The sequence below is a fragment of the Paenarthrobacter sp. NPDC090517 genome (assembly GCF_044769165.1).
GTDB lineage: Bacteria > Actinomycetota > Actinomycetes > Actinomycetales > Micrococcaceae > Arthrobacter.
This window is the reverse complement of sequence record NZ_JBIVXN010000001.1, coordinates 1,554,470-1,654,287: the sequence shown is the minus strand read 5'-3', so window position 1 is coordinate 1,654,287 and position 99,818 is coordinate 1,554,470. Positions and strand designations below refer to the sequence as shown.

General features: G+C 61.4%; 96 protein-coding genes and 1 pseudogene (1 of these 97 cut by a window edge). 51 read left to right on the top strand and 46 right to left on the bottom strand.

The annotated features are described in order from the left end of the window. The 3 genes from ACIQTW_RS07630 to ACIQTW_RS07620 all read right to left on the bottom strand — a co-directional run. The coding region (locus ACIQTW_RS07630) for an FG-GAP-like repeat-containing protein (protein ID WP_402935585.1) at nucleotides 1-1,269 on the bottom strand (1,269 nt) is incomplete at its 3' end. A 170-nt stretch (nucleotides 1,270-1,439) separates the two neighbouring features. After that, nucleotides 1,440-1,823 carry a DUF1304 family protein gene (locus tag ACIQTW_RS07625; protein WP_402935583.1) on the bottom strand — a complete coding sequence of 128 codons (384 nt, stop codon included), beginning with the start codon at nucleotides 1,821-1,823 and terminating at the stop codon, nucleotides 1,440-1,442. Between the two features lie 97 nt (nucleotides 1,824-1,920). After that, nucleotides 1,921-2,814, bottom strand: a complete 894-nt coding sequence (locus tag ACIQTW_RS07620) for a LysR substrate-binding domain-containing protein (protein WP_402935580.1) — start codon at nucleotides 2,812-2,814, stop codon at nucleotides 1,921-1,923. A 114-nt stretch (nucleotides 2,815-2,928) separates the two neighbouring features. Between ACIQTW_RS07620 and ACIQTW_RS07615 the strand changes: the two genes are divergently transcribed. From ACIQTW_RS07615 to ACIQTW_RS07540, 16 genes are all read left to right on the top strand, one after another. Continuing rightward, on the top strand, nucleotides 2,929-3,693 hold the full coding sequence (locus ACIQTW_RS07615) for an enoyl-CoA hydratase/isomerase family protein (RefSeq protein ID WP_402935577.1): 765 nt from the start codon (nucleotides 2,929-2,931) through the stop codon (nucleotides 3,691-3,693). 18 nt (nucleotides 3,694-3,711) lie between these two features. After that, complete coding sequence (locus ACIQTW_RS07610; protein ID WP_402935574.1) at nucleotides 3,712-5,304, top strand: acyl-CoA synthetase; 1,593 nt, start codon at nucleotides 3,712-3,714, stop codon at nucleotides 5,302-5,304. Beyond that, the gene (locus ACIQTW_RS07605) at nucleotides 5,301-6,623 is read left to right on the top strand and encodes an MFS transporter (RefSeq protein WP_402935571.1); all 1,323 of its coding nucleotides are present in this window, start codon (nucleotides 5,301-5,303) and stop codon (nucleotides 6,621-6,623) included. The genes ACIQTW_RS07610 and ACIQTW_RS07605 overlap by 4 nt, the downstream gene beginning before the upstream one ends. 246 nt (nucleotides 6,624-6,869) lie before the next feature. Then, entirely contained in the window at nucleotides 6,870-7,970 is a 1,101-nt protein-coding gene (gene mpaB / locus ACIQTW_RS07600) for a daptide biosynthesis RiPP recognition protein (RefSeq protein ID WP_402935568.1), read from the top strand. Beyond that, nucleotides 7,967-9,271 carry a daptide-type RiPP biosynthesis aminotransferase gene (gene mpaD / locus ACIQTW_RS07595; RefSeq protein WP_402935565.1) on the top strand — a complete coding sequence of 435 codons (1,305 nt, stop codon included), beginning with the start codon at nucleotides 7,967-7,969 and terminating at the stop codon, nucleotides 9,269-9,271. Before mpaB ends, mpaD begins: the two co-directional genes overlap by 4 nt. After that, nucleotides 9,268-10,512 (top strand): daptide-type RiPP biosynthesis dehydogenase, encoded by a 1,245-nt coding sequence (gene mpaC / locus ACIQTW_RS07590; protein ID WP_402935562.1) that lies wholly within the window; start codon nucleotides 9,268-9,270, stop codon nucleotides 10,510-10,512. Before mpaD ends, mpaC begins: the two co-directional genes overlap by 4 nt. Next, nucleotides 10,490-10,633, top strand: a complete 144-nt coding sequence (locus tag ACIQTW_RS07585) for a daptide-type RiPP (RefSeq protein WP_166660324.1) — start codon at nucleotides 10,490-10,492, stop codon at nucleotides 10,631-10,633. The genes mpaC and ACIQTW_RS07585 overlap by 23 nt, the downstream gene beginning before the upstream one ends. Before the next feature lie 46 nt (nucleotides 10,634-10,679). Further along, complete coding sequence (locus tag ACIQTW_RS07580; protein WP_402935559.1) at nucleotides 10,680-10,805, top strand: daptide-type RiPP; 126 nt, start codon at nucleotides 10,680-10,682, stop codon at nucleotides 10,803-10,805. Between the two features lie 47 nt (nucleotides 10,806-10,852). Beyond that, nucleotides 10,853-10,990, top strand: coding sequence for a daptide-type RiPP (locus tag ACIQTW_RS07575; RefSeq protein ID WP_166660325.1), 138 nt, complete (start codon nucleotides 10,853-10,855; stop codon nucleotides 10,988-10,990). 85 nt (nucleotides 10,991-11,075) lie between these two features. Continuing rightward, a complete protein-coding gene (gene mpaM / locus ACIQTW_RS07570) occupies nucleotides 11,076-11,894 on the top strand; it encodes a daptide-type RiPP biosynthesis methyltransferase (protein WP_402935555.1) in 819 nt (272 codons plus the stop codon). Continuing rightward, nucleotides 11,876-13,120, top strand: a complete 1,245-nt coding sequence (locus ACIQTW_RS07565; protein ID WP_402935552.1) for a YcaO-like family protein — start codon at nucleotides 11,876-11,878, stop codon at nucleotides 13,118-13,120. The genes mpaM and ACIQTW_RS07565 overlap by 19 nt, the downstream gene beginning before the upstream one ends. After that, the gene (mpaP, locus tag ACIQTW_RS07560) at nucleotides 13,117-14,832 is read left to right on the top strand and encodes a daptide biosynthesis intramembrane metalloprotease (RefSeq protein ID WP_402935550.1); all 1,716 of its coding nucleotides are present in this window, start codon (nucleotides 13,117-13,119) and stop codon (nucleotides 14,830-14,832) included. The genes ACIQTW_RS07565 and mpaP overlap by 4 nt, the downstream gene beginning before the upstream one ends. Then, nucleotides 14,829-15,539 carry an ABC transporter ATP-binding protein gene (locus ACIQTW_RS07555; protein WP_402935547.1) on the top strand — a complete coding sequence of 237 codons (711 nt, stop codon included), beginning with the start codon at nucleotides 14,829-14,831 and terminating at the stop codon, nucleotides 15,537-15,539. Before mpaP ends, ACIQTW_RS07555 begins: the two co-directional genes overlap by 4 nt. Then, a complete protein-coding gene (locus ACIQTW_RS07550; RefSeq protein ID WP_402935545.1) occupies nucleotides 15,536-16,303 on the top strand; it encodes a hypothetical protein in 768 nt (255 codons plus the stop codon). Before ACIQTW_RS07555 ends, ACIQTW_RS07550 begins: the two co-directional genes overlap by 4 nt. After that, nucleotides 16,304-17,008, top strand: coding sequence for a hypothetical protein (locus ACIQTW_RS07545; RefSeq protein ID WP_402935543.1), 705 nt, complete (start codon nucleotides 16,304-16,306; stop codon nucleotides 17,006-17,008). It begins immediately after the preceding gene. A 30-nt stretch (nucleotides 17,009-17,038) separates the two neighbouring features. After that, nucleotides 17,039-17,227 (top strand): hypothetical protein, encoded by a 189-nt coding sequence (locus tag ACIQTW_RS07540; protein WP_402935540.1) that lies wholly within the window; start codon nucleotides 17,039-17,041, stop codon nucleotides 17,225-17,227. Nucleotides 17,228-17,271: 44 nt separating this feature from the next. Here ACIQTW_RS07540 and ggt read toward each other — a convergent pair whose 3' ends face one another. The 3 genes from ggt to ACIQTW_RS07525 all read right to left on the bottom strand — a co-directional run bounded on the left by ggt (nucleotide 17,272) and on the right by ACIQTW_RS07525 (nucleotide 21,260). Next, nucleotides 17,272-19,107 (bottom strand): gamma-glutamyltransferase, encoded by a 1,836-nt coding sequence (gene ggt, locus ACIQTW_RS07535; protein ID WP_402935537.1) that lies wholly within the window; start codon nucleotides 19,105-19,107, stop codon nucleotides 17,272-17,274. Between the two features lie 221 nt (nucleotides 19,108-19,328). Then, on the bottom strand, nucleotides 19,329-20,231 hold the full coding sequence (locus ACIQTW_RS07530) for a hypothetical protein (RefSeq protein WP_402935534.1): 903 nt from the start codon (nucleotides 20,229-20,231) through the stop codon (nucleotides 19,329-19,331). Nucleotides 20,232-20,240: 9 nt separating this feature from the next. After that, nucleotides 20,241-21,260, bottom strand: coding sequence for an SPFH domain-containing protein (locus ACIQTW_RS07525; protein ID WP_402935531.1), 1,020 nt, complete (start codon nucleotides 21,258-21,260; stop codon nucleotides 20,241-20,243). A 77-nt stretch (nucleotides 21,261-21,337) separates the two neighbouring features. Here ACIQTW_RS07525 and ACIQTW_RS07520 point away from each other — a divergent pair, with 77 nt between their 5' ends. Further along, a complete protein-coding gene (locus ACIQTW_RS07520) occupies nucleotides 21,338-22,099 on the top strand; it encodes an NUDIX hydrolase (RefSeq protein WP_402935529.1) in 762 nt (253 codons plus the stop codon). Here the strand turns inward: ACIQTW_RS07520 and ACIQTW_RS07515 are convergent. From ACIQTW_RS07515 to ACIQTW_RS07505, 3 genes are all read right to left on the bottom strand, one after another. After that, nucleotides 22,096-22,551, bottom strand: coding sequence for a hypothetical protein (locus ACIQTW_RS07515; RefSeq protein ID WP_402935526.1), 456 nt, complete (start codon nucleotides 22,549-22,551; stop codon nucleotides 22,096-22,098). The genes ACIQTW_RS07520 and ACIQTW_RS07515 overlap by 4 nt on opposite strands. A gap of 14 nt (nucleotides 22,552-22,565) precedes the next feature. Further along, on the bottom strand, nucleotides 22,566-23,462 hold the full coding sequence (locus ACIQTW_RS07510; RefSeq protein WP_402935523.1) for a phosphotransferase: 897 nt from the start codon (nucleotides 23,460-23,462) through the stop codon (nucleotides 22,566-22,568). 96 nt (nucleotides 23,463-23,558) lie between these two features. Continuing rightward, nucleotides 23,559-24,149: a thymidylate kinase gene (locus tag ACIQTW_RS07505; protein WP_402935520.1), complete on the bottom strand. Its 591-nt coding sequence runs from the start codon at nucleotides 24,147-24,149 to the stop codon at nucleotides 23,559-23,561. A gap of 374 nt (nucleotides 24,150-24,523) precedes the next feature. On the opposite strand from ACIQTW_RS07505, the gene ACIQTW_RS07500 reads away from it, so the two are divergent. The 5 genes from ACIQTW_RS07500 (at nucleotide 24,524) to ACIQTW_RS07480 (ending at nucleotide 28,169) form a co-directional block, all read left to right on the top strand. Further along, nucleotides 24,524-24,682, top strand: coding sequence for a hypothetical protein (locus ACIQTW_RS07500; protein WP_017200690.1), 159 nt, complete (start codon nucleotides 24,524-24,526; stop codon nucleotides 24,680-24,682). Continuing rightward, the gene (locus ACIQTW_RS07495; RefSeq protein ID WP_402935518.1) at nucleotides 24,679-24,942 is read left to right on the top strand and encodes a hypothetical protein; all 264 of its coding nucleotides are present in this window, start codon (nucleotides 24,679-24,681) and stop codon (nucleotides 24,940-24,942) included. The genes ACIQTW_RS07500 and ACIQTW_RS07495 overlap by 4 nt, the downstream gene beginning before the upstream one ends. Nucleotides 24,943-25,348: 406 nt before the next feature. Next, nucleotides 25,349-25,780 (top strand): hypothetical protein, encoded by a 432-nt coding sequence (locus ACIQTW_RS07490; protein ID WP_044569311.1) that lies wholly within the window; start codon nucleotides 25,349-25,351, stop codon nucleotides 25,778-25,780. 79 nt (nucleotides 25,781-25,859) lie between these two features. Further along, a complete protein-coding gene (locus ACIQTW_RS07485; RefSeq protein WP_402935514.1) occupies nucleotides 25,860-26,489 on the top strand; it encodes an SRPBCC family protein in 630 nt (209 codons plus the stop codon). Nucleotides 26,490-26,639: 150 nt separating this feature from the next. Then, complete coding sequence (locus ACIQTW_RS07480) at nucleotides 26,640-28,169, top strand: CHAD domain-containing protein (RefSeq protein ID WP_402935511.1); 1,530 nt, start codon at nucleotides 26,640-26,642, stop codon at nucleotides 28,167-28,169. A gap of 9 nt (nucleotides 28,170-28,178) precedes the next feature. On the opposite strand, the gene ACIQTW_RS07475 is transcribed toward ACIQTW_RS07480, so the two are convergent. Next, nucleotides 28,179-29,015: an alpha/beta fold hydrolase gene (locus ACIQTW_RS07475; protein WP_402935508.1), complete on the bottom strand. Its 837-nt coding sequence runs from the start codon at nucleotides 29,013-29,015 to the stop codon at nucleotides 28,179-28,181. A 188-nt stretch (nucleotides 29,016-29,203) separates the two neighbouring features. Here ACIQTW_RS07475 and ACIQTW_RS07470 point away from each other — a divergent pair, with 188 nt between their 5' ends. From ACIQTW_RS07470 to ACIQTW_RS07455, 4 genes are all read left to right on the top strand, one after another. Then, the gene (locus ACIQTW_RS07470; RefSeq protein ID WP_402935505.1) at nucleotides 29,204-30,229 is read left to right on the top strand and encodes an AvrD family protein; all 1,026 of its coding nucleotides are present in this window, start codon (nucleotides 29,204-29,206) and stop codon (nucleotides 30,227-30,229) included. Beyond that, the gene (locus tag ACIQTW_RS07465) at nucleotides 30,226-31,200 is read left to right on the top strand and encodes a beta-ketoacyl-ACP synthase III (protein ID WP_402935502.1); all 975 of its coding nucleotides are present in this window, start codon (nucleotides 30,226-30,228) and stop codon (nucleotides 31,198-31,200) included. Before ACIQTW_RS07470 ends, ACIQTW_RS07465 begins: the two co-directional genes overlap by 4 nt. Before the next feature lie 88 nt (nucleotides 31,201-31,288). Beyond that, nucleotides 31,289-31,534, top strand: coding sequence for an acyl carrier protein (locus ACIQTW_RS07460; RefSeq protein ID WP_017200682.1), 246 nt, complete (start codon nucleotides 31,289-31,291; stop codon nucleotides 31,532-31,534). 75 nt (nucleotides 31,535-31,609) lie between these two features. Further along, a complete protein-coding gene (locus ACIQTW_RS07455; RefSeq protein WP_402935499.1) occupies nucleotides 31,610-32,236 on the top strand; it encodes a flavodoxin family protein in 627 nt (208 codons plus the stop codon). Between the two features lie 92 nt (nucleotides 32,237-32,328). On the opposite strand, the gene ACIQTW_RS07450 is transcribed toward ACIQTW_RS07455, so the two are convergent. The 3 genes from ACIQTW_RS07450 to ACIQTW_RS07440 form a co-directional block, all read right to left on the bottom strand. Beyond that, nucleotides 32,329-33,051, bottom strand: a complete 723-nt coding sequence (locus tag ACIQTW_RS07450; RefSeq protein ID WP_402935496.1) for a thioesterase II family protein — start codon at nucleotides 33,049-33,051, stop codon at nucleotides 32,329-32,331. Continuing rightward, on the bottom strand, nucleotides 32,996-33,403 hold the full coding sequence (locus ACIQTW_RS07445; protein WP_017200679.1) for a helix-turn-helix domain-containing protein: 408 nt from the start codon (nucleotides 33,401-33,403) through the stop codon (nucleotides 32,996-32,998). The genes ACIQTW_RS07450 and ACIQTW_RS07445 overlap by 56 nt, the downstream gene beginning before the upstream one ends. 85 nt (nucleotides 33,404-33,488) lie before the next feature. Continuing rightward, nucleotides 33,489-34,142, bottom strand: a complete 654-nt coding sequence (locus tag ACIQTW_RS07440) for an HAD family hydrolase (protein WP_402935492.1) — start codon at nucleotides 34,140-34,142, stop codon at nucleotides 33,489-33,491. Nucleotides 34,143-34,309: 167 nt separating this feature from the next. Between ACIQTW_RS07440 and ACIQTW_RS07435 the strand changes: the two genes are divergently transcribed. The 3 genes from ACIQTW_RS07435 to ACIQTW_RS07425 all read left to right on the top strand — a co-directional run bounded on the left by ACIQTW_RS07435 (nucleotide 34,310) and on the right by ACIQTW_RS07425 (nucleotide 36,699). Next, on the top strand, nucleotides 34,310-34,987 hold the full coding sequence (locus ACIQTW_RS07435; RefSeq protein ID WP_017200677.1) for an FMN-dependent NADH-azoreductase: 678 nt from the start codon (nucleotides 34,310-34,312) through the stop codon (nucleotides 34,985-34,987). Nucleotides 34,988-34,997: 10 nt separating this feature from the next. Next, nucleotides 34,998-35,702, top strand: coding sequence for an AAA family ATPase (locus ACIQTW_RS07430; protein ID WP_402935488.1), 705 nt, complete (start codon nucleotides 34,998-35,000; stop codon nucleotides 35,700-35,702). Nucleotides 35,703-35,793: 91 nt separating this feature from the next. Next, a complete protein-coding gene (locus ACIQTW_RS07425) occupies nucleotides 35,794-36,699 on the top strand; it encodes a helix-turn-helix transcriptional regulator (protein WP_402935487.1) in 906 nt (301 codons plus the stop codon). 6 nt (nucleotides 36,700-36,705) lie between these two features. On the opposite strand, the gene ACIQTW_RS07420 is transcribed toward ACIQTW_RS07425, so the two are convergent. After that, nucleotides 36,706-37,704 carry an aldo/keto reductase gene (locus ACIQTW_RS07420; protein WP_402935484.1) on the bottom strand — a complete coding sequence of 333 codons (999 nt, stop codon included), beginning with the start codon at nucleotides 37,702-37,704 and terminating at the stop codon, nucleotides 36,706-36,708. Between the two features lie 160 nt (nucleotides 37,705-37,864). On the opposite strand from ACIQTW_RS07420, the gene ACIQTW_RS07415 reads away from it, so the two are divergent. Together ACIQTW_RS07415 and ACIQTW_RS07410 are read left to right on the top strand one after the other, a co-directional pair. Next, nucleotides 37,865-39,598 (top strand): ABC transporter ATP-binding protein, encoded by a 1,734-nt coding sequence (locus ACIQTW_RS07415; protein ID WP_402935481.1) that lies wholly within the window; start codon nucleotides 37,865-37,867, stop codon nucleotides 39,596-39,598. Then, the gene (locus tag ACIQTW_RS07410) at nucleotides 39,595-41,568 is read left to right on the top strand and encodes an ABC transporter ATP-binding protein (RefSeq protein WP_402935478.1); all 1,974 of its coding nucleotides are present in this window, start codon (nucleotides 39,595-39,597) and stop codon (nucleotides 41,566-41,568) included. The genes ACIQTW_RS07415 and ACIQTW_RS07410 overlap by 4 nt, the downstream gene beginning before the upstream one ends. A 115-nt stretch (nucleotides 41,569-41,683) precedes the next feature. On the opposite strand, the gene ACIQTW_RS07405 is transcribed toward ACIQTW_RS07410, so the two are convergent. Next, on the bottom strand, nucleotides 41,684-42,397 hold the full coding sequence (locus ACIQTW_RS07405; protein WP_402935475.1) for a hypothetical protein: 714 nt from the start codon (nucleotides 42,395-42,397) through the stop codon (nucleotides 41,684-41,686). 61 nt (nucleotides 42,398-42,458) lie between these two features. After that, the gene (locus ACIQTW_RS07400; protein ID WP_402935472.1) at nucleotides 42,459-43,031 is read right to left on the bottom strand and encodes an MOSC domain-containing protein; all 573 of its coding nucleotides are present in this window, start codon (nucleotides 43,029-43,031) and stop codon (nucleotides 42,459-42,461) included. Between the two features lie 182 nt (nucleotides 43,032-43,213). On the opposite strand from ACIQTW_RS07400, the pseudogene ACIQTW_RS07395 reads away from it, so the two are divergent. Both ACIQTW_RS07395 and ACIQTW_RS07390 read left to right on the top strand, forming a co-directional pair. Continuing rightward, nucleotides 43,214-43,375, top strand: a pseudogene (locus tag ACIQTW_RS07395) (helix-turn-helix transcriptional regulator); the annotation flags it as partial. A 55-nt stretch (nucleotides 43,376-43,430) separates the two neighbouring features. Further along, nucleotides 43,431-44,219, top strand: a complete 789-nt coding sequence (locus tag ACIQTW_RS07390; protein ID WP_402935470.1) for an alpha/beta fold hydrolase — start codon at nucleotides 43,431-43,433, stop codon at nucleotides 44,217-44,219. Nucleotides 44,220-44,246: 27 nt separating this feature from the next. On the opposite strand, the gene ACIQTW_RS07385 is transcribed toward ACIQTW_RS07390, so the two are convergent. Then, entirely contained in the window at nucleotides 44,247-44,726 is a 480-nt protein-coding gene (locus tag ACIQTW_RS07385) for an NUDIX domain-containing protein (protein ID WP_402936268.1), read from the bottom strand. Nucleotides 44,727-44,963: 237 nt separating this feature from the next. Here ACIQTW_RS07385 and ACIQTW_RS07380 point away from each other — a divergent pair, with 237 nt between their 5' ends. After that, nucleotides 44,964-46,340: a hypothetical protein gene (locus ACIQTW_RS07380; RefSeq protein ID WP_402935467.1), complete on the top strand. Its 1,377-nt coding sequence runs from the start codon at nucleotides 44,964-44,966 to the stop codon at nucleotides 46,338-46,340. A gap of 102 nt (nucleotides 46,341-46,442) precedes the next feature. Here ACIQTW_RS07380 and ACIQTW_RS07375 read toward each other — a convergent pair whose 3' ends face one another. The 3 genes from ACIQTW_RS07375 to ACIQTW_RS07365 all read right to left on the bottom strand — a co-directional run bounded on the left by ACIQTW_RS07375 (nucleotide 46,443) and on the right by ACIQTW_RS07365 (nucleotide 48,241). After that, the gene (locus ACIQTW_RS07375) at nucleotides 46,443-46,592 is read right to left on the bottom strand and encodes a hypothetical protein (protein WP_402935464.1); all 150 of its coding nucleotides are present in this window, start codon (nucleotides 46,590-46,592) and stop codon (nucleotides 46,443-46,445) included. A gap of 31 nt (nucleotides 46,593-46,623) precedes the next feature. Then, entirely contained in the window at nucleotides 46,624-47,790 is a 1,167-nt protein-coding gene (locus tag ACIQTW_RS07370) for a glycosyltransferase family 2 protein (RefSeq protein WP_402935461.1), read from the bottom strand. 280 nt (nucleotides 47,791-48,070) lie between these two features. After that, nucleotides 48,071-48,241, bottom strand: coding sequence for a hypothetical protein (locus ACIQTW_RS07365; protein WP_178994140.1), 171 nt, complete (start codon nucleotides 48,239-48,241; stop codon nucleotides 48,071-48,073). 425 nt (nucleotides 48,242-48,666) lie between these two features. Between ACIQTW_RS07365 and ACIQTW_RS07360 the strand changes: the two genes are divergently transcribed. Further along, a complete protein-coding gene (locus ACIQTW_RS07360; protein ID WP_402935458.1) occupies nucleotides 48,667-50,700 on the top strand; it encodes a rhamnogalacturonan lyase in 2,034 nt (677 codons plus the stop codon). Nucleotides 50,701-50,799: 99 nt separating this feature from the next. Here the strand turns inward: ACIQTW_RS07360 and ACIQTW_RS07355 are convergent, their stop codons facing one another. From ACIQTW_RS07355 to ACIQTW_RS07340, 4 genes are all read right to left on the bottom strand, one after another. Next, on the bottom strand, nucleotides 50,800-51,546 hold the full coding sequence (locus ACIQTW_RS07355; protein ID WP_402935455.1) for an SRPBCC family protein: 747 nt from the start codon (nucleotides 51,544-51,546) through the stop codon (nucleotides 50,800-50,802). Between the two features lie 93 nt (nucleotides 51,547-51,639). Beyond that, nucleotides 51,640-52,872 (bottom strand): amidohydrolase family protein, encoded by a 1,233-nt coding sequence (locus ACIQTW_RS07350; protein WP_402935452.1) that lies wholly within the window; start codon nucleotides 52,870-52,872, stop codon nucleotides 51,640-51,642. Between the two features lies 1 nt (nucleotide 52,873). Beyond that, entirely contained in the window at nucleotides 52,874-53,368 is a 495-nt protein-coding gene (locus tag ACIQTW_RS07345) for a GAF domain-containing protein (RefSeq protein ID WP_402936266.1), read from the bottom strand. A 5-nt stretch (nucleotides 53,369-53,373) separates the two neighbouring features. Next, nucleotides 53,374-54,762 (bottom strand): MFS transporter, encoded by a 1,389-nt coding sequence (locus ACIQTW_RS07340; RefSeq protein WP_402935449.1) that lies wholly within the window; start codon nucleotides 54,760-54,762, stop codon nucleotides 53,374-53,376. 108 nt (nucleotides 54,763-54,870) lie between these two features. Here ACIQTW_RS07340 and ACIQTW_RS07335 point away from each other — a divergent pair, with 108 nt between their 5' ends. The 4 genes from ACIQTW_RS07335 to ACIQTW_RS07320 all read left to right on the top strand — a co-directional run bounded on the left by ACIQTW_RS07335 (nucleotide 54,871) and on the right by ACIQTW_RS07320 (nucleotide 57,334). Beyond that, a complete protein-coding gene (locus ACIQTW_RS07335; protein WP_402935447.1) occupies nucleotides 54,871-55,749 on the top strand; it encodes a MurR/RpiR family transcriptional regulator in 879 nt (292 codons plus the stop codon). Nucleotides 55,750-55,797: 48 nt separating this feature from the next. Continuing rightward, nucleotides 55,798-56,160, top strand: a complete 363-nt coding sequence (locus ACIQTW_RS07330; RefSeq protein ID WP_402935444.1) for an ArsR/SmtB family transcription factor — start codon at nucleotides 55,798-55,800, stop codon at nucleotides 56,158-56,160. Next, a complete protein-coding gene (locus ACIQTW_RS07325) occupies nucleotides 56,157-56,654 on the top strand; it encodes an SRPBCC domain-containing protein (RefSeq protein ID WP_402935441.1) in 498 nt (165 codons plus the stop codon). Before ACIQTW_RS07330 ends, ACIQTW_RS07325 begins: the two co-directional genes overlap by 4 nt. Nucleotides 56,655-56,755: 101 nt before the next feature. After that, complete coding sequence (locus tag ACIQTW_RS07320; RefSeq protein ID WP_402935438.1) at nucleotides 56,756-57,334, top strand: adenylate kinase; 579 nt, start codon at nucleotides 56,756-56,758, stop codon at nucleotides 57,332-57,334. Nucleotides 57,335-57,345: 11 nt separating this feature from the next. Here the strand turns inward: ACIQTW_RS07320 and ACIQTW_RS07315 are convergent, their stop codons facing one another. The 6 genes from ACIQTW_RS07315 to ACIQTW_RS07290 form a co-directional block, all read right to left on the bottom strand. Beyond that, a complete protein-coding gene (locus ACIQTW_RS07315; protein ID WP_402935435.1) occupies nucleotides 57,346-58,104 on the bottom strand; it encodes a glycosyltransferase in 759 nt (252 codons plus the stop codon). Between the two features lie 2 nt (nucleotides 58,105-58,106). Further along, nucleotides 58,107-59,471, bottom strand: coding sequence for a PIG-L family deacetylase (locus ACIQTW_RS07310; protein WP_402935432.1), 1,365 nt, complete (start codon nucleotides 59,469-59,471; stop codon nucleotides 58,107-58,109). Continuing rightward, nucleotides 59,465-60,568 carry an acyl-CoA dehydrogenase family protein gene (locus ACIQTW_RS07305; protein ID WP_402935429.1) on the bottom strand — a complete coding sequence of 368 codons (1,104 nt, stop codon included), beginning with the start codon at nucleotides 60,566-60,568 and terminating at the stop codon, nucleotides 59,465-59,467. The genes ACIQTW_RS07310 and ACIQTW_RS07305 overlap by 7 nt, the downstream gene beginning before the upstream one ends. 102 nt (nucleotides 60,569-60,670) lie before the next feature. After that, nucleotides 60,671-62,761, bottom strand: a complete 2,091-nt coding sequence (locus ACIQTW_RS07300) for an FG-GAP-like repeat-containing protein (RefSeq protein WP_402935426.1) — start codon at nucleotides 62,759-62,761, stop codon at nucleotides 60,671-60,673. 217 nt (nucleotides 62,762-62,978) lie between these two features. Next, on the bottom strand, nucleotides 62,979-65,117 hold the full coding sequence (locus ACIQTW_RS07295; RefSeq protein WP_402935423.1) for an FG-GAP-like repeat-containing protein: 2,139 nt from the start codon (nucleotides 65,115-65,117) through the stop codon (nucleotides 62,979-62,981). A 194-nt stretch (nucleotides 65,118-65,311) separates the two neighbouring features. After that, nucleotides 65,312-67,456 carry an FG-GAP-like repeat-containing protein gene (locus ACIQTW_RS07290; protein WP_402935420.1) on the bottom strand — a complete coding sequence of 715 codons (2,145 nt, stop codon included), beginning with the start codon at nucleotides 67,454-67,456 and terminating at the stop codon, nucleotides 65,312-65,314. Nucleotides 67,457-67,749: 293 nt separating this feature from the next. On the opposite strand from ACIQTW_RS07290, the gene ACIQTW_RS07285 reads away from it, so the two are divergent. Both ACIQTW_RS07285 and ACIQTW_RS07280 read left to right on the top strand, forming a co-directional pair. Continuing rightward, nucleotides 67,750-70,032 (top strand): SulP family inorganic anion transporter, encoded by a 2,283-nt coding sequence (locus ACIQTW_RS07285; protein ID WP_402935417.1) that lies wholly within the window; start codon nucleotides 67,750-67,752, stop codon nucleotides 70,030-70,032. 247 nt (nucleotides 70,033-70,279) lie between these two features. Then, entirely contained in the window at nucleotides 70,280-70,876 is a 597-nt protein-coding gene (locus tag ACIQTW_RS07280) for a DUF1992 domain-containing protein (protein WP_402935414.1), read from the top strand. Between the two features lie 139 nt (nucleotides 70,877-71,015). Here the strand turns inward: ACIQTW_RS07280 and ACIQTW_RS07275 are convergent, their stop codons facing one another. Further along, nucleotides 71,016-72,341, bottom strand: a complete 1,326-nt coding sequence (locus tag ACIQTW_RS07275; protein ID WP_402936264.1) for an ammonium transporter — start codon at nucleotides 72,339-72,341, stop codon at nucleotides 71,016-71,018. A gap of 173 nt (nucleotides 72,342-72,514) precedes the next feature. Beyond that, the gene (locus ACIQTW_RS07270; RefSeq protein ID WP_402936262.1) at nucleotides 72,515-73,741 is read right to left on the bottom strand and encodes an MFS transporter; all 1,227 of its coding nucleotides are present in this window, start codon (nucleotides 73,739-73,741) and stop codon (nucleotides 72,515-72,517) included. 166 nt (nucleotides 73,742-73,907) lie between these two features. Here ACIQTW_RS07270 and ACIQTW_RS07265 point away from each other — a divergent pair, with 166 nt between their 5' ends. Then, on the top strand, nucleotides 73,908-74,639 hold the full coding sequence (locus ACIQTW_RS07265; protein ID WP_402935411.1) for a glutamine amidotransferase: 732 nt from the start codon (nucleotides 73,908-73,910) through the stop codon (nucleotides 74,637-74,639). 238 nt (nucleotides 74,640-74,877) lie between these two features. Here ACIQTW_RS07265 and ACIQTW_RS07260 read toward each other — a convergent pair whose 3' ends face one another. From ACIQTW_RS07260 to ACIQTW_RS07240, 5 genes are all read right to left on the bottom strand, one after another. Beyond that, the gene (locus ACIQTW_RS07260; RefSeq protein ID WP_402935410.1) at nucleotides 74,878-77,067 is read right to left on the bottom strand and encodes a transglycosylase domain-containing protein; all 2,190 of its coding nucleotides are present in this window, start codon (nucleotides 77,065-77,067) and stop codon (nucleotides 74,878-74,880) included. Between the two features lie 107 nt (nucleotides 77,068-77,174). Beyond that, entirely contained in the window at nucleotides 77,175-77,675 is a 501-nt protein-coding gene (locus ACIQTW_RS07255) for a sensor histidine kinase (protein ID WP_402935407.1), read from the bottom strand. A 198-nt stretch (nucleotides 77,676-77,873) separates the two neighbouring features. Beyond that, entirely contained in the window at nucleotides 77,874-78,572 is a 699-nt protein-coding gene (locus ACIQTW_RS07250) for an aspartate/glutamate racemase family protein (RefSeq protein WP_402935406.1), read from the bottom strand. After that, entirely contained in the window at nucleotides 78,562-80,001 is a 1,440-nt protein-coding gene (locus tag ACIQTW_RS07245) for an MFS transporter (protein ID WP_402935405.1), read from the bottom strand. Before ACIQTW_RS07245 ends, ACIQTW_RS07250 begins: the two co-directional genes overlap by 11 nt. A 371-nt stretch (nucleotides 80,002-80,372) precedes the next feature. Next, a complete protein-coding gene (locus tag ACIQTW_RS07240; RefSeq protein ID WP_402935401.1) occupies nucleotides 80,373-80,960 on the bottom strand; it encodes a DinB family protein in 588 nt (195 codons plus the stop codon). A 274-nt stretch (nucleotides 80,961-81,234) separates the two neighbouring features. On the opposite strand from ACIQTW_RS07240, the gene ACIQTW_RS07235 reads away from it, so the two are divergent. Together ACIQTW_RS07235 and ACIQTW_RS07230 are read left to right on the top strand one after the other, a co-directional pair. Beyond that, nucleotides 81,235-81,555: an MmcQ/YjbR family DNA-binding protein gene (locus ACIQTW_RS07235; RefSeq protein WP_402935394.1), complete on the top strand. Its 321-nt coding sequence runs from the start codon at nucleotides 81,235-81,237 to the stop codon at nucleotides 81,553-81,555. Nucleotides 81,556-81,640: 85 nt separating this feature from the next. Then, nucleotides 81,641-81,943 (top strand): hypothetical protein, encoded by a 303-nt coding sequence (locus tag ACIQTW_RS07230; protein ID WP_402935392.1) that lies wholly within the window; start codon nucleotides 81,641-81,643, stop codon nucleotides 81,941-81,943. Between the two features lie 73 nt (nucleotides 81,944-82,016). Here ACIQTW_RS07230 and ACIQTW_RS07225 read toward each other — a convergent pair whose 3' ends face one another. The 4 genes from ACIQTW_RS07225 to ACIQTW_RS07210 are packed head-to-tail and all read right to left on the bottom strand — an operon-like array spanning nucleotide 82,017 to nucleotide 87,125. Next, nucleotides 82,017-82,829 (bottom strand): bifunctional allantoicase/(S)-ureidoglycine aminohydrolase, encoded by an 813-nt coding sequence (locus ACIQTW_RS07225; RefSeq protein WP_402935389.1) that lies wholly within the window; start codon nucleotides 82,827-82,829, stop codon nucleotides 82,017-82,019. 14 nt (nucleotides 82,830-82,843) lie between these two features. Beyond that, nucleotides 82,844-84,106: a DUF6986 family protein gene (locus ACIQTW_RS07220; RefSeq protein WP_402936260.1), complete on the bottom strand. Its 1,263-nt coding sequence runs from the start codon at nucleotides 84,104-84,106 to the stop codon at nucleotides 82,844-82,846. 1 nt (nucleotide 84,107) lies between these two features. Next, complete coding sequence (gene aceB / locus ACIQTW_RS07215; protein ID WP_402935387.1) at nucleotides 84,108-85,706, bottom strand: malate synthase A; 1,599 nt, start codon at nucleotides 85,704-85,706, stop codon at nucleotides 84,108-84,110. Between the two features lie 18 nt (nucleotides 85,707-85,724). Continuing rightward, complete coding sequence (locus tag ACIQTW_RS07210) at nucleotides 85,725-87,125, bottom strand: NAD-dependent malic enzyme (protein ID WP_089596170.1); 1,401 nt, start codon at nucleotides 87,123-87,125, stop codon at nucleotides 85,725-85,727. A 221-nt stretch (nucleotides 87,126-87,346) separates the two neighbouring features. On the opposite strand from ACIQTW_RS07210, the gene ACIQTW_RS07205 reads away from it, so the two are divergent. After that, a complete protein-coding gene (locus ACIQTW_RS07205; protein WP_402935384.1) occupies nucleotides 87,347-88,102 on the top strand; it encodes an IclR family transcriptional regulator in 756 nt (251 codons plus the stop codon). Between the two features lie 60 nt (nucleotides 88,103-88,162). On the opposite strand, the gene ACIQTW_RS07200 is transcribed toward ACIQTW_RS07205, so the two are convergent. The 3 genes from ACIQTW_RS07200 to pucL all read right to left on the bottom strand — a co-directional run bounded on the left by ACIQTW_RS07200 (nucleotide 88,163) and on the right by pucL (nucleotide 91,372). Beyond that, the gene (locus tag ACIQTW_RS07200) at nucleotides 88,163-88,630 is read right to left on the bottom strand and encodes a DUF2867 domain-containing protein (RefSeq protein ID WP_402935381.1); all 468 of its coding nucleotides are present in this window, start codon (nucleotides 88,628-88,630) and stop codon (nucleotides 88,163-88,165) included. Between the two features lie 140 nt (nucleotides 88,631-88,770). After that, nucleotides 88,771-90,279: a nucleobase:cation symporter-2 family protein gene (locus ACIQTW_RS07195; RefSeq protein ID WP_402935378.1), complete on the bottom strand. Its 1,509-nt coding sequence runs from the start codon at nucleotides 90,277-90,279 to the stop codon at nucleotides 88,771-88,773. Between the two features lie 178 nt (nucleotides 90,280-90,457). Then, nucleotides 90,458-91,372, bottom strand: a complete 915-nt coding sequence (pucL, locus tag ACIQTW_RS07190) for a factor-independent urate hydroxylase (RefSeq protein WP_017200642.1) — start codon at nucleotides 91,370-91,372, stop codon at nucleotides 90,458-90,460. A gap of 370 nt (nucleotides 91,373-91,742) precedes the next feature. On the opposite strand from pucL, the gene ACIQTW_RS07185 reads away from it, so the two are divergent. Then, nucleotides 91,743-91,919 (top strand): hypothetical protein, encoded by a 177-nt coding sequence (locus ACIQTW_RS07185; protein ID WP_014922716.1) that lies wholly within the window; start codon nucleotides 91,743-91,745, stop codon nucleotides 91,917-91,919. A 248-nt stretch (nucleotides 91,920-92,167) separates the two neighbouring features. Here the strand turns inward: ACIQTW_RS07185 and ACIQTW_RS07180 are convergent, their stop codons facing one another. Together ACIQTW_RS07180 and ACIQTW_RS07175 are read right to left on the bottom strand one after the other, a co-directional pair. Beyond that, nucleotides 92,168-93,103: a type IV toxin-antitoxin system AbiEi family antitoxin domain-containing protein gene (locus tag ACIQTW_RS07180; protein ID WP_402935373.1), complete on the bottom strand. Its 936-nt coding sequence runs from the start codon at nucleotides 93,101-93,103 to the stop codon at nucleotides 92,168-92,170. A 151-nt stretch (nucleotides 93,104-93,254) separates the two neighbouring features. After that, nucleotides 93,255-94,598, bottom strand: coding sequence for an 8-oxoguanine deaminase (locus ACIQTW_RS07175; RefSeq protein WP_402935370.1), 1,344 nt, complete (start codon nucleotides 94,596-94,598; stop codon nucleotides 93,255-93,257). Between the two features lie 435 nt (nucleotides 94,599-95,033). Here ACIQTW_RS07175 and ACIQTW_RS07170 point away from each other — a divergent pair, with 435 nt between their 5' ends. From ACIQTW_RS07170 to ACIQTW_RS07150, 5 genes are all read left to right on the top strand, one after another. Then, nucleotides 95,034-95,528: a nucleoside deaminase gene (locus tag ACIQTW_RS07170; protein ID WP_017200639.1), complete on the top strand. Its 495-nt coding sequence runs from the start codon at nucleotides 95,034-95,036 to the stop codon at nucleotides 95,526-95,528. 15 nt (nucleotides 95,529-95,543) lie between these two features. Then, nucleotides 95,544-97,118, top strand: a complete 1,575-nt coding sequence (locus ACIQTW_RS07165; RefSeq protein ID WP_402935367.1) for an NCS2 family permease — start codon at nucleotides 95,544-95,546, stop codon at nucleotides 97,116-97,118. 337 nt (nucleotides 97,119-97,455) lie between these two features. Beyond that, nucleotides 97,456-98,718, top strand: coding sequence for an XdhC family protein (locus tag ACIQTW_RS07160; RefSeq protein WP_402935364.1), 1,263 nt, complete (start codon nucleotides 97,456-97,458; stop codon nucleotides 98,716-98,718). Next, nucleotides 98,709-99,647 carry an FAD binding domain-containing protein gene (locus ACIQTW_RS07155; protein ID WP_402935362.1) on the top strand — a complete coding sequence of 313 codons (939 nt, stop codon included), beginning with the start codon at nucleotides 98,709-98,711 and terminating at the stop codon, nucleotides 99,645-99,647. Before ACIQTW_RS07160 ends, ACIQTW_RS07155 begins: the two co-directional genes overlap by 10 nt. Beyond that, nucleotides 99,637-99,818, top strand: the 5' end (the start) of a protein-coding gene (locus ACIQTW_RS07150; protein WP_402935359.1) for a molybdopterin-dependent oxidoreductase. The gene runs 2,638 nt beyond the window's last position; only the first 182 of its 2,820 coding nucleotides appear in the window; it begins with the start codon at nucleotides 99,637-99,639; the stop codon falls past the right edge of the window. The genes ACIQTW_RS07155 and ACIQTW_RS07150 overlap by 11 nt, the downstream gene beginning before the upstream one ends.

Genomic DNA, 99,818 nt, shown 5'->3' with positions numbered 1-99,818 from the left:
GTCACCGCTGAAATCACCCGGGCCAGTCAGTTCGGACATCACATTCCAGCCCTGACCCACGAGAACCCTCGGCAGCCACCCTCCAGAACCGTTCCGCGGGTACATCCACAAGGCCCCTCCACCGTCGCGGGCCAAAACATCCGGATGCCCGTCACCGTTAAAATCACCAGCGCTGACCGCAGCGCTGATGCCATTCCAGCCCTGCCCGACCTGCGATCTCTGGAGCCATCCCCCGCTTCCATTTCCGGGATACAGCCACAAAGCTCCGTTGCCGTCTTTGGCCAAGACATCGGGGTGGGCGTCGCTGTTGAAGTCCTTATTCGCATGATCCCGCACGACCGAAACTGTGCCGTCACTGCCGTTCGCTACGTAGGCAATATGTCTTACAGGGTCTACGCCAACGCCGACCGGCGCCTCACCCACGCGGACGGCTGACTTCACTCCCAGCCCGCTGATCATCGATAAGTTGTTGGCATATAGAGTTGTCATGTATACCGAGTGCGTCGTGGGGTCAACGGCTATCCACTCCGGCGCCCCGCCAGCTATCTGCATCGAAGCTACGACGCTGGTTCCCTCCACGACGTACAAGCGTCCGCCGGCGGACGGGGAGGTGACGTAGATCTTGTGGGTGTACTGGTCTACCGCGACACCTTCAAGCCCATAGCCATTGACATCGACAATACCTGTTACGGCGTTGTCTTTAATGACATACAACTTCCCGTCCCCGCTCGGTGCATAGACCGTGTGGGTGATGGGGTCCAGAGCGACATCCCAGGAATCATGGCCGACGGCGATGGTTGCGGTAACTGCGCTTCCGTTGATGACGGAAATCGTGCCGGACTGGGAGTTGGCAACGTAGACGGTGTGGGTAGCGGGATCCACGGCCAGGCCATGTGGATGGCCGCCTACGGGAATGGTGGCAGTGACCGTTGTCCCCTTGATGACCGAGACAGTGTTTTCCCCCCAGTTGGCCACGTAGACGGTGTGAGTCACCGGATCTACGGTCACACCTTGAGGGTCCCGCCCCACGGGAATCCTGGCGGAAACGGTGCTGCCGTTTATCACAGCCACCGTGCCGGAACTGTAATCGGTGACGTATACCGTTCCTGTAGCCGGATCAACCGCGGCTCCCGCAGGAATGCCACCAACACGAATTGTGTCCGTGACGTCCGGGGCGGCCGTTGCAGAGCTAGTGACCAGAGGGCAAACAGTAATCGCAGCAGTGATTGCCGCGGTTGCCCAAACACGACCGAAGGAAGGGATTCGCATAACTGCAAATCCTACAGTTGCTGTGGGCCCGGTAGACCCTCACAAGCGAAGGCGAACACGACTTCAGGTCGCCCTTGGACCGGCAAATAAGGCCCGACGGGCGGCGCCCGGTACGGGCACCGCTGTAACGCGAGCAACCGAGAATACGAGAGGACTCAGCATCACCCCCACTAGCGAAGGAGAATGTAGAAGACGATCACGAGTCCGGGAAAGAACGCCTGGCCGATGGCGCTGACAAGAAGGCGCTTCTCCGTGACCCACAGCCAGAATCCGAGGAAGACGTGGCACACACAGCAGAAGAGAACTATCGCCGACCCGCCAGCGGGATTGCCTGAGAAGTTCACCAGCCACAGGCCCACTGCGATGCCCAACCCGAAGGTGACGTTGTAGGCGCCAACATTCATCGCCCACATCCGCACTGCGCGCACGTCTTCCGGCCTAATGAGGAAGAACCGGTAAAACCGTTGATCGCCATGGAAGAAAATCTCCAGGATGCCAACGCTGATCAGCGCCAGACCGGTGGATCCGGCGAGTATCTGGCTCAGCAAATTCATGCCGCGCTCCTATGAAAATCCTGCAATCGCCGCTTCTTTGCGTGCAGGTTACGCTTCAGGCGCCAAGACCTTCAAGGGGTTCTGCAAAAGCTCTCAATCACCCGTGCCCGCCCGCCCCCAATCCCGCCCCCACAGCCTCAACAAAAGCATCCGTCTCCGCTGACCTCCGGCTCTTCAACCACAGCGCCGACGTCCGCCACGCTAACGGATCACCCACCAGCGGCCTCCACGCAATTCCGGCGGGAAGAGGTGTCCACGGTTCCTCGTTGAAGTGCACCCCGCGGCCGGCCATGATCAGCCCGTGCGTGAAGTGCTGGTTCCGGGCGTGAACAATCGCCGCAGGCAGGTACCCGGCGTCGCGGCACGTGTGCAGGAACGAGTCGTACAAGGTCGGTGCCATGTGCCGCGGGAAGATGATCAACGGATTCCCGGCCAATTCGCCCAACGGCACAGAAGACAAAGCGGCCAGCGGATGCGCAGCATTCATCACCACACCGAGCGCCCGCGAATACAAAGCCCCCGATTCAAAACCCACGCTGCTCAAAGGGTGACGGACCACCGCAACGTCCAGTTCGCCGTCGCGCAATCGCTCGACCTGCTCAACAGTGGTGAGCTCGTGCAGGTTGAGCAGAACGTCGGGCGCAGACGCAGCAAATGAAGACACCATCGTGGACAACGCAACCGGGTTCGTATCCGGCGGCACTGCTACCTGCAAAATGCCCGAAGCGCCTGGCCGGATCCGCCGCATCGACTCCTGCGCCATGGCCACATGATCCAGCACCCCTCGGGCATGCTCCAGCAATAAGGCCCCGGCTTCGGACAGCTCAACACCCGTACGACGACGATGAAACAGCAGCACCCCGAGCTCCTTCTCCAGGTCCTTGATTCGCTGTGAAAGCGGCGGCTGGGCCATGTGCAAACGCTGCGCCGCACGGCCGAAATGAAGCTCTTCGGAGAGCACCACAAAGTACTTGAGATGGTGAAGGTCCATCGCCGCACCATATCAGTTTGGTATCGAGCCGAGTAGAAATTGATGTTAGACGCGTCACATTCCTCGATGGTCAGATGGGACTCAAGAAGCCCAACGAACCAAAGGAATCTCCCAATGTCCCAGGACGTCCTCTTCGAACAGACCGGCCCCACCGCCATCATCACCCTCAACCGCCCGGACAAGCTCAACGCCTGGACCGAGGCCATGCGCAGCGAACTCATCGAGTACTTGGAAGGCCTCAAAGGCAACGACGAGATCCGCACCGTCATCCTCACCGGCAGCGGCCGCGCGTTCTGCGCCGGACAGGACCTGGCCGAGACCGCCTCCATGAACCCGGAAGATCACGAGTCTGCGGAAGCCTGGATCGACGGTTTCGACCGCCTCTACCGCGCCGTCCGCAACCTTGATCAGATCACCATCGCCGCGGTTAACGGCGTCGCCGCCGGCTCCGGTTTCCAGTACTCATTGCTCGCTGACCTCCGCGTCGGCGACTCGAAAGTCCGCATGGGCCAGCCCGAAGTCCTCTCCGGCATCCCCAGTATCACCGGCATCTGGGCCATGTGGAGCATCCTCGGCAAGTCCAAGACATCCCAGTTCGTCCTCACCGGCGAGCTTGTGGACGCTGCCGAGGCTCAGCGTCTCGGCCTCCTTAACTACTTGGCGGACGACGGCGGCGTGCTGGCATACGCCAAGGACCTCGCCGCACGCTTGAGCCTCCTTCCCCCGGGTGCCGTTCGCTTGACCAAGAACCGCCTGCGCAGCTTGGAAGACGACGACCTCAGCGACGCCATGGCAGAAGCCAAGCGCGTGCACCGCGAAGCGTATGGCACCGGCGAACCGCAGCGCGAGATGGCCCGTTTCCTAGCCGGCCGCCGCTGAAGGGACGGGACAAAAACCATGAAAACCGCAACCCAAGACCGCTACACCCAACTGCGGAACAGCCACTGCTGGGAGGTGCCTGAGCTCTACAACATGGCCGTCGACGTCGCCGACCGGCACCCAAGGGACAAGCGGGCACTCATCCTGGAGTCCGCCGTCGAAGGTCAACGCGAGGTGAGCTGGGGCGAGATCCAGGACCGTTCCCGCCAGATCGCTGCCACCCTGCAGAAGGCCGGCATCAAGAAGGGCGACCGGGTCGCCGTTCTGCTGCCCCAGCGTTCCGACACTCCGGCCGCCTACCTCGGCGTGCTGCGAACCGGCGCCATCCTGGTCACCATGTCCTTGCTCTGGGCAGCAGAACCTATCCGTTTCCGGCTGGAGGACAGCGGGGCGTCAGTAATCATCGCCGAGGAATCCGCGAAGCACCTGTTCGCGGACTACCAAGGCACCTTCATCGACATCGACAGCACGGCCATCAAAGAGGCGTCCACCGACTTCCACGACGTCAAAACCAAAGCCGACGACCCCGCGCTCATCTTCTACACCTCGGGCACCACGGGCCGGGCGAAGGGAATCGTCCACGCCCACCGAACGCTCCTTGGCCACAATGAGTTCGAATACTGCCACCAGATCGGCGATGGCGATGTCTTCTACGGTGCGGGCGAATGGGCGTGGTCGCTGGCCAAACTCATGGGCCCGCTTCGGCTTGGTGCCACGCACCTGGTCTTCCGTCCCAGCGGCGGCTTCGACCCCGCAGCCCTCTTGGACAGCATGAGCCGCCACTGCGTCACCAGCGCGCTGGTCAACCCGACCTTCCTGCGGAAGATGCGCGAAGACGTTCCCGACGCCGGTACTCGCTTTCCGCTGTCCCTGCGGACTGTCTGTTCGTCCAATGAGCCGCTGACACCGGATCTGATCTCGTGGTTCGAGTCGCAGTACGGGGTGACCCTACTGGACTACTACGGTTCCACGGAGTCGTACCCGCTGCTGGGCAACTACCCGGATGTTCCGGTGAAACCAGGGTCCATGGGGCGTCCACTGCCCGGATGGGAAGTCCGCCTCTTGGACGAAAACGAGCAGGAAGTCCCTGCCGGTGAGACCGGTGAGGTCTGCCTCCGCGCACGATCCAACCCGCAATTTCCCTTGGGATACTGGAACATGCCGGAGGCGTCCGCCACCGCATTCGGGGGCGCTTGGTACCACACGAAGGACCAGGCCTACGTGGACGAAGACGGCTACTTCTGGTTCCTGGGGAGGACCGACGACGTCATCAAAACGTCCGGCTACCGTGTTGGACCCTATGAGCTGGAGGCTGTCATTCGCGAGCTCGATCCCGTGCGGGACGTGTCGGTGACTGGCGTGCCCGACGAGCTGCGCGGACAGTCCATCAAGGCTTGGATCGAACTGATGCCCGGTCACGCTGGGGGAGCGGACCTGAGCGAAACCATCGTGGCGCACGTGAAGGAGAACTTCTCCCGCTTCGCGTATCCGCGATTCATTGAATACGTTTCCGCGTTGCCGAAATCGGCCACCGGAAAAGTCCAGCGGGCACAGCTCCGCGATCTCCCACACGTTGTAGCCTCTCCCCGCCTTGAAGGACAACAATCATGAATACGATGACTGAGAAAGTTGCTGAAACCAAGTCTTCCCCGCGCCGCAGCCTGAAGCGCGTCGCCGCGGCAGCCGCCGTCGGAAATTTCGTCGAATGGTTCGACTCCGCGGCCTATGCGGTCATGTCCGTCACCATCGCGAAGCTCTTCTTCCCGGATTACTCCACGACGGCGTCCCTTCTGGCCGTGTGGGCGATCTTCGCCGGCGGCTTCATTGCCAGACCGCTCGGCGCGGCTTTCTTTGGACGCTATGGTGATCGGATTGGGCGCAACAAGATGCTGGGCCTGTGCGTGCTGATCATGAGCGCGGCCACGTTCTGCATCGGCATCCTGCCGACGTTCGCGGTGATTGGTATCTGGGCTCCGATTCTCCTGTTCGTGTTCCGCGCTGTGCAGGGCTTCACAACCGGCGGTGAGTACACGGGATCCTCGGCATTCATCGTGGAATACGCCCCAGAGGGCAAGCGGGCAACGTACGCCAGCATCATCCCGGCCACTGTTGGCCTGGCTTCGGTTGCCGGCGCGTTGCTGGGTGCCGCGATCACCGCGACATTGAGCACCGACGACCTCCAGGCTTGGGGCTGGCGGATTCCCTTCCTGCTCGCTGCACCGCTGGGTCTGATCGGACTATATATCCGCTCGAAGGTGGATGACACTCCGGTGTTCCGCGGCCTGGAGAAGACAGGCGAAGTGGCAAAGCGGCCCCTGGGAGACGCCATCCGGATGTGCTCGCGACAGATCTTCACGCTCTTCGGATACAGCATCACCAACGCCATCGCGTACTACCTGATGAGCAGCTACATGATCGCTTACATGACCTCGAGCCTTGGGTACTCCTCGGCCGAATCCATGATCACGAGTGTGATTACCATGCTGGTGTACACGGCGGTTTGTCCTTTGGCTGCACGTGGCAGTGACCGGTTTGGACGAAAGAAGATGTTGCTGGTGGCCTGTATTGGCTTCGTAGTGATGACCATTCCGGCGTTCTCGATCATGCCTCTGGGGCTCGGGTTCGCGATCCTGGGTACGAGCATCCTGGGTGCACTTGTAGCCGTGATTGGTACGTCCAACGTGCCTGCCTTGGTGGAGATGTTTCCGTCATCGGTCCGGGCCTCCGGCTCCGCCATTGGATACACGCTGGCCTACGTACTGTTCGGTGGAACCGCTCCCTTCGTAGCCACGGGGTTGGTGGCTGGGTTCGGAACCCCGCTGGCTCCGGCCTTCTACCTGATGGGCATGGCTCTAGTGTCCGCAGTGGTTGTGGTCCTGTTCTTCCGGGAGACGAAGGACCTTTCGCTGACGCGGACTACGGTTCTGTAGTTCTGTTGGTGGGGTCCGGCCGCCCAGTCTGATGGCTGGGCGGCCGCGCGAGACGGCGCCGGAGAATAGCTTTCCGGCAATCCCGTGTCCTCGCCTGGCCGGCTGCGCGCTCCATTTCTGATCGAGCGAAGTCACCACCTAGACAACCCCTAGCCACCACCTATGGGCACCCGAATCACACCTATTTTCGGCCCATCCACCACCTAGTTCCCCCTTTCCAGCCTGTGGCCTCCCAGCCTGCCCATAGTGTCCTTCTCAGAACGAGCCCCGGCCAACCGCCGGGCGCTCCCGGGAAATACGGACAATTTGTGGGGTTTGGAATTGAAGCTGAGCCAGGAACAGAGCACTGCAGCCGCAATGGATCAGTGGATCACCGGCATACCGGGGCGTATCCCGGGCCACGTGATCTTTGTGGAGAACCCCGAACATACCAACTATGCAAAGACGCTGGCGAGCGAAGGCTCCACCATTCTGGTCCTCAACGGCGACGAGGATGTCGAAGGCACCGTAAGGGTTTCAGGATCGTTTGACGCCGCCGGGGAGGAACTCCTGGTCGACGGATCTCTGAGCCTGGAGATCCAGGATTACGTGGCCATTCCATTCGTGAACCTTGTGGGTGTGACCATTGTCCGGATCACTACCGAAGAGGACTGGCAGGCATTCTTTGACGATGCCCGGGAAGCGTGGACCTCGGGGCACTTCATCCAACAACTCACTGAAGCCAATGCCGTGTTGGCTGAGCGCGCGTTGCTGACAGGGCAAAACAAAGAGGATTGCCTCCTTACAAGGCTCCACATCGCTTGGGATGGAACCGTCCTGAATGGACCTTACGGAACCATGATCGGCAAGGTGGGTGACGGCCTGGCAGACCTACGCGTGAGGTCCGTTTCCCTGCGTCCGGAATCTGCTGTCGCCTCGGCCTCACCGTCGACACAGATTCGCGACCTACTTGCCGCCTCACCATGGATTCCCCGCTATCTGGCGGCGCTGGACGCATGGAAGTTCATTCCGCGTGAAGAACGCGCCGACACCCGCTTGGTCGGCTTCGGAGTCAGTCTGTACGGTTCCGCCCTCAACGAGGGTCCGCCGTCAGCAGTTGCTCCCTTCATTCTGGTAAAGGGAAGTCAGCACACGCTTCTGGACGCTTCAACGGGCAGGGTTTTCAACATCGGAGCTGATGCCGCCGTCATTGTGGAAGCACTTTCCAACATGGGGGACCTCACCAAGGCTGCCAGCGTGGTGGCATCAGTCATCAACGTGTCGCCAGCAGTAGCCGGAGAAGCTGTGCAAGCAGTCTTCGCACATTTCGAGCAGCTGGGCATTGATGTCATCGGGGAGCGCCGATGACTTCCGTCGCAGCCAGTACAGCTGCGGCAAGAACAGCTCCAGGGATGCAACGCCCGCTCTGGGTTCCCCTCACCACTCAGCACGACTTCCCTGACAAGAGCCACACGGCAGTCAGCGCTCAGGGCGTCCACGTCTCGTTTGAAGACGGACAGCAGCGAATCTGTGCCAAAAGCGGCCTCTGGAACACCAATCTGGGCTACGGAAACCCACACATAGAAGCGGCGATCACGGGAGAACTGCGTACGGCTTCCTACCTTCCGCTCTTCCGGACTTCTCACAGTAAAGCCATCGAGGCCTCACGAGCCCTTCTCTCACTACCAGCACACAACTTCCAGCGCGTGGTCTTCTCCACTTCGGGTGGAGCCGCGAACGACGCCGTCATGAAGTTGGCACGCCAGTTCTTTGCACTGAACGGTCAACCCGAACGGAAGCTCATAGTCGGGCTGAAAAGCAGTTACCACGGGCTCACTTATGGGAGTCAAGCCCTCAGCGGCGATGAACTCGGACAAGCCGTTTATGGCGTGGACCTTCGCTATATTCGCCATATCGAGTTCCAAGATCAAGGCCAGGAGCTGGCTCAGTTGATGCAGCGGGAAGGTCACAGGATCGCCGCGGTGATCGTGGAACCGGTCTTGGGTTCGGGCGCAGAAACAGTGCCGGATGATTTCATTGCCTCCCTGCAACAGCACCGTCAAGACCACGGATTCCTCCTGGTCGCGGACGAGGTTGCCACGGGTTTCGGCCGCGTCGGCGGCTGGTTTGCTTCCGACGAGTGGCTGGAAGCCCCGGATGTCATCGTGACCTCCAAAGGGCTGACCAATGGAACCAGCGCTTGTGCCGCCCTTCTCATAGCCCAGCGCGTGACCCAACTCTTTGACGCAAGCGAGTCCGTGTTTGTCCACGGCGAGACCCAGGCTGGCACACCGCCAACATGCGCCGCCATCCTTGGCACCATCGCTGAAATGACGAGGCTTGATCACAACACCCTGAGCAAACAGGTGGCCGCTGGCCTCAACAAGCTCATAGAAGAGCTTCAAGGCAACGGCGGCGTAGGTAACTCAACAGGTCGCGGCTGCATGAGGGGAGTCAAACTCAACAGGGGGAACGGGATGCCGCTCGCCTCCGAAGGTGTCTTGGCAGTGGTGAGGAGCATCCACGAAGCGGGGGCCATCGTCCAGCCCGGTCCGGGCCGAATCCAGCTTCTGCCAGCTCTTATTTACACCGAGGAGAACTTTGCAGAACTCCAAGCGGCGATAAAGGCAGGCCTTGCTGAGGCAGAGGCTGACGGAGTGTTCCGATGATCGCTGATCACCTGTGGAGGACCCGGTGCGTCATCCTCGACGCCGGAGTAGCGCCCAAGTTCGTCGGCGGACTTACCCGCGGCAGAACGGGTTTGGTGGTGGACAAAGAGCTGGGAGACCACCGGGATGCTTTGGTGGCGAGCGACCTCAAGGGAGTGCCGGTCCTTGAGCTGAACGCGGCTCCGGTCACGGTTGGAACTCTGCGGGAGGTGGGCGGCTTCATTCGCGAGAACGGACTTCAAACCGTTGCGGGGCTCGGCGGAGGCTCAGTTTTGGATGCCGTGAAACTCGCTGCACTCTTCACCGTAGACCCCAGCCTGAACATCTTCGCCGAACGTCACGCCAAGCGTTCCGGTCTCCTCGTTCTGCCTCCCATCACAAACCCCAAGGAGCGTCTCAAAACCATTTTGATGCCGTCCACCGTGGGGACTGGGGCGGAAGTCAGCGCTGTAGCCTGCCTGGACACCGCCGTCGGACGCCGCCTGATTGTCTCGCGACATCTGGCAGGCGACGTGGCAGTGCTCGACGCCGGACACCTCGCCACCCTGCCCAAGCACTTGGTGTTTGAGGGCCTGCTCGAAGCTTTCCTGAGGGTGGCGGGAACCATGATTGGCAGCAATGCGAGCATTTTCGACGACGACGGCCACGTTCTCATCCAGCGGATAGTTCGGTTAGGGCAGAGGCTGACCCGCGAGGATTCGCCCATGCTGCGCCTGGCCGCCGGGCAGCTCAGCATGGAGACACACACTGGATGGGCCCTGATGGGTCGCGACCCCTACGGAGCGAAGCACTGGTACCTGGCCAGCGAGCTCGCATACGTCACTGGCGCAAGGAAGATGACCGCAACGGCCTCGGTGATCGGTCCCGTCTGGGAAGAAATCAGCAAGGGAGCCAGCGCTTGGGGCGACTCTCGACGCCTTCAGAGGCTCTGGTCCATGGTTGCCGCCGCTGAACCCTCTGTGGATCCGGACCCCGTGCAGGGCATCAAGGAGCTGATGTGGCGCTGGCGTATTACCGGGCTCAGGCACATCAGCGAGGAAACGCTGCTGCGAACCACTGACTCAACCATCCGCAACTGGGGCGGGCCGCTTCCCATGCTCCGCGGAATCGATGCCTTCCAGATTCAGCATGTCCTCAGCGCGGCAGCGGGCGGACAGCACATCTTGCCAAGGCCCAGCGGGCAAACAAGCAGCGGTAAGGGAAAGGAGGTGAACACACATGATCAGCAGCTCAGCACTTAAGAGCTTGGACCTCACCGTCCAGGAACTGGAGCCGATGGACGTCCCTGACGACTGGGACGAACGAATCAAGGGGATCTCCGCAGGACTGGCATTGGTAGGCATCGCCGTCGCGATCACCTGATCGTCTTCCGGAAAATCTCAACCCGCAGGAAGGGAGGTGAACACGTATGCAGAACCAGCTCAGCATCTCCATCCAGGAGATCGAGTCATTGGATACGCCGGACTTTAACAACTGGTTTATCGGTGTTACCCAAGGCGTTGCCATAGGCATCATCGCCGTCAGCATCACGTAGGGCGGCAACACCGGGTCCTTACGCACAAGCCAGGAAAGGAGGAGTCAATGATCGCAAACTCGAACCTTCAGCTGTCCATCGAAGAGCTGGAGAACCTCGACACCCCGGATGATACGCCGTGGTACATCCGCGTTGGTGACGTCATCATCATCGCCGGCATCGTCGTCGGAATCGCCGCCACATAGCCGTTGCACGCGGGTGGTGCAGATGATTTTGCCATCGCCCGCGTGTACCCCGGACCTCCACCAAACTCCCGGAGAGCACACGCTGATGAACAACGAAGCTGACAAGACCGCTGATGCAATCCTTCGCATCTTGGGCCACATGGATCCGCCGGAAGATATGTACAGTGCGTCAGGATCCCGTCTGTACGACCAAATCACGGCCAACGATCTTACTGAACTCCCCGAGATCCTCGCCGCGACGCGCAAGACCACTGGGCCAATCCTGGAGTTGGCCGCCGGTTCCGGCCGGATCACCCGCGCACTCCTGGCCCTCGGGCGTCCGCTGACCGCCGTCGATTCCTCGGTGGAAATGTTGGCGATGCTTAAGGAGAAGTCAAACGACCGCTCCTTCAACCCCCGCAGTGTGTCGGTTGAGTTGGTGGAGGCGGACATGTCCAGCTTCGAGGTAGTCGGCGAGTTTGGTTGCGTGGTGCTCGGCGCAAGTTCCATCACCCTCCTTGACCCGAGCGGACGGCGGAAGCTGTTTCGCAGAGTGCGCGAATCTCTGGCACCTGGCGGCCGGTTCCTGCTGACAGTACTGAATGCCGACGGGAAGGCGGGCTCGGAACATCACGACGGCGGCTCAACAGTTTCGCCGTTGGGGGACGATTCCTTCCTGATCACGGTCGAAAGCCGGGATGTCGCCAATGGCGCACGGCACGTGACCATGATCCAGGTGGGCTTCAATGAAGGCGGTACGTACAGATCCTCCGCCTATTCCAGCCGTGTCGCTTTTGTCAGCAACAGTCTTATCGAGGAAGAAATCCTTGCTGAAGGCCTCACGATCCTGGAACGCCGCCCCGTCCGGATGGCCACCCGTACTCCAGGACTGGACGACATCGAGCTATGGGTGTGCAGCAAATGACCATCGACGCTGCGCGCACCCTTGACCCCGCCCTGGGGCTGGTATCCGAGGCATCCGTATACCTGCCGAATGAGGTAGGTCTCTGGCGGACGGTAGGGCAGCTGGCCAATGCCTGCACGGGCGGAAGCGGGTTCGCATCTGCCGTGGGTGCCTTTGACGTCAACAGACGGGCCTCCATAACGCGAGGGGCCGGAGAAGCTGTTGAACGTTTTGCGCTGGTACCGGCGGAGGCTGACTCCGATTACCTGTTATTGGAACACCTCCAAGGTGCAAACACCGCCAGTCAACGGATTGACTTCGTGACGCCATGCTTGGGAATGGCCTCGGCGCTCGCCTATGAGCTGCCCTGGTACGCGGCGACGGACCTGCTGACAGGGAAGGAAGTCTGCGTGCCGGCACCTGTAGTGGATTACGGCCGTGGCATTCTGCACCCATGGGACGGCTTCTTTGATCCGTCACCAAACGGTGCGGCATCGGGACCATCCGAGGCTTTCGCCAAGGCTTCCGGTGTTGCCGAAGTGATTGAGCGGGATGCATTTCTTGCTGCCTGGCAGACGCGCACGCCCCTTCACCTGTTCCATGATGGCGGGATTCCGGATCCGTTGCGCGGGACCCAGGAAACCCAGCGCCTCTTGGGTCTCCTCTACGCGGCCCATGGCCGTGGTATCGCGCCCACACTGGCCTTTATCCCGTCTGACGAGGGGCCGTTGCACACAGCCGTGTGCATCATTATCGGTAAATCTGACGACGGAGGTGCCCACCAACGGCAGTTTGGTGCCGTGGGTATCAAAGCAGCCTCGGATCCCTTGGCAGCACTGAGAGGAGCGCTTCAAGAGGGCCTGCAGATTCGCGAGCTCTTCCTTGCCCGGACGCCTTCCACCATGCCGGCTCTAGAGGTTACTGATGACGAATCCCGGGCCGAGTACTGGACTCGCCCAGAGTCCATCACCGAACTTTCCGAATGGGCTCGGTCCTTCGGGGCTTCAGAATTTCCAGTGGCGACAGCTGCACCCGATGCAGACGCATTGGTGGGTTGGCTGGATAGCCGAGGCATCAGAACCTATTGGATCAGCCTCACCCATAGGCTGCCTCCAGTCATCCAAGAGCTTGGGTGGGTGACCGGCAAAGCGGTTTGCCCAGGCGCCATTCCCTTGACCATGGACGAAACCAAAGGGCTGGCCCGAATACCGGGTGGTTCCGCCACTACACCCCATCCGTTGATATGAAGCCGTTTGGAAGGAACTCTCCTGTAGCTTCAGTCGGAGTGGAATGGCCCGTAAAGCTGGCCTCTACGGCATCCATCGATGCTCCCGTGCAAGCTGGTGCACCTTGGATCGTTGCTATGGCCAGTGTCCCCAAAGCGCGCGTTTCCGCCGATGTGGCCGCTGTCCTGAACGCGATAGATGGGGACCGGAACCCCGCGCAGGTGGCCCAGTACCTTGGGATCCCATGGACTGCCGCCGACGTTATGGGAATTGTCCGGCAGCTGGCCAATACAGGAATTTTCGACGCCGGTAAGCAGCCGAGCGGGAGTGGAAAGGTCCAGTTCAGGCCACCCCTGACAGTTCAATTCACCCTGTTCAATCCGGCACCCCTGCTGGAGTCCATCCGGCCGATGGCTTCGGCCATGTCCGGACCGAAGGCGGCGGCTGCTGCCGTGCTGCTTCTGCTGGGCGGCGTGGCAGGTGCCTTTATCGCTGGACCCAGCATCGGGCGGGTCCTATCAACGCCCCTTCCAATGCAGGCCTACTTGTTTGTAGCGGTGGCTATGTTCGTTTCCACGCTGCTCCATGAATTCGGGCACGGACTGGCGCTCACTTGTTGCGGCGGCACCCCCAGACGTATCGGGATCATGCTGTTCTACCTGTCGCCGGCCTTCTTTTGCGATGTAACCGATGGATGGAGGTTGGGTTCACGGAAGCAGCGCGTATTTGTGGCGCTCGCAGGTCCATTGGTCCATCTTGGACTCGGAAGCTTCGCCCTGTCCGTCCATGGCTTCCTCCCGATGTCATGGCTGCAGGATGCAGTTCTCCTCTACGGGGCAATTTGCTACGCGGTGGCCATTCTGAACTTGTTTCCATTCATAAAATTGGACGGCTACGTCGCGTTGATGTCAGCGGTGGATGTTCCGCATCTGCGGCAAAAATCCTTGAGCGTCACGGGTGATTTTGTGAGCTCACACATTCTGGGTTCGCTGCCAAAGTACCGAAACTACGGCTGGCTGGCCTGGTTCGGGTTCGCAAGTTTCATCTCCGGTATCGGGTTCATGGTGGTTGGGTACCAACGGCTTGTCCCTGTCTTCCTCCAACTGGGGATTGCAGGGCACGTAGTTGTCGCGGCTGTCCTGTGCCTGCTGCTGGTAATGGCGGGAAGAGCCATCGTCCGGTTCTTCAGCACTGCTGCCGGGAACGGAAGTCCGCTGTGGCGGCGGGTGCTCGCAGCGCTCCTGGGAACGCTGGCTATCACTCTGCTTACGGCTTTCATTCCCGTGAAACCGGTGACGGTGGCCGGTTACATGTATTCCGAGGGTGTGCTGGAGATCGTGATGCCTCCCGAAGCTGGCAGGACGTTGCAGCCGGGAGATGAAGTTGTACTTCAGTCGCAGGGCATGATCTTCCACGAAAAGCGGGGCATGGCCACGATCGGTGACCAACCGCCGTCGAGATCCTTGGCACCACTGGACACGATTGTTCCCATCGCCCTGGAAGATAACAGCCTGCCCGTGCTTGCCTACTCGAGCAACCTCACCGAGGACTCCAAGCTTGCGGCCGCGGAACCTCTTCCCACATCCGGGCGGGCCGAAGTGACCAACCAAGGCCACATGAGCCTAGGGGAGTGGCTGTGGGAATCCCTGACCCATTCGATGCTGTGGCCCGGCCAAACCGGGAGTGTGAGCAACCACTCCGAGAGTGACGATTCCACGAAAGGGCACTCATGACAGTCACTGCCAGCTTTGAGCGGTTCAGTAAGAAGAGGGGCGGGCGATTTGCGGTCCACGAGCTTACCTTCGATGTGCAGGCGGGCCGGGTAGTTGGCCTCATCGGACCCAACGGCGCAGGCAAGAGCACAGCGCTCGCAGGCTTGACCGGTCTGGTGGAACCCACCTCCGGACGGGCAACAGTCTTTGGAACCGACTACCGATCCCTGCGAAGGCCCGCCACCAAAGTAGGAGTGGATTTGGACGGGATGGACATAGAACCAGGGCTGACGGGACTCCGTCACCTTCAGATCTGCCAGCTTGCTGCCGGTGCTCATCGCGAGGACCTGGATCAGATTCTTGAGCAGGTTGACCTTGCTGCGGAGGCCAGAAAGAAGGTCCGCGACTACTCGCTGGGCATGCGGCAGCGGCTGGGGATCGCGTCCGCACTGATAGGCAGACCCCAGCTACTGGTGCTGGACGAGCCTGCCAACGGCTTGGATCCGGAGGGCATCCAGTGGTTGCGCCGATTCCTCAGGGACTTCGCTGCTTCCGGCGGCAGTGCGTTGGTCTCAAGCCATCAGCTGATGGAACTGGAGCAGGTTGCCGATGAAGTTGTGATCCTCAAGCAAAGGACGCTTTTCCGGGGAACGCTGAAGGAGGCCAAAGCTCTGGGTGGCGGAAGCCTGGAGTCTGCTTACTTCAAGATTTTGGATCGTGCCCGATGACCACGGCCCTTGTAGCCTCCAGGGACGCTCTGGCCTTGCTGACCACCGGACTTCGATCGGAGCTAGTGAGGTATTTCAGCGGGTATTCCGTGGTGGGCATTTTGGCGTTCAGTGCCCTGGTGCCTTGGTTCGTTGCCAACTTCCTTGGATGGCCGGGCAATTCGGGGGAGCTTTCGGCCGCCCAGAATGTCCAGGCGTTCTGGGCACTGGCTGCAAGCATTGCGCCAGTGGCCACGTTTGCCGGGAGCTATCTTGTCACCCGGGAATCCTATTACGGAACGCTTCGGCGAAGCATCGTGATGTCCGGAGTGCAGCAAGTGATGGGGGCCAAGTACCTGACCGCGCTGGTTATCGGCCTCGCCACTGCCATCACAGGAGTAGCGGCGTGGGGTGGAACGGTAGCGTTCTCGCTTCCGCCAGAAGTGCGTGGGAGCCTTCTGTCTGCGGACTCTTGGCGCGAACTGGCCGGCGTGGTGGTGGCCTCGGCGCTGGCATCTATTTGGGGGTGTTCGCTCGGCTGGATCATCCGGCATTACTACGCGACGACGATACTCACCTTGCTGATCCCACTCGCCGTGGAATTGCCCTTGTTGGTGAGCAACCCGGGGCTTGCCCGTTGGCTTCCATCAGGCGCCTTGGCCGGAATCACATCGCTGCCCTTTGAAGGTCTACTCGAGCCCGGGCCTGCGTTCCTCGTGTCCTGTGGATGGCTGCTCGTGGCGGGGGCGGGCGCCCTGTGGACGGTCAAGGGACGGGAGTTCTAGATGCTCAACCTGGTACCCGCTTTCTGCTCTGACCTGCAGCGGCCATGGCTATGGAAAGGCTGGGCTGTAGGCGCTTTGTTGGTGTTAGGGCTCTTGGGGTTGGTCATAGTCGCCGCCAGTCTTGAATCCCAAGCACCAACGCCGGGCCTGGACCGGGTTCTGCGCAAAACCGGGCTCTCCCTCACGCTCACCGGTGCCGCCCTTGTGGGTGCATTTTCGTTCACCGCGGACTACCGCAGAGGTAGCTTCAACAGGAGGGTTTTACTGTTTCAACGGGGCGCTGCGTTTACGGGGCGGGCAACAACAACCACCTTGGCGGCCCTCACTAGCGGTGCACTGATGGGGGCTGCCTTCGGCCTGTCCGGACTATTTGTGGACGGCGCGTGGCATCTCAACCTGGTTACCGTTCTGGGCTTCTGCGTGACTGCCGGCATGGGGTCGTTATGGGGCTTCGCTCTGGGATCCCTTATCCGCAACCACTTGGTGAGCCTCTTCGTTGTGCCTCTCAGCTTGGCGCTTCCGGAACTGCTGTCCCCGTCTATAGGGGACACCGGAAGGCTCCTCTTTCCAATCCTCGCCGCCAACTGGGCGGAGAACGTGGCTGTCAACATACCCGCATCCGGGTCTTTCGCCGGAGCCCTTTGCTGGCTTCTAGTGATAACAGCGGTAGCCAGTTGGGTGTTTCTCAGGCGAGACCTGGCCTGACAATCCAATCATCAAATTAAGGAACAAATAGTGAATACCAAACCATTGGTCTGGCTCCTCCTGGCCCTCACGGTCGCTGCCTACGCTGTCTCCATCTTCATCTCGAACCGCGGTGAATCAGTGTGGTCAACCGTTTCGGGAGTCATCATGGTGGTCGCCGCAGCCGTTATGTTCTGGCGCTACCTTCAGGGACGCAGAGCAGGTCAAAACGAACAGTGACTTGCTTGCCGCGGAATAGCTGTCCGCGGCAAGCAAGTCCGTAGTTACTTCCTCGGTTTTACTGGTTTGACCACCATCGCTGACCCACCACCCCGGCGGTCAGGTTCAGCAGCAGCTGTCAGCGATCCATCCGGATTGAACTCGATGGCCGTGGCCGCACCGATTTCCGCCGCCGATGTGAAGGCATCGCCAGCCGGAACCAGATCATGCCCCAACGATTTCAGAGCGGGACCGTAAGCCTCGATGATGGCGGGCTCGGAGGTGACTGTGAGGCCATTCCGGGGTGACGTCCGCGGAGCTGCGAGGGCTTCGGAGACGTCCATTCCCAGGTCAATGCGGTTCAGAATGGTTTGCAGCACGGTAGTAATGATGGTTGAACCGCCGGGGGAGCCGAGAGCCAGGAATGGATCGCCATCCTTCAAAACGATGGTCGGCGACATCGACGACCGGGGACGCTTACCCGGCTGAATCCGGTTAGGATCAGTCTCGCTGTAAACGGTGCTGAAATCGGTCAGCTCGTTGTTCAGCAGAAAGCCACGGCCCGGCACAACAATTCCAGAACCACCGGTCTGCTCGATCGTGAGCGTGTACTCCACAACGTTGCCCCACTTGTCGGCGACGGTCAGGTTCGTCGTGGAGATATTTTCTGTATCCCTCTCGTTGGCGAGCGGTGCAGCGGCAGACGGGCAGGCGCCGTCGTAATCTTCCACGTTCCCGGGGGCGACAGGCTTGGTAGCTGCCGCCGTCGGGTCGATATTGCAGGAGCGTTCCTTAGCGAAGACGTCGTCCAGCAGCTTCTCGGTGGGCACATTCACGAAGGCGGGATCGCCAACGTAGGCGCCACGATCCGCGAATGCCAGGGAGCTCGCTTCGAGGTAATGGTGGAGGGCGTTGACGGGTTCCATTTCCTTGAGGTCGTAGTTCTCCAGAATGTTCAGCGCCTCACCTACGGTGGTGCCGCCGCTGCTGGAAGGAGCCATGCCGTAGACCTCGTAGCCGCGGTACTCCACCTTGGTGGGGTCCTGGTTCAGCACCTTGTAGTCGGCCAGGTCCTGTGTGGTCATGAACCCGACTGGAACGGGGAGCTCAGTGTCGCCCGACTTCGGCGGAGCCTTGACCGTGTTGACGATTTCCTCCGCTAGCGGACCGCCGTAGAAGGCGTCAGTGCCTTCCTCGGCGATCAGGCGATAGGTCGCCGCAAGGTCGTGGTTCTTGAAGACACTTCCGACGGCGGGAGCGTCCCCACCGGGAAGGAACAGATCCTGCGTGGACGTGAAGGTGTCGAAGCGGACCTCGTTGTCCAAGGTTTGCTGTCGGAAGGTTTCGTCCACCACGAAGCCGCGGTTGGCCACCTTGATGGCGGGCTTCAGAGCCTCACCCAAATCCAACGTCCCCCAGCGTTCCAGGGCCTGCTCCCATGTTGCGGGTGTGCCCGGGACGCCCACGGAGACGCCGCTGGTGACGAGTTCCGGGGTGAATCTGTAAGGCTTTCCGGTGGTGGGGTCGATGAAGGCATCGGTCGGCATGCCCGCCGGAGCGGTTTCGCGGCCGTCAATCGTGCCAACTTGCTTGGTCTTAGCATCATAGAAAACGAAATAACCGCCGCCCCCGATGCCTGCGCTGTAGGGCTCGGTAACTCCAAGGGTTGCTGCTGCGGCGACGGCGGCGTCGGCAGCATTTCCACCCTTCCTCAATACTTCGATTGCGGCTGCGGAAGCTTCCGGATCAACGGTGCTCACGGCGCCGCCATAGCCCGTGGCCGTCGGGTTCTTCTCGGTTTCGCGGGGATCGGCGAAGGCCGGACTGGCCATTGCGACGCTCGTCGCGGTTAGTGCCAAGGCTGCCGTGACCGCAGCCAGTTGACGTCTCACAGATGTCATGGTGTCTCCCAGAGTTGTTCCAGACGATGATGTGGGTGGACGGTCCGGTCACCCTATCGCGGGGCTTGGCGAGGAACAACGGTTGAAATCTGGAGCATAATCAGCATGAAGCGGGCCGTCACCACTAACTTTGAGGGGCCGTGGCACCCCGACACCCCTTGAAAGCGGCGTGTCGGCCCGGACTTGAAATCAATGTAGGTGGTGGCCGCACGGATACGAGATCAAACAACCAACCGCAGCGGCCGCTGCCCCAACTGCACGGTGATCTCCTGCCCCCACGACACCGTCAGCCGGTCATCTTCCATGCCGTCGCCGAACACCACCAGTTGGTCCGACGCCACGGTAATTCGCAGGACCTCGCCGGTTTCCAGGATGCCTTCCGTTAAGGAGGCTCCCGTAACAGGTGATGGCCATGCTTCCCGGACGAACCATGCGAGCCTCGGATCGGTCGGGGAGGGAAGGGCACGTCCACCGCGTTCCAAGGCAATCGAGGCGCACCAGCCGGTAGCACCGGTGCCGGTGGAGACAATAAGGCCCGACGACGACTGCCGCTCAGTTTGTCCGCCGGGCTGGGTGAAACTCGGCGCGGTGATCGAGTACTTGGCTGACTGGTGGGAAGCGTGCCCGACGAAAACTTCATTGAGCGCGGAAAGCTGCTGACCGTCGTCGAGCGTTGCCGTTACAGTGGTGAGGCTTTGGCAGCGCAGGCGCCCAACGTCGCCGGCCGCGAGGAGGGCAGCGGCGGCTGCGGGTGTGTGCCGGACAAGGACGCCGGGGTTCGCCCCGGGCTCGGGATCGATTCCGATCACCGGCTGGCCGTTCAGATACTTGGCAACATTCGCCACCAGGCCGTCCTGCCCCACCACGGCGACGATGTCTTCGGCCGTGAGCAGGAAACGGCTCAGATCCGTGCGTTCCACCTCTGCCTGTCGCCAATCGGACGGTACTGCCGCCCTGATAGTTGCGAGGGCGGAGGTAAGTCGGTCATGCCGGTCTTGCGCGTCTTGGATGTCGCGACCGCGGGTGCGAAGGAAAAACTCAGCCTGCCCTCGGGTGGCGTGCCGGTCCAAGAGTTCCTGGAGTTCGGTCCGCCGGTGGACGATGACGATGCGCGGGGTTGCCATGACGGATCCTTACTTGGTGGCTTCCAGAGTAGCGGCGGGTTCCTTGAACAGCCCGGCAAGTGCTCTGCTGAGCAGGTCCGGAGTGATGGTGAGGTTCCCGATGTTCGGCAGGCTGCCCGCTGCGTCCTTGAGCGCCAAGGCGAGTAACGTGGCCTGTTCCATGCCGCGGTAGACCTCCATGGTTGCGGCTTCGCGGGCTGCGGCTGCTTCGCCAACCAGCCGGATTTGGTTCGCTTCCGCCGCGGCGCCGATGCCCTTTCGTTCAGCGGAGCCTTGGGCCTCAATCAGACCAGCAGCTGCTTTCTCTTCGGCAGCACGGCGGGCGTTCGCGCCTTCCTGCGCCACCAGGTTCTCGCGGCGGACCGCCAGCTCGATCTGGCTCGCCATCTCATTCTCGGAGATCGTGCGTTCACGCTCGACGGCGACCGCCCGCCTTTCGTACACGGCCCGGTCCGCTTCGGCTTGGAGCTGCTCACGAACCGGAGTTTGCAGGGCGCGTTCAACATCAGATTCGGGCCGCACAGCCAGTACCTGTACTCCGAGAATTTCGATGCCGGTGGACTGCAATCTGGCGTCTGCCCGGAGTGCTTCGGTGAGGACGAGCCGCAGCTGACTCACCCCACGTTCGAGTGCCTCGGCGAGGGTTGTGGTGGCGATCTGGTCGATCGCGTGGCTCTGGCACAGCTGCCCGATGATGGTGGAGACCTGCTCGCGTCCGGTTGCTGGAGCCTTGCCAGCACTTTGCAAGCCGAAGTCGAGCCGCGTGGAAACCGCCACGGGATCGATGAAGCGGTACGTGACGTTGGCTTGAACGCTCACGTCTTGGTGATCGCGGGTGATGGCGTGGAAAAGTGTCGGCAGTTCTTGATCGTCCACCGGTACCTCGCTCAGTACGGAGTTCGCGGGACGGAACCAAAATGCCTGGCCGACTCCTTGGTGCCGCACTGCACCCTTCTGCAGGTGTACGACGTAACCGGTGGGACTGCCGAGGAAGTGGCTGATCCAGGGGTAGCGCTTGATGTTGGCCATGATGTTCGCCTCTTTCATTAGTTGTCGTCAAGTTGACGATAAATAAACCATAGAGCCGTTCAAGCTTTATTGTCAACATGACGATAATTACCTACGATTGCTTCATGCCTGCATCCCATCCGTCCCCCGAGCGCTTCCCGGTAACTGTCGACGTCGTCGCCCTCACCGTCCGTGACGGCCAACTGCATGTCCTTCTCATCACGCGCCTCATCGAGCCTTTCCGCGGAAACCTGGCGCTCCCTGGTGGCTTCGTCCTCGCGGGTGAGGACCTGCTCGAAGCGGCTGGTCGGGAGCTCGCGGAGGAGACCGGCGTCGAACATCTTCCGGGGCACTTGGAACAATTGGGGAGTTACGGCCCGAAGGGGCGCGACCCCCGCGGCGAAGTGCTCACTGTGGCGCACCTGCTGCTGGCGCCGGACTTTCCCGTGTTATCGGCTGGAAGTGACGCTGAACAGGCCGCGTGGTACCCGGTTCGAGACGTCCTGGCGGGGAAGCTTGAGCTAGCTTTCGACCACGAGCGGATTCTCGACGATGCCCTGGAGCGGGCAAAGTCGAAGCTCGAGTATTCGCCCCTGGGTGCGGCCTTCTGCGGCGAGGAATTCACCATCGCCCGACTCCGCAGCGTGTATGAAGCTGTGTGGGGCACGCGCCTGGACCCACGGAACTTCCACAGAAAAGCCGCGGGGACGCCAGGTTTTCTGGAGGACACGGGGCGAATGACAACGGGCGACGCCGGACGGCCGGCTGCGTTGTTCAGGCTCGCCCCCGAAGCGCGTCCGACGCCGGGCCAGCCCACCCGGGCGGTGCTCAACCCGCCGCTGATGCGCCCGCGAGATTAGGTTGTGCGCCTCCCACCGGCATGACTCAGGATGGCCGCGGCCGTGGACTCAGGATGCGGCGTTGAGATCATCCACGTTCGGTTTGTCGTCTCAATTGTGATTGCCGGCCCACCGACCAGAAGGCCCCACGTTTTCCGCCCCAGATAGCGAATGCCAAACCCCTCAGTGAGCGAACTGGAAGGACTGGGGGAAGCATCCACGATATCTTCCAACGGGACAACTCTGGAATAGAACGGACGGCAGCGAAGCACCAGGTTCTGGTCCGTCGCTTCAATAGTTACGGTCAGGCGCAGCACCAGCGCTGTGATGAGCAGAATGGCCACAGCCAGCGCAATGGTGATCAGCAGGACGCCGCTGGAGACCGCGGTCGCAATGATGAAGAAGCACGCCACTCCGACCACACTGGCGATGACTTTCTGCGATGCGCGACCGATCTTTGCCTCTGAAATCAACCAAGTCCTCCCGTTCACAGCTCGCCTACCAATGCCCGGACGCGCGACAGATAGTGCTCGCGCAGCTCCGGGTTAGGGGAGATCGAATCGAATACGCCTGCCAGCATTACTGCTGCGTCAAGAGTGAAGATAGGCCAGGATGCAGTCCCGACGTCGATGCTCCCGCCACCTTTAAAGTAACCGTTCAGGAAGGCTGCGTAGTCGAGGCCGTTTTCCTTGACGGCGGAGTACTCCTCGACCCGTGCAATCTCCAATTCAGGAGGTGCTGCGAGGGCGTTGCTCCAGTCAAAAATCGAAAGCGGCTGACCTTTGTCGACTCTGACGTTTTGGCGTCGAAGATCCAGATGGATGAGGCAGGGCTCGTGAGCGCCGGCTTCGAGTTCTGCCTGTAGCGATGCCGAAGGAGGCAGAATTGGGAGCGAATGGTGTCGCCGCAGATCCGTGTATCGTGCCTCCAGCCGGTGTCTGAGCCGGACAGCCCAAGGGCGTCCTTCCTGTGCAACCAGCTGGAATCCTGGCAATGGTGACCGATGTATCGAGGCGACAACTGATCCGAGTGCTGCAGAATCCAGCTCGGAGCCGTCATCGTCCACGATTTCAAGAATCAGCACGGGGATGCCGTTCTGTTCAACCAGTTCCTTGGGCGCGGCACTTGGTATCCCGTTGTCGGTTGCCCAACTCGCCAAGGCCATTTCCTGCAGTTGGAGCAACTCGGCCGGTACAGCGTTGTTGTTGACGGTGTTGAATTCGAGTGAACGGGGGATTCGATAGCCCTCCCGGCCTTCGCTGGAAGTGGTTTCGTAGAAGAGGAATTCGGTTCCGGCTCCCGCCAACGTGACTGAATCGGCACCTCGTCGGGCGGCGACTGCCAAGGCGATGTCCGCCGTCGTGCGTTCAACGCGGTGTTTCAAAGCGGCCCTGGCTCCCCAATGAGTTCTACTAGACCGAAATCGGCATGCGGCGAGCCTACCCTGTAAGCGAGATCGTGTAAGTCAAACAAGTGCGGGTCAGTGGGGCAAGGTTACGGCCGGCCCCTTGGCTGCTATCACGCGATGTACCTGAGCCATGACGTCGTGAGGTTCGCCGTTTGCGTCCACCACAACAAAGTCATCGGCCTCAGGCAGTGAACGGTACGCATCCCGGAATGCCCGCAGGTCGGCCACGGTCTCCTGATCGGTGCCGCGTGCCATGACCCGCTCGTGCGCGATGGTGGGGTCCGCGTCGAAGTGCATGTGAAGATCAGCAGCGGGGAGTTTTTCAAGCAGCCACGGGAGCAAACGCCCGCGCCGCAATCCGCTGGCCTGGCGAAGCGCCAGTTGGCAGTGCAGATGGCGGTCCATGACCACCAAGCCGTCGAACTGCCGGGCGCGCGCATGGTTCACCAGCACGTTGAACAGGCGCACCCCGGTTTCGATGAAGTCAGCAACCCGGGGCGCCACCTTCCATCCGTATCGCGCCGAAAGAAGCGACATCCTCCTGCGTGCGGCGTGATTACTGAGCAGCAGGGCGCTTCGTCCTTCAGCGAGAGCCGAATCGACCAAGGCATGGGCCGCCGTCGTTTTTCCTGAACCGTCAATTCCTGTCAGGACAATGAGCATGAGCCCTCCCTTCGTCTTCTGTGGGACTCGTTTTATGTACAACGCGGGGAGCGCTTCAGTTGTGCCGAGTGAGGTACGGATCACACGTTGGCGCTGCTCGCCACGCTGCGACGTGACGGGAGCGGCCCCGAAAAGGGTAATAAGTTTCCTGTCCAAATACTTCGCGCCAGCGGAGTGCGCGCCTATCATGATGCTATGTACGCGCCCCCAACGGGATGTGGTTTCGGTTTGAACCTAATTCCACGGGGGTACGTAAGCGATATGGAGAGCAATTCTCCGATCGGTGCCCGTTGGCATGGGTGGCGCTTCAGAAATGGAGTACCAGCGGACGCCTTCCTGAATAGACAACCGTTATTGAAGGGATGCGTAGCTCAATGAATACACTTTTGATAATCGCCGGTGTTATAGCGATCATCTTGCTCCTCGTCGGCGGATTCAACCAAGCCCTCAGCTTCCTCCTGTGGGTGGGAATCATCCTGCTGGTGTTGGCCCTTATTGGCTGGGTACTAGGCCGTGGCCGGTCGCGCGTATGACGACTGATCCAAGCGAGGTTGCCGGTTTCGCGCAGGTTCGCGATGGGACTACCACGCCCGGACATCCCATTCCCAGGGATCCCGGGACGCCGGAATCAAGCAACCAGGTACCTGTGGGTGATTCGTCGTCGGAAAGTCCCGAGGACGCCGTCGACGCTGGCCCCAGCGAAGCAGCCAACCCGCCCGGGCCGGCAGAAGAGAAGGACGAAAAGACTGCGGACAATCGTGGTCTGACAACCGAAACCAACCCTACGGATTGAGCAGGGCAGGCGCGGCTGCGGACGGGAGGGATCCTGGTCCGCAGCCGCGCTTCTTTGGTCTTCGGCACCTTTGTCAGTATGCTTACTAATAGCTGGGGGTTATCAGTTCAGCGATTGGGGTAGTGATGCGGATCGGGTCGATTGTGGGTCTGTTCGTGGTGGTATGGCTCATTATTGGGGCCGTGGCAGCAGGTCAGCGCGGGTACTTCACGGCTCCGCCCGCGCAGTGCTCGCAGTTTGCCACCATCGCACTGAATATTGTCGCGGGTCCATTGAATTACACAGGTTTGGATCCCCAGGGTGGCTGTGAAATTCCGCAACCTTCTTGATGCACAAGTTTTTTGGAGCCGTACGGTAACGCATTCACCCTCAAATTGCTAAGATTGCTGACTAATTTCGTTAGAGCATGGACATGCCACCAGCTGCACTTATAGGTTCGAAGTGTTCCATAAACACGTTCACCGCTTTGGAAAGGACAGGTCTCATGGACAAGCAAAACGCCACACCGGAAGAGGAAGTGGGAGGCTACGGCACTCCTACGGCAGAGCAAGAGGCCGGCGGAGGCCAGGCACAGCCCCGCGTGGAGGAAGACATCGAGGAAGCCGCCCTGGGAGAAGGAACCGGCGCCCCGAACCTTAGCCACTTGGATCCGGAAGACTCCGACAGTTCCGGAGAACCAGGCGCGGGGCGTTTTGGCGGAACCGACGAGCAGTACTTGGCCGAGCAGTCCACCCAGCCGGACGGCAACGACGGCGACCTACCGGACGGCAGCGGCAACGACCTTCCCCAGGAAGAGTCACCCAACGACGATGACGAAGAAAGTTTCGACGCCGGCTAAGAGCTTTGGCTGGCGCGCTTTAGACAGGCGCGCCACTGGTTAAGCAGCCAGCTGGCTGGCGCGCCACCAGCATTACCGCATGAGCACCCGAGACACGATCGAAGGAGCAAAACCTATGGCTACGGTAAATAAGTCAATCGAAGTAGATGTACCTGTATCTGTTGCCTACAACCAGTGGACGCAGTTTGAGACCTTCCCCCAGTTCATGAATGGAGTGGAGGCCGTAGAACAGATCGATGAAACGGGTCTTCATTTTTCAACCAACGTGGGTGGTGTAAAACGGGAGTACAACGCCCAGATCATTGAGCAGGTTCCTGATTCCCTGGTCAGCTGGGCCAGCGTGGATGGTCCCCGCAACGGCGGGACCGTGAGCTTCGAGCCACTCGATGCCGGCAGAACCCGGGTCAACGTGGAGATCGTCTGGGAGCCGGATGGCCTCGCGGAAAAGGCTGGCTCCGCCCTTGGCGTGGACAGCATGCGCGTAGGTGCGGACTTGGACAAGTTCAAGAAGTTCATCGAAGCCCAGGGCCATGAAACGGGTGCTTGGCGTGGCACGGTTTCCGGCGGCGATGTTGATGACACCGGTGAAACCTTCGGCAGTGGCGGAGTGGCAACGGCTGAGTTCCCGCCCGTCGATCCTGATCTGGCAGCGCCGGCTGCCAATGAAGGACCTGCCGAGCCGCCCCAGCCGCGCGCTCCGGGTCTCTAACCCGGCCTCACCGGGGGCCAGACCCCTGGCGCCAGGCCTCGGACTGACTCAAACTGGACATGGAACCAAATAAGTAGCTCCAACGAGGGCCGGCCATCACAACGGGCCGGCCCTCGCGGCATCTCCCCGAAAGGCAGGATTTCCGCGGTCATGGCAACCTCCAGCAATGTGGAAGCTGAACAGAAATTCGACGCCGAAGCGTCCACGCCGCTCCCTGCCCTTGACGCGATTGACGGGATAGGGCGAGTAGGCGAACCCGCAAGCTACAGCTTGGAAGCCATTTACTTTGACACCCGCCACTTGGCCCTGGCATCCCGCGGAATCACACTGCGCCGCCGGACGGGTGGGCCCGACGCCGGTTGGCACCTGAAGCTCCCGCACAGTGCGGGAAAGCGAACAGAGATCCAGGAACCGTTGGGCAACGCCGACACTGTTCCGGTGGAACTCATGGACCGCGTGCTCGCTTACACCAGGGGCCATGCAGTAGGGGCAATCGCAACCCTGACTACGGAGCGAACCAGCTACCCCTTGTATGGCAACGATGGCCACCGTCTGGCTGACTTCGTGGATGACCACGTTCGCGCCAAAGCGGTGCTCGGTGAGCCCCGCGAGCAGGAATGGAGGGAGTGGGAGGTGGAGCTGGCGCCGGATGAGGCCGACGACGGTGGCGACACCTTGCTGAGCACTCTGACACAGCAACTCTCCGGCGCCGGAGCAAAGCCGAGCGAGCGCACATCGAAGCTGGCCACAGCGTTGGGTGACTCTTGGCCTGCTTCGAAGCGAACAGACCGTGAAGATCCCAGCGGCAACGGTCCAGCGGCAATACCTGTGCTCAGATATCTGGACGAGGAAGTGGCCGATCTGCTCCTTCAGGACTCCCATGTTCGCCTTGCCCGCGCCGATTCAGTGCACCAAATGCGGTCACAGATTCGCCGAATCCGCGCTGTCCTGCATGGTTTTAGGGCACTCTTCGAACCGGACCCGGTGAAGGATCTTGAAAAGGAACTGAAGTCGCTCGCGAAGACCCTTGGCCGGTACCGGGACGTGGAGGTCCTGCACGAACGCTTGAAGAGCAGCCTCGATGAACTGCCGGGAAAGCTCGTCCTTGGTCAACTCCACAAAGAGCTGGAAGAGCGTATGGCGCTGCGGGCCGATACTGCGATGTCTGCCGTTAGGAACCGGTTGAACAGTCCCCGCTACTTCAAGTTGCTGGATGACTTGGAAGCTTTCATCGACGCTCCGCCCACCACGTCCAAGGGTGACGCGGCGGCGAAGGAGACCACGGCGAAACTCGTCAACAAGGCCGGCAAAAGGCTCCGCAAACGGCATGACGAAGCGGTGGGTGCCGCCGTCGGGCCTCAACGCGACAAGGCTTTCCACGAAGTACGGAAGGCCGCCAAGAAGCTGCGCTTTGCGGCGGCGGCTGTGGAAGGTATTCACGGCAAACGTGCCGTGAAGTTGGAGGACGCGGCGCACAGGGTCCAGACGATTCTTGGCGACCACCAGGACAGTGTGATGGCGCGGGCGGAACTGCTGAAGCTGGGTACCGCGCCGGGCGTCAGCAACGGTGCTTTCACGTATGGAGTGCTCCACGCGCTGGAAAGCACCGCCGCTGACGCCACTCAGCAGGAATACCTGCGGAAGGGCAAGAAGGCCAGGAAACTACGCCTCAAGAAGTAGCTCCGGGACCTACTTCTTGAGGAACGCCAACAGGGCCTCGTTGATTTCTGCCCCGTGCGTCCAAAGGAGACCGTGAGGTGCGCCCTCGATCTCAAGGTACTCGGCGCTGGGCAGGGCGTCCTTGAACCGCCGGCCCGTGACGTCGATGGGCAGGATGTTGTCCGCGGTGCCGTGGACGATCAAGGCCGGGACATCGATCTTGGGGATGTCGGCGCGGAAGTCCGTCAGCCAGGTGGGCTGGGCAGCTACTGAGGCGAACGCGCCGGATTTGCTGGCAAGGTTCCAGCTGGCATCCACCGATTCCTGGCTCAACCGTGCGGTGCCAAGGAAGGTGTCCGTGTTGTAGAAGTTCTTGAAGAAGTCGGTGAAGAAGGCGTACCGGTCGGCCTTGACGGACTCGGCCAGGCCATCGAAGACCTCCTGGGGGACACCATCAGGGTTGTCGTCAGTCTTCAAAAGGAATGGCTCCAGCGAACCGAGGAACACCGCCTTTGCAACGCGGGCCGAGCCATAGGTGCTGATGTAGCGCGCAACTTCGCCTGTACCCATGGAGAAGCCCACCAAAACTGCGTCGTTCACGTCCAAGGTGTCCAGCACGGTCTTCAAGTCTGCGGCGAAGGTGTCGTAGTCGTAGCCTTCGGTCGGTTGGCTGGACTTGCCGAAACCGCGGCGATCGTACGTGATGACGCGATATCCGGCGTCGAGCAGTGCTGCGGTCTGCTTCTCCCAAGAGGATCCGTCCAACGGGTAGCCGTGAATCAGGACCACTGGCTGGCCGGCTCCATGGTCCTCGTAGTAAAGCTCAATCTCAGTGCTGTTTTCGTTTCCGACGGTGATGTAAGCCAAAACTCAAGTCCCTTCGATGCGGTTCAACACGAACGTTTCCAGCCTACTGTCCGGGACTGACACTGACACTGGCGCGGAGGCTCGGGCTCAGGGTGGTGTTCCCACCACCACCATCCGCGGACACTGGTTGCCGACGCTGTTGCAGTGGATTCTTGGATCACCGCCGATGACGAATCCAAGGAACACTCATGCCCCTTGCCCTACGCTCCGCCACCGAGAGTTACGCCTCAATCGACGACCTCCTGGGCGACGGACGCCGCCGCTTCTTCAGCCACGGTTACAAGACCACCAACCCCCGGCTGCGGAACCTTCGCGTTGCCCACACCGTCGCTGAGTCCACGCTGACTGCCCGAGCCAGCTTGGGTGTTGAGGGAGTTTGGTCCATCAAAGGCAATCAGGAGCAAACTCCGCACCTTGGCACCACGGACGTCCTTGTCCTTGCCTGCAGAATGGCGGAATCCCTGCTGGCCAGCAGGTTCTCGCCGGATATATTGCCGGCCGCTTACCTGACGTCCGTCACCATCTCCGGCGGCAGTGAACCGGTGGAAGGCACCTTGGGTGATCTTGGCTGCGAGGCTACGCTGCAGGACCACGGTAATGGGTCCGTCCTGCGGTGCTCAGTCGCCTCCATGAGCGCGGTCCTTGAAGTAGCACATGCTCCGGCTGAACTTGGGCTCGCGTCTGTCCAGTCACCCTCAGAGGAGGCGTTGGTGGGCGACGCCGGCACGCGACTCTATGGTGACCTGTGGGCCGAACGGCAGGTTACGTTATCGAACGTGGTTCTCGAACCGGTACCGGATGAACCGGCACAGGGCACAGCCCACGCCCAGCTCTCCTTTCACCAGCAACGCACGTTGGGCCACCAGGTGGCAGACCGACGCGGCATGGAAGCTGCGTACCCCCAGGCGCTGTCCGCCATCGAGTACTTCGTGGCCACCCTGCAACTCGGGCAGGTCCTGCTCTACAGGCTGGACGCCATGAACCGTTCCGACAGCAACACGCTCTGGATGCGCAAAACCCGGATTATTTTCACCGGTTCCGGCCCGAAAATTGGGGGCGGGCAGGGAACCGGTCTGAGTGTGGGGTTGCAGAAGAGCCGGCTGATCGGAAAGGACGGCGGGTCCTGGCGCTGCGCCGACGTCGTGGGAACGTTCGACGGCGGCGAGGTAGTCTGCAGCGTCGCTCACCAACTGCCGGCAGGGGCTGTTCAATGAGCGCGGCATCCGCGGTGATTCGCGGCCTGGGCGGCGCGCTTCCCGAACGCGTGGTCACGAATGAGCACCTATCCTCCGTCATGGATACCTCCGATGAATGGATCCGGCGCCGGACCGGCATCGCCGAGCGGCGCCACTCGGACGAAACCGAGAGCACCAGCGTCCTCGCCACAACAGCTGCACGACGCGCCTTGGCAAGTGCCGGCGTCGATTCCGTGGGGTTGCTGATCGTGGCTACGTCGACGCCGGACAAGGTCTGCCCGGCCACTGCACCGAAGGTTGCGGCGAACCTTGGGCTTCAGGGGATTGCCGCCTTCGATATCTCGGCGGTTTGTTCAGGATTTGTCTACGCGCTCGCTACGGCCAGCTGGGCCATTACGTCCGGATCCGTTGGTTCTGCGCTGGTGATTGGCGCGGACACTTTCACCCGGCTGCTGGACCCGACCGACCGCACCACGTCCGTGATCTTCGGCGACGGAGCAGGAGCTGCCTATCTCTCCGCCGGAACCTCAGATGAACCGGGTGCCATCCTTGCTTCCACGCTCCACTCCGACGGAGACGGGGAAACGCTGATTCATGTTCCACGGAGCGCCGGTGCCTTCTTTGAAATGCAAGGCAAGGAAGTGTTCACGCAGGCGGTGACCGCGATGTCGGACTCCGTGGAGACCGTGCTGGCGAGTGTTGGCTGGGCGGCGAGCGATGTGGATTCCCTCATCGCACACCAGGCCAACCTGCGGATCCTCAACACGGTGGCTTCGGTGACGGGAATACCCGGAACCAAAGCCGAGGTCCACTTGGACAGAGTGGGAAATACGTCAGCCGCCTCGATTCCACTGGCCATGACCGACGCCGGTACCAAGGGCCACAGGTCGCCTGGGGACAAAGTGGTCCTGACGGCCTTCGGCGGGGGCACAACCTGGGGTGCCGTCGCCATGACCTGGCCTTCGATCTCGGTGGTGGACCCGCATTAGGGCCGCTACCGATTCCTGCGGGCAGGGTGCCTTGCAGGATCACCGTGGCCCGGCCATCCCGGGCACCACTACAAAAGGGGGAAACCAAATGGAAATTACAGCTTTGGACGTCGTTGAGGCCATCCGATCCACCATGGACGAGCTCAGTCACATGGGCCCGGACGACTCTTTCGCGGACCTGGACATCGATTCACTGTCCCTTGTTGAAGCGGCCGTCATCCTGAGCAACAAGTTCGGCGTGCGCGTGGACGAATTCGAACTCGCAGACGCAGGAACGGCCCGGGTTGCGGCTGGACTGGTGACCGGGAAGCTTGCCCTGCAACCCGCCGTCTAGCCGGAACCCACCAACGAGTCACCTTCGCCAGCACCAAGACACAGATACCAACAGATACAAACAGTGAGGACACCCATGGCCACTCCGGCAATTGCAGTTGTTTACTACTCAGGTTCCGGCCACACCAAGGTCCTCGCGGACGCGGTGGTCTCCGCTGCCGCCTCCACCGGAGCCACCGCAGCCCTCCTGCGGGTGGATGAACTGACCGAGGAGTCCTGGAACTTCATCGATGAGGCCGATGCCATCATCTTCGGCGCACCCACATACATGGGTACCGCACCTTCAGCGTTCCACGCCTTCGCGGAAAAGACGGCAGGCCGTTGGGCGGTGCAGAAGTGGCACAACAAGCTGGGTGCAGGCTTCACCAACGCCGCCTGTAAAGCAGGTGACAAAAACTCAACCCTGGATTACTTCGCTACTTTCGGCGCCCAGCACGGCATGAACTGGATCAACCTTGGCCTGCTCCCGGGCTGGAAGAGCACCAAGGGTACCGAAAACGACCTCAACCGCTTCGGCTACTTCAACGGCGCTGCCGCACAAACGTTCTCGGACGTGGGCATCGAAGGCGTCCACCCCGCAGATATCGCTACGGCCGCCCACTTGGGCCGGCGCGTCGCGGAAATTACGGCGGTCTTCGCAGCTGGAAAGGCAGCCTTGGAGAACCGCGCTTCAGACCGGGAACTCATCAGCACGGGGGCCTAAACGAACCCCGCGCCGAAGAGCGTCCGGACACGGATAAAACCTGGCGACATGCATAAAGCCTGGGGACACCCGAATATGGGTGTCCCCAGGCTTTATCCGTGTCGCTGATCCGTGAGGACGTCCCTGCTCGGCTCAGGGGACAGCGGCCCAGAGGACAGAGTCTTTTCCACGAGCATTCGCACGGCGGGGTTGCCCAGGTGGAACAGATGGCCTCCAGTGTCCAGCTTCACCAACCTTGGTTCGGCCGCGCACCATGAGGCCCAGCGCAGGGAATCGGCAACCGGCACCACAGGATCGTCGGCGCTGTAGAGGACGGTGGTTGGAACTTCCAACTGTTTCCTGGGTGGTCTTCCCGGATATCCCGCCAGAAGATCGAGGTCTTCGAGGAGGACTTCCCGGGCACGCGGGGAAAGTGCGCCCGCAGCGGCAACTGCGGCAGCACCGGCGTCGTGCGTTCCCGACGGCGGGCGCGTGGCGGCAAGGAAGACGTGGGCCACCCGCCCTGTTTGTTGTAGCCGCAGGGCGATCTCGAAGGCGAGGACCGCTCCCATGCTGTGCCCGTACAGGGCCAGTTGGTCTGAGGCCGACGCTGTCACGCGCTCTGCGAGGGCATCAGCAGCCGCCCCCAAGGACATGAAGTCCCAGCCACGGTAGCTGAGTTTGGTCACCGTCACGCCGTCGAAGCGCCAGCCTGCGAAACTGGCCGTGGTCCCACCGGCGTGGTGCAGGCAAAACAGGTGCACGCCGGTGTCCTGACCGTCAGTTGAAGGCGAGGCGGTGGCGGTCGTGCTCCAAACGGGACGCTGCAACATCATCCATGTGCTCCTCCGCCCATTCCTTCATTTCAAAGATGATGCGAAGCAGTGAGCGGCCGCGGGGGGTGAGTTCGTAGTCGGTGCGAATAGGAACTGACACCGTGACATGACGGAGGACCAGCCCATCGCGTTCCAGGGAGCGGAGGGTGGACGTCAGCATCTTCTGGCTGGCACCCGGTATGAGCTTTCGCAAGTCGCTGTGGCGCTGCTGGCCGTCCTCAAGGGCAAGCATCACCAAGGTGACCCACTTGCTGCTTATAGCCTCCAGCAATTGCCGGGCCGGGCAAAGGTCCAAGGACGCGTTGTAGTGCTTCCGGGCTTTCTGGCGTTTCTGTTCAGCCGTGAGAGTCATATCCCCAATACTTTCCTCATCAAGTGGACTGCTGGGCACAGTTTACTTGGGGCCTGTGACACCTGGGGGAACGGTGTCGTAAACCTTAACTCACCGACGCGGCGGAGACCCTCAGCTTTGAGTCAACCAACAGGGATTCCCCGGCCAGGGCCATGAATGGGAGATCCGAATGATGGTCCCCGTAAGCGAAGCTGCCCGCGAGATCCACGTTGTTCGCTAACGCGTGGGCCAGGACGGCACGGGCTTTGGCTTCACCTACCAGTGCTTCCTCGATCCCACCGGTGTACTTGCCATCGGCCACCAAGGGGCGGGTGCATAACAGCTCAAGGTGGGGCCACCGCCGTCGAACCCTTACCAAAGCCGGTTCGAACGATGCCGTGACTGCCACCAGTTGCCGCCCGGCGTCCGCATGGGCGTCCAGGATGGACGCCACAGGCTCCAGGAAGGCCCAGTCGGCCGCCTTCCCACCCCGCAGATCCGCCCACTGCTCGCCGAGTTCGGCCACCTCTGTGACGCTTCGGCCGCCCCACCAGCGGAAGTAGCGGGCGTTCGTCACCGAACGCGGGACCCCGTTCTCCGCTGCAGTGCGCAGACCGGTAAGGAACTCCTCGGCCTCTTCAGCACGGGAATGTTCGGCGGCGTCGAAGCGAAGGAATTCGAAAATGGTGTTGTAAGCGGTGATGGTGCCGTCGATGTCTGTGTAGGCAGCTTGGCTGCGGCTTCGGGAGGATTCTTCCACAGGAAGAATCCTAGGGACCGACACGCCGTTCGGAAGCCCCTAAGGGCAGGGCACTTTGAGGTGCCCTAGGCACAAAAAAGTGCGTTCTTACGCAGCGCCGCGCTGTCAGTGAGGATCGATGACGGGGCACAAAGCGTCCCCGAAAGCACAGCCTCGAAAGGAAGCCAATGCCTACCATCCTCCACATCAACGCCTCTCCGCGCTACGCCAACAGCGACTCCCTGCGGTTGGCCCGGCACTTCATCGATTCCGTCCAGACTGCCGGTGCGGAGAGTTTCGAAGTGGAGACGCTGAACCTGTTCGACGACGGCGCGCTGCCCGTTTTCGGTCGCGTCGCGGCAGCTGCGAAGATGGCTGTTTTCACCGGACAGGACCAGACGCCCGATCAGGTTGCCGCTTGGGAATCTGCCCGTGCAGTATTCGACCAGTTCGCTGCCGCTGACGCCTACGTCTTCAACATCCCCATGTGGAACTCGGGCGTTCCCTACGTCCTGAAGCAGTGGATCGACATCATTACCCAGCCCGGCTGGAGCTTTGGTTTCGACCCCGAGCAGGGCTACCGCGGCCTGTTGGAAGGCAAGCAGGCCCTCGCAATCCACACCAGCGGCGTTTACGCACCGGGCGTGCCAGCCGCGTTCGGCTCTGACTTCAGCAGCACTTTCTTTGCCGACTGGCTGAACTTCGTGGGCATCGAGGACGCCACGCACGTCCGCTTCGCACCCACGGTGCTTAACGGAGACGTGGATGGCACCCGTAAGGTTGCCGAGGCTGACCTCAGCGACGCCGCCATCGAGTTCGCCGGCAAGCTCAGCGCCGCGGGAACCCTCCAGCTCGTCAACGACTAAGGCGGACGCAGTGCGCATCGGCATTTCAGGTACCTACTCCTCGGGCAAGACGTTCACGTCCATGGCCTTGTCCCACTACACGGGGCTGCCCCGGACCAAGGCAAGGACCATGCGTGAAATCCTTCCCGAGGCCGCGCCGGGCAAGACCCTTGAGGAGTGCACGGCCGCGGAGCTTATCCAGATGATCGTGACCCGCCACGTTGAGCGTGCCGTGTACGAGGACAAGCTCTCGGCTGGGTTCATTTCCGACGGGTCATCCTTGCAGGAATGGATCTATGGGTCTGTGCGGGTTTCGCTCGGCCTGAATCCCAGTGCCTCGGCGCATCTTTCGGCGGGCGAGACCGTGGAGAAGACGCCGGAACTCGCCTTCTTCGAAGAGGTGATGACCAGCCTTGGCAACAGCTTCAAGAGGCACGTGCAGAACTCCTTCGATGTGTTCGTGCACCTGAAGAACGAGCTCCCGCTCTCCGCCGACGGGCACCGCCCGGTCAACGATCAGTTCCGGAACATGTCCGACGCCATCTTGCAGCAAACCATGGACGAGCTGGGGATACCGTTCCATGTGGTGTCCGGTTCCGTGGAGGAACGACTCGAGCAGATCGCTTCCCTGTTCAACCTGGAGCCCCGCATGAGTCCGGAGGATGCTGCTCGTTTGGCTTCCGAAGAGTACGCACAGTTGGACGTCCGTTCTGAAAAGGAACGCGTCCTGCAGTAATCCGCCTGACCCAGGATTCCGGATTCTACGCACCCGTCCGGCCGACTGCCATAAAGCGGTCGGCCGGACGCTCGTCATTAGTGGAGAACCCATGCCCACCCATCCTTCTGCTTCCCACCAAGTACGGTCCAACCATGCGCGACTAGGCGAGTTCTTCCGCACCCGCCGCGAGCAGACCCGGCCGGAGGACGTCGGGTTACCGGTCAGCCCACGACGCCGGACTCCCGGACTCAGGCGCGAAGAGGTGGCCGTCCTGGCCAACGTCGGGGTCTCCTGGTACACGTGGCTGGAGCAAGGGCGGGCCATCGGGGCCTCCGCAGAAATCCTGGACGCGATAGCCAATGCCCTGCAGCTCAGTCCTGAAGACAGGACCTACGTCCGCAGGCTGGCATCAGGGCGCCGGCCCAGCCCTGCCGCCGGCAACAGACAAGCCGCTCACAGCGGATTTCATGAGGCCGGGCAGGGTGGACAGCGTTTCGACGTCGACAACACCCAGCTGGCGCTTCTGCAGCAACTGGTGGATGCCATGGCAAATCCCAGCTACATCGCAGACCCGTTCTGGACCGTCGTGGCCATGAACGCGGCTGCGGCTGACACCTTTGATACCCGAGTGGGCGAAAGCTGCCTCCACCGCTTCTTCACCGATCCGGAGCTTGCCCGGCCCCACGTCCACAAAGAGATGATGGCCAGATCCATGGTTGCCCAGTTTCGTGCGCAATCAGCCAAGTTCCCTGACGATCCCCGTTTCGACACTATGGCCCGGAGCCTCTGTGAGGTCTCGAAGGCCTTCAACGAACTGTGGCAGCGCCAGGTGGTGAGCGACTCGTACCATGTGGACGTTGTCTACGACCACCCAACACTCGGCCGGCTAAGCTTCGCCCCCATGGTTCTGGGCGTCCCGCAGTTTCCCGCTCTCCGCCTGTTTACCTACCTACCCAAAAGTGGGACAGGGACGCAGGCTTCCCTTTTGGGGCTAGGCCGGAAGGCTGTTGTCTAGTGCGGGTCAGAGGTTCGTCATGCGCTCGCCGGCTTCGTTGTAGCGCCCACCCTCCACAGTGATTTTCGCAGCGGCCGCTTCGATTTCGTCAAGCTCTGCAGGCGAAAGTTCGACGTCGGCCGCGGCCAGGTTTTCTTCAAGGCGGTGCAGTTTTCGTGTGCCTGGAATCGGCACGATCCACGGCTTCTGCGCCAGCAACCATGCCAAGGCGATCTGGCCCGGCGTCGCGCCTTTTCGTTCTGCTATTCCGTTGAGCAGGTCCACCACAGCCTGGTTATTTTGTATGGCCTCGGGGGTGAACCTGGGGATGGTGCTTCGGATGTCGTTGCCGGATTCGAAGTTGGTGGAAGCGTTGATGGTGCCGGTCAGGAAGCCTTTGCCCAGCGGGCTGAAGGGTACGAATCCGATGCCAAGTTCTTCGCAAACGTCCAGGACTTCTTCCTCCGGTCGACGCCACCACAAGGAGTACTCGCTCTGGACGGCAGCCACAGGGAGGACTGCATGGGCACGGCGGATGGTTCCGGCCGCAGCCTCTGACATGCCGAAGTGCTTTACTTTTCCGGCGTCGACGAGTTCCTTGACTGCACCTGCCACGTCCTCGATGGGAACGTCCGGGTCAACCCGGTGCTGGTAGTAGAGATCCAGGGTGTCCACTCCCAGCCGCTGCAGGGATCCTTCCACTACCTCTTTGATGACCTCGGGGCGGCTGGTGACCTTGCCGCTGGCTTTCCTCGCTGCGGGGTCGATGTCCCAACCGAACTTGGTGGCAATGACTACCTGGTCCTTGAACGGGGCCAGGGCTTCGCCAACGAGTTCCTCATTGGCATAGGGTCCGTAAATTTCCGCTGTGTCGAAGAAGGTCACGCCGCGTTCCACACCTGTGCGGATGAGCGAGATCATGTCGTCTCGGTTCGGCCTTTCACTGTAGCCGCCGGTCATGCTCATGCATCCCATGCCTATGGCGGAAACTTCCAGGCCGCCTGTGCCGAGTGTGCGCTTTTCCATGGTTGGTCTCCTGTGCTGTTCGGGCTGATTGCTACCTCGACGTTATGGCCATGATGGGAGGCGAGGGAGTCACTGGCATTACCCCTCAGTTCCCTCTAGTTGCCCGCAGCAACCAGACGTAAACTGGCCTTCGGTTCACGTCGCCTGGCTCGGAGATCCCATGCTGTGGAAGGTACTTGTTCGTTTCCTGCGGCCGCATCAGCGGTTGCTGATTGCCGTCGTCGTCTTCCAGCTGGCGCAGTCCATCGCGTCCCTTTACCTTCCTACCCTGAACGCCGACATCATCGACAACGGCGTGGCCACCGGGGATACCGACTACATCCTGCGCATGGGCGGACTCATGCTGCTCATTACGTTGCTGCAGATCGCGTGTGCCGTGGTGGCCGTGTACTTCGGTGCGAAGGCTGCCATGGGGATGGGCCGTGACCTCCGCGACGCGATTTTCAGCCGGGTAGGGGAGTTCTCTGAGCAGGAGGTCACCAGGTTCGGGGCGCCGTCGCTGATCACCCGGTCCACCAACGACGTACAGCAGGTGCAGCAACTGGTTCTCATGTCCTGCACGCTGATGGTCGCGGCTCCCATGCTGAGCATTGGCGGCGTGATCATGGCCGTGCGGCAGGACGCGCAATTGTCTTGGCTGATCGCGGTATGCGTGCCGGTGTTGCTGGTTGCGGTCGGGCTGATCGTGACGCGGATGGTGCCGCTGTTCCGCAAGATGCAGGTCCGGATCGACGCCGTGAACAGGGTTCTTCGGGAGCAGCTCACGGGCATTCGTGTGGTGCGGGCTTTCGTCCGCGAGGACATGGAGGCAGCCCGGTTCGGCAAAGCGAACGACGACGTTACTGACGTTGCGCTGCGGGCCGGCCGTTTGATGGCGCTCATGTTCCCTGTGGTCATGCTTGTGATGAATGTTTCGTCCGTGGCGGTCATCTGGTTCGGATCTTTCCGGATTGAGGACGGCTCCATGCAGGTGGGCACCTTGATCGCGTTCCTGAGCTACCTGATGCAGATCCTCATGTCCGTCATGATGGCCACCTTCATGGCCGTGATGATCCCGCGCGCGTCCGTTTCCGCCGACCGCATCGGCGAGGTCTTGGAGACCGAATCAAGTGTCCAGCCGCCGTCGAATCCTGTAACTGGCGGTATCCGCCGCGGCGAACTGGAAATGCGCGACGTCGGATTCGCCTACCCGGGTGCCGAGCAGCCGGTTCTGGGCGGGCTTTCGTTTACCGCCCGTGCGGGGGAGACCACCGCTATTATCGGCAGCACCGGTGCGGGCAAGACCACGTTGGTGAACCTCATGCCGCGGCTGTTCGACGCGACCAGCGGATCCGTGCGGATGGACGGCGTGGATGTCCGAGAACTTCACCCGGACCTGCTCTGGGGGCACATCGGCCTGGTGCCGCAGCGGCCCTACCTGTTCTCCGGCACAGTCCGCAGCAACCTTCAGTACGGCAAGCCCGATGCCACTGAAGACGAGCTGTGGCAGGCGCTTTCAGTAGCCCAGGCCAGGGACTTCGTGGAGGAAATGGAAGGCGGCCTGGACGCAGTCATTTCCCAGGGCGGTACCAACGTCTCCGGCGGGCAGCGGCAACGGCTCGCGATCGCCCGGGCGCTGGTGAAGCAACCGGAGCTCTATATCTTTGACGATTCCTTCTCGTCCTTGGACACTGCCACCGACGCCCGGCTGCGGCAGGCCCTCAAGCGCCACACTAACGGCGCCTCCCTGGTGATCGTTGCGCAGCGCGTCTCCAGCATCGCGGATGCGGACCAGATCCTAGTGCTCGACGACGGGAGGATCGTCGGGCGTGGAACGCATGATGAGCTTTTGGAGACATCCGAAACCTACCGGGAAATCGTGTCCTCCCAGCTCGCGGCGGAGGAGGCGGCATGAGTGCTGTGTCAGCCGGTCCCCGTGGTCCGCAGCGGCCCGCGATGGGACCCGGCCGCGGAGGTCCGTTTGCGGGTATGAACATTCCTGCAGAGAAAGCCTCGAATTTTGGTGCCTCAGCCCGGCGTTTGCTGGGGACACTGCGGCCTGAACGCCTTTGGTTGATATTGGTGCTGGTTTTCGCCGTGATCAGCGTTACTTTGTCCGTGATCGGACCCCGGTTGCTGGGCGAAGGCACCAACCTGATCTTCGCCGGCGTCGTATCCAAACAGCTTCCCGAAGGCGCGTCCAAAGCCGAGGTAATCGCAGGGTTGCGCGCCTCGGGTGAGAACAGCAAGGCAGACATGTTGGGCGCCATGACCCTGACCCCCGGCGTCGGAATCGACTTCACGGCGCTGGCCTCGGTGCTGCTGTGGGCGCTGGCGCTCTATGTCCTGGCCTCAGCGTTCGGTTGGATTCAGGCGTACCTACTCAACGGCGTCGTGCAACGGACCGTTTACCGCCTCCGCGAGCGGATTGAAGCGAAAATTCACCGGCTGCCCCTGCGCTATTTCGACACCATCCAGCGAGGCGAGCTGTTGAGCCGAGTGACCAATGATGTGGACAACATCTCCCAAAGCCTGCAGCAATCCATCAGCCAGGTGGTGTCGTCCCTGCTCACCGTACTGGGTGTGCTGGTGATGATGTTCCTGCTCTCTCCGTTGCTGGCACTCATCGCGTTGGTGACTATCCCCTTGACGCTGGGAACCACGCTGCTCATCGCTAAACGGTCGCAGAAGCTGTTCGTGGCGCAGTGGAAAAACACGGGCGAGCTCAACGGCCAGATCGAGGAAACCTACACCGGGCACGCGTTGGTGAAGGTGTTCGGACGGCAGAACGAAGTGCAGGAGAAGTTCCGCGCCAAGAACGGAGAGTTGTATCAGGCGAGCTTCGGGGCGCAGTTCGTGAGCGGCCTGATTATGCCGGCCATGACGTTCATCGGGAACCTGGTCTATGTGGGGATCGCCGTGGTGGGCGGCCTGCAGGTTGCCGCGGGCTCCATGCAATTGGGCGACGTTCAGGCCTTTATCCAGTACTCAAGGCAGTTCACCATGCCACTGGCTCAGCTCGGATCCATGGCGAATATGCTGCAGTCCGGTGTTGCCTCGGCCGAGCGGGTTTTCGACTTGCTGGATGAGGAGGAAGAGTCGGCCGAACCTGACCCTGTTCCGCCGTCGGGTCCGTCGCGTGGGCGCCTCGTCTTCGAGAATGTGTCCTTCCGATACTCGCCGGACAAGCCACTGATCACGGACCTCAGCCTGGTGGCCGAGCCCGGGCAGAGCATCGCGATAGTTGGGCCAACGGGAGCTGGCAAGACCACGCTGGTGAATCTGATGATGCGGTTCTACGAGCTCGACTCCGGGCGCATAACGCTCGACGGCGTGGACATCACCTCGCTGTCACGGCAGGAACTCCGCTCCCGGATGGGCATGGTCCTCCAGGACACCTGGCTGTTCGGCGGGACGATCCGCGACAACATCGCCTATGGGCGCCCCTCCGCTTCCGAAGCAGAGATTATGGAGGCGGCGCAGGCCACCTACGTGGACCGCTTTGTTCGGTCCTTGCCCGAAGGCTACGACACCTTGCTAGACGACGAAGGCGGGAATGTTTCGGCAGGGGAGAAACAGCTGCTCACCATTGCCAGGGCCTTCCTGTCCCGTCCCTCGGTGCTGATCCTCGATGAAGCAACCAGCTCCGTGGATACCCGCACCGAGGTACTGGTTCAGAAAGCCATGAACGCCCTGCGCTCTGACCGGACCAGCTTCGTGATCGCCCATCGGCTCTCTACCATCCGGGATGCCGACCTTATTCTGGTGATGGAAGCCGGGCAGATTGTGGAGCAGGGGACACACTCGGAGCTGCTTGCCTCGGGCGGAGCGTACTCGAGGTTGTATGAGGCGCAGTTCGCGGCGCCCGCCGCTTTTGAATCCTAGGTTTGAGGGCACGTGCCTTCTGGCCCATCTTTCGACGCCGGAGGGCTGGTTTACAACTTGTGCAGGTTGAATTTGAGGTGCTTGGGATTCAACGAAGGGCTGGAAGCCCCCGGCTCTACCCCCGGCTCTGCCCCCGGCGCCGGGCTACGGCGTATGAAGGTTCGCGGAGTCGCCTCGTCCAGCCGTACGTTCCTGCTGTCGGAAGCGGATTGAGGACCGGATCAAATCGTGCGGCCGTATCTTCGCCCACGCCGTCAGCAAGGGTGAGCTTCAATGTTCCGAACCTGGTCCATGGTCCCAGGGGACTGGCGTGATGGAGCTCCAGGGTCCACGCTTGCTGGCCAAGATGGGAACTGAAAGCGGGTGCTTCCGCAGGCAGTTTCTTGGGACCACCGATGGTCCTTGCTCCTATCAGCACGGGTCCGGTCTCTGATTTGTAGGGCATCATCGTGGAGAAGACTGCTGATGCGGCGTCCCGCCGGAGCCTCAGGATGAAGCGGCCAAGTCCCGTCGCTCCAGTGGTGGCGAGGAGCACGTCCGACAGTTTGTCCCCCTCCGGGAAGCGCACTGCCAAGCCGATAATGTCCGGGAAGGATCCCGGCAATCCGATCGACCGCGAGAGCCGTGCGTCCACTTGGCTGGTCCCGGCTGCGTCAAGCCAAGGGATTCCCGACGCCGGTCGCGGAAGTCCGTCCCTCTCAAGGGTTCCCACCAGGTGAACGCCTTCCGGGTGGTTGGGCCTGTTGGGACGGACGGTTTTGACTGCCCGGAACGCCGCAGCGAAAGCAGACCCGGCGAAGGCCTGGAGGTTGGTAGTCAGTCTCTTCACGGATTTACCCTATGCGGTCCACCCGCCGAAGGACAGGCTCCTTATCAATAAACCGTGACAGTCACGGTAACCGTGATGGCCGCAGAACGTTGGCGTCCCCGGCCTTCCTCGGGTCGAGCGGCACCGGACTAATCAGCACGGCCGGACCTCGATTCAACACGCCTCCGGCGATCACTTGGCATCGTACGCCGCCGCGCCCGCGCATCACTTTATGGGCGCCCGGGGCAAGCATTTCATCCATCCAAGCGCAGGGATGGGCCGGCCGCCCGGCCTTGAGCCGCACCGTGTCTCCACCCGACTCAAGCGTGAATTCATGGCCAAGCAGGGGCGCCAGCTCTACTCCCCGAAGGACAACGTTCCGTCGGGTCAGCAGGGGATCAAAAGGCCCGGCCCCGAGTTCCGATGCAATGGCTTCGAGGGCCTCCACCGCGAACACCGTCACGGCGGCATCCATATGTGCGGCCTTGCCGAAGAACCGGTCGCCAACAATGCCTTTGCCCGCCACCAACTCGGCTTGCCTGGCATCGGCAGTGGGGACGTCTGCGGCTCCTTCGCGGGCGCGGCCGAAGTAGGCGTGGGCCGGCGACACCAAAAGGTGCAGCACATCGACGTCGTACCTGTACTCAGCGGTCATCCCTCAACGCTAGCCCTAGCTGGGACAGTGCGCATCAGCCAAGCAGGGGCGGGCGCTTTCCGGGATGTCCTGGTCGCTATTGTGGTCGCTTCGCTGGTGCTGGCCATCGGCCGATTCGACATTGGTGCACTTCCAGTCCTTCCGGGCCTCGTTGCGCCAAGCGCGGTCGACGCCGGGCTGCGGAACGCCGCTGGACACAGGCGGACCTCGCGTCAGCCCTCGTCGCTTCCCGGCAGACTGTCATCTCCATCGAACGGGAGAAGTTTGATCCCTCGCTTCCGTTGGCCTTCCTTATTGCGCGGACGTTTGACTGTGCCATTGAGGACATTTTCGCTGCGGACTAACGTGCTTGTGTCCTGCGCCGCAGCGCTTTGGACGCCTGCCCGATACTGTGGCACGGTGAACTTTGCTGAGGCCGCCGACGGCGCTGAACTCGCCTGGACATCCGAAGGCGAAGGCGAGCCGATGCTGCTCATCGCCGGACAGGCGACAGCCATGGACGGTTGGGGTCCGACGGCGGAGCTTCTGTCCCGCTACTACCGCGTCATCCGTTTTGATCACCGGGGGATAGGCCGGAGTGGGAAGGGTGAAGCCGGGCGCTACAGCACACGGCTCCTCGCCGAGGATGCAGTTGCTGTCCTTGACGCCGCGGGAGTGGATTTAGCACACGTGTACGGTCATTCGATGGGTGGTCGGGTTGGGCAATGGTTTGCCATCGACCACCCGCAGAAAGTCCGCACTCTGATCCTCGCCGCCACGAGCGGTGGAAAATACCCGGACACTGGAACGCAGCCGGACGGGGCGGCCTTGCATGCGCTGGTTAGTGGTGACATGTCCCGGCTTGAACCGCTCTTCTTCGACGCTGATTGGGTCCGGAGCAACCCCGCGGCGACGCATACCTTCTTCAACTCCCACGCGTCAGCATGGGCCAAAGCACGCCACTTCAGGGCCAGCCGCGAGCATGATGCCTGGCATGACCTCGGCTCCATTAAGGCGCCGACCCTGATACTCCACGGCACCGAGGACGCCTTGACGCCCTTGCCCAACGCGCTGCTCCTCCGTGAACACATTCCCCGCTCGGTGCTGGTGAGGGTTCCTGGTGCCGGTCATGGCTTGCACCTGGATCATCCCGAAACGGTTGAGTGGATCCGGCAATTCATCGCCGGAAAGAGCCGTTCGTCAGGATGATTGGCGCGCCTGCTCGGATGGTCGGCCCTACAGGGAATTCTCACCAAGGTGGCGGACCAGGGCATCGACGATAGCGAGTTGCCCTTTGACGAGCTTCGTCTTGGCTACGGGTTCTTCAAACCACCGGGCGTCGTCGATTTCAGGAAACTCCTTAATGGATCCCGAGCCCTTGGGCCATTCCATGGGGAATGTGTTGCTGACAATCTGCTGAGGTTGAAAGTCGCGCGCTTCGGCGGCGAACACGGTGATTAGTTTGCCGGAGGGCTGCCGAAAAACGCCCAGGAGGTCGTACTGGGCCGCAGGCGGTGGTGTGCCAATTTCTTCGGTGAATTCCCGTTGGGCGGCAACTAAGGCGTCTTCGTCCTCAGGGAATTCTCCCTTGGGAATTGACCAGGCATGTTCATCTTTGCGGGCCCAAAAGGGCCCGCCCATGTGGGCTATCCAAAGCTCCAATTGACCGGCTGTGTTTCTTCGGTGAAGGAGGATGCCCGCGCTACGAATTGTGATGTGCCCTCCCGGGGTAGGCTGCTGCGCGCAGATTCTTGGATAGGTCAAGGTTACTCGGGACGTTGTGACCGTTATCGAATTGATGTTGTGTGGACAATTTTGCTTGCCCATTTCGCTTCCGGCACGACCCTGACTACTTGATAATCGAGGACAGGCGTTTCTCGGGGGTGGAACGTCGCTGCGGTCAGCGGCATCAGCCGTTGACGGTTCTGGGCGCATCAGCAGGAGGAAACAGCTATGGCATTGTCAGTGAGGCTCCTTCCACGTGGAGGAAGAAAAGCAATGGGGTTGGCCGTCGTCGTTGCGGTTGGCTTATCGATGTTCACGGGAATAGGCCCCACGCATGCGGCGGACACCACGCCCATGGCTGAGGATCCTGGCCCGGTGGGCAGTTTTGCGTGGAAAGGGTTCAACTGGCAGAAGCGCTTTTGGGGCGGGGCGCCCATGTATAACGCGAGTTGGGATGCCAATAATGTGAGTAACCCGGACGCCAACGGGTACGTAAAGCTCTCCATCAGCAACCCGACAGGGTCGGCTCCAAAGGGTGCGGAATTCCAATCCACGCGTGAAGGCTTCGGGTATGGAACGTATAGCACCACGGTGGAAAAGGATGTCAGCTCCCTCCAGAAGGAAGTGGTGTGGGGCTGCCTTTTCACCTACGATCCCAATGCGGTGCCTGGTTATACGGAGATTGACCTTTGTGAAGCCTCGGCCTGGGGTGGGGGCGCCGCCTACGGAGAAGACTGGCCTGTGACCCAAGGGCATGGATATTGGTTTGACGCCAGCTTGCCGCCTGGGCAGGGAAACAACACCGTCACCTTTGACGTCACCAACGCTCCGATCCTCACGCACAGGATGGTCTGGGAACCAGGCAGGTTGACTTTCGAGACGTTTGCAGGGGAGGGCTACACCGGGACGCTCTTGAAGCGGACGGTCCTGGAGGGTTCCACGGTCCCGCTCCCGGCCAAGGAACAAATTCACTTCAATCTTTGGGTGACCGGCGGTGGGGGCGGAGATGCAGCACACGTAGTACCTGAAACTGTCACCATCCGCGACTTTTCCTTCGTCCCCGCGAATCAGGGTCAACTCACGGCACCAACACCCACCATTTCAGGCACGGCAGCCGTCGGCTCAACCTTGACGGCCGCGCCGGGAACCTGGACCACCGGGACCGCCTTGAGCTACCAGTGGTTCCGGAACGGCGTGGCAATTGCCGGCGCCACCAGCGCCAGTAGAGTACTTTCCGCCGCGGATCAGGGCACTCGCCTAACGGTTCGCGTCACGGGAACCAAGACCGGTTACACCACCGCCGTCAGGGAGTCTGCTCCCACGGCGATAGTGGTAGCCGGGACTTTGGTAGCGCCCACCCCGATCATCACGGGAACGCTGACAGCGGGTTCAACGCTTACGGCTAATCCTGGTACGTGGACGTCCGGGACCACTTTGACGTATCAGTGGTATCGCTCGGGTGTGGCAATCCCGGGGGCAACGGCTCGTTCCTACAAGCTGGTGAGTGCTGACCAGGGTGACACGATGAGCGTGAGGGTTACCGGCACTAAAGCCGGCTACACCACGGTTGCCAGGTTCTCGGCCAGCACAGCCCCGGTGCAGTAGGCCAATAGTGCAGTAGTACGAATGCAATGAACCCGCAGTTTGTGTCGCGCTGGAGGTAGCGACAAAACTGCGGGTTCGTTGCTTAATCTGTTGCTTCCGTGCCTACTTCTGTGCCCGAACCGGAACGATCCTCTTAACGGCGAGTCCGAGAGCCAGCATGGCAAAGGCCGCCAGCGCGAACCAGAAAAGGTCTCCGGCTCCGGTCATTGCGAGCGTGCCTGAGCCCATTCCGGCTGCTACTGCTCCGGTCACTGGGGCTACTGGGTTGTTGTACATGAGTCGATTACCAAACTTTCTTTCTGTTGAATGCTGCATCCAAGTACGCCTTGGCGTGGACAGCTTGGAGGAAAATATCGATGACGGTTTCGTACATGGTTGCGGCCAGGAGCATGTACCTCCAGCCCCGGAAACGCAGAGTAACTATGCGTTCCAGGATGAAAATGCCAGTGACGGTAATCCAGAAGGGCTGAAAGGTCAGCCCCATACCGGAAATCAACGCGAACACGAGGGAACCAAAGTAGGCCAGCGTCACTACGACGCCAATCATGGAAAGAAACTGCCGTCCCCAGTAAGGTCGGGTTACTTTGGTCCAGCCGTATTGCACGCAGTTCTCCACCGCGCCACGCTTCCAACGCAGCCGCTGTGACCACAGTTCACGCCACGTGGGCATGACCTCAGTGACCAGTGTGCAGTCGGATGGAGACGCGATGCGGTAGCCCAGGGTCAACAGGGCAAAGGAGAGTTCGTTGTCCTCGGTGAGCACCGAAGTGTCATAGACGCCGCCATTGCCGTTCCCGGGAGGGAGCTCGCCCTTCAACCGGGCGGCCACGACGTCCCGCAATGTCTTGACGCGGAACAGGGCTGCTGTCCCGGTGACTACCAGGCACTTGCCGTGTAGTCGCTTCACGTCGCGTGCGTAACGGGCGTATTCGTTGCGCTGCAGGTGGCCCACAAAGCCGCCTCCCGGACCGCCGCTGAATACTCCGCCCACAGCGCCGAGCAGTTCGTCCGCGAGCAGGTTCCTGGTGGCGTTCCCGATGAAATCGAGGGCCAGCTGCGAGTCGGCATCCTGGACCAGGAACAGGTCCTCCGGGTCGGCATCCGGAAGGAGCTCGCTGAGGGCGAAGTTCAGGGCTCCGGCCTTCTTGTCTTTGTTTCCCACCGTGCGCATAACTTCGGCACCCTGAGCGAGGGCAAGCTCTTCGGTGTCATCGGTGCAGTTGTCTGCCACCACGATCACACGGTCCGGGCGATGAGTCTGGTTTCTCAAGGACAGCAGCGTCTCGGTGATGCCGGCTGACTCATTGTGGGCCGGAACCAGAACGGTTACCACCCCGCCTGCCGCGCGGTGGGATCGTCGCGGCCTGGCAGCCGTCTGCGGTGCGTTTGCCGGGCCCGGTGCCGCTGCATTGGCCTTGATTTCCGTGAGCATAGTGATCCCTCCGTTCATGCGTTGAAGCGTTGACTCACTTAGAGTTCCAACGCGAACGCAAGATCAGGGGAGGGAAACCATCAAGGAAGTCTCAAGGTTTCATCAGGACTTTCTGTGTGGCGTCACGAATGGGGGGTAAGGGCCGCTGGTGCCAACTTCCCGATGGAACCCGGGCTTGTTCGCGTCGCGAGCCGTAGAACGTCGGAGGAGGCGTACGACTGCGGGAAGGCGCGCTTAAACGCAAGAGGACGACGTCGGAGGGTTCCGGCGTCGTCCTCTTGAGTAGTGCTTGAGCTGCTTAGCGGTTCAGGCTGACCGTGAAGGTCTTGGGCCCGCTCAGGGTAACTGCGATTCCGCAGTTTTCGGCGGCAGCGCGGTGTGAGAGGGATTCGATGGCGGCATCGATGGTGTGGTCGATTGCCGACTTGTCCCAGATTTTCAGCGTGATGGAGTCAGTATGTGTCGTCATTGTCAGTACTTTCACTCAGGCCGTAAACAGCCCCAAGCTTCTTCGCAGGGGCCGCATCCTCGTCGGTGAGGATTGCTGATTCAGCTTGTATGGGAACGAATTCCCTCATTCATGGTTCATGCTGCCCACCACGGTTGACAAGTAAATCCGGCTAAGTGTGACCGATTACACGTTGCTTATGACTCCGTGTAACCGCCAAGGGTGACGGTACAAAACCGAACATTCCCCACCGAAATCTCACAGTCATTTCGCGTCAGGCTCTTGACCGCGTGATTCACGCGCTGGTAAACCTTGTGAGCGGAAAGCGTTTTCTCGCAGCGTTACACCATCGCCCGATGATCGAAGGCGGTTCTGTTCGGCATTTGTGAAACGTTCCAATCCAGGTGTGCAGACCTACTGCCACCCAGCATCAAAGGAGATGTTCTTTGGCTTACCCCTCGAAATGTTCCTACCGCAGTACCCGTGGCCGTGCATGGAAGGCCGTCCCCATGGCGGCCTCCGCTTCACTCGCTGCCGCAGCCATCGCACTGACGGGCATCCCGCTGGCTCAAGCAGCCCCCGCCCAGCTCCCGCAAGCAGCGCAAGCCGGCCTCCCCGGCGTCGTTCCTGCCGTTGAGGATCCATCCACCCTGAAGCGGCAAGTGGAGAACCTGGACCGGGCACCGGTTGCTGTCCTGACGGATCAGGGCGTCACGCTGAGCTGGCGCATGCTCGGCCTGGACAAGGACAGCGTCGGTTTCCAAGTCCTGCGCGACGGGGTAAACATCACCCCGGAACCGATCCGAAGCGCAACAATGTTCGTGGACCCCGATGGAACGGCCGACTCCAGGTACGTCATCAAAACCGTCGGCAACGGGCAGGGCGAGACCAAACTGACCGAAGCCGTCAGGCCGCTTGCGCAGAACTACGTGGCCATCACGTTGGACAAGCCGGCTGATGGAGTGACCCCTGACGGGAAGCCTTACAGCTACTCCGCCAACGATGCGACTGTCGCGGACCTCGACGGTGACGGAAAGTACGAGGTTATTCAAACTTGGGCACCGTCCAACGCCAAGGACAACTCCCAGTCCGGATACGCGGGCAACGTCTACGTGGACGCCTACAAGCTGGATGGCACCAAGCTCTGGCGCATTGACCTGGGCCGCAACATCCGCGCCGGCGCGCATTACACCCAGGTTTTGGCCTACGACTTCGACGGCGATGGCAAGGCTGAGGTTTCCCTCAAGACAGCGGACGGTTCCAGGGATGCCGCCGGAACGGTCATCGGAAACGCCGACGCCGACTTCCGCAACAGTGCCGGTTACATCCTTTCCGGTCCTGAATTCCTCACCGTCTTCAAGGGCGAGGACGGCACCATCATGGACACCGTGGCCTACGAGCCCCCGCGTGGCGCCGTCGGCGGTTGGGGCGACAACTACGGCAATCGCGTAGACCGCTTCCTGGCCGGAGTGGCATACCTTGACGGTGAGCATCCATCCATGATGGTCAGCCGCGGCTACTACACGCGTACCGTCCTGGTCACCTACGATCTGGTGGACGGCAAGCTCGTGAAGCGCTGGACCTTCGATTCGAACCTTGCCGGGGATGAATACAAGGGGCAGGGTAACCACAACCTATCCGTTGCCGACGTGGACCAGGACGGCAAAGACGAGTTCGTCTTCGGTTCCATGACCATCGACGACAATGGCCAGCCTCTTTACAACACCAAGCTTGGCCATGGCGATGCCATACACACCAGCGACCTCGACCCGTCCAGGCCCGGGCTGGAGACGTTCGCCGTCCACGAAAGCATGAGCCAGAGCGGCAACCGGGGAGCAACATTCCGCGATGCGGCTACCGGTGAAGTCCTCTGGAGCATCCCCGCGGCCAGGGACACCGGTCGCGGTGCGGCAGGTGACATTGATCCCCGCCATGCCGGGGCGGAAGGATGGGCTGTCGGAGGTACGGCCGCGTGGGATTCACCCGTTGGCCAGTTGGTATCGGCCAAGGGCGAGCTGATCGCCGGGAAGATTCCCGCCGCGAACTTCCTGGCATGGTGGGATGGGGACCTGCTCCGCGAAATTGTGGATCACGACTATGACGCAACGTTGTCCCGCGGCGTTCCCACCATCTCCAAATGGAACTGGGAAACCGAGTCCAGCGATCGGCTCCTGACTGCCGAAGGTGCACGCAGTAACAACACCACCAAGGGCAATCCCTCAATCCAAGCGGACATCCTGGGTGACTGGCGCGAAGAGATCGCCTGGCCCTCCACCGACAGCAGCGAGTTGCGGATCTACACCACCACGGCTCCCACCGAGGTTCGCCTGCGGACCCTGATGCATGACACGGTCTACCGCACAGCTGTGGCCCGCGAAAACGTCGCCTACAACCAGCCTCCGCACCCGAGCTTCTTCATTGGTGAGGGCATGCCGGCTCCGGCGATTCCCGCGGTCGTCTACACGGGGACCCAAAAGTAGCCGGTTCCCTGCTGGCGCAGGCCCTCTAACAACAGTCTGCTTAACAAGTGAGTGCCGCCCGGGTCGTGTTGAACCCGGGCGGCGTTCGATATTTGGGGCTTACCGTTGTCCCGGCAGCCAGCCGCTCTGGGGCGGTATGAAGCCTGGGCCGCGGTCTTCGTCTTTCTGCCGTTCGGCGGCGCTGCGGGTGTCGCTGTCGGCGGTTTCGTCGGAGTCGCCATCCAAGTCAGCCAGTCCGTTGGTCTGGTCGAAGGGGTGGGTGATGGGATCGACGATCGGTGGCGAATCCGAGGTGGGGGTGCCTGAAGTGCCAGTGCCGGAAGTCCCGGTGCCGGAAGTGCCGGTGGCGGCAGCCCCGCTGGTTGCGGTGCCGGTGCCGGTGGCGCTGGCCGTGGTGGTTGACCCCGTGGTCTCGACGCCGGTCTCCGGTGCCTGCTTCTCGATGTACTCCTTGAACTTCTTCAAGTCTGACTCAGCCTGCCTTTCAACAATGTGCAACTTGTCTCCCAGGAATTCGAGGACGCCGTGCGGTTCGTATTCCAAGGACAGATGCAGTGACGTCTGGCTGGGGCCCGCCTCCTTGAAATCAACCCAGCCGGCATTCTTGGCACCCTCGACGGCGGCCCAGGCCACAGCGCGGTCTACGTCCTGCTGAACGATCTTGGCTTCCCAGCGGCGGTGGACGCCAGCGATCTCGGCCACCCATTCAAGCCTGTCGTCGCTGAGTCGTGTCACGCGCTCCACCCCGCCCATGAAGTGCGGAAACTCCTCGAACTTGGTCCATTGCCTGTAGGCCGTACTGACCGGAACGTTGACCATGATGGTCTTGTTCACTTTCGTGGTCATCATGTCCTCCTATTCGATATTGATCAGCATACTTACATTATCGAGCTTTGTGGAGGGTAATAACAGGTCCGTGCGGGGGTGCAGAAGCAGAAGCTAGGAGATCACCCGGCCATTCTGAATGAGGTACTCAAGGTGCTCTGAAATGTCGGCCAGCACGGAAATATCCGCCACAGGGTCGGCCCCAAGGACCAGCATGTCGGCGTCCGCGCCAGGCGAGATCACGCCAAGTTCACCTTCGCGCTCAAGCAGCATGGTCGCCGTCGTGGTTGCGGAGCGGATGGCGTCGATTGCCGGCTGGACTTTCCCGAGCAGCCTGAACTGCTCGTTCTGGTGCCGATGCATCCCGCCCAGGAGGTCGGAGCCGAAGGCCATTTTGACGCCCGCTTCATGGGCGCGGGCGATCGCTTCGAGCCCGCTGGTGAGTACTGAATCCACTTTGGCCCACATTTCCTCCGTAAGCCCGAATTCCTTGCCTTCTTCCTTCAGTGCCCAGTAGGTGACGAGCGTCGGGACCAGGAAAGCGTCCTTTTCCAGGAACAGCTTGAGGCTCTCATCGTCCAAGAGGTTGCCGTGTTCGATCGAGCGGACGCCTGCTTCGAGGGCGCGGTTGATGGCGCGGGCGGTGTAGGCGTGGGCAGCAACGTAGCGGTTGGCGGCTTGGGCCTCTTCCACCGCAGCGCGCATCTCTTCCATGGAGTACTGGGTGGAGTCGATGCGGTCCGTGGGAGAGGAGACGCCGCCGGAGGCCATGATCTTGATGTGATGGGCGCCCTTACGGATCTCGTCGCGAGCGGCAGCGCGGACTGCATCCACGCCGTCGGCCACGCGGCCGATGCCGCAACAGCCCCGCCCGTTGGGGTCGTGGTCTTCGCCGGGCAGGCGCATATCGCCGTGACCGCCGGTCTGGCTGAGTGCGTGTCCGCAGAAGTGGATCTTCGGACCCTCAAGCAGACCTTCTTCCTGAGCCATGGCCAGTCCAAAATCGGCGCCGGACAGGTCTCGGACAGTCGTGAAGCCGCGACGCAGCATTTGTCCCATGATCCGGGCTGTCTGCGCATAAACGTATGACGCCGGCGTGTAGGTGAGCGAACGGAAATCGGCACTGGATGCCACCACGTGGACGTGGGCGTCGATCAGTCCGGGGATGACGAACTTTCCGGTGCCGTCGATGACCCGTGCGCCGGAAGGTGCTTCGGCATCCGGAGCGACGCTGCTGATCTTCCCGTCAACACTCACGACGTCGGCAGTGGAGTAGGTGCCCGCCTCGACGTCCAGGACGCTCGCGTTGCGGATGACCAGCGGGGTGGTTTCTGGGGTGGTGCTCACTTTAAGCGGTGTCCTTCGCAGGGTTTTCGGAGGTTTCGGGGATTTCGGTGGTGTGCGCTTCAAAGGCGCGAACCAGTTCAGCCCGGTTCGCGTTGATGACGCTGACGGCGGTTTCCACACTTTCCTGCGTGTATTTGCCTTCAGCATCCAAGAGCGCCAGAACGCCCACAACGTTGTGCTGTTGGTCGAGGACGGGCACATTGATGACGGCGCCGCAGCCCAGTTGGTGGATGAGTCCGGAGTCTGAAAAGACTTCCCGGAGTGCTTCCGGATTGGCCGCGAGGAAAGGCTCCTTGTCCTCGATGACCGTCCCCAACCAGCCGGGGGAGATCTCTACGGTCTTCTCGCCACCTACCGGATATTCGGCCGGATGGCTGGTGAAAAGTCGTTTGAGGCTGGACCGTTCCGAAATCCACTGCAGCGCGGTGAACAGGATGACTCCTGGTTCCTTCTGCATTGCCTCGAAGGTTTGCTGGAAGACTGCGTCCCTCTTCATGGCGTTCACTTGCTTCCTGCTGCTGCTGGATCGTGTTCGGCGCGGGCGTTGATGTCTTCCAGCGACTTGCCGGCTGTGGACGCGCCGAAGATGACGACGCCTAGGACACCGATGGTCAGCACCACCGTCGTCATGGTGAACACTCCACCGAAGCCCAGGGAAGCGGCGAAGATGCCGATGATGGACGGAGCCAGGATGCTGCCGATGCGGCCTACCGCGCTGGCCAGGCCGACTCCCGTGGCACGCATCCAGGTGGGGAAGAGCTCCGGAGTGTAGGCGTAGACGCCGGCGTACGTGCCGTTGAGGAAGAAGGACAACGTTGCGGCCGCCATCAGGATCATGCCGGAATCGTTGGATTGGCTCAGCCAGAACGCGCTGATGGCTGATCCCGCCAGGTAAAGGGCGATGGTGTTCTTGCGGTCAATCCGGTCACACAACCAAGCCGCGGAGAAGTAACCGGGGATTTGGGCCAGGTAGATGAGGATCGAGAACTCGAAGCTCTTGGTGATGGTAATGCCGCGGCCTACAAGGAGGGTGGGAATCCATGAGAAGAAGCCGTAGTAGGAGAACGTGATGACGAACCAGATCAGCCAGATCACCGCAGTGCGGCGGCGCATGGCCCTGGACCACATGAATTTGAGGGCGTTCCAGATGCTGATTTTCTGCTCGTGCTTGGTGATCTCTTCCTCGGCGGGCGGCAGGGCGGCGAGTGGTTTGCCGGTGGCCTTCACAACGCTTTGCTCAAAGCGATCCACCACTTCCGTGGCCTCTGCGATGCGACCGCGGCTGATGAGATACCGGGGGGATTCCGGCAGGCTGCGTCGCCACCAGAGAAGGAGAAGGATGGGAATTGCAGTGATGACCTGCGCCCAGCGCCAGCCGTCCTCGCCCAACGGGACAACGAAGCGACCGATGAGGGCGGCGCCCACGAAGCCGAAGGAGAAGAAACCGGCCAGGGTTCCGATGAACCAGCCTCGACGCTTCGGTGGGATGAACTCGGAGAGGAACGGTGCAATGATCACGCTTTCAGCGCCTGCACCCAAACCTGCAAAGATCCGTGCAATGAGGAAGATTTCAAAGTTGGGGGCCATGGCTGCCACCACTGACATGACGCAGTAGAAGGCAAGTGCCCAGAGCATGACCTTCTTACGGCCAAAGCGGTCGCCCATCCACCCGGCCAAGATCGCGCCGAAGAAGAAGCCGAGCGGGGCTGCCGAGCCAACCAATCCAAGGCTTGCAGTGCTGAGGCCCCACAGTTCCTGGATGCGCGGGAGCAGGAATGCGACAACTGCCCCGTCCATACCGTCGAATGAGTAGCCGAGGCCTCCGATGAGGAGAAGCTTGTAGTGTGGTCGACTGAGAGCCAGACGATCCAAGCGTGCTGTGAGAGACATGGTGATTCCTGCCAAAGTGGGCCAAGTTGTACATTTTTAGGAATATGCACGGATCTGTGCAGAAGCGATGTATCGAAGTTACGGCCAAAGTGTGAGGTAGGTCAATAGGTGGAAGAAGATTTCGACTCGTCGACGTTGACTGAGTGGCTGGATAGTCGTGTGCAAGGACGCAAGCTTGCCGCCCGCCAGCTGCAGGTGATTGGGATCCTTCGGTCGCAGCCCCGCTTGGCCTCCTACGGTTCCGTCAGTGACATCGCAGCGGTTGCCGCCTCAAATGCCTCCACGGTGACTCGAACCGCGCAAACACTGGGGTTCAAGGGGTGGGCGGACTTCCAGTTCGAGCTCAGATCCCGGTTTCTGGCGTCACTCAGCGCAGTGGAAGTTGCTGCCGAACACAACGGCCACATCAGCAGTCCTGCACAGGCTGCGGTGTCCACCGACCGGGCCAATCTGGCTCATTTTGAGCGCACCTTGGACGCCGACACGCTTCACAATATTGCGAAGGCAATAGCTGGTGCACGGCAAACTTTCATCATCGCGGCTGGAAGCTACGCCATCCCCGGCAAAGCGCTGGAGCACAACGCGATCATCGCTGGATACAACGTCCGGCTCCTCGATGCAGATGTCGCTGCCCTCACCAACGCCATTGCACGGCTCGGTGCAGAGGATCTGGTGATCGCCATCAGTCTCTGGCGGGTTTATGACAGCACCATGCGGGCCGTCGATATCGCCCACACTCTGGGCACGCCCATCGTCTCCATCACGGACAGTGCCGGTTCGCCGGTCGCAGTGCACGCTAACCACAGGATTGTAGTGCCCACGGAGGGTGCCGGATTCTTCCCATCCCTGACAGGTGCGGTGGCCGCTGTCCAGGCGATCGCCGTCGAACTTGCCTCCTTGGACCGCGAACGCTCCAACCAGAACATCGCCGCCTCGGAGCGGACCTGGGACCAGATGCGCATCATGCATCCCCGCTCAAGTTCCTAATCCAGAACCATTGACTTCGCCCGTCAGCCGGCGATATCGTACAACCAAATGGTTGTAGATCAGCTCAAGACAAAACCCTCGGACGCCGAAACCGACCGCCTGTTCCACGCGTTGGCAGATGCGACGCGCAGGGACATCGTGGCCCGGGTGACGGCGGGGGAGTACTCGGTCTCCGGGCTCGCCGCGCTCTACACCATGAGTTTCGCGGCCGTGCAAAAACATGTCGCGGTCCTGGAACGGGCCTCCCTGGTCACCAAGGAAAAACGTGGGAGGGAGCAGATTGTGCACGGAAATCACGAGGGGCTGCAAAAAGCCCGGCACCTGTTGGATCAACTCGAAATGATCTGGCGGCAACGCGCCGGCCGGATCGCGGACATACTCGCCGAAGATGATGAAAGGGATCTGCCATGACTGTTGTCAGCGTGAACAAGGATGTTGAGGCCCTGAGCTTCAGCATCGTTTCTGAATTCGATGCCGACGTGAAGCGCGTCTGGAGGATCTGGGAAGACCCCCGGCAGCTTGAGCGTTGGTGGGGACCGCCCACCTGGCCCGCCACTTTTGAGACGCATGAATTCACCGTTGGCGGGAAGGCCGCCTACTACATGACCGGGCCGGACGGCACCAAGGCGCGGGGCTGGTGGAAGTTCACCGCCATCAACGCCCCGGACCACCTTGAGTTCGACGACGGCTTCGCGGACGAGCAAGGTGCGCCTGTGGATGAACTCGGTATCACTCACGCCACCGTGAAGCTCGAACCCTTGGACAATCGCACTCGAATGACCATCACCTCCACCTTTGAGTCCGAGGAACAGATGCAGAAGATGGCCGAGATGGGCATGGAAGAAGGAATGCGCGAAGCCATCGAGCAGATCGATGGGGTTCTGACCGAAACAGCTAACGCCTGACGGCTGAACCACCGGCAAAAAGATGCCGACGACGGCGGGTGCCTCCCGCCGTCGTCGGCGTATGGTTAAGTCCCGGCTGCCTCTCGAAACGGACCAGTGTCATGGCGCGATTGATCATCATGGGCCCTCCGGGATCCGGCAAAGGCACGCAGGCGGAGCACATCGCGCGGCATTTTGGGATCCCTTCCATTTCTACGGGTGAGCTGTTCCGCGCCCACGTCCGCGACAAGACGGAGCTGGGCGCTGAAGCCAGCGGATATATGGATCGCGGCGAGTTTGTGCCGGACCACGTCACCACGGCAATGCTCAGGGTGCGGCTGGAAGAAGCCGATGCCGCGGCCGGTTTCCTCTTGGACGGCTATCCCAGGACCGTCATCCAGATTGGTGCGCTGGACGAGATTCTCGCTGATCGGCACCAAGCCCTTGAAGTGGTCCTCGAGCTAACGGGTTCCGATGATGAACTCATTGCCCGGATGCTGCTCCGAGCACAGGAAGAGGGGCGCGCCGATGACACGGAACCCGTGATTCAACGCCGTCTGGAGCTGTACCGGGACGAGACGCAACCAGTGCTGACGGCGTACTCACACCGCGGGATTCTGCTCACCCTTGATGGATCAGGGCAACGGGAAACGATTACGAAGGCAGCGATTGCCGCTTTGGAGGGGGCGCTGAGGGGCTAGACGCTGGCCGGTCAGCCGCGGGCGGCAGTCGGAAGTCCGGCAGGCGGCAGCTCAGCTGCAAGGGAGCGCAGATACGCGGCGAATCCTTCCGGAGCGCGCGCGTGTGTCCGCCCCGAGGTCAAGACGCGGAGGCTGTCCGTTGCCGTGACCGCAAAACCATGCCGGCGGAGCCGTTCCACCAGGACGCGGTCTTCGTGGGTGCGCAGCGCTGGGAAGCCGCCTGCCTTGAGATAGGCCGATGCGCGGATGCCCAGATTGGCGCCATAAATGTGCTGGTGATCCTCCCGAAACGGGTGGAGCTCCAGCCAACGACGATGGACGGCGGGATCCATGTCCTCCGGGTCGGGTTCCACCGTTCCAAGGATGGCGTCCGCTCCCGCGTTTGCCAGTTCCACTTGCCGTGTCAACCAATGTTGCGGAACGGTGGAATCGGCGTCTGTGGTGGCCAGCCAAATACCTTCCGTTCCGATAGCCGGCAGGCATTCCAATGCTGTGCGGAAACCGAACTCCCGACTCGCCCCCGTGCTTCGCAGCTTGACGTTGACCACGCGGAAGCGAGCATCATTGGAGACGTGCGCGGCGGTGATCTCGGCCGAACGGTCACTGCAGTTATCCAGGATCACAACGATCTTGGCTTCCATGGCTCGGTGTTGCCGTTCCAGCACATCAGCGGCCGTCTTCAGCGCGAGCAGGGCTTTGCCGATGTGTTGTTCCTCGTTATGCGCAGGCATCACCACTCCCACGCTCTTGATATCGCGTCCCCCGGGCACGGTTATCCTGCCCTGCCCGGGGCGAGAAGGACCTCCAGCATGAAATCCTTCTCGCGGTAGAGTCCCTGCGTTGACCAACCGGGTTGGTTGCGAGCCATCGCATGGACCGCCTCCGCATCCAGTTCCCATCCAGAGATGGGATGGCGCCAATGACACAGGAGCAGTGTGCCGCCGCGCAGGGTGGATGCTTCAATATGGGCCAGTAGCTCCGTGAGCTCGTCCGGCGAAAGGTAATAGCCCGTCTCGGACAACACCACCAGATCGAACGTACCCTCGGGCCACTCGCCGGGCATTGTGAGGTGTCTTGCCTCCGCGGACGGGAACCTGGAAAGCCGCTCAGTTGCCTGGGCAAGGGCCGCACTGCTGGCGTCCACAGCCAGGAAGTGACCGCAACGTTTTGCGAGTTCCTCACTGAGGATGCCAATGGAGCACCCTATTTCCAGACCGGATTCATAAGACTCCTCCGGAAGTGCGGCCAGGGTCAACGCCCTTTTGCGCCGTTCGTACCAGCTGGTGGTGTAGCTCCAAGGATCCTCGGCCTTGGAGTGGACCTCATCGAAGATCCGCTCCGCGTCGGCTGCCGTGTTGGTGCCGACCTGGGAGGGATGCCAGGCGAACGTTTCCCACGGCCGTTGGAAATGCTCGAGGAAAGTGTCCGACAACAGCGTCTCATCGCCCGGTTTACTGGACAGCGGCTGCGTTTGCGAGGCGTGGGCGCTCATGGCGTTGGCCTTGGCTTGCTGTTCGTGGTTGTTCAATGGCAACCGAACCCACGACTCCCACGTTGCGTCATCCGGTCGTGACCATAGCCAGTACCAGATGGGATATTCCAGAAGCCCGTGGCCATCCTCGGTTGCAACTTCCGCGGCCAGAGTGCCCAAAACGTCATGGTCAGTGTGCCCGTCAGCACGGTACGGGGCCACGAGTACTACGTTCTCCGCGGCGTGGTCGAAGGACATGATGGCTTCCCTGACGGCTTGGGCGATGACGTCGGCGTGAGCCGCAAGTTGCCCATCGGGAAGTTCCAGAAACCGCCATGTAGCGCTGGGAGCCAGCCCGGACACTGCGGTGTCGAACTCCGTAAGCCTGACAGCGGCAAGCTGTTCCGGCGTCGTGGTTTGCGAGTCCGGGTGCGACGCTTCTCCTGCTGTGCAGAGCAAGATCTGCACTGCAGCTCCGGCTGCATGAAGTTTGGACAGGAAGCCACCGGCGCCAAGGGATTCGTCGTCCGGGTGCGCGGCGAGCACCACAAATGCCATGCTGGCGAGTTCTGACTGATCCAGCGGCAGTTCCGGCAAGGCGGCAGCTCCGCTGGCGGCCCATTCCGACTCCGATGTGCCGGTGTCCGTGTGCGAGAAAGCTACCATCCGCGGTCCCCTTTCAGGGCTAGTGCGCCCAGCTGGGCATCGTCCCGCATGGCGTGATGCTGCCTGATGTATAACGACAGGTCCGCCATGCGCTTTCCGTACGCCTCGTTGAAAGCCAGAGGCCCGGGACCTAGGTTTTGTGACACCAGCATTTGAACACGCTCGACGGCGGCGGCAACAGTTCCGCGGATGCGGAGGGCTTCGCTCCAAGCGCTCGGACCGTCAGGATCTGAGCCCTCCAACTCGCCGGAGTCGATGCGTTCTGCGGCGACTGCAAGGTGTCCGGTAGCGGACGTGATGAGACGATCGATTTCGCCCAGGGAAGCCAGCGCAATCTGGTCGGGTTCGCGGCCGTTGTCTGCGGCTTTGTTGAGGGCGGCCGCAAAATCGCGAGCCACCGCGACGGTGCCACCCAGCCAGCATGCAGCCACGCCCATGCCACCCCATGAGAAGCCGGGACGCTTGAAGTACCAGTCCTCATGACCCACGGGCTGGGCTGCGACCTGGTCAAAATGGACTGTCCCGCTGGGGATTTCCTGCAGGCCGCGGCTGGTCCACTGAGGCGTTTCGCAGGTAACTCCCGGGGCCTTCAGGTCCACGGCGAAGGCTTGCCTGCTGTTGTCTCCAGAGTGGGCGGTGATCACGGCATGGTCCAGCTGGGCGGCCAGCGAACACCACGGCTTTGATCCGTTGAGCACGTAGTCGCCGTCAGCGTTGCTCTTGGCCTCAAGCTTCATTCCGGGGCCTTCCGCTGCGAAGACCCCCCAGGCCCCTTGGCGTTCGCCTTCGGCGTCGGCTGGGGCACCGGCGTCCGCTCCGGCTCCGGCTTGGCCGAGGATCGCCAGGGCATCGAGGTGCGGTTCGAGCACTCGACCCGCGGCAACGTCCACAGCTGTTACGGAGGCCAGGAGCTCCCAGAGCTTGGCGGTGTTTCCCTCGCCGGGCTTCGGAGTTGTGCGCCCGATGTCCTTGGCAATGGCCAGCAATGCCGGTACATCGCCCACTGCCATCCGCACTCTTTCAAGCACGGGCTCCAAAGCTTGCAGCTGCGCGGGCTCGGAACTGATGCGGACGGGCTGGGCTTTGGAGTCGCTCATGAGACCCAGCCTATTCTAAGGAGCCTTAGGGTCTTGCCATCCGGTTAAAGCAAACGACGGCGGGAGGTTCCCGCCGTCGTCCGCTTTGCTTTGTTTTGGGTGCTAAATGATCAGGTTCATGGCGTTCCAGCCGGACCCGACCAGCCCGCGGGGGAGCCAGCCTCCTTGGCCGTTGCTGGGGTAGAGCCACAGGGCGCCTCCGGCGTCACGGGCCAGGAGATCCACGTTGCCGTCGCCGTTGAAGTCGCCGGGACCGACGATTGCGGTCATAGCGTTCCAGCCCCAACCGATGGTCGCAGAGTTCCAAATCTGGATATCCGAGTTCTTATAGCCGGGTCTCAAAATCAGTGACCCCTGAGCGTCTTTCGAAATAACGTCTTGAAAGCCATCCTTGGTGAAATCGCCGGGGCCAATGTACTTATCTGTGGCCGGTCCCCACCAATGGTCTATCTCACGGGGCGGCAGCCAACCACCGGTGCCATTACCTGGGTATACGCGGAAGTAACCCCAGGAAGTGCTGGCCAAAATGTCCGGATTGCCGTCGAGGTTGAAATCGCCGACCGCCGTGACTGCAGTCATTCCGTTCCAGCCTTGTCCCACTTGGACACGGGCAAGCCAGCCGCCCCGCCCGTTGCCGGGGTACATCCACATAATCCCGGCGGAGTCGTGCGCCAAAAGGTCGGCATTGCCGTCCCCGCTGAAATCTCCGGGGGCAACAATGCTGGTCATGACGTTCCAGCCCTGGCCAACTTGCGTCCGAGGTAACCATCCGCCATACCCATTGCCGGGATACAGCCAGAGGGCCCCGCCGCCATCCCTTGCGAGAACGTCGGCCCTCCTATCGCCGGTGAAATCATGCCGAACTTCAGTGGGCTTTACGGTGACTGCAAAGGTTGAGGTTACGGCGTCGGGGCTGATTCCGTTGGAAGCGGTAACTGTGAAGGAGGAGGTGCCTACAGTGGTGGGAATACCGCTTAAGAGGCCGGCGACATCAAGTGATAAACCCGCAGGCAGAGTGCCAGCGGAAACGCGGAATTTGGGGGTCAACGAGCCCTGAGCAGCGAACTGATGCTCGTAGTAGGAGCCGACTCTGCCCGTCGTCGGCGGAGGGGCGGATGAAAATCTTGGAGCCACGTTCCGGCCATCCACAACATCGACTCGTTCTGTATTTGAGATGTAGATTTTGTTCGACTTGGCATTAATGGCAATAGCGCCAGGGTAGCCACCTTCATTGCGAACTATTCCTGTTGCCATCGTTTTGGCGTCGACGACACCGACTGAACCGTTGCTGCCTGAAACGTAGATCTTGTTCGTTGCTTCGTTCAGGGCTGTGTGCACCGGGTAGGCGCCAGCGGTAAAGGATTCTGCGGTATTGGTAGCACCATCAATGCGCGTCATTGCACTGGGAGATGATTGATGTGCTACAAAGATCTGATTTGTCGTGCTGTTGATTTCGATGTGCTTTGGATTTGCCTTCACTGGAAACGCTGTGGCCGTGTCCGTTGCGCCGTCGATGACTGAAATACTCCCGGGCTTCATATAGTTGCCCGATGAGAGGGCTGCGTAGGCCTTTCCGGTCACAGTGTTAACTTCAAGGGCATCAATGTAGGTGAGCTCTTGGTCGGAAGTTCCAACAATAAGTGCGGTCAGGCGAGAGGTTGTGAGATCGAGTACAGCAATCTTATCTATCCGACAGTTGATATACAGCTTGTTGTTGGTAGGGTTCAGGGCCAGCGCCTGAGCAGGGCACAACATAGGGATCGTGGTCATGGAGTTGTTGCCACCATCGATGACCACCGTGGTGGTACTTGCTGGGATATAGATACGGTTGGTCGCCTCGTTAAGGAGCAACTTTTCGCTGAATCCACCGGTCTGGATGGTGGTGAAGGCGTTTGTTGCGCCGTCAATGACCGTAACGTAGCCGTCGCTGTGGCCCACGTAGATCTTGTTGGTTTTGGAGTTGACCACCGCCGTCTCCGGATTGGGGCGGGTTATCAGTACCTTGGGCTGATTGGTGGCTCCGTCGATCACGGAAACGGTCTGACTATCTTTATTGGGCACATAGATCTTGTTGGTGACCGGGTTGACCGCAAGGTTGGACGGTCTCAGTCCAGCAGGGACCGTTGCAACCACAACGTCAGCCTTGGCTGGCGCCGCCGCTATGCCCACCAAGACCGTTGCGGCGGTTGCCACGGCTACAACCACAGCGGAAAGTCGACGACCGACTTTTTTGGCAGATAACGTAGAAAAGCCCAGAGCAGCCAAAGGCTCGACCCCCATAATTCAGTGCGCGACCGTCGCGTCAACCTGCGAAGTTTATATGGCGAAGGGCCGATACGTGGCATCGGCAGACGAAAGCGAACGACGGCGGGAGGTTCCCGCCGTCGTCCGCTTTGCTTTGTTTTGGGTGCTAGATGATCAGGTTCATGGCGTTCCAGCCGGACCCGACCAGCCCGCGGGGGAGCCAGCCTCCTTGGCCATTGCTGGGGTAGAGCCACAGTGCGCCTCCGGCTTCGCGGGCCAGGAGATCCACGTTGCCGTCACCGTTGAAGTCGCCGGGGCCCACGATTGCGGTCATGGCGTTCCAGCCATAGCCGATGGTCGCAGAGTTCCAATCCTGGAAATCAGAGTTTTTGTAACCCGGGTGCAAATTAAGGGTGCCTGCCGAGTCCGTAAATAGAAGGTCTTGGAAGCCGTCCTTGTTGAAATCACCCGGTGCTATGAAAGCGTTCGCCCCATGCCACATTGAACCTGGTGATCGTTGAGGGAGCCAGCCTCCTTGACCATTTCCGGGGAATATGATCATTCCTCCCCATATAGTGCGGGCAATAATGTCCGGGTTTCCGTCGAGGGTGAAATCGCCGACTGCTGCCACCCGATCCATGGTGTTCCATCCATATCCCACCGCGATTCCTGGCAGCCACCCACCACCGCCATTCCCGGGATATAGCCATAGAGTCCCGCCCTTATCGCTTGCAAGCAAATCTGCTTTTCCGTCGCCGCTGAAATCTCCGGGGGCAACGATCGCAGTCATCACGTTCCAGCCTTGGCCCACCTGTGCGCGGGGCAGCCATCCGCCGTGGCCGTTCCCAGGGTAGAGCCAGAGACCTCCGCTGCCGTCTCGAGCAAGAACATCGGTTCTTCCATCGCCGGTGTAGTCGTGCCTGATGTCCTGACTCTTGACGGCGACTGAAAGTGTGGATGTTAGCGCTTCCGGATTTGTTCCATTCGATGAAGCCACTTTGAAGTAGAAGGAGCCCGCTGTTCTAGGAATCCCTGAAAGAAGCCCGGCATCATTCAAGGCCAACCCCGGAGGAAGGGTTCCTGCGGAGACGCGGAATCGGGGAGTCAAGGAACCCTTTGCGGCAAACTGATACTCGTAAAAGGAACCGACTTGGCCTTTGGTTGGCGGTGTCGCTGATGTAAAGCTTGGAGGTACAGAGCTGCCATCAATAACGTTCACTGTCTCATAATTCGAAACGTAGATTTTGTTGGTCTTTTTGTTGATGGCGATGGCACTCGGATTATTTTGATTTTGTCGAATCTGCCCTGAGACCATCGACGTCGTGTCAAGTGCAGCCAAGTACCCGTTGTGTCCGGAAATATAGAGCTTGTTCGTAGCATCGTTGACAGCCATGTGCGTGACTGTTGCACCTAGAGGAAACGACGTGGAAGCATTCGTGCCGCCGTCAATACGCGTCACTCCGCGGTTGCCCGCCGCATGGGTTGCATAAACGTGGTTTGTCGTCTCGTTGATGGCAATTTGGTTAGGGTATGCGGCCACCGAAATTGTCGAAACGACGTCCGTTGCACCGTCAATTACTGAGATGCTGCCGGGCGTTGTCCAGCTCTTGGATGAATGGGCGACGTATACCCTATTGGTTACGCGATTCACCTTGATGTCCTCAATCCAGGTGGTGTCGCCGTCAGGCGAAGCCAGCTCGATGAGCGTTGTATGGGAGGTCGCAAGATCGATTACTGCGAAGTCCTCGAGCTTAGTGGTGACGTAGATTTTATTGGCTGAAGTATTGATAGCCAGGCTATTCGCGTAGATCCCAATAGGGATGGAGCTCATCGCATTGGTAGCTCCATCGATAACGATGATGCTGGGACCAGCAGGAACGTACACGCGATTCCTCGCCTCATCGAGGACCAAGCCAGCGCTGAATCCACCAGTCTGGATGGTGGTGAAGGCGTTTGTTGCTCCATCAATGACGGTAATGTAGCCGTCGCTGTGGCCTACGTAGATCTTGTTGGTTGTGGAGTTGATTACTGCGGTCTCAGGATTGGGACGGGTTATCAGTACCTTGGGCTGGTTGGTGGCTCCGTCGATCACGGAAACGGTCTGACTGTCCTTGTTGGGCACATAGATCTTGTTTGTGACCGTGTTAACCGCAAGGTTGGACGGTCGCAATCCGGCCGGGACTGTTGTAACCACAACGTCAGCCTTGGCTGGCGCTGCCGCTATTCCCACCAATACTGTTGCGGCGGTTGCCGCTGCCACAACTACGGCGGAAAGCCGACAGCCGACTTTCTTGGCAGATAGCATAAAAAAACCCAGAGCAGCCAAAGGCTCGACCCCCAAAATTCAGTGCGCGACCATCGCGTCAACCTGCGAAGTTTATACGCCCAGCCACCGATACGTGGCATCTATCACATATGCGACAGTGTTGCTGTCCCCGCGACGAAAGCGAACGACGGCGGGAGGTTCCCGCCGTCGTCCGCTTTGCTTTGTTTTTGGTGCTAGATGATGAGGTTCATGGCGTTCCAGCCGGACCCGACCAGGCCGCGGGGGAGCCAGCCTCCTTGGCCGTTGCTGGGGTAGAGCCAGAGGGCTCCGCCGGCGTCACGGGCCAGGAGGTCCACGTTGCCGTCGCCGTTGAAGTCACCGGGGCCGACTATTGCGGTCATGGCGTTCCAGCCATAGCCGACATGGGTAGGACCGTAGAAATCGTTGAACGGCGATGGGGAACCAGTGTATTCGTGGAGAGTCCCGGGCCCATCAACGGCCAGAAGATCTGGAACACCATCTCTTGAGAAGTCGCCGGGGCCCACTATTGTCGTCAGTACATGCCACCCGTCGGTGGTCCTGGACGGCGAAAGCCAGCTACCTTTGCCGTTGCCCCGGTAGATCCAGAGATAGCTATTCGCGTCACGTGCCACCAAGTCCGCATTTCCGTCCAAGTCGAGGTCCCCGACTGCCGTGATGGCACTCATCGAGTTCCACCCCTGGCCCACATGGATTCTTCCGAACCAGCCGCCCCCGCCGTTGCCGGGGTAAAGCCAGAGCGCGCCGTTGGCATCCCGTGCCAACACATCCGCTTTGCCGTCACCATTAAAGTCTCCGGGGGCCACGATGGACGTCATAACGTTCCAGCCCTGGCCCACATGAACTCGAGGAAGCCAGCCACCGTTGCCCTGACCCGGGTATAGCCATAGATTCCCATTTCCATCGCGGGAAAGAACATCGGGCTTCTTGTCGCCGTTGAAGTCGTGTGTCATGTCTTTGGGCCTGACAGTGATCGTGAACGCTGAACTTACCGCATCAGGCCCATACGTGTTGGTGGCTGCGATGCGGAAGGTAAAGACTCCTGCTGTGGTGGGAATACCAGAGAGATACCCGTCCGGGTTCCACGACTCCAAAGTCAGTCCTGGGGGGAGGGTGCCCTCTGCCACTCTGAATTGCGGAGTAAGTGATCCGGTGGCCGTGAACTTGAACCTATATCGGTCGCCCACCCTGCTGTTGGTCGGGGGTGTGCCGGAAGTTAGTATTGGGCTGACGTTCTTGCCATCGATGATTGTCACGTTACCTTGCGCAGCAGCCACGTAGATTTTATTGTTGGCTTCGCTAATCGCAATTCCCCTAGGGTAGCCAACGCCCTGAATTTTTCCTTCACTGCCGGTCAAGCCATTGAAGACGGAGACATAGCCGCTCGTTCCGCTGGTGGCATAGACCTTATTGGTTGCCTCATTGACCGCAATATCTGCGAAGTAGCTATATTCGCCGACGGGGAAATATTCGATCGTATTTGTTGCACCATCGATCATTGTGAGGTGTGTTCCGGAATGGCTAGCTGCATAGATGCGGTTTGTCTGGCGGTTTATTGCCATGATTCCTGGGTGGGTGCCGGTCTCGACTGGAACGATCTGGACTGTATTGTCCTTGGCGTCCAAGACGGTGATAGTGTCCCCTCCGTGGCCGCCGCTGATGTAGACCTTGTTCGTTGCCTCGTTAAGCACCAGCGAGTCTCCGAAGCCTCCGATGTCGAGGGGTGTCAATACGTTGGTGGCACCATCCAAGACTGTGATTTCCGTACCACTTCCGCCAGCCATGTATACCTTGTTAGTGACCGTATTCAGGGCTAGCGATAGGGCGTATCGTGGGGCTGTCATCGGCACGGTGGTGACGGAGTTGCTGGCTCCATCAATGATCGTTACGCCGTTGGTGTGCGCGGCGTAGATCTTGTTTGTGACAGCATTGACCGCTATGGCTTTCAGTAGCCTCGGAGTCTCAATTTCTGTTGTTGCGTTGGTCGCACCGTCAATGACAGTGATCAGCCCAACGCCCGAGTGGGTGACGTAGACCTTGTTGGTTTTTTCATTTACTGCCATGTCCTCGGGATAGCCGGCCACTGGAATAGTTTTCGCAACCTTGGTGCGTACGTTGACTTTAGTTACAGTCGTGCCCATCCATTGAGCGACGTAAACATCGTCAGTTGTACTATTGAAAACCATCTCACCACTGTTGGGGGCCGGGATCCGGTCCGTGAGAATGTCAGCCTGCGCCGGCCCCACTCCCACTCCCACTCCGACGAGGACGGTAGCCGTCGTCAGCAAGACGAGAAACCCGGCAGCAAGACGCCTCCCCGTGGCACCGACAAAAGACATGGATGTACCCCGAGCAGCCAACGCTCAACCCCCAATAATTCGATTCGCGACTATCGCTTCAACCAGCGAAGTTTACAGCCCGATGCGCACCGTTTGTGATCCGGATCGCATTGAATCATCCAAGCGGCCAAAGCTCCGGACCTTCAACGCACACCACCCCCGCGAAAGTTCCCCTTGGTCTCAACATGAAGCGCATCTTCACAGCCTTTGTCATGCTTGTCACATCTCATTGTCATTAACAGTGACAGATTCCGTAGCTTGGAAGGGTCAGCAGTCCCGAGCTAGGAGAACCAATGCCGCAATCAAACGAAGCCGCCACCGTGCCCGCCGACTCGCACAGCCCGCCGAGAACTAAGCCCGCGTTCCTGAGCAACCTCGGGGCAGACCTTCCCGCGTCACTCGTCGTCTTCCTGGTTGCCCTTCCCCTTTCCCTCGGCATCGCCGCAGCCTCAGGTGCCCCCGTCATGGCCGGCCTCATTTCCGCAGCCGTCGGCGGCATCGTCGCAGGCAGCCTCGGGGGCTCCCCACTACAGGTGAGCGGCCCTGCCGCCGGACTGACCGTCGTCGTTGCCGGTCTGGTTGATGAGTTCGGCTGGCAGGTGACGTGCGCCATCACCGCTGCTGCCGGCGTCGTGCAGCTGCTCATGGGTGTCAGCCGCATTGGCCGGGCGGCGCTGGCGGTGTCGCCGGTGGTGGTCAAGGCGATGCTCGCAGGCATTGGGATTACCATCATCCTCCAGCAGCTCCACGTACTGCTCGGCGGTCAGGCCGCGGGCTCAGCTATCGAAAACCTCACCGGGCTTCCAGCATCCATCACCAATGTTGAGCTCCACTCTGCGCTGCTGGGTCTGGCCGTCGTCGCAATTCTGCTGACGTGGAAGTTCCTCCCCGCAGCGCTGCGGAAAATCCCCGGACCGCTTGCCGCCGTCGTCGCCGTGACAGCCGTTTCCGTGGCGGTCGCACCAAGCGTGGAGCGCATCAGCTTCAGCGGGTCCATCTTCGATGCCATCGCGCTTCCCAGCCTGCCCGAGGGAAACTGGCGGGCCGCGGCCATGGCTGTCATTACCGTGGCACTGATCGCGAGCATCGAGTCGCTTTTGTCAGCCGTCGCTGTGGATAAAATGCATGGCGGCTCGCGCACCAACCTGAACCGCGAACTCGTCGGTCAGGGCTCGGCGAACGTCGTTTCCGGGATGCTCGGCGGGCTCCCGGTAACGGGCGTGATTGTCCGGAGCGCCACCAACGTTGAAGCGGGGGCCAAGAGCCGCACATCGGCCATCCTGCACGGTGTGTGGGTCCTGGTGTTTTCTGCACTCTTTGCCGGCCTCATCCAATTGATTCCTTTGTCCGTGCTCGCGGGTCTGCTGCTGGTCATTGGTGCAAAGCTCATCAAAATTGCCGATATCCGCACCAGCCTCCGCACCGGCGACCTCCTTGTCTACAGCGTCACGCTGGTCTGCGTCGTGGCCCTCAACCTGCTAGAGGGCGTCATCATCGGACTCGCGCTGGCCGCCCTCTGCGTGCTCTGGCGGGTGCTCCGCGCACAAATCCATGCACATGCACCTTCTGCTGAAGCGCTGCCATGGCGCGTCACCATCGCCGGCTCGTGCAGCTTCTTCGCGCTGCCCCGGCTCAACCGCGTCCTCCATTCCGTACCCGAAGGCCAGGACGTGGTGGTGGAACTCAACGCCGACTACCTCGATCACGCCTTCCGCGAAGCCCTGGTCGCCTGGCAAAAGCAGCAGCGCAACACCGGCGCGTCGGTGATCCTCGAAGAACACGGCACCACTGCTTTCAGCGACGCCGAGGACAACACCCCGCAGCGCCAGGACCCGCGCGAATTCCCGCTGCCGCCCCGTACTTCCTGGTTGCCGTCTGGCGACGGTTCAACATCAGAGGACGGCGACGACGGCGGGCAGCTGCCCCTGCGCTCCATCCTCCTGGGCATCGACAAGTATCACCGGCGGCACGCGGACAAGGTCCGTCCGCTGGTGCAGGACCTCACTGAAGGACAGAATCCGGATACGCTTTTTGTTGCCTGCGTGGACTCCCGGGTGAACCCGAACCTGATCACCAGCAGCGGACCGGGTGACCTCCTCACGCTCCGAAACATCGGCAACGTGGTGTGCAACGACGGCAGTGATGCTTCGATCGACTCGACACTTTCCTTCGCCGTCAAGGGGCTGTCCGTGGACTCGATTGTGGTCTGTGGCCACTCCAACTGTGGTGCGATGAAGGCGGTCATTGCCGATGCTGAGGGTGCTCCGGCCGATATGGGCGGCGGCTTCGACGCCTGGCTGGAGCATGCGCGGCCGAGCTACTCCGCGTTGCTTGCCGGGCACCCTGTAGCGCTTGCTGCTTCGGCCGAGGGGTATAGCCGACTCGACCAATTGAGCATGGTTAACGTGGCCCTTCAACTCCGGAAATTGGAAGAACACCCTGTCACCGGCCCTGCCTTGGCTTCCGGTCAAGTGCAGGCCACTGGATTGTTCTACGACATCTGCACGGCCCGGGTTGTCCTGGTGACGCCGGACGGCATTGAGCAACTCGATCCGAGCATGGCCGTCCGCACTTAGCTCCTGGAGCGCCGGGCGGCAGGTTCGGCCACCACCCACTTTGCGCTGCATTCAGCCCCGACACACCGGAATCACGGCGTGTCGGGGCTGCCGCAATTTCAGAGTGGGTGGCAGCGGCACAGGGTTCGCCCGGTTTCAAACAACGAGTGCCGGGGTACGGGGATTAACCACAGCAACGTGCGGAATACTGGACCAGAACCACGATTTCCGGCAGGCGAGGGCTGCCGTGCGAGGAGGTAGCGGGAACGTGAACGCTGAGAACAATGCCTTCAGGCGGAAGCTCGAGCGGGGCGCGGAACTGCGGGCGGTGCGCTCCTGGGGCGGAAATGCCGAGGAAGATGCAGAGCTTGAGGCCGCGGATGCCGAAGAACGCGAGAAACGCCGCAAAGTAGACGACGCTGCCCGGGTTGAGTACCTCATCCGGGACGCCATGAACCAGGGCAAGTTCGACAACCTGAAGTATGCCGGCAAGCCAATCCCAGGCTTGGGGGAGCACTACGATCCCGATTGGTGGGTCAAGGGCCTCATCCAGCGCGAACGGCTGAGCGGGATCGGCCCGCCCGCCATTTTGCTGCGGATCGAGGACTCGGAGCTCGACGCCAAGTTGGACCGGCAGTACACGGACAAGCAGGTCAGGGACACCCTCGAGGACTTCAACAAACGCGTGATCGAGGCGCGTCGCCAGCTGCAGGGTGGACCTCCCGTGATTACCAAGCTCCGTGACGTGGAGGCCGAGGTGGAAAAGTGGCGGGAGCGCAGGGCAGCCGCGTCACCTCCTGAGCCGGAACCCGAATCGCCGGGCAAACGGACGTGGTGGCAGCGTCTCTGGAACGGCTCCGGCTAGCCCAACTGGGTCGCAGTTAATGTCGTTTTGAGACGTCAGAACGACATTAACTGCTACCTACTTGGGTGGGGACGGCACAAACAGCAGCCGACGGCGGGGCTGAACTTCCGCCGTCGGCCGCTGTTTTGTGTGGGGTCCCTTAGGCGAAGCTGTCTTCCTTGGCTTCCGGTGCGGCTGCAGCCGGCTTCCGTGTAATCAGTGCGGACAGGTGAGCCTGCTGTTGGCGGAAGTGGCCGTGGGCGGTGAGGCCGAACTCGTAGGCGGACTCGGCGTGCTGGGTGAGGTCGACGCCGGTGACTTCGTGCTCCAGGGGTACCCGGAATCCGATGGTCTTGTGAATGGCCCGGCCGATCACCAGCGTGCCCAAACCGGACAACGCGATGGTGATCAGAACGGCAACTGTCTGGGCAATGAGTTGCTGCGGGCCGCCACCGTAAAGGAGGCCGCCGGCTGTGCCCTCGGTGGGGAAGGCGATGAAACCCAGAGAAAGTGTGCCGATGACGCCGGCGCCGAAGTGCACGCCCACCACGTCCAGGGAGTCGTCGAAACCGAACCGGTACTTAAGGTCAACGAACCATGCGCAGGCAGCGCCGGCAACAAGGCCCAGTCCAAGCGCGGCCAGCGGGCTGATGTTGGCGCAGGAAGGCGTGATGGCCACCAAGCCAGCCACGACGCCGGACGCCGCACCCAGCGACGTCGGGTGGCCGTGACGGATTTTCTCGACCACGAGCCAGCTGAGCATTGCCGCTGCCGGCGTGACCAGGGTGTTGATCCAGATGAGGCCAGCCTGCTCGGCCGTGGTTGCTGCGCCGCCGTTGAAGCCGAACCAGCCGAACCAGAGGATGGCCGCACCGATCATGATGAACGGCACGTTGTGCGGGCGGTGGTTGGGGTCCTTGGCGAATCCGTGACGCTTTCCCACGATCAGTGCGAGGACGAAAGCGGCGGTTCCTGAGCTGACCTCAACCACTGCGCCGCCGGCGAAGTCGATGACCTGTCCGAAGATTTGGGTCACGGCGCCACCGGCGCTCATGAGGCCGCCACCCCAGATCATGTAGGCCAGCGGGCAGTAAACCACGGTGATCCAGATCGGCACGAACAGTGCCCAGGCGCCGAACTTGGCGCGGTCGGCGATCGCACCGCTGATGAGTGCAACGGTGATGATGGCGAAAGTAGCGGCGAAGCCGGCCTTTATGAGATCGGGCGATCCGATCAGGTCCTGCAGGCCGAAGTGCGCGAAGGGGTTGCCGAACAGACCGAGGAAGCCGTCGCCGGTGGTCATCGAGTAGCCCCACAGGACCCAGACCGCGCCAACGATGCCCGCCGAGATAAAGCTCATCATGATCATGTTGAGCGCAGCCTTGGCTCGGGTCATGCCACCGTAGAAGAGGCCGAGGCCGGGGGTCATGAACAGCACCATTGCCGCCGACAACATCATCCAGACGTGTTGCGCAGAGATCTCCACCTGCGTTCCCTTCTCATTGAGCCTGTCCGAAACGGGGCCGTTGTTCCGGCCCACGCCAACCCCCCGATCAATATTCGGTGAGCTATGTTTCCGACTCAGAAGAGCTAAGTTGCAGGTAAGTTACAGAAATCCCAGGTTCGTGAAGATCACGTCACTGCCATGTTTCAGGAATGTTAACGGCGGTTCTCACGCGGCCCGCTCGGATAGCCACCGCGACGGCTGGCGATGATGATCACCAAGGCGATCGCTGTGGGCAGGGCCGCTGCCAGAGGCACCAATTGGGCACCTACTGTGGTGAGGGCGAAGGCTCCGTAGACAGCCCCAATGGCTATACCAAGTTGGATGGTCACCACGGTGAGCCCGTTGGCAGCATCCTTGTGCTCGCCGCCTGCACGGAGAATCGCAGCCTGGTTGTAAATGCCCACCGCGCCGAACGCGATGCCCCACAGCGTCATTAGCCCGAACGCCCCCACCCAGGTGCCGCCGAGCGCAGGCAGCAGGGCAAACGCAAGGGTCAAGAGTCCGACGGCGGCAATCACCGAGGTGCGTGGGCGGGAGTCAGCTGTCATGCCGGCAATCCAAATACCCACCAGGCTGGCGATTCCCACGACGGACAGGGAAATGCTGGTGGCGGATTCCGGCAGACCGGAGGCGAGCAGGAACGGAGCCACGTAGGTGAATAGTGTGAAGTGGGCCAGCAACAAGAGCGGCCAAGCGATGGCGATGGCGACTACGCCGGGCAGTTTCATGGCTGACCTAAGGGACGGAGTCTTCTGGCTGGCTTGGTCATGCGCCCCCGGAAGAAGCCAGAACGCAAGTACTGCCAGCAGCGCACCAACTCCGGCAAGGACCATGAACGATGCCCGCCACGTCATGAGTGAACCCATCAGCGTTCCAATGGGAGCGCCGACGGCCAACGCGATGCTGTTGCCGCTGAACACAACAGCCATGGCCTTGCCCACGGAATGTGCGGGAACGATACGTGCCACGTACGGCGCCATGCTGGACCACAACATTCCGTGCGCGATGCCGCCAAGGAGCCGCGCCCCGATCGCCCAACCCAATGTGGGGCTGAGCGCCAGGAGCACGTTGCTGAGGGCAAACGCCAGAACAGTGGCGATGAGCAGGGTCTTGCGCGGAACCCGTCCGGCAAGGAACCGGGAGAGCGGCAGGGCCGTGAAGACGATGATTGCCGCATAGACCGCAGTCAGGTAACCCACAGCCGATTCGTCCACTCCCAGGTCCCGGCTGATTTGAGGGAGCAGACCCGAAGGCAGGAGTTCGGTGGTCACCGCGGTGAAACCTGCAGCCGCGAGCACCAAGAGTCCGCCCCACGGTATCTTCTTCAGTTGCTGCGTTTCAGCACGCGACGCCTCGGGCGATGGCGATCCGATGGCCACGGGGTCCTGCTTCAAAGATTTGCTCCTCTGGGATGAGTCATGGGGGTTTCGTAGGGATCCCTACAACGTTATGCAGCCACGGCGATGCGAGGGAGTCTCTGTCAGAAACCCCCTCCCGGTAGCAACACACTTTGTTCGTCAGCCATTCCTCGCGCAGACTGGGCCTGTGAAGCCCTTTCTCTTACTGGCCACCCGCGCCGAGGATGCCGCAGCCGATGATGAGTACCAGGCGTACCTCCGATACTGCGGACTGAAACCGGAGGAATTGGTCCGAATTCGGCTGGAATCCGGGCCTTTGCCGTCCCTTGAGCTGTCCGATTATTCCGGCGTGATCGTGGGCGGCAGCCCTTACACCTCCAGCGATCCTGTGGAGGATAAGAGCGCAGCCCAGATCCGGGTTGAGACGGAACTCTCATCGCTGCTGGACCGGATCGTGGCCGAGGACTTCCCCTTCCTGGGTGCGTGCTACGGGGTTGGGACCTTGGGCGTGCACCAGGGCGCCGTCATCGATCGCCGATTTGGGGAAGCGGTGGGGGCAACCCGGATCACGCTGACCGTCGACGGCGAACGCGATCCCATGCTTCGCGGTGTCCCCCGTACCTTCGAAGCTTTCGTTGGACACAAGGAAGCGTGCAGCAAACTCCCTGAACACGCTGTGCTTCTCGCCAGTTCAGAGGCGTGCCCGGTGCACATGTTCCGGATCAAGAACAACCTCTACGCCACGCAGTTCCACCCCGAATTGGACGCCGACGGCCTCATCACCCGTATCAACATCTACAAGAACGCCGGCTACTTCCCACCCCACACTGCCGATGAACTCATCGAGACGGCCCGCCAGTCATCCGTGACCGAACCCATGCGGGTGCTCAGGAACTTCACGGAGCGCTACGCCTGCTGACCCTTCCTTGATGCGCCCGGTTTGTTGTGGGGCCTGCTCTGCAGCCTTTCGCTGGGGGATACCGGGCAGACCGGGCCTCGCAATGTGGGGTGGGTTTGTTGTGGGGCCTGCTCTGCAGCCTTTCGCGAAGGAATAGTGCGCAGACTGGGCCTCGCAATGTGGGGTGGGTTTGTTGTGGGGCCTGCTCTGCAGGCTTTCCCGAAGGAATAGTGCGCAGACTGGGCCTCGCAACGCAGCGTCAGCGCCGCGTCAGCGTTGGGGTCGCCGGCACGGTGGGCGCGGGGGACGGGGGTGGAGCCGGCGCCACGAACGGCCCGCTCGGATAGAGGGCCACGGCTTCCACCATGTAGTTAGCCCATTGCGGCCCGGCGATCATGTACCCGTCCAAGGATTTGTAGAACTTGCCGTTGATGGTGACGTTCTGCCCCGCCCGCTGTTGTCCCGCCGTCGTATCTCCAAAGAACGACGCCGTAGCCAGGGTCGTGGTGTACCCGGCCACCCATGTGGCGCCGTTGTTGTTGGACGTTCCTGTCTTGGCGGCAACGGGTACCTTCGTGTGGACCTTGGGTTCGATCCAGACGCCGGAACCCACCTTCATCACATCCTGCAGGACGGCGTTCACTCCGCGGGCCACGGCCGGTTTCACGGCCTCCCGGCACTCCGGCGTTTGGGCTTCGTACTCCCTGCCCTGGGAATCGCTGATCTCGGTGATCGCGATGGGCTCGCAATATGTGCCGTCATTGGCAAATGTGGCGTAGGCACTGGCCAGGACCAGTGGGGCCACGCCGATGGAGCCGAGGAGGTTGCCGATCTGGTGCATGTTGACGGGTGCATTGTCCAAGCCGCTGTGCAGGCCAACGGCGTCCACCATCTTCTGGATCCCGCAGAAATCCAGTTGAGCTGCAGTGGCGAAGGTGGCGGTGTTGATGGAGTTGTAGAGGCCGTAATTGATGGGCATCGGGCGGTAGTAGCCGTCTTCGTTGTTTTGCAGATCGTCGTCGGCGCCCAGGTTCTGGGCTTTCTGGGCGGTGCTGTAACCGCCAAGGACCTTGCCGCAGCTCGAACGCCAAGGGAAACCAACGGGGTACACCCTTCGGGAAGCATCCACCACTGCGGTGGGGTGCTTGCCCTCGTTGAGCCACTCGGCGTAGATGAACGGTTTCATGGTTGAACCGGGCTGGAAGCCACCCGCACCATTGAGGTCGTAGCCGTTCTCGTCTTTGGCATCCACATTGAAGTTCAGCTGGGTATCGTACTTCCCTTCCTGGGGTACGAACACCGTATTTTGGGCCATCGCCAGGATTTTCCCGGTACCCGGCTGAACCGTGGTCATCGCTGCGCCCCACTTGTCCGGGTTGGCTCCGGCGGATGCGTCCACCTGTTGCTGGGCGAGGTTCTGGAGCCGGGTGTCCAAGGTGGTTGTAATGGTCAGGCCCCCGCGATACAGAAGCCTCTCACGATCCTCCACGGTTGCCCCGTAATCCTCGTTGTTCAGGATCAGGTGGGAAACGTAGTCGCAGAAGTAGGTGGCGAACGATGTGCCCGCACAACCCTGCAACGAAGGCGTGATGTCCAACTCAATGGGAGTGGCCACCGCCACGCCATGATCCACCGCCGTGATCCTGCCCTGTTCCAGCATGCGGTCCAACACCAGGTTGCGGCGGTTAAGTGCAGCCTGGGGATCGGCAACGGGGTCATAAATGCTGGGGCCATTGACCAAACCTGCCAGGAGGGCTGCTTGGGGCAGGGTCAGATCCATAGCCGAGGTGCTGAAGAAGTAGCGGGATGCGGCTTCGATGCCGTAGGCGTCCCGGTTGAAGAACACGATGTTTAGATAACCCTCAAGGATTTGGTCCTTACTGAAGCGCTTCTCCAGTTCCAGGGCAAGCTTGATCTCGCGCAACTTGTCGCCTACGGTCTTCTGGCCACTGAGCACGACGTCCTCGGGCCGGCCCTCGGACAGGCGGGACTCGTTAAGTACGTTGGTGACGTACTGCTGGGTCAGCGTGGAAGCGCCTTGCCTGGTGCCTTGGGTCAGGTTCGAACTCAGCGCCCGCATAATACCTTGGGCGTCCACACCCGCGTGCTCGTAAAAGCGGCTGTCCTCGATCGCGATGATCGCTTCACGGATGAACGGAGACATCTCGTTCAAGGGCACCTTCACCCGGTTCTCGGCGAAGAAGGTGGCTATGAGTTGCCCGTCAGCAGAGACCACCGTGCTGGAAAGCGAAGGAGAATCGACGTCGAGTTCGGCCGGTAAGCTCTGATAAAACCCTACGGAGCCGTGCACGGTGGTGCTGGTGAAGGCAATCACGGGGGCCAGGAATCCTGTGATCAGCACCCCGCAGAGAGTGCTCACGAAGAAGAACCCGATGACCCTCAAGAGGACCCTGCCAAGACCTAGCTTTTGACCCTTGTTCCGCTTCATTTTCGTGCCACTCCCTAGGGATGTCAGGCTGAAAAGTAGCTACAGAATACGTCCCACAATGCTGTGGGGCTATGGGTTTGACGACCAAATATGGTCCCAAATCGGACTCAATCCAGCGGCAGCGTAACCCTCACAGTGGTGCCCCGCCCAACCGCAGAATCGATGTCTACTGTCCCGCCGGCGTCGTGCACTGCAATGGACATCAGCAGCAATCCGAAACCGTGCCGCCGGCCACTGGGAGCTGCGTGAATCTCGAAACCGGTGCCATCGTCCGTGACGGTGATCTGAATGCCGTGGTAAACGGCGTTGAGCCGGACTGTGAGCTGGCTGGCGTTCGCGTAGTTGAGGGTGTTGCTGAAGGTCTCCTGCGCCACGTGATAGAGGAGGGCGGCGGCTGAGGAGGAGATCTCGATGCCGTGATGCGGGGTGTGCCAGTGCACTGTGACGCCTGCACGCCGGAGCGGTGCTGCCAGCCGGTCGATGCATCCCGCGACACCCAGCGCGTAGAAATCCACGGGGTGCTGGTCCTGGATGATGCCCTTGACGGAGACCACCTCGGTTAGTGCTGATGCCTGTTCCATTGCTTCCCCCACATCGTCGTGTTTCATACTGGAAATTCGTTGCCGAAACCCCTGTGTATTGGTGCTTCGTCTGCTTCCAGCGTGGCGCTGCTATATCAAGGAACCTTTTCGATTGGCTCAAGTTCGCATCAAGTTTGTGGGGCATACTTGCGGACCCCCTGCCGGGTTGTTTAAAGCGCCCGACGACGGCACTTGAGTGCCGTCGTCGGGCGTTGCTCTTTGTGTTTAAGACAGAGCCGCGAGCACCAGCTGACAGGCGCTTGGGATCGGTTGGATGATGTCGACGGCGATTGTCTCCGCCAGCCGCCGCGCGGTGGCGCTGAGTGGGCCGCCGGCGATGATGACTGCCTCAGTGTTGTCAGTGGCCGTAGCCTCTGTGACGGCGACCGCCAACTCCTGGAACTGGCGTTCAGGGTCTGCCGCCAAGTCCAAGGGGTCGGACAGCGTCAGCCGGACACCGGTGAAGTGCTCCTGGAACCCATGGTCTGCCACCAGTTTGCCCAGGGCTTCCACCAACAATGGTGTGCTTGTTGCCATACCGAAGTGACGGAGCCCGCCGTGAGAGTTCTGTGCCGCGGCGTAAACGGAGCCTTGTCCTATGCCGATCACCGGAATATCCAGTTCGTCGTCCAACTGTGCCCGCCCCGGATCACCTATCGCTGCAACGATCACAGCGGCCACCCTGCCGCCGTCGGGCCCGGAAAGATAGCCGTGCACAGCATTGCGGACGTGCGCCTCAGATTCGGATAAGGAAACCGGATCCACGATCATGGAAGGCCCGGCGGCCGCGGTAATGCCCACAACCCGGAGACCATGCGGCGCCAAGGTCTCCTGAGCCACGTCCACCATCATGGTTGTGGTGTTGCCGTTGGTGTTTGGATTGACCAGAAGGACTGTGTCCGGGCTGGAAACGCTAGTGTCCATAGATCGCAGCTTCCTCGTCATCGCCCGGTTCAGCGTCCTCTTCCAGCGGCTTGTTGAAGGTCTCGGGCGGGAATTGGACCACGATCGCCAGGATGACGAACAGCACTGCCAGAGTGGTGAACATTCCCGGCAAACCGGCGGAGTCGAACACGGCCCCGGAGATGAGCGGGAACAGGCCTCCGGACAAAGAACCCGCTGCCAGGATGATGGACGTGCCGAAACCACGGGTGCGCGTGGGGTAGAGCTCCGGCGCAAACAGCCAAATGGTGGTGTTAAGGATGATCACCGAGAAGTTGAAGACGACTCCGAAGATCACAACGAGCACGATGTCGGTGGCAAGGAAGGCCATGGACAGCCCGGACAGGCAGCCAAGAATTGCGGCCGCTGTGAGCACTTTCTTCCGGGGCAATCGGCTGGCGAGGTAGGCGGCTGTGCAGGCACCCAGCAATGAACCCGACTGCATGATCAGCGTGAACCAGAGGCTCGTGTTCACGGCATAACCGCGGGACACCAGGATGGTGGGCATCAGCGTCAGCATGGAAATCTGGGCGGCGTAGGACATGCAAACGGCAATGCACAGCAGCACCGTACGCTTGAGGAGCTTGCCGCGGAGGGCGTCCTTCCAGTGGCCGGACGATTTCACCACCACAGGATCGGGTACTGCCGTGATGTATGTTTCCGGGTCCTTGATGGGGCCGGAGAGCTTGTTGCGGGCAAGCCGGGTGATGACGAGGTTTGCCTCATCGATTTTGCCTTGGGAAGCCAGGAAACGCGGCGTTTCCGGGACGTACCTCCTGAAGAACATCACAAGCAGGGCGGGGATGAAGAGCAGGCCGAACACCCAGCGCCACTTGTCCGGGCCGTCGAAGAGCGTGAAGACGAGGATGCCGAAGGCCGGTGCCAGCATATTGCCCAGACCGGCTGCGGTGACGTTGATCAGTCCCACTGCGGTGCCCCGGTGTTTGGCGGCGAAGAACTCCGCCATCATGATCACGGCAACGGCTATTTCACCACCGAGCCCGAAACCGACAATGAAGCGGCCTGCGGCCAAAATGGGGTAGTTCGGGGCAACGGCGCAGAGCAATGAGCCACCGGCGAAAATGATGAGGTTGATGACCAGCATGTGCCGTCGGCCGTATTTATCGACGATGAGGCCCGTCGCTAGCCGTCCAAGTGCGGTTGCCGTAAACGTCATTGTGTTCAGCAAACCGATTTCGGTGGCGCCCAATCCCCACGATTGGCGGAGGATGGGGCCGGTGATTCCTACACTATTTTGTTCGAGGGCGTCGAAGAAGACGCCCAGCAGGATCATGAAGACAATTTGGCGATGTGCGCCAGTCACGCCAATCCGTTGATACGCGCCTTCGATTTGTTTGGCCAGGGATCCGGTCCGCGGTGTTGCAGCCTCCTGGGCAAGGTCTTTTTCCACAGTGCGCTCCTATCTGAGCTCTGAAGGTTTCATTCATTGCCACGCGAATGGTTCCGTCATGCGGAATGCGAATATCACATGAGGGAATGTGATGGAGATTACACTTTGGGATACCAAAAGGCCATGGTTGGCGTGTAAACAGAATGTGACCGGGAGCTCATCAAGAGGTGGTGGCTGGTGCGTTGCGACTCCCTTTAGAAGCCTAGACGCCCGGATGCACCCGAAATTGGTTGCTTTTCGCGCAACATTGCGGTCAAAAGAGGTCAGGACGCCGCAGCCCACAGCCACCGAACCTCGCTTGGAAGAATCCAGGCATAGGGGCCCGAGAGCCCGCTAGTATGCCAGCGTCTTACCGAACCCCCTATGAAGGTTTAGGCGGTGCTTTTGCCTGCCTGCCGTGCCGCCTGCTCAATGCGGGCACGATGGCCTGCCCACTCTTCCGTGGACCGGCCGGGGATGTTCGGATCGCCCGGTCTCTGCCCGATGTTGCCGTCAATGAGTTCGCGAATAATGTCCGCGTGCCCCGCATGCCTAGACGTTTCCACGCACATGTGGACCAGGATCTGGTGGAGAGTGACGTTCTTCTTTTCCTCCGACCACCACGGCACAACGCCCCGAGCGTCCAAGGGGAGGGACTGTAAGGTCTCATCGCTGTGTTTGGCAGAGAAGTGGTGAAGCTCCAGGATGTCTTCGCGACTCTCCGTTGCCGGAACCCACATGTCCGAATCCGCTGCGGCATCGTCGGCAAACCACGGCAGTTCCCTGCCGCTGGGCCGGCCAAAGGTTTCACCGAAATACCCCAGTTCCGCACTGGCCACATGCTTGACCAAGCCCAGCAGGTTGGTTCCCGTGGGTGTCATTGGCCGGCGGGCGTCGTACTCGCCCAGCCCGTCCAGTTTTCCGAGCAGGTCCGTCCGGCGGAGGCGCAAGTACGTGAGCAGCGTCGCTTTCTCATCCATGGTCAGGACTTTACCGAAGGGGTCCGACACTTCCGGGACCGCGGCCGTGACTTCGCGGGAACCGTGCCGGACCGCCGGAACGCTTGGGCGGTTTGGCAGCCTTCCCGCCGACCGCGCACGTTTCCGGCGACTTGGGACCCCGGCGTAGGACTCGACGACGGCGCTACCGCGGGCTGGTGTTGATGACGCAGAAGTGGTTGCCGGTCGGCATTCGCCCGGCCTCATCGCGGGAGGGTCTCTTGTGGCAGAACAAGGGCGAATGCGACAGTGAACCATGGCCACAGAGGACGACGTAAGACGCATCTGCCTGAGCATGCCCGGAGTCACTGAGCGCCCCAGTTGGGGGCAGCCCGCGTGGTTCGCCAAGTCCCTCATGGCGCGCATATGGGAAGAGGGCGTGGGTACAGTCAAAACCGACGAACGCGAAGCGCTCGCAGCCATGGAACCTAGCACTTTCTTCTGGACGCCGCACCACGATCAGTCCCCGAAACTGATGCTGATCCGCTTGGAGAACATTGATGTGGAAGAACTCGACGAACTGCTCCAGGAGTCGTACAGAATTGCCGGCGGCCCGGGCAAACCCAAACCCAACTAAGTCGCAGTTAATGCCGTTTTGAGGGCTCAAAACGGCATGTGCTGCTACTTAGTTGGGTGCACGCGCGCAGGCTAGACTCGGCCGCATGGGGGAAAACAACATACTTGGGGAACAGCACACACCGCAGCCTTCGCGCAGGGTCTCTGCCGTCGTCGTGCCTTTGCTGGGGCTGATCGCCGTGATCGTGGGGCTGATCGTGGCGTGGACCAACCAAAGCACCAGCTTCGGTTGGTTTGCCTACGCGCCTTTGAGTGAAACGGTCTTCATCGGGAACGGTGGGGCAATGGTCAGCCAAGGTACGCAGATCGGCTTGGCCGTGACGGTGGTTGGCCTGCTGGTGCTCGCGTTCCGGGCCGGGCTGGCCATAGGCCGCCGCAGAAGCCGCTGAGTCCGCCGGAAACGCACGAAATCGCCGGAAGGCTCCCAGCGAACTGGCAGCTTTCCGGCGATCTCGGCGCAAATCAGGTGAGCTTCACCTGGCGGTTCATGTCCTTGTACAGCAGGTAACGGAACTCGCCCGGACCACCGGCGTAGCAAGCCTGCGGGCAGAACGCGCGCAGCCACATGAAGTCGCCGGCTTCCACCTCAACCCAGTCATTGTTAAGCAAGTACATGGCCTTGCCTTCCAGGACGTACAGGCCGTGCTCCATGACGTGTGTCTCCGGGAAGGGGATCACGCCGCCGGGCTGGAAGGTGACGATGTTGACCTGCATGTCATGGGCCAGGTCGCTGGAGTCGGTGAAGCGCGTGGTCTTCCAGACGTCGTTGGTGTCCGGCATGGAGGTGGGCTCCACGTCCTTCTCGTTGGTGACGAAGGACTTGGCTTCGAAGCCTTCAAGGCGTTCGTAGGCCTTGCGGATCCAGTGGAAGGAAACGATGTCGTTGGAGACGTTCTCCAGACCCCACTCTGCGCCGGCGGCAAGGTAGGCGTAGCCGCCCTCTTCGAGGTGGTGCAGTTCGCCGTCAAGGGTCAGGTTGACCTGGCCCTTGGTGACGAAGATGACGCCTTCAACGCCGGGCTCAAACTCGGCCTTCGGAGCGCCGCCGCCCGGTGCAATCTCCACGATCAGCTGGGAGAACGTGGTGGCGAAGCCGGAGATCGGACGCGCGATGATCCACGAACGCGTGTTGGAGAAACCCGGCAGGTTGCTGGTGACGATGTCCGTCATGACGCCCTTGGGGATCACCGTATAAGCCTCGGTAACGATCGCCCGTTCCGTGGTGAGGTGGGTCTGCGGCGGCAGGCCGCCCTGCGGGTAGTAGTACTTGCCCATGCGAAATGCTCCTATCAGTGGGAAGTCGGTTGCGCGAGCCGCGGGTGCGCCAGTGCGGTCAGCCGTGAAAGTTCGACGCCGGCAAGCGCCTTGACCTCGTCGGTCCCCACTGCGCCGCATTGGACGCCACGGAGGACGAAGCCAGCCAGGGCGCGGGCGGTGGCGGGCTCATCCATGACGCCGCCTTCCGTGCGTTCCACGTAGTTGCGGAGGCGGAGGGCCGCGGCGGGGAGACCTTCGCGGTAGAAAGCGTACGACGCCGAGAAGCGGCTGGGTAGCTGGGCTGCGTGCAGATCCCAGCCCTGGTAATAGCCGTTTTCCAGGGAGCGACGGACCAGCCGGCCGTGCAGCCTCCAGGCATCCTCCACGCCATCACCCACGGGGATGATGTTGGTGGAGCCGTCGGACAGGCGGATACCCGTTCCGGCGACGGCGAGCTGCATGACTTCCTTGGCGAAGTCGGCCACGGGGTGCTCCATGGACTGGTACTCCGCGGAGATTCCCAATGAGGCACTGTAATCGTAGGTGCCGTAGTGCAGGGCACTGATGCGGCCCGGGACAACGTGGGGGAGCTGTGCCACAGGGGATGTTCCATCGGCGCCCAGAATGAGCTGGGGTGTTTCCACCTGGACCTCAAAGCGAAGCCTGCCAGCAGGAAGTCCGTGGACTTCCTCAAGGCGGGACACTGCGAAGTCCATCGCCTGCACCTGTGCCACCGTGGTGACCTTGGGAAGGGTGAGGATCAGCCCGGCCGGGAGTTCACCGGCAGCAGCCAACGTGGACACGAACAGGTCCAGGGTCTTCAGGCCACGGGCGCGGGTGGGGGCTTCGAAGCACTTGAAGCGGATGCCGATGAACGGCGGAGCTGTTCCGGCCGAAACTGCAGCGGCAACAGCCTTGGCGGCAGCAACGGCGTCGGCGTCTTCTGCCTCATCGCCGCGGTCGCCATAGCCGTCTTCAAAGTCCAAACGGAGGTCTTCGATCGGCTCAGTAGAAAGCTTCGCAGCCACACGCTCCGCAACAGCGGCAGCCAGGTGGGCCTCCTGGCCCAACAGCTGCCCCAGTTTTTCGAGGCCGCCGTGAGCTTCCGCCGCCGCGAGCGCCTGGGCGCCCCACTCTGCAGCAAGGGAAGGCGTGAAGCGGTCGGCCGGGATATAGACGGTGTGGATGGGCTGGCGTGAGCCGTCGTCGCCGGGGTAGTTGCGGTCAAGCAACTGGTCAGTGGCGGCGAGCTGGGACTCGATGTGGGCCAGATCAGAGGAAGAGAACGAGCCCATCTCAGCCCACCAGCTCATACGCGGGAGTGGTGAGGAAGTCCGTGTAATCGTCGGACAGACAGATGTCCTCAATCAGCTTGGACGCGGGCTCGTAGTACGCCTTGAAGTTATCGTCACCGAACTCGATGCGCAGGCGCTCGGTTTCCTCGCCCAGGATGCGGGTGACGAGCTCGCGGGTCACGGTGTTACCAGTGTCCGCGAGGACGGACTTGTTGCGGATCTGCTGCCACACCTGCGAGCGGGAAATTTCCGCAGTCGCCGCGTCTTCCATGAGGTTGTGGATGGCAACGGCACCGCTGCCGGAAATCCAGACTCCCGTATAAGCGACGGCGACGTACAGGTTCAGGCGCAGGCCGGCTTCGGTGACCGTACCGCCGGCGGAGGCGACGTCGATGAGCTGCTCGGCCGTGACGCTCACCTCGGGGCGCTGCTTGTCGAGCTGGTTGGGCCGGTTACCGAGTACGGAGTCGAAGACTTCGCGGCAAGTGGAGACCAGGTCCGGGTGTGCAACCCAGGAGCCGTCGAAGCCATCGTTTGCCTCGCGGGTCTTGTCGGCGCGGACCTTGTCGAAGGCTGCGGCGGTGACGTCCGGCTGCTTGCGGTTGGGGATGACAGCGGCCATGCCACCCATGGCGAAGGCGCCGCGCTTGTGGCAGGTCTTGACCAGGAGTTCCGTGTAGGCGCGCATGAACGGGGCCGTCATGGCAACGGTTGCGCGGTCCGGGAGGACGAATTCTTCGCCCGCATCACGGAAGTATTTGATGATGCTGAAGAGGTAGTCCCAACGTCCGGCATTCAAGCCTGAGGCGTGGTCGCGCAGTTCGTAGAGGATCTCGTCCATCTCGAACGCTGCCGGGATGGTCTCGATGAGGACCGTGGTGCGGACGCTGCCCTGCGGGATGCCGAGGAAATCCTGGGCGAACACGAAGACGTCGTTCCAGAGGCGGGCCTCAAGGTGGCTCTCCATCTTGGGCAGGTAGTAGTACGGGCCGTGGCCGTTGAGGAGAAGCTGCTTGGCGACATGGAAGAAGTGCAGGCCGAAGTCCACCAGCGCACCCACGGCGGGTTCGCCGTCGATCAGCAGGTGGTTCTCTTCCATGTGCCAGCCGCGGGGGCGGGCAACAACAACAGCCAAGGGAGCGTCCGTGCGGAGGCGGTACTCCTTGCCCTCGGGCGAGGTGTAGCTCAGGGTGCCCTGGGCAGCGTCGCGAAGGTTGAGGATCGCGTCGATGACGTTGGGCCATGTGGGCGTGCTGGCGTCCTCGAGATCGGCGAGCCATACCTTGGCGCCGGAGTTCAAGGCATTGATGGCCATCTTGGCGGGGGTTGCAGGGCCGGTCATCTCAACGCGGCGGTCCTGCAAAGCTGCCGGTGCCTCGGCAACCTTCCAGTCGCCGTCGCGGATTTCCTGCGTCTCCGGGAGGAAGTCCAGGCGGCTGGTGTCCGCAACCTTCTGGCGCTTGACCTTACGCGCTTCCAACAGCTCGTTGCGGGTGCCGGCGAAGCGCTTGTGCAGCTCCTCGATGAAGGCCAGTGCCTTGGGGGTGAGGATTTCCTCGGCACGATCGATCGGCCGGGGATCGGTGACTGTGATAGCCATGTGAGCGGATTCCTTTTTCTAGAGTGCGCTGGCGGCGTTGGCGTGCGCAGCATTGGCTACGGCGGTCGCAACATCGGCGGCAACATGGGGATCGAAGACGCTGGGGATAATGTAACTCGCGTTCAGCTCATCGTCAGCTACCCGGTTGGCAATTGCCTCGGCTGCGGCCACCAGCATGTTCGGCGTAATGTCCGAGGCTCCGGCGTCCAGCAGGCCCCGGAAGAAGCCCGGGAAGGCCAGCACATTGTTGATCTGGTTCGGGAAGTCGCTGCGGCCGGTGGCAACCACGGCTGCGTGCTTGGACGCAACAACCGGATCAATTTCCGGCGTCGGGTTGGCCATGGCGAACACGATTGCATCCTCGGCCATGGAAGCGACCTGCTCTTCGCCGATTACGTGCGGGGCAGAGACGCCGATGAAGACGTCCGCTCCCTTGAGGGCGTCGTGCAGGGTTCCGGAGAAGCCTTCTTCATTGGTGTTCGCCGCGATCCAGCTGCGGTGCTCGTCGTCGTACTTTTCGCCCGAGTGGATGGCGCCTGAGCGGCCGGCGGCGATGATGTGCTGCGCGCCCTGGGCCTTGAGGAGCTGGATGATGGCCGAGCCGGCAGCGCCGACACCGGAAACGACGATCTTGACCTCGGACAGCTTCTTGTCCACAACGCGGAGGGCGTTGACCAGGGCAGCGAGCGTAACGATCGCGGTGCCGTGCTGGTCGTCGTGGAAGACCGGGATGTCCAGTTCTTCGCGGAGGCGGTTCTCGATCTCGAAGCAGCGCGGTGCGGCGATGTCTTCGAGGTTGATACCGCCGTAGACGGGGGCCATGGCCTTGGCGATCATGATGATTTCTTCGGTGTCCTGGGTGTCCAGGCAGACCGGCCAGGCGTCAACGTTGGCGAACTGCTTGAACAGGGCAGCCTTGCCTTCCATGACGGGCAGGGCAGCGGCGGGGCCGATGTTGCCCAGGCCCAGAACGGCCGAACCGTCGGTGAGGACTGCGATGGTGTTGCGCTTGACCGTCAGGTTGCGGGCCGCGGCCGGGTCTTCTGCGATAGCCATGCAAACACGGGCGACGCCGGGAGTGTAGGCACGGGACAGATCGTCGCGGTTGCGCAGGGCGACTTTGGGGACGACTTCGAGTTTGCCACCGAGGTGCATGAGGAAGGTGCGGTCCGAGACGTGCTGTACGGTGACGCCGTCGAGGGCGTTCAGGGCGTCCTTCACGCGAGCTGCGTGGTCGTCGTCGGTGGTGTTGCAGGTGACGTCAACAACGATCGTCTCGTGGTGGGATTCCGTGACGTCCAGTGCGGTGATCGCTGCACCGGCTGCGCCGACGGCTGCTGCCAGTTCGCTGGTAGCGGTGAAGCTCGACGGTGCGGCGACGCGCAGGGTGATCGAGTTTCCGGGGCTCGGATTCGCCATTGAAATTCCTCCTGTAAGGCCCGTTCCCGGGCCGCCGTTCCAAACTGAATGTTTTCGTATTATGGATATTATTATCTACAAAGTGGAAACACAACCCCTTGCTTGGTCATGTTCGGTGTCATCGCGCAGGTGGGCGCTGTGCTGTATGTTGGGTGTTCTAAGCAATTCTTTTCACGATGCGGATAAGAGTTGTCGGAATCTGAGTCATTGGAGACAAGGGAATGGCTGAAAAAGCCTCCGGAGGCGTGCAGTCCGTTGAGCGCGTCTTTGAACTGCTGGAACTGATCACGGATGCGGGTGGCGACGTCACCTTGAGCGAACTTTCGTCGTCCACTGACCTCCCCCTGCCCACCATCCACCGCTTGCTGCGCACGCTGGTGTCCCTCGGCTATATCCGCCAGCTGCCCAACCGTCGCTACGCCCTGGGTCCCCGGCTCATCCGGCTCGGCGAAGGTGCCAGCAAGCAACTCGGCGCCGTGGCCCGTCCGCAGCTGAAGACGCTCGTGGAACGCCTCGGTGAGACCTCCAACATGGCTGTGTTGGATTCCGACATGGTCATTTACGTGGCCCAGGTCCCGTCCATGCACTCCATGCGCATGTTCACCGAGGTAGGCCGCCGCGCCCACACGCACGACACCGGCGTGGGCAAAGCCATCCTCGCCCAGCTGGACGACGACGTTGTCCGCGGCATCGTGGCCCGCACCGGAATGCCCACTCCCACGGCCAAGAGCATCGGCGACATCGACTCCCTGCTCGCGGATCTGGCGTTGATCCGTGAGCGTGGGTACTCCATTGACGAGGAAGAGCAGGAGCTCGGCGTGCGCTGCTTCGCCATGGCCGTGCCCAATGCGCCCACGCCGACGGCGATCTCCGTCTCCGGCCCCATCACCCGCGTTGACCAAAGCTTCGCCGACCGCGCCGTGCCCATGCTGCGCGAGGCTGCCATGGCGATCTCCGCGGAGCTCAACCAGAACTGATTTTCTTACGCCGAGTTGGCAGATAATGCCCATGTTTTCCAAAAACATGGGCATTATCTGTCAGCTCGGAGCGGATTTTGAAAGGGTGGCTTTCCTCAGCATCGCGTTCACAACGATCGGGTGAACCGGCCGCACGACGCCGAAGTACAGCTTTCCCCTCCAGCCTTTGAACTCGACGGCGGTAGTCACCCTGATGAGCCGGCTCACCGGATCCACCCCGACGGCGGCTGCGAAGTTCAAGTGCTTGTCCCTGACGAAGATCAGGGCTTCTTCGCCCGCCTGGTCCGTCACCTTGAACGTGTCCCGCGGTGCCTTCGGAACGCCGATCAAGGGCACAAGCGCCTGGCGCAAACCCATGGCGGCGGCAACCCAACGCGGCATGGACTCCAAGGAGAACAGCTGCCCGGCCCATTCCCCGGGGTCCGTCCCGGCGCCATCCGGGAGCGGGGCCAAGCACACGTCTGCGTAGTCCGGGGTCGGGATCTCGCGGAAGGCCAGTGAGCGGAAGCAGGGTGGCTGTTCGGTCATGGGCTGATCCTACGGTGCGAAGCGTGCAGGTGAGCTTCCCGCGCGGGTGAGTGCCGCCGTCGTACGTTCTGCGCGAGATGACACTTGGCGCCCATGTTTTCGATAAACATGGGCGCCAAGTGTCAATCCGCGGCAGAAATCTAGTGCTCCGACGCGCTGGACGTCTTAAGCGGGACTTCCTTGCCGTCGGCGTCGATGAGCTTGCCGTTCTCGAAGCGGTCGCCTTCGCTGAGGCACTTGATGTCCTCTTCGCTGACGATCCGGTCAGTGCCAGCGACGAACACCGACTGGTTGTCCGAGTTGCCGGCCTTGAGGTGGTTGAAGAGGATGTTCAGCAGGATGGCCATGACGGCTGCCGAGCTGATGCCGGAGTGGAAGATCGTGGAGAACCAGGACGGGAACGCGTCGTAGAAGGACGGCGCGGCGATGGGGATCATGCCGAAGCCGATCGACGCCGCCACGATGATCAGGTTCATGTTGTTCTTGTACTCAACCTTGGCCAGGGTACGGATACCGCTGGCTGCCACGGTACCGAAGAGGACGACGCCGGCGCCGCCCAGGACGGGCGTCGGAACCGCTGCGACCACGCGGCCCAGGATCGGCAGGAGGCCCAGGATCACCAGGATGAGGCCGCCGGCGCTGACCACGAAGCGGCTCTTGATGCCCGTGATGGCAACAAGGCCGACGTTCTGGGCGAAGGCGCTCTGGGTGAAGGAGTTGAACAGCGGGGAGATGGCGCTGGAGAGCATGTCTGCGCGGAGGCCGTCGCCGATGCGGCGGGAGTCCACCTTGGTATCTACGATCTCGCCCACTGCGATGATGTCTGCCGAGGTCTCCGTCAGGGTCACCAGGATGACGATGAGCATGGAGATGATCGCGGCAATTTCAAAAGTGGGAGCGCCGAAGGCGAACGGCGTGGGGAATGCGACGATGTCGCCCTGGCCAACCTTGGAGAAGTCGGCCATGCCTGCCACGAACGCGATGATGGTGCCGATGACCATGGCCAGCAGGATTGAGAGCCTGGAAATGGCGGCGTTGCCAACCTTGCTGAGGAGCAGGACGACGCCCATGGTTGCTGCTGCGAGCCCGATGTTGGCCATGCTGCCGTAGTTATCGGCCTTGGCGTTGCCGCCCATGGCCCAGTTTGCTGCCACCGGCATCAGTGTGAGGCCGATTGTAGTGATCACTGTTCCGGTAACCACGGGTGGGAAGAACTTGATGATCTTGGAGAACAGGGGAGTGATTGCCAGGCCAATCAGCGAGGCCACAATGACCGAGCCGAACACCGCCTGGATCCCGCCGCCACCTTGGACGATCGCCACCATGGTGGAAACACCAGCGAAGGAAACGCCCTGTACCAATGGCAACTGCGAGCCGAAGAACGGAATGCCGACGGTCTGCAGGATGGTGGCCAGGCCGCCAACGAACAAACAAGCGGCGATGAGGAGGCCGATGTCCTGCGAGGACATGCCGGCAGCCGCACCGATGATCAGCGGCGGGGCAATGATTCCCCCGTACATGGTGAGGACGTGCTGGAAGCCGTAAGCGAACGTGCTTCCGATGGAGAGCCGCTTGTCCTCTGGACGTTCCGGCTTGTGCGACTGCGAAGGGGTGGTATTCGCAGGGCGGGATTTCTTCTTGATGTTCATGGCAGACTTTCTGGGTTCATGGCAGACGTCTTCGTCTGGCTAACTGTGTCTGGCTAACAAAATCTTGGGTTGTTTGGGGTTGGGTTTGTGTGCAGGCCTGGCCGTTACGGGGCGCCGTTGGGGAGGCCTGCACACAAACCCTTGGGTGGTGCGTTTTTAGTGCTGGTTTGGTGCGGGCTTAGCAGAAGCCGGCGATGCCGCTCCAGGCAACGGGTGCAGCTTCGATGTTCTCGCGCTGGACGGTTGCTTCGATAAGGCCGTACGGGCGATCCGCGGCGAAGAAGACCTCGTTGGGGTTGTCCAGGCCGAACGGGCTCAGGTCAACCAGGAAGTGGTGCTTGTTGGGCATGGAGAACTTGATCTCGTCCACTTCGCTGTGTGCTTCCAGGACCTTCTTGCCCATGTCGAACAGCGTCTGCTGCAGGGCGTGGGAGTAGTTTTCCGTGAAGCCTTCGAGCAGGAGGGCTTTGATGTCCTCGTAGCTCTTGTTGAAGTCCGTGCCGGCGAAGTCCAGGTTGGTGTTGTAGCGCCAGCGGGCGGATACATCGGTGGCCAGGATGCGGTCGGTGGTTTCCGGCAGCGTGGTGTACTTGTCGCGCGGGTAGCCGACAAAACCGGACTGCGTGGTCTTCAGGACGGTCAGGTCCTTGAGGCCGGAAATCACGTGGGTGGTTGCGCCATCACGGACGACGACGGCGGTACGCACCTCTTGTCCGTTGCGGACAAAGCTGTGGTCGTGTCCCTCGCCGTGGGCCTGGATACGATCCCAGCTGTAGGCTTCGGCTTCCCAGCGACCGCCGGTGACCCAGTCGAATCCGCCGGTGAAGTGGTTTGCGAGGCGAAGCAGGAAGGACTCGGGTGAGCCTACGCCTTCACGGGCAAAGGCGTAGACCGTGTTCTTCTGGGTGTCGGTCGCAACGACGTGGCCGTTGTCGCCTTCGAGGTGGGCCGCCTGGAAGTCGCCGCGCAGCTGCGAGGTGACGTTCAAGTCTTCAATGTGGTGGCGGTCGGTATCCCGGGTGACCTTGACGACGCGGACTTCTGCCTTGCCGTACTGGTTTTCGCCGAGGACGATGTTGTTGCTCATGGTCATATCCCAACTTCTGTGAGGTGGAACCTAGGTTCCATCAATGAAATTAAGCGCGTGTTTCCACTGCGTTTCTGGTGGAGCCGACCCAACAAAAAAGAGCCAGCATCCATGGATGCCAGCTCATTACGACCCTGCCTGCTGCTCTCAGGTTACGTGACCTACGCCACGAACTGATTCGAGAGTAGCGCACTAATTCGTCTTGTGTATACGGGTTCCGGAGGATCGTTATGAACCATCCAAATGTGACCGGGGCAACTGGGTTTGGCTCCTCGGAGGTCTTGACGGCTGCTTTCGCCGCTGCCTACACTTTCCACATAACAATAAAAGATTTCCGAAGTACGGAAACTGCTTGCATGAGAAAGAGGAGGAACAGATGGACTCGAAGGATACGAACAACGTCGTGGAATTCCCGGCGCCGGGTCAGGAGCTGTACCTGCCCTTCGGTGCGACGGATCCCGACTTCTACATTCCGGCCGACTGTGACCGCAAAGCCGGCGGGTTCTCCCGTTGGCTGCGCGCGCTCCCGGTGTTCGGCCGGCAGCGCCCCTAGATCCCCGGCGGCCCCCTTTCCTCGCAAGCTCGGACAGGGAACCCTGCCGCCGTGGGCCCTTATGGGGACGGACTCTGCGCAACAGAGCCAACGAGGCGGGCGATATCTGGGGAGGTATCGCCCGCTTTTCCGGGTGCTGCCTGACCGTCGCGCCCGCGCCCACCGCCCCGCGCCTGTCCGTTTCGTGGGTTGCCAGTGCAGCGTGCCGTGCGAACCATCGAATGCACAGCGAACCCCCGAGATGGGCTCTAGCTTGCTCTCCGCAAAACGCTCAGTACGCTCGTTTTGAACTCCTGCTCCCTGAATAGGTCCTGCCACTTGATTCGGATGAACTTCCAGCCGAGCTTCGTGAGGGCCTTTTCTCGCTGCCGTTCCTGGTAGATCACCTCGGCGGTGGGTGCGTAGTCGAAGTACTTGACCTTGCCGTCGAACTCCAGGGCCACCTTCTTTTCCTTCCATGCGAAATCCATCCGATGGTGACCTTCGGCTGACGCCACCTTCACCTGTAGTTCGGGCAGCTCGATACGCAACCTTTGGAGCAGCTCGCGGGTCAGGGTTTCGCCGGGTGACTCGGATCTGGCATCGGCATTCTCCAAAGCTCGTCGAAGAGTGAGAACTCCGTTGCGTCCGGCCCGCGATGCGCACATCTCTTGCAGTTTCGAGGCGTCGGCACCCTTTCGGAGGGCGTGATCCATTAGCACCAGGGCTTGTTTGTAGTTGAGCATGAGGCAGCAGTCCATAACCGTCTGTTCCAACGTGGTGCAAGGCATTCCCTTGACGAAAACAGCCCCCATCATCGCCAGCGGGCGGGTGTGCGGTATGACGTCCTTGCCGTGTGAAGTGGCGGATGCTGTTGTTTCCGTCGTGATGTGGACTCTATTTCCAACACCCCACAGGAATAAGCCATGAAGACGCGCCGCTGAGGTGTGGCTGTAGACCAAACCGCCGCCCGACGTCGAAAGTGTGCCGTGTGCGTGCGCGGCGACTAGCTGCAGACTTTGAACCCAGGGCCTTTGGGCTGCCCACGTGCTGCCTCGAATATAGCAACCACGGCGGAGTCGTACTAAGGCGCCGGCGCGAACCAGCGCGGCAATCCTCCGATGGTTGATCCCTAGCTCGTGGAGCTCATCGGTCCGCCATAAATCCATACCCGCAGGAAGCTCGTTGCTGTTGCTCTGTGTCATGGATCAAGACTTCAATGAGCCGACGGGCAAAGACAGGGGCGGGTTTGACTATGTGGAGAAGCCCGCTTCGAGGGCTCGCTGCCGACAGTGCCGTTTGAACGGCATAATGCGCAGGGAACCGTCGAAACGGGCGGCCCACGAAAGCCGAAACCTACCCGGCCACCAACTTCCGCGCCGCCGCCGAGTGCTCCGCGATCAGCCCGGCGACGTCCAGCCCGGGAATTTTGCCGTCCACTACGCGCCAGGAACCGCCCACCATGACCCGGTCTGCACGGTCCGCCCCGCAGAGCAGCAGGGCGGCCACGGGATCGTGGCTTCCGGAGAACCGCAGCTCATCGGGCTTGAACATGGCCAAGTCTGCCTGGAGCCCTGGAGCCAGCTGCCCGACGTCGGAGCGCCCCAATACGGCAGCGGATCCACGAGTCGCCCATCCCAGAGCCCGCTCCACGGGAACCGAGGCGCCATAGCGCAGCCGCTGCAAATACAGGGCCTGCCGGGCCTCGAGGATCATGTTGGAGGCATCGTTCGACGCCGAGCCATCGACGCCCAGCCCCACAGGCACGCCCGCTGCCTCAAGCTCAAGGACGCGCGCCGTCCCGGAGGCAAGGCGCATGTTGGAGGTGGGGCAGTGTGCGACGGCGGTGCCCGCGGCTCCCAGCCTGGCGATCTCGTCGTCGTTGAAATGGATGCCATGCCCAAGCCAGGTGCGGGATCCCAACCAGCCCACGGATTCCAAGTAGTCCACGGTCCGCAGTCCGAACATGGAGCGGCAGAAGTCTTCCTCGTCGATCGTCTCGGCAAGATGGGTGTGCAGCCGGACGTCGAAGCGTTCGGCCATTGCGGCGCTCTCGGCCATGATCTCCTTGGTCACAGAGAAGGGCGAGCAGGGGGCAAGCGCGATCTGCACAACAGCCCCATCGCCCTTCTCGTGGTACTGACGAATCAGCCGTTCGCTGTCTGCGAGGATCGCTTCAGGCGACTGGACCGTGGTCCTGGGCGGCAGGCCGCCGTCGTCCTCTCCCAAGGTCATGGACCCGCGGGTCAAAGTGGCGCGCATTCCCATGGCACGAACTGCAGCTACTTCGATATCAATGGCGTCTTCCATGCCGTCGGGGAAGAGGTAGTGGTGGTCGGCGGCAGTGGTGCAGCCGGACAGCAGCAACTCGGCCAGCGCAACCTGCACTGCGAGCTCAAGGCTGCGCGGGGTCAGTCTCGCCCACACCGGATAGAGGTTCTGCAGCCAAGGGAACAACGGTGCGTTGGCCACGGGCCCCCAAGCGCGGGTGAGGGTTTGGTAGAAGTGGTGGTGCGTGTTGATGAGCCCGGGCAGGACCACATGGGCGGAAGCATCAAAGACGGAGCAGGGCGTGGACGGCTGCCCGCCCGAAGGCACGAGCTCCACGATTTTTCCGTCGGAAACCACCAGTCCGCCGCCGGCGTCGAGGTCGTTTGCGGTGAAGATACCCAGCGGGTTCTTGATCCAAAGAGGGGTCATGACAGGTTCCTTGTCTGGTCGGCGTGTACGCGTTCCAGCTCAGTTAGGCCCTGTCTGCTGATCCAGGTTTGCCCGACCGTCAGAATGCGGCCAGGTCCGAAAAGCGTAGAATGCCCGACGGCGGCAGTCAACGCCCGCCGGGCGCCGGCGGTCACATTCGGGCACGAGCCCGACGCCAGCCAGGCATCACCCCGCAGCAGTAACTAATTTCGCATCACGAAATTAAGTTTTCAAAAAACTATGGCGCGGCTCACAAACCTGGTGCTACGCTCTAACTGCCAAAGGCGGGCACCCGGACCTCGGGAAGCTATCTACCAGGCGCAACTTAACCTTCATCGCACATGCTGAAGCCTGGTAACCAAGCTAACTGGAGCTCCTCTCTGTAGCGCCCCCAAACAGGTCACCTGGCTTCCTCAGCACTAAGGAAGTCGCAACATGAGTACAACCGTCACGGCCGAGCAATTCCTGGCCACATCCATTGAGCTGGCAACAGCCAATGTCCTTAACAGTGGGGGCCCCTTCGGCGCCGTCATTGTCACAGCGGACGGACGAGCCTTCGAAGGCGTCAACCGCGTCACCGCCACGAACGATCCCACCGCACACGCAGAAGTCACGGCCATCCGTAACGCCTGCCGCGAACTGGGAACCTTCGATCTCAGCGGAGCAACCCTCTACACCAGCTGCGAGCCATGCCCCATGTGCCTGGCCTCCGCACTCTGGGCACGCGTTGACCGCGTGTTCTTTGCAGCAGACCGTCACGACGCCGCATCCGTCGGCTTTGACGACGCCGTCTTCTACGAGTACTTCGAGAACGACAACCGGGACGCGCTGATGCCGGTAGCCAAGCTGGAACTGGGCGACCCCCAGGCTCCGGCGGCCCTCCAGCCGTTCAACACATGGAACACGCTTGATTCCAGGATTGATTACTAGGGCCCGGTGGCTGACATGACAATCCTGGACAATTCCGCTGAAAAGCAGACAGCAGCTGAAAAGCAGGCTGCGCTCTTTCCCCAAGGAAACGGCGCAGGGCCCACAGCGGCAAAGCACACGGCAACCGGCCTGGCAGATGGAAACAAGAAGCCCCCGGTGTCGAACTCCTTCCTGGATAAGTTCTTCCAGATCTCGAAGCGTGGCTCAACGTTGGCCCGCGAATTCCGCGGCGGCCTGGTCACCTTCTTCACCATGGCGTACATCGTCATCCTGAATCCGCTCATCCTGGGTGGCTTCTCGGCGGAAAACGCCCCTACCGACGTCGCCGGTGGCTGGCTCTCAGCTGCGCAGGTTGGTGCCGTCACGGGCCTGACCGCCGGCGTCATGACCATCATTTTCGGTTTGGTCGCCAACCTGCCCTTCGGCCTTGCAGCCGGCTTGGGCATCAACTCGTTCCTCGCCGTCGCGGTCATCCAGGAAGTTACATGGCCAGAAGCCATGGGCCTGGTGGTCATCAACGGCATCCTGATTGTCATCTTCGGTGCTACCGGCGCCCGGACGGCGATCTTCAAGGCAGTTCCCAAAGAGCTCAAGGCCGCCATCACCGTTGGTATCGGCCTGTTCATCGCCTTTATCGGGTTCGTGGATTCCGGGTTCGTTCGCGCAACCACGGGGGGCCCACCGGTCCAGCTCGGCGACAACGGCTCCATCACGTCCATTCCCACCCTTGTTTTCATCATTGGCCTGCTGACCATGGGCATCCTCGTGGCACGCAAGATCCAAGGCGGTTTGCTGATCGGCATCGTCGCCACCACCATCCTCGCCGCTGTTGCCGAGGCCGTGTTCCACATTGGCCCAGGCACCGCCGACAACCCCGGCGGCTGGCACCTCAACGTGCCCATCCTGTCCAGCCAACTGGTGTCCGTCCCGGACCTCAGCCTGGTGGGCCAGTTCGATCTCTTCGGCTCCTTTGCCAGGATCGGCGGATTGGCTGCGACGATGTTGGTCTTCACCCTGGTGTTCACCAACTTCTTCGACGCCATGGGCACCATGACGGGCCTGGCCAAGAGCGCAGGCGTGGCACACAAAGACGGCACGTTTCCCAAGCTGAAGTCTGCCTTCATTGTTGAAGGCATGGGTGCAGTGGTGGGCGGCGCAACGTCCGGTTCGTCCAACACCGTGTACATCGACTCCGCTGCAGGCATCGGCGAAGGCGCACGGACCGGCCTGGCCTCGGTGGTCACCGGCCTGCTGTTCCTGGGTTCCATGTTCTTCACTCCGCTCACCTCGGTGGTCCCGTTGGAAGTAGCAGCAGCAGCCCTGGTGGTGGTGGGTGCGATGATGATGGCGCAAATTCGCGAGATCAAGTTCACCAAGTTCTCCATCGCCCTCCCGGCCTTCCTGACAATCGTGACCATGCCTCTGACGTACTCCATCGCCAACGGCATCGGCGTCGGCTTCATCTCCTTCGCGGTGATCAGCGCGGCGTCGGGCAAGGCCAAGAAGGTCCATCCGCTCATGTGGGTGGTCACGGCCGGGTTCATCATCTACTTCGCCCGCGGCCCGATCAACGCGCTGATGGGCGTCTAGCCCGGAGCTGCACCCGCGCCGGCGGGATACGTTCCGGCACTCCGATCGGCGGTCCGCCGGTACCCACCGCACGAATAGGCGTCCGCCGTCGTCGTCCCTATATAACAGGCACGACGGCGGGCGGCGGCCCTGGTGATTCAGGGACGGGCACCGACGCTCCGTCAGGGAACGGGGGCAGGGAGATGAAGCCCTTGCCCCCGTTCCTATGAACTCCCACTTTTACTGATTAACCGCGACTACCCCTCAACAACCTCTGAAAATGAGAATATGAGGCAAGATCGCGCACTGCTCCGGCCGGGCCATCTGGCCGGGACACCTGGAATAAGGATGTGTTGCCATGCTGGATCTGATGCCTTCGCTGGGCAGCTGGCGGCCTGCGGTCTCCGGCAAACTGTGTGCTGTGGCCACGATCGTAGGGACCGGCGGCTCCGTGCCGCGGCCCATGGGGACCTCCATGTTGGTCTCCGAAAACGGCGAAATTCTGGGCAGCTTGTCCGGAGGTTGCGTGGAAGGTGCCGTGGTGGAGGCGGCCTTGGAAGCAATGCGCGACGGCGGCCCTCGCCTAGAGTCTTTTGGCTACAGTTCCGAGGATGCGTTCGCCGTCGGACTCACCTGTGGAGGGGAACTGGAAGTCCACATCCAGCCGCTCCGGGCCGGATCGCCTGAACTTTCGGTTTTTGCTGAAACGCAACGTCCCGCAGCCCTGATCCGCCGCCTCGATGCCCATGGCGGAGTTATGGTGGTCAATGATCCCGTGCGGTTCCGGGCCATGGAATCCGAGGACCTGGCCAAGCTGCTGGGCGACCATCCCTCCACACTTTTCGCCGCTGCCGCGCAGGTGGAGCCGCTGCTCCAGGGTGGTCACGCCGGCTTGATCCGCTTGGCGCCGCCCGAGGGTTGCATTGATGGCTGGGTCACTACTGAGAGGCTGGCTTTGCCTCCACAGGAGGAGGCGCAGCCGGAGCCGATCACACTGTTTGTGGAAAGCCGGTTGCCGGCAGCCCGGATGCTGATCTTTGGAGCCAACGACTTTGGCGCGGCACTGCTACCTGCCGGGCAACTCCTCGGCTACAACGTCACGCTGTGCGACGCCCGGCCAGCCTTCGCGACGCAAAGCCGCTTCGCAGGCGCAGACCAAGTGGTCACTGATTGGCCACACCGTTACCTGGAAGCCGAGGCAGCCGCGGGACGCATCGATTCCCGCACTGTGGTGTGCATCCTGACCCACGACCCCAAATTCGATATCCCGCTGCTTGAGAGCGCCCTCCGGTTGAACCTGGCGTACGTCGGCGCGATGGGTTCCCGACGCAGCCACCGCCAACGGATCGATGCCTTGCTTGAGGCAGGCACTCCACCAGAGTCCCTGGAACGGCTGCATTCACCCATCGGGTTGAACCTCGGCGCCGTGACTCCTGCCGAAGTGGCGGTTTCCATCACGGCAGAAATCATCGCTGAGCGCGGCGCTGGCCGGAAGCAGGCCAAGGCACCTGGGTTCCCGTCGCTGAAGGACAGCGCCGGCCCGATCCACCCGGCGCCGGCCCACGCGGCCCCGGCTCATACAGCACCTCAACACCTCACTCAGGAGGACCCATGGACATGAACACCATCGAGGCCGTCGTCCCCACCACGGACCCGGCACAATGGCGCGATGGCGACGCCTGGCTCGCCGGAGGCACTGTCCTTTTCTCCTACGGCAGCACCGTCCTCAAACGGCTCCTTGACCTCGGCCAAGCAGAGTGGCCCGCCATCACCGTCACCGACCAAGGCATCGAACTGGCCGCCACCTGCACCGTAGCCGAGCTCTACGCCCTGCCGCGGTTGGCAGAAACAGCAGACCGCGAGTGGCCCGGATTGGCGCTGATCCGCCCGTGCTGCGACTCGTTCGTGGCCTCGTTCAAGATCTGGAACATGTCCACGGTGGGCGGCAACATTTGCACCGGCCTCCCGGCAGGACCCATGACGTCGCTGTGCGCAGGACTTGACGGCGAAGCCATCATCCTCAGTCCGGACGGCACCAGCCGCAAGGTTCCGGTGGCCGACGTCGTCACAGGCGATATGCAGACTGTCCTGGCACCGGGGGAGTTGCTCCGCAGCGTCCATCTGCCCGCCAGCGCACTCTCCGCCAGGGTTGCCTTCCGGCGCTTGTCGCTCAGCAACCTTGGCCGTTCCGGCGTGCTGCTGATCGGGCGGCTCGACCCCGACGGCGGTCTGGTCATCACAGTGACAGCGTCCACCAAAAGGCCGGTCCAGCTGAGGTTCCCCGCCGGGCAGGTTCCCGACGCCGGGACGCTGGCTGACGCCGTCGGAAATTCCATTCCGTGGCCGCTGTACCACGACGACATCCACGGGCTGCCTGCATGGCGGCGCGACATGACATTCAAGCTGGCCGAGGAAATTCGGGCCGAACTGCTGGGCGAATCCATGACCGTTTCCGGCGATTTTTGGCCGCCGCACAACACCTCGCCCCAGCCGTCCACCCAGCCAGCCGAAACAAGTACCCAGCAGAAGGAGGCCCGCAATGGCAATTGAAATAAACGGTTCTGCCTCACAGGCCACACCCCGCCCAGGACAATGCCTCCGCACCTTCCTTCGCGAGGAAGGCAACTTCGGCGTCAAGAAGGGCTGCGATGGCGGCGACTGCGGCGCCTGCACCGTGCACGTCGATGGCACCCCCGTCCACAGCTGCATCTACCCGGCAGT

Excerpts from the sequence above, each read along its gene's own strand:
- ACIQTW_RS07490 (WP_044569311.1), top strand. The coding sequence starts at position 25,349 with ATGGACATGCCACCAGCTGCACTTATAGGTTCGAAGTGTTCCATAAAC.
- ACIQTW_RS07235 (WP_402935394.1), top strand. The coding sequence starts at position 81,235 with ATGGCCACAGAGGACGACGTAAGACGCATCTGCCTGAGCATGCCCGGA.
- ACIQTW_RS07160 (WP_402935364.1), top strand. The coding sequence starts at position 97,456 with ATGCTGGATCTGATGCCTTCGCTGGGCAGCTGGCGGCCTGCGGTCTCC.
- ACIQTW_RS07225 (WP_402935389.1), bottom strand. The coding sequence starts at position 82,829 with ATGGGCAAGTACTACTACCCGCAGGGCGGCCTGCCGCCGCAGACCCAC.
- ACIQTW_RS07605 (WP_402935571.1), top strand. The coding sequence starts at position 5,301 with ATGAATACGATGACTGAGAAAGTTGCTGAAACCAAGTCTTCCCCGCGC.
- ACIQTW_RS07295 (WP_402935423.1), bottom strand. The coding sequence starts at position 65,117 with ATGCTATCTGCCAAGAAAGTCGGCTGTCGGCTTTCCGCCGTAGTTGTG.
- ACIQTW_RS07435 (WP_017200677.1), top strand. The coding sequence starts at position 34,310 with ATGCCTACCATCCTCCACATCAACGCCTCTCCGCGCTACGCCAACAGC.
- ACIQTW_RS07470 (WP_402935505.1), top strand. The coding sequence starts at position 29,204 with ATGCCCCTTGCCCTACGCTCCGCCACCGAGAGTTACGCCTCAATCGAC.
- ACIQTW_RS07410 (WP_402935478.1), top strand. The coding sequence starts at position 39,595 with ATGAGTGCTGTGTCAGCCGGTCCCCGTGGTCCGCAGCGGCCCGCGATG.
- ACIQTW_RS07155 (WP_402935362.1), top strand. The coding sequence starts at position 98,709 with ATGGACATGAACACCATCGAGGCCGTCGTCCCCACCACGGACCCGGCA.
- ACIQTW_RS07615 (WP_402935577.1), top strand. The coding sequence starts at position 2,929 with ATGTCCCAGGACGTCCTCTTCGAACAGACCGGCCCCACCGCCATCATC.
- ACIQTW_RS07185 (WP_014922716.1), top strand. The coding sequence starts at position 91,743 with ATGGACTCGAAGGATACGAACAACGTCGTGGAATTCCCGGCGCCGGGT.
- ACIQTW_RS07545 (WP_402935543.1), top strand. The coding sequence starts at position 16,304 with ATGCTCAACCTGGTACCCGCTTTCTGCTCTGACCTGCAGCGGCCATGG.
- ACIQTW_RS07505 (WP_402935520.1), bottom strand. The coding sequence starts at position 24,149 with ATGCTCATTGTCCTGACAGGAATTGACGGTTCAGGAAAAACGACGGCG.
- ACIQTW_RS07620 (WP_402935580.1), bottom strand. The coding sequence starts at position 2,814 with ATGGACCTTCACCATCTCAAGTACTTTGTGGTGCTCTCCGAAGAGCTT.
- ACIQTW_RS07165 (WP_402935367.1), top strand. The coding sequence starts at position 95,544 with ATGACAATCCTGGACAATTCCGCTGAAAAGCAGACAGCAGCTGAAAAG.
- mpaD (WP_402935565.1), top strand. The coding sequence starts at position 7,967 with ATGACTTCCGTCGCAGCCAGTACAGCTGCGGCAAGAACAGCTCCAGGG.
- ACIQTW_RS07310 (WP_402935432.1), bottom strand. The coding sequence starts at position 59,471 with ATGGTAGCTTTCTCGCACACGGACACCGGCACATCGGAGTCGGAATGG.
- aceB (WP_402935387.1), bottom strand. The coding sequence starts at position 85,706 with ATGGCTATCACAGTCACCGATCCCCGGCCGATCGATCGTGCCGAGGAA.
- ACIQTW_RS07195 (WP_402935378.1), bottom strand. The coding sequence starts at position 90,279 with ATGAACATCAAGAAGAAATCCCGCCCTGCGAATACCACCCCTTCGCAG.
- ACIQTW_RS07370 (WP_402935461.1), bottom strand. The coding sequence starts at position 47,790 with ATGAACGGAGGGATCACTATGCTCACGGAAATCAAGGCCAATGCAGCG.
- ACIQTW_RS07500 (WP_017200690.1), top strand. The coding sequence starts at position 24,524 with ATGAATACACTTTTGATAATCGCCGGTGTTATAGCGATCATCTTGCTC.
- mpaM (WP_402935555.1), top strand. The coding sequence starts at position 11,076 with ATGAACAACGAAGCTGACAAGACCGCTGATGCAATCCTTCGCATCTTG.
- ACIQTW_RS07325 (WP_402935441.1), top strand. The coding sequence starts at position 56,157 with ATGACTGTTGTCAGCGTGAACAAGGATGTTGAGGCCCTGAGCTTCAGC.
- ACIQTW_RS07200 (WP_402935381.1), bottom strand. The coding sequence starts at position 88,630 with ATGACCGAACAGCCACCCTGCTTCCGCTCACTGGCCTTCCGCGAGATC.
- ACIQTW_RS07585 (WP_166660324.1), top strand. The coding sequence starts at position 10,490 with ATGATCAGCAGCTCAGCACTTAAGAGCTTGGACCTCACCGTCCAGGAA.
- ACIQTW_RS07180 (WP_402935373.1), bottom strand. The coding sequence starts at position 93,103 with ATGACACAGAGCAACAGCAACGAGCTTCCTGCGGGTATGGATTTATGG.
- ACIQTW_RS07340 (WP_402935449.1), bottom strand. The coding sequence starts at position 54,762 with ATGTCTCTCACAGCACGCTTGGATCGTCTGGCTCTCAGTCGACCACAC.
- ACIQTW_RS07465 (WP_402935502.1), top strand. The coding sequence starts at position 30,226 with ATGAGCGCGGCATCCGCGGTGATTCGCGGCCTGGGCGGCGCGCTTCCC.
- ACIQTW_RS07580 (WP_402935559.1), top strand. The coding sequence starts at position 10,680 with ATGCAGAACCAGCTCAGCATCTCCATCCAGGAGATCGAGTCATTGGAT.
- ACIQTW_RS07205 (WP_402935384.1), top strand. The coding sequence starts at position 87,347 with ATGGCTGAAAAAGCCTCCGGAGGCGTGCAGTCCGTTGAGCGCGTCTTT.
- ACIQTW_RS07480 (WP_402935511.1), top strand. The coding sequence starts at position 26,640 with ATGGCAACCTCCAGCAATGTGGAAGCTGAACAGAAATTCGACGCCGAA.
- ACIQTW_RS07420 (WP_402935484.1), bottom strand. The coding sequence starts at position 37,704 with ATGGAAAAGCGCACACTCGGCACAGGCGGCCTGGAAGTTTCCGCCATA.
- mpaC (WP_402935562.1), top strand. The coding sequence starts at position 9,268 with ATGATCGCTGATCACCTGTGGAGGACCCGGTGCGTCATCCTCGACGCC.
- ACIQTW_RS07450 (WP_402935496.1), bottom strand. The coding sequence starts at position 33,051 with ATGATGTTGCAGCGTCCCGTTTGGAGCACGACCGCCACCGCCTCGCCT.
- ACIQTW_RS07320 (WP_402935438.1), top strand. The coding sequence starts at position 56,756 with ATGGCGCGATTGATCATCATGGGCCCTCCGGGATCCGGCAAAGGCACG.
- ACIQTW_RS07260 (WP_402935410.1), bottom strand. The coding sequence starts at position 77,067 with ATGAAGCGGAACAAGGGTCAAAAGCTAGGTCTTGGCAGGGTCCTCTTG.
- ACIQTW_RS07485 (WP_402935514.1), top strand. The coding sequence starts at position 25,860 with ATGAGCACCCGAGACACGATCGAAGGAGCAAAACCTATGGCTACGGTA.
- ACIQTW_RS07220 (WP_402936260.1), bottom strand. The coding sequence starts at position 84,106 with ATGGGCTCGTTCTCTTCCTCTGATCTGGCCCACATCGAGTCCCAGCTC.
- ACIQTW_RS07445 (WP_017200679.1), bottom strand. The coding sequence starts at position 33,403 with ATGACTCTCACGGCTGAACAGAAACGCCAGAAAGCCCGGAAGCACTAC.
- ACIQTW_RS07550 (WP_402935545.1), top strand. The coding sequence starts at position 15,536 with ATGACCACGGCCCTTGTAGCCTCCAGGGACGCTCTGGCCTTGCTGACC.
- ACIQTW_RS07305 (WP_402935429.1), bottom strand. The coding sequence starts at position 60,568 with ATGAGCGACTCCAAAGCCCAGCCCGTCCGCATCAGTTCCGAGCCCGCG.
- ACIQTW_RS07460 (WP_017200682.1), top strand. The coding sequence starts at position 31,289 with ATGGAAATTACAGCTTTGGACGTCGTTGAGGCCATCCGATCCACCATG.
- ACIQTW_RS07525 (WP_402935531.1), bottom strand. The coding sequence starts at position 21,260 with ATGGCCAACATCAAGCGCTACCCCTGGATCAGCCACTTCCTCGGCAGT.
- ACIQTW_RS07210 (WP_089596170.1), bottom strand. The coding sequence starts at position 87,125 with ATGGCGAATCCGAGCCCCGGAAACTCGATCACCCTGCGCGTCGCCGCA.
- ACIQTW_RS07455 (WP_402935499.1), top strand. The coding sequence starts at position 31,610 with ATGGCCACTCCGGCAATTGCAGTTGTTTACTACTCAGGTTCCGGCCAC.
- ggt (WP_402935537.1), bottom strand. The coding sequence starts at position 19,107 with ATGACATCTGTGAGACGTCAACTGGCTGCGGTCACGGCAGCCTTGGCA.
- ACIQTW_RS07230 (WP_402935392.1), top strand. The coding sequence starts at position 81,641 with ATGGGGGAAAACAACATACTTGGGGAACAGCACACACCGCAGCCTTCG.
- ACIQTW_RS07365 (WP_178994140.1), bottom strand. The coding sequence starts at position 48,241 with ATGACGACACATACTGACTCCATCACGCTGAAAATCTGGGACAAGTCG.
- ACIQTW_RS07575 (WP_166660325.1), top strand. The coding sequence starts at position 10,853 with ATGATCGCAAACTCGAACCTTCAGCTGTCCATCGAAGAGCTGGAGAAC.
- ACIQTW_RS07345 (WP_402936266.1), bottom strand. The coding sequence starts at position 53,368 with ATGAAGAGGGACGCAGTCTTCCAGCAAACCTTCGAGGCAATGCAGAAG.
- ACIQTW_RS07520 (WP_402935529.1), top strand. The coding sequence starts at position 21,338 with ATGACGATAATTACCTACGATTGCTTCATGCCTGCATCCCATCCGTCC.
- ACIQTW_RS07255 (WP_402935407.1), bottom strand. The coding sequence starts at position 77,675 with ATGAAACACGACGATGTGGGGGAAGCAATGGAACAGGCATCAGCACTA.
- ACIQTW_RS07250 (WP_402935406.1), bottom strand. The coding sequence starts at position 78,572 with ATGGACACTAGCGTTTCCAGCCCGGACACAGTCCTTCTGGTCAATCCA.
- ACIQTW_RS07380 (WP_402935467.1), top strand. The coding sequence starts at position 44,964 with ATGGCATTGTCAGTGAGGCTCCTTCCACGTGGAGGAAGAAAAGCAATG.
- ACIQTW_RS07495 (WP_402935518.1), top strand. The coding sequence starts at position 24,679 with ATGACGACTGATCCAAGCGAGGTTGCCGGTTTCGCGCAGGTTCGCGAT.
- ACIQTW_RS07285 (WP_402935417.1), top strand. The coding sequence starts at position 67,750 with ATGCCGCAATCAAACGAAGCCGCCACCGTGCCCGCCGACTCGCACAGC.
- ACIQTW_RS07610 (WP_402935574.1), top strand. The coding sequence starts at position 3,712 with ATGAAAACCGCAACCCAAGACCGCTACACCCAACTGCGGAACAGCCAC.
- mpaP (WP_402935550.1), top strand. The coding sequence starts at position 13,117 with ATGAAGCCGTTTGGAAGGAACTCTCCTGTAGCTTCAGTCGGAGTGGAA.
- ACIQTW_RS07565 (WP_402935552.1), top strand. The coding sequence starts at position 11,876 with ATGGGTGTGCAGCAAATGACCATCGACGCTGCGCGCACCCTTGACCCC.
- pucL (WP_017200642.1), bottom strand. The coding sequence starts at position 91,372 with ATGACCATGAGCAACAACATCGTCCTCGGCGAAAACCAGTACGGCAAG.
- ACIQTW_RS07400 (WP_402935472.1), bottom strand. The coding sequence starts at position 43,031 with ATGACCGCTGAGTACAGGTACGACGTCGATGTGCTGCACCTTTTGGTG.
- ACIQTW_RS07240 (WP_402935401.1), bottom strand. The coding sequence starts at position 80,960 with ATGGATGAGAAAGCGACGCTGCTCACGTACTTGCGCCTCCGCCGGACG.
- ACIQTW_RS07555 (WP_402935547.1), top strand. The coding sequence starts at position 14,829 with ATGACAGTCACTGCCAGCTTTGAGCGGTTCAGTAAGAAGAGGGGCGGG.
- ACIQTW_RS07425 (WP_402935487.1), top strand. The coding sequence starts at position 35,794 with ATGCCCACCCATCCTTCTGCTTCCCACCAAGTACGGTCCAACCATGCG.
- ACIQTW_RS07625 (WP_402935583.1), bottom strand. The coding sequence starts at position 1,823 with ATGAATTTGCTGAGCCAGATACTCGCCGGATCCACCGGTCTGGCGCTG.
- ACIQTW_RS07175 (WP_402935370.1), bottom strand. The coding sequence starts at position 94,598 with ATGACCCCTCTTTGGATCAAGAACCCGCTGGGTATCTTCACCGCAAAC.
- ACIQTW_RS07415 (WP_402935481.1), top strand. The coding sequence starts at position 37,865 with ATGCTGTGGAAGGTACTTGTTCGTTTCCTGCGGCCGCATCAGCGGTTG.
- ACIQTW_RS07355 (WP_402935455.1), bottom strand. The coding sequence starts at position 51,546 with ATGACCACGAAAGTGAACAAGACCATCATGGTCAACGTTCCGGTCAGT.
- ACIQTW_RS07170 (WP_017200639.1), top strand. The coding sequence starts at position 95,034 with ATGAGTACAACCGTCACGGCCGAGCAATTCCTGGCCACATCCATTGAG.
- ACIQTW_RS07530 (WP_402935534.1), bottom strand. The coding sequence starts at position 20,231 with ATGGCAACCCCGCGCATCGTCATCGTCCACCGGCGGACCGAACTCCAG.
- ACIQTW_RS07330 (WP_402935444.1), top strand. The coding sequence starts at position 55,798 with ATGGTTGTAGATCAGCTCAAGACAAAACCCTCGGACGCCGAAACCGAC.
- ACIQTW_RS07290 (WP_402935420.1), bottom strand. The coding sequence starts at position 67,456 with ATGTCTTTTGTCGGTGCCACGGGGAGGCGTCTTGCTGCCGGGTTTCTC.